Annotated in this window: 94 protein-coding genes and 3 pseudogenes; 54 read left to right on the top strand and 43 right to left on the bottom strand. The window is 45.0% G+C overall.

All coding sequences use genetic code 11. The annotated features are described in order from the left end of the window. Positions 1–188 (top strand): annotated as a pseudogene (locus tag FTU50_RS15355) (DDE transposase); the annotation flags it as partial. Between the two features lie 56 nt (positions 189–244). Here FTU50_RS15355 and FTU50_RS04350 read toward each other — a convergent pair. Together FTU50_RS04350 and FTU50_RS04355 are read right to left on the bottom strand one after the other, a co-directional pair. Then, a complete protein-coding gene (locus FTU50_RS04350; RefSeq protein ID WP_171065068.1) occupies positions 245–862 on the bottom strand; it encodes a LysE family translocator in 618 nt (205 codons plus the stop codon). Between the two features lie 49 nt (positions 863–911). After that, complete coding sequence (locus tag FTU50_RS04355; RefSeq protein WP_180047056.1) at positions 912–1,403, bottom strand: DUF1289 domain-containing protein; 492 nt, start codon at positions 1,401–1,403, stop codon at positions 912–914. A 199-nt stretch (positions 1,404–1,602) separates the two neighbouring features. On the opposite strand from FTU50_RS04355, the gene FTU50_RS04360 reads away from it, so the two are divergent. The 5 genes from FTU50_RS04360 to FTU50_RS04380 all read left to right on the top strand — a co-directional run bounded on the left by FTU50_RS04360 (position 1,603) and on the right by FTU50_RS04380 (position 5,037). Beyond that, positions 1,603–2,535 (top strand): rhodanese-related sulfurtransferase, encoded by a 933-nt coding sequence (locus FTU50_RS04360; protein ID WP_180047057.1) that lies wholly within the window; start codon positions 1,603–1,605, stop codon positions 2,533–2,535. Between the two features lie 209 nt (positions 2,536–2,744). Next, positions 2,745–3,047 (top strand): hypothetical protein, encoded by a 303-nt coding sequence (locus tag FTU50_RS04365; protein WP_016659901.1) that lies wholly within the window; start codon positions 2,745–2,747, stop codon positions 3,045–3,047. Positions 3,048–3,121: 74 nt separating this feature from the next. Beyond that, on the top strand, positions 3,122–3,736 hold the full coding sequence (locus FTU50_RS04370) for a DedA family protein (RefSeq protein WP_005176142.1): 615 nt from the start codon (positions 3,122–3,124) through the stop codon (positions 3,734–3,736). Positions 3,737–3,775: 39 nt separating this feature from the next. After that, the gene (locus FTU50_RS04375) at positions 3,776–4,183 is read left to right on the top strand and encodes an ABZJ_00895 family protein (RefSeq protein WP_075167535.1); all 408 of its coding nucleotides are present in this window, start codon (positions 3,776–3,778) and stop codon (positions 4,181–4,183) included. 293 nt (positions 4,184–4,476) lie between these two features. Then, the gene (locus FTU50_RS04380) at positions 4,477–5,037 is read left to right on the top strand and encodes a glycine zipper domain-containing protein (RefSeq protein WP_005176140.1); all 561 of its coding nucleotides are present in this window, start codon (positions 4,477–4,479) and stop codon (positions 5,035–5,037) included. A gap of 60 nt (positions 5,038–5,097) precedes the next feature. Here the strand turns inward: FTU50_RS04380 and FTU50_RS04385 are convergent, their stop codons facing one another. Together FTU50_RS04385 and FTU50_RS04390 are read right to left on the bottom strand one after the other, a co-directional pair. Beyond that, entirely contained in the window at positions 5,098–5,622 is a 525-nt protein-coding gene (locus FTU50_RS04385; RefSeq protein WP_005176137.1) for a YecA family protein, read from the bottom strand. A gap of 69 nt (positions 5,623–5,691) precedes the next feature. Further along, complete coding sequence (locus FTU50_RS04390; protein ID WP_005176134.1) at positions 5,692–5,898, bottom strand: PA3496 family putative envelope integrity protein; 207 nt, start codon at positions 5,896–5,898, stop codon at positions 5,692–5,694. A 374-nt stretch (positions 5,899–6,272) separates the two neighbouring features. Between FTU50_RS04390 and rpoD the strand changes: the two genes are divergently transcribed. The 6 genes from rpoD to FTU50_RS04420 all read left to right on the top strand — a co-directional run bounded on the left by rpoD (position 6,273) and on the right by FTU50_RS04420 (position 12,819). Beyond that, positions 6,273–8,165 carry an RNA polymerase sigma factor RpoD gene (gene rpoD / locus FTU50_RS04395; RefSeq protein WP_180006803.1) on the top strand — a complete coding sequence of 631 codons (1,893 nt, stop codon included), beginning with the start codon at positions 6,273–6,275 and terminating at the stop codon, positions 8,163–8,165. 98 nt (positions 8,166–8,263) lie between these two features. Then, positions 8,264–8,551, top strand: coding sequence for a YbeD family protein (locus tag FTU50_RS04400; RefSeq protein WP_005176130.1), 288 nt, complete (start codon positions 8,264–8,266; stop codon positions 8,549–8,551). Positions 8,552–8,690: 139 nt separating this feature from the next. Then, complete coding sequence (gene lipB / locus FTU50_RS04405) at positions 8,691–9,350, top strand: lipoyl(octanoyl) transferase LipB (protein ID WP_005176127.1); 660 nt, start codon at positions 8,691–8,693, stop codon at positions 9,348–9,350. Positions 9,351–9,431: 81 nt separating this feature from the next. Continuing rightward, positions 9,432–9,965 carry a hypothetical protein gene (locus FTU50_RS04410; RefSeq protein ID WP_180047059.1) on the top strand — a complete coding sequence of 178 codons (534 nt, stop codon included), beginning with the start codon at positions 9,432–9,434 and terminating at the stop codon, positions 9,963–9,965. Between the two features lies 1 nt (position 9,966). Then, positions 9,967–11,151 carry an iron-containing alcohol dehydrogenase gene (locus FTU50_RS04415; RefSeq protein WP_127799636.1) on the top strand — a complete coding sequence of 395 codons (1,185 nt, stop codon included), beginning with the start codon at positions 9,967–9,969 and terminating at the stop codon, positions 11,149–11,151. 270 nt (positions 11,152–11,421) lie between these two features. Then, positions 11,422–12,819, top strand: coding sequence for an APC family permease (locus FTU50_RS04420; RefSeq protein WP_005176119.1), 1,398 nt, complete (start codon positions 11,422–11,424; stop codon positions 12,817–12,819). Between the two features lie 154 nt (positions 12,820–12,973). Here FTU50_RS04420 and FTU50_RS04425 read toward each other — a convergent pair whose 3' ends face one another. From FTU50_RS04425 to rplU, 7 genes are all read right to left on the bottom strand, one after another. Further along, complete coding sequence (locus FTU50_RS04425) at positions 12,974–13,453, bottom strand: tRNA (cytidine(34)-2'-O)-methyltransferase (protein ID WP_045796434.1); 480 nt, start codon at positions 13,451–13,453, stop codon at positions 12,974–12,976. Between the two features lie 298 nt (positions 13,454–13,751). Further along, complete coding sequence (cysG, locus tag FTU50_RS04430; RefSeq protein WP_180047061.1) at positions 13,752–15,134, bottom strand: siroheme synthase CysG; 1,383 nt, start codon at positions 15,132–15,134, stop codon at positions 13,752–13,754. Between the two features lie 81 nt (positions 15,135–15,215). Continuing rightward, a complete protein-coding gene (serS, locus tag FTU50_RS04435; protein WP_016659896.1) occupies positions 15,216–16,487 on the bottom strand; it encodes a serine--tRNA ligase in 1,272 nt (423 codons plus the stop codon). A gap of 118 nt (positions 16,488–16,605) precedes the next feature. Next, positions 16,606–17,520: an RsiV family protein gene (locus tag FTU50_RS04440; protein WP_180054469.1), complete on the bottom strand. Its 915-nt coding sequence runs from the start codon at positions 17,518–17,520 to the stop codon at positions 16,606–16,608. 582 nt (positions 17,521–18,102) lie between these two features. Then, positions 18,103–18,795, bottom strand: a complete 693-nt coding sequence (gene lolA / locus FTU50_RS04445; RefSeq protein WP_016659894.1) for an outer membrane lipoprotein chaperone LolA — start codon at positions 18,793–18,795, stop codon at positions 18,103–18,105. A gap of 218 nt (positions 18,796–19,013) precedes the next feature. After that, positions 19,014–19,265, bottom strand: a complete 252-nt coding sequence (gene rpmA / locus FTU50_RS04450; protein WP_005176106.1) for a 50S ribosomal protein L27 — start codon at positions 19,263–19,265, stop codon at positions 19,014–19,016. 19 nt (positions 19,266–19,284) lie between these two features. Beyond that, positions 19,285–19,596, bottom strand: a complete 312-nt coding sequence (gene rplU, locus FTU50_RS04455) for a 50S ribosomal protein L21 (protein ID WP_005176105.1) — start codon at positions 19,594–19,596, stop codon at positions 19,285–19,287. 443 nt (positions 19,597–20,039) lie between these two features. Here rplU and sdsA point away from each other — a divergent pair, with 443 nt between their 5' ends. The 8 genes from sdsA to FTU50_RS04495 all read left to right on the top strand — a co-directional run bounded on the left by sdsA (position 20,040) and on the right by FTU50_RS04495 (position 30,897). Continuing rightward, entirely contained in the window at positions 20,040–21,017 is a 978-nt protein-coding gene (gene sdsA, locus FTU50_RS04460) for an All-trans-nonaprenyl-diphosphate synthase (RefSeq protein ID WP_180054471.1), read from the top strand. A gap of 18 nt (positions 21,018–21,035) precedes the next feature. Further along, positions 21,036–23,087 (top strand): site-specific recombinase, encoded by a 2,052-nt coding sequence (locus FTU50_RS04465; RefSeq protein WP_005176092.1) that lies wholly within the window; start codon positions 21,036–21,038, stop codon positions 23,085–23,087. Between the two features lie 152 nt (positions 23,088–23,239). Continuing rightward, on the top strand, positions 23,240–23,854 hold the full coding sequence (locus FTU50_RS04470; protein ID WP_045795816.1) for a phosphatase PAP2 family protein: 615 nt from the start codon (positions 23,240–23,242) through the stop codon (positions 23,852–23,854). A gap of 29 nt (positions 23,855–23,883) precedes the next feature. After that, a complete protein-coding gene (locus FTU50_RS04475; RefSeq protein ID WP_005176086.1) occupies positions 23,884–25,149 on the top strand; it encodes an efflux RND transporter periplasmic adaptor subunit in 1,266 nt (421 codons plus the stop codon). Between the two features lie 13 nt (positions 25,150–25,162). Next, a complete protein-coding gene (locus FTU50_RS04480; protein ID WP_180062683.1) occupies positions 25,163–28,342 on the top strand; it encodes an efflux RND transporter permease subunit in 3,180 nt (1,059 codons plus the stop codon). Beyond that, positions 28,342–29,799 carry a multidrug efflux RND transporter AdeIJK outer membrane channel subunit AdeK gene (adeK, locus tag FTU50_RS04485; RefSeq protein ID WP_005176082.1) on the top strand — a complete coding sequence of 486 codons (1,458 nt, stop codon included), beginning with the start codon at positions 28,342–28,344 and terminating at the stop codon, positions 29,797–29,799. The genes FTU50_RS04480 and adeK overlap by 1 nt, the downstream gene beginning before the upstream one ends. Positions 29,800–30,102: 303 nt before the next feature. Next, a complete protein-coding gene (locus FTU50_RS04490; RefSeq protein WP_005176080.1) occupies positions 30,103–30,459 on the top strand; it encodes a YbjQ family protein in 357 nt (118 codons plus the stop codon). Between the two features lie 3 nt (positions 30,460–30,462). Further along, on the top strand, positions 30,463–30,897 hold the full coding sequence (locus FTU50_RS04495; RefSeq protein WP_005176078.1) for a YbjQ family protein: 435 nt from the start codon (positions 30,463–30,465) through the stop codon (positions 30,895–30,897). Positions 30,898–30,944: 47 nt separating this feature from the next. Here the strand turns inward: FTU50_RS04495 and FTU50_RS04500 are convergent, their stop codons facing one another. Beyond that, on the bottom strand, positions 30,945–31,748 hold the full coding sequence (locus FTU50_RS04500; RefSeq protein ID WP_160241550.1) for an SDR family NAD(P)-dependent oxidoreductase: 804 nt from the start codon (positions 31,746–31,748) through the stop codon (positions 30,945–30,947). Between the two features lie 20 nt (positions 31,749–31,768). Further along, entirely contained in the window at positions 31,769–32,464 is a 696-nt protein-coding gene (locus tag FTU50_RS04505) for a hypothetical protein (RefSeq protein ID WP_005176074.1), read from the bottom strand. Between the two features lie 183 nt (positions 32,465–32,647). Between FTU50_RS04505 and FTU50_RS04510 the strand changes: the two genes are divergently transcribed. Next, on the top strand, positions 32,648–35,542 hold the full coding sequence (locus tag FTU50_RS04510) for a valine--tRNA ligase (protein ID WP_180047069.1): 2,895 nt from the start codon (positions 32,648–32,650) through the stop codon (positions 35,540–35,542). Positions 35,543–35,677: 135 nt separating this feature from the next. Then, positions 35,678–36,484, top strand: a complete 807-nt coding sequence (locus FTU50_RS04515; RefSeq protein ID WP_168416558.1) for a hypothetical protein — start codon at positions 35,678–35,680, stop codon at positions 36,482–36,484. A 104-nt stretch (positions 36,485–36,588) separates the two neighbouring features. On the opposite strand, the pseudogene FTU50_RS04520 reads toward FTU50_RS04515, so the two are convergent. From FTU50_RS04520 to FTU50_RS04530, 3 genes and pseudogenes are all read right to left on the bottom strand, one after another. Next, positions 36,589–36,939: pseudogene (locus FTU50_RS04520) on the bottom strand (endonuclease domain-containing protein); the annotation flags it as partial. 71 nt (positions 36,940–37,010) lie between these two features. Next, on the bottom strand, positions 37,011–38,195 hold the full coding sequence (locus tag FTU50_RS04525; protein WP_180046401.1) for a molecular chaperone DnaJ: 1,185 nt from the start codon (positions 38,193–38,195) through the stop codon (positions 37,011–37,013). Between the two features lie 93 nt (positions 38,196–38,288). After that, on the bottom strand, positions 38,289–39,320 hold the full coding sequence (locus FTU50_RS04530) for a molecular chaperone DnaJ (RefSeq protein ID WP_180046403.1): 1,032 nt from the start codon (positions 39,318–39,320) through the stop codon (positions 38,289–38,291). A 255-nt stretch (positions 39,321–39,575) separates the two neighbouring features. Between FTU50_RS04530 and FTU50_RS04535 the strand changes: the two genes are divergently transcribed. Continuing rightward, on the top strand, positions 39,576–40,253 hold the full coding sequence (locus FTU50_RS04535) for a DUF421 domain-containing protein (RefSeq protein WP_016659883.1): 678 nt from the start codon (positions 39,576–39,578) through the stop codon (positions 40,251–40,253). 141 nt (positions 40,254–40,394) lie between these two features. Here FTU50_RS04535 and FTU50_RS04540 read toward each other — a convergent pair whose 3' ends face one another. Further along, on the bottom strand, positions 40,395–40,628 hold the full coding sequence (locus FTU50_RS04540; protein ID WP_158650840.1) for a hypothetical protein: 234 nt from the start codon (positions 40,626–40,628) through the stop codon (positions 40,395–40,397). Between FTU50_RS04540 and FTU50_RS04545 the strand changes: the two genes are divergently transcribed. The 4 genes from FTU50_RS04545 to FTU50_RS04560 all read left to right on the top strand — a co-directional run bounded on the left by FTU50_RS04545 (position 40,614) and on the right by FTU50_RS04560 (position 43,788). Further along, the gene (locus FTU50_RS04545) at positions 40,614–41,558 is read left to right on the top strand and encodes a transporter substrate-binding domain-containing protein (RefSeq protein WP_104509882.1); all 945 of its coding nucleotides are present in this window, start codon (positions 40,614–40,616) and stop codon (positions 41,556–41,558) included. The genes FTU50_RS04540 and FTU50_RS04545 overlap by 15 nt on opposite strands. 63 nt (positions 41,559–41,621) lie before the next feature. Next, complete coding sequence (locus FTU50_RS04550) at positions 41,622–42,365, top strand: amino acid ABC transporter permease (RefSeq protein WP_005176049.1); 744 nt, start codon at positions 41,622–41,624, stop codon at positions 42,363–42,365. After that, the gene (locus tag FTU50_RS04555; protein WP_005176046.1) at positions 42,365–43,048 is read left to right on the top strand and encodes an ABC transporter permease subunit; all 684 of its coding nucleotides are present in this window, start codon (positions 42,365–42,367) and stop codon (positions 43,046–43,048) included. Before FTU50_RS04550 ends, FTU50_RS04555 begins: the two co-directional genes overlap by 1 nt. A gap of 14 nt (positions 43,049–43,062) precedes the next feature. Continuing rightward, complete coding sequence (locus FTU50_RS04560; RefSeq protein ID WP_171304276.1) at positions 43,063–43,788, top strand: amino acid ABC transporter ATP-binding protein; 726 nt, start codon at positions 43,063–43,065, stop codon at positions 43,786–43,788. A 60-nt stretch (positions 43,789–43,848) separates the two neighbouring features. Here the strand turns inward: FTU50_RS04560 and FTU50_RS04565 are convergent, their stop codons facing one another. Together FTU50_RS04565 and FTU50_RS04570 are read right to left on the bottom strand one after the other, a co-directional pair. Beyond that, a complete protein-coding gene (locus FTU50_RS04565; protein WP_180046405.1) occupies positions 43,849–44,586 on the bottom strand; it encodes a carbonic anhydrase in 738 nt (245 codons plus the stop codon). Positions 44,587–45,508: 922 nt separating this feature from the next. Continuing rightward, positions 45,509–46,765 carry an MFS transporter gene (locus FTU50_RS04570; protein ID WP_180046407.1) on the bottom strand — a complete coding sequence of 419 codons (1,257 nt, stop codon included), beginning with the start codon at positions 46,763–46,765 and terminating at the stop codon, positions 45,509–45,511. A gap of 154 nt (positions 46,766–46,919) precedes the next feature. Between FTU50_RS04570 and FTU50_RS04575 the strand changes: the two genes are divergently transcribed. The 5 genes from FTU50_RS04575 (at position 46,920) to putP (ending at position 51,681) form a co-directional block, all read left to right on the top strand. Next, positions 46,920–47,546, top strand: coding sequence for a 1-acyl-sn-glycerol-3-phosphate acyltransferase (locus FTU50_RS04575; RefSeq protein WP_005176034.1), 627 nt, complete (start codon positions 46,920–46,922; stop codon positions 47,544–47,546). Positions 47,547–47,609: 63 nt separating this feature from the next. After that, complete coding sequence (locus FTU50_RS04580) at positions 47,610–48,527, top strand: patatin-like phospholipase family protein (RefSeq protein WP_016659878.1); 918 nt, start codon at positions 47,610–47,612, stop codon at positions 48,525–48,527. A gap of 110 nt (positions 48,528–48,637) precedes the next feature. Beyond that, positions 48,638–49,117 (top strand): NfeD family protein, encoded by a 480-nt coding sequence (locus FTU50_RS04585; RefSeq protein ID WP_005176030.1) that lies wholly within the window; start codon positions 48,638–48,640, stop codon positions 49,115–49,117. 10 nt (positions 49,118–49,127) lie between these two features. Continuing rightward, complete coding sequence (locus tag FTU50_RS04590; RefSeq protein ID WP_005176027.1) at positions 49,128–49,982, top strand: SPFH domain-containing protein; 855 nt, start codon at positions 49,128–49,130, stop codon at positions 49,980–49,982. A gap of 205 nt (positions 49,983–50,187) precedes the next feature. Continuing rightward, positions 50,188–51,681: a sodium/proline symporter PutP gene (gene putP, locus FTU50_RS04595; RefSeq protein ID WP_075167564.1), complete on the top strand. Its 1,494-nt coding sequence runs from the start codon at positions 50,188–50,190 to the stop codon at positions 51,679–51,681. 207 nt (positions 51,682–51,888) lie between these two features. On the opposite strand, the gene bfmS is transcribed toward putP, so the two are convergent. Next, complete coding sequence (gene bfmS / locus FTU50_RS04600) at positions 51,889–53,544, bottom strand: sensor histidine kinase BfmS (protein ID WP_045795835.1); 1,656 nt, start codon at positions 53,542–53,544, stop codon at positions 51,889–51,891. A 33-nt stretch (positions 53,545–53,577) separates the two neighbouring features. Beyond that, entirely contained in the window at positions 53,578–54,294 is a 717-nt protein-coding gene (bfmR, locus tag FTU50_RS04605) for a response regulator transcription factor BfmR (RefSeq protein ID WP_005176018.1), read from the bottom strand. A gap of 596 nt (positions 54,295–54,890) precedes the next feature. Between bfmR and FTU50_RS04610 the strand changes: the two genes are divergently transcribed. From FTU50_RS04610 to FTU50_RS04630, 5 genes are all read left to right on the top strand, one after another. After that, a complete protein-coding gene (locus FTU50_RS04610; protein ID WP_180054474.1) occupies positions 54,891–57,719 on the top strand; it encodes a ribonucleoside-diphosphate reductase subunit alpha in 2,829 nt (942 codons plus the stop codon). A 133-nt stretch (positions 57,720–57,852) separates the two neighbouring features. After that, positions 57,853–59,091, top strand: coding sequence for a tyrosine-type recombinase/integrase (locus FTU50_RS04615; RefSeq protein ID WP_180046411.1), 1,239 nt, complete (start codon positions 57,853–57,855; stop codon positions 59,089–59,091). Positions 59,092–59,093: 2 nt separating this feature from the next. After that, complete coding sequence (locus FTU50_RS04620) at positions 59,094–60,497, top strand: tyrosine-type recombinase/integrase (protein ID WP_180046413.1); 1,404 nt, start codon at positions 59,094–59,096, stop codon at positions 60,495–60,497. Beyond that, positions 60,497–62,545, top strand: a complete 2,049-nt coding sequence (locus FTU50_RS04625) for a hypothetical protein (RefSeq protein WP_180054475.1) — start codon at positions 60,497–60,499, stop codon at positions 62,543–62,545. Before FTU50_RS04620 ends, FTU50_RS04625 begins: the two co-directional genes overlap by 1 nt. Positions 62,546–62,586: 41 nt before the next feature. After that, a complete protein-coding gene (locus FTU50_RS04630; protein ID WP_179990870.1) occupies positions 62,587–63,003 on the top strand; it encodes a hypothetical protein in 417 nt (138 codons plus the stop codon). Between the two features lie 343 nt (positions 63,004–63,346). Here the strand turns inward: FTU50_RS04630 and FTU50_RS04635 are convergent, their stop codons facing one another. Then, entirely contained in the window at positions 63,347–63,541 is a 195-nt protein-coding gene (locus FTU50_RS04635) for a DNA-binding protein (RefSeq protein WP_179996868.1), read from the bottom strand. Between the two features lie 122 nt (positions 63,542–63,663). Then, a complete protein-coding gene (locus FTU50_RS04640; protein WP_180046417.1) occupies positions 63,664–64,161 on the bottom strand; it encodes a hypothetical protein in 498 nt (165 codons plus the stop codon). 93 nt (positions 64,162–64,254) lie between these two features. Here FTU50_RS04640 and FTU50_RS04645 point away from each other — a divergent pair, with 93 nt between their 5' ends. The 8 genes and pseudogenes from FTU50_RS04645 (at position 64,255) to FTU50_RS04675 (ending at position 76,822) form a co-directional block, all read left to right on the top strand. Continuing rightward, entirely contained in the window at positions 64,255–64,461 is a 207-nt protein-coding gene (locus FTU50_RS04645; RefSeq protein ID WP_179996866.1) for a helix-turn-helix domain-containing protein, read from the top strand. Between the two features lie 100 nt (positions 64,462–64,561). Next, positions 64,562–66,043, top strand: a complete 1,482-nt coding sequence (locus FTU50_RS04650; RefSeq protein ID WP_179990866.1) for a class I SAM-dependent DNA methyltransferase — start codon at positions 64,562–64,564, stop codon at positions 66,041–66,043. Continuing rightward, positions 66,040–67,158: a restriction endonuclease subunit S gene (locus FTU50_RS15710; RefSeq protein ID WP_179990865.1), complete on the top strand. Its 1,119-nt coding sequence runs from the start codon at positions 66,040–66,042 to the stop codon at positions 67,156–67,158. The genes FTU50_RS04650 and FTU50_RS15710 overlap by 4 nt, the downstream gene beginning before the upstream one ends. 20 nt (positions 67,159–67,178) lie before the next feature. After that, complete coding sequence (locus FTU50_RS04660) at positions 67,179–70,619, top strand: DEAD/DEAH box helicase family protein (protein WP_180046421.1); 3,441 nt, start codon at positions 67,179–67,181, stop codon at positions 70,617–70,619. 37 nt (positions 70,620–70,656) lie between these two features. Continuing rightward, entirely contained in the window at positions 70,657–73,671 is a 3,015-nt protein-coding gene (locus FTU50_RS04665; RefSeq protein WP_179990863.1) for a TrlF family AAA-like ATPase, read from the top strand. A 310-nt stretch (positions 73,672–73,981) separates the two neighbouring features. After that, positions 73,982–74,407 (top strand): annotated as a pseudogene (locus FTU50_RS04670) (SAVED domain-containing protein); the annotation flags it as partial. 858 nt (positions 74,408–75,265) lie between these two features. Beyond that, positions 75,266–75,397, top strand: a complete 132-nt coding sequence (locus FTU50_RS15520; protein ID WP_081407111.1) for a preprotein translocase subunit YajC — start codon at positions 75,266–75,268, stop codon at positions 75,395–75,397. Between the two features lie 141 nt (positions 75,398–75,538). Further along, a complete protein-coding gene (locus FTU50_RS04675) occupies positions 75,539–76,822 on the top strand; it encodes a ribonucleotide-diphosphate reductase subunit beta (protein ID WP_005175999.1) in 1,284 nt (427 codons plus the stop codon). Positions 76,823–76,970: 148 nt separating this feature from the next. On the opposite strand, the gene lysM is transcribed toward FTU50_RS04675, so the two are convergent. From lysM to FTU50_RS04705, 6 genes are all read right to left on the bottom strand, one after another. Then, on the bottom strand, positions 76,971–77,447 hold the full coding sequence (lysM, locus tag FTU50_RS04680; protein WP_180046423.1) for a peptidoglycan-binding protein LysM: 477 nt from the start codon (positions 77,445–77,447) through the stop codon (positions 76,971–76,973). Positions 77,448–77,644: 197 nt separating this feature from the next. Then, complete coding sequence (gene acpP, locus FTU50_RS04685) at positions 77,645–77,881, bottom strand: acyl carrier protein (protein WP_001279871.1); 237 nt, start codon at positions 77,879–77,881, stop codon at positions 77,645–77,647. An 83-nt stretch (positions 77,882–77,964) separates the two neighbouring features. Next, positions 77,965–78,699, bottom strand: coding sequence for a 3-oxoacyl-ACP reductase FabG (fabG, locus tag FTU50_RS04690; RefSeq protein ID WP_045796367.1), 735 nt, complete (start codon positions 78,697–78,699; stop codon positions 77,965–77,967). Continuing rightward, positions 78,696–79,673, bottom strand: coding sequence for an ACP S-malonyltransferase (gene fabD / locus FTU50_RS04695; protein ID WP_180054479.1), 978 nt, complete (start codon positions 79,671–79,673; stop codon positions 78,696–78,698). The genes fabG and fabD overlap by 4 nt, the downstream gene beginning before the upstream one ends. A gap of 192 nt (positions 79,674–79,865) precedes the next feature. After that, the gene (gene rpmF, locus FTU50_RS04700) at positions 79,866–80,051 is read right to left on the bottom strand and encodes a 50S ribosomal protein L32 (protein ID WP_005175977.1); all 186 of its coding nucleotides are present in this window, start codon (positions 80,049–80,051) and stop codon (positions 79,866–79,868) included. A 76-nt stretch (positions 80,052–80,127) separates the two neighbouring features. Beyond that, positions 80,128–80,685, bottom strand: coding sequence for a DUF177 domain-containing protein (locus FTU50_RS04705; protein ID WP_005175975.1), 558 nt, complete (start codon positions 80,683–80,685; stop codon positions 80,128–80,130). Between the two features lie 97 nt (positions 80,686–80,782). Between FTU50_RS04705 and FTU50_RS04710 the strand changes: the two genes are divergently transcribed. From FTU50_RS04710 to rluB, 6 genes are all read left to right on the top strand, one after another. After that, the gene (locus FTU50_RS04710) at positions 80,783–81,445 is read left to right on the top strand and encodes an elongation factor P hydroxylase (RefSeq protein WP_016659870.1); all 663 of its coding nucleotides are present in this window, start codon (positions 80,783–80,785) and stop codon (positions 81,443–81,445) included. Between the two features lie 84 nt (positions 81,446–81,529). Then, the gene (locus FTU50_RS04715) at positions 81,530–82,147 is read left to right on the top strand and encodes an L-threonylcarbamoyladenylate synthase (RefSeq protein WP_075167569.1); all 618 of its coding nucleotides are present in this window, start codon (positions 81,530–81,532) and stop codon (positions 82,145–82,147) included. A 32-nt stretch (positions 82,148–82,179) separates the two neighbouring features. Then, positions 82,180–82,461, top strand: a complete 282-nt coding sequence (locus tag FTU50_RS04720) for a hypothetical protein (protein WP_160241554.1) — start codon at positions 82,180–82,182, stop codon at positions 82,459–82,461. Positions 82,462–82,729: 268 nt separating this feature from the next. Then, positions 82,730–83,524, top strand: coding sequence for a ScpA family protein (locus FTU50_RS04725; RefSeq protein WP_180054481.1), 795 nt, complete (start codon positions 82,730–82,732; stop codon positions 83,522–83,524). A 20-nt stretch (positions 83,525–83,544) separates the two neighbouring features. After that, the gene (gene scpB / locus FTU50_RS04730) at positions 83,545–84,111 is read left to right on the top strand and encodes an SMC-Scp complex subunit ScpB (RefSeq protein WP_370459243.1); all 567 of its coding nucleotides are present in this window, start codon (positions 83,545–83,547) and stop codon (positions 84,109–84,111) included. Positions 84,112–84,152: 41 nt separating this feature from the next. Next, a complete protein-coding gene (rluB, locus tag FTU50_RS04735; protein ID WP_180069519.1) occupies positions 84,153–85,193 on the top strand; it encodes a 23S rRNA pseudouridine(2605) synthase RluB in 1,041 nt (346 codons plus the stop codon). Between the two features lie 49 nt (positions 85,194–85,242). Here rluB and bioD read toward each other — a convergent pair whose 3' ends face one another. The 11 genes from bioD to FTU50_RS04790 form a co-directional block, all read right to left on the bottom strand. Then, positions 85,243–85,884: a dethiobiotin synthase gene (gene bioD, locus FTU50_RS04740; RefSeq protein ID WP_005175948.1), complete on the bottom strand. Its 642-nt coding sequence runs from the start codon at positions 85,882–85,884 to the stop codon at positions 85,243–85,245. Continuing rightward, on the bottom strand, positions 85,884–86,687 hold the full coding sequence (bioC, locus tag FTU50_RS04745; protein ID WP_257222835.1) for a malonyl-ACP O-methyltransferase BioC: 804 nt from the start codon (positions 86,685–86,687) through the stop codon (positions 85,884–85,886). The genes bioD and bioC overlap by 1 nt, the downstream gene beginning before the upstream one ends. Then, entirely contained in the window at positions 86,669–87,823 is a 1,155-nt protein-coding gene (locus tag FTU50_RS04750) for an 8-amino-7-oxononanoate synthase (RefSeq protein ID WP_180054483.1), read from the bottom strand. Before FTU50_RS04750 ends, bioC begins: the two co-directional genes overlap by 19 nt. Continuing rightward, positions 87,820–89,103, bottom strand: coding sequence for an adenosylmethionine--8-amino-7-oxononanoate transaminase (bioA, locus tag FTU50_RS04755; protein ID WP_180046430.1), 1,284 nt, complete (start codon positions 89,101–89,103; stop codon positions 87,820–87,822). Before bioA ends, FTU50_RS04750 begins: the two co-directional genes overlap by 4 nt. A 97-nt stretch (positions 89,104–89,200) precedes the next feature. After that, a complete protein-coding gene (locus tag FTU50_RS04760) occupies positions 89,201–89,920 on the bottom strand; it encodes an alpha/beta fold hydrolase (RefSeq protein ID WP_180046432.1) in 720 nt (239 codons plus the stop codon). A gap of 123 nt (positions 89,921–90,043) precedes the next feature. Next, a complete protein-coding gene (gene bfr, locus FTU50_RS04765) occupies positions 90,044–90,508 on the bottom strand; it encodes a bacterioferritin (RefSeq protein ID WP_005175934.1) in 465 nt (154 codons plus the stop codon). A 346-nt stretch (positions 90,509–90,854) separates the two neighbouring features. Beyond that, the gene (gene ligA / locus FTU50_RS04770; RefSeq protein WP_104495122.1) at positions 90,855–92,894 is read right to left on the bottom strand and encodes an NAD-dependent DNA ligase LigA; all 2,040 of its coding nucleotides are present in this window, start codon (positions 92,892–92,894) and stop codon (positions 90,855–90,857) included. Between the two features lie 93 nt (positions 92,895–92,987). After that, positions 92,988–94,073, bottom strand: a complete 1,086-nt coding sequence (locus tag FTU50_RS04775; RefSeq protein ID WP_160243492.1) for a cell division protein ZipA C-terminal FtsZ-binding domain-containing protein — start codon at positions 94,071–94,073, stop codon at positions 92,988–92,990. 1 nt (position 94,074) lies between these two features. Continuing rightward, complete coding sequence (gene smc, locus FTU50_RS04780; protein WP_180046449.1) at positions 94,075–97,527, bottom strand: chromosome segregation protein SMC; 3,453 nt, start codon at positions 97,525–97,527, stop codon at positions 94,075–94,077. A gap of 10 nt (positions 97,528–97,537) precedes the next feature. Next, a complete protein-coding gene (locus FTU50_RS04785) occupies positions 97,538–98,233 on the bottom strand; it encodes a GntR family transcriptional regulator (protein WP_005175922.1) in 696 nt (231 codons plus the stop codon). Positions 98,234–98,381: 148 nt separating this feature from the next. Beyond that, entirely contained in the window at positions 98,382–99,191 is an 810-nt protein-coding gene (locus FTU50_RS04790) for a sulfite exporter TauE/SafE family protein (RefSeq protein WP_005175920.1), read from the bottom strand. A 29-nt stretch (positions 99,192–99,220) separates the two neighbouring features. Between FTU50_RS04790 and FTU50_RS04795 the strand changes: the two genes are divergently transcribed. Then, the gene (locus FTU50_RS04795) at positions 99,221–99,979 is read left to right on the top strand and encodes a biotin--[acetyl-CoA-carboxylase] ligase (RefSeq protein ID WP_180054485.1); all 759 of its coding nucleotides are present in this window, start codon (positions 99,221–99,223) and stop codon (positions 99,977–99,979) included. 9 nt (positions 99,980–99,988) lie between these two features. Next, positions 99,989–100,747, top strand: coding sequence for a type III pantothenate kinase (locus tag FTU50_RS04800; RefSeq protein WP_016659855.1), 759 nt, complete (start codon positions 99,989–99,991; stop codon positions 100,745–100,747). On the opposite strand, the gene FTU50_RS04805 is transcribed toward FTU50_RS04800, so the two are convergent. Together FTU50_RS04805 and ffh are read right to left on the bottom strand one after the other, a co-directional pair. After that, complete coding sequence (locus FTU50_RS04805; protein ID WP_005175903.1) at positions 100,734–101,300, bottom strand: alpha/beta hydrolase; 567 nt, start codon at positions 101,298–101,300, stop codon at positions 100,734–100,736. The two genes, FTU50_RS04800 and FTU50_RS04805, sit on opposite strands and share 14 nt — an antisense overlap. 171 nt (positions 101,301–101,471) lie before the next feature. Then, positions 101,472–102,881, bottom strand: a complete 1,410-nt coding sequence (gene ffh, locus FTU50_RS04810; protein WP_005175901.1) for a signal recognition particle protein — start codon at positions 102,879–102,881, stop codon at positions 101,472–101,474. 138 nt (positions 102,882–103,019) lie between these two features. Between ffh and FTU50_RS04815 the strand changes: the two genes are divergently transcribed. Continuing rightward, complete coding sequence (locus FTU50_RS04815) at positions 103,020–103,829, top strand: inner membrane protein YpjD (RefSeq protein ID WP_016659852.1); 810 nt, start codon at positions 103,020–103,022, stop codon at positions 103,827–103,829. 189 nt (positions 103,830–104,018) lie between these two features. Here FTU50_RS04815 and FTU50_RS04820 read toward each other — a convergent pair whose 3' ends face one another. Continuing rightward, the gene (locus tag FTU50_RS04820; protein WP_180046436.1) at positions 104,019–104,408 is read right to left on the bottom strand and encodes a tautomerase family protein; all 390 of its coding nucleotides are present in this window, start codon (positions 104,406–104,408) and stop codon (positions 104,019–104,021) included. Positions 104,409–104,617 lie beyond the last annotated feature (209 nt).

Below are 104,617 nucleotides of genomic sequence, written 5' to 3' on the forward strand. Positions count from 1 at the left end.
CTATTGCCCTTCTTAATTTACTCAGATTCGACTCTTTGGCTTCTGCAGGTAATCTACCCAAACATCTGGAAAGTTTAATGGAGAAATCTAATCGGTATGTTATACCTGAGAGAAGAGTGAGGAGTTATCCAAGGGTTGTAAAAGGAAAACCTCAAAAATACCCAAGAAAAAGCCAGTCAATCTCTTAACTGACTGGCATTAGCACATTGCGGGCTTTTTTATGACGTCAATATTCATAGATCATTTAAAACAGATACTGTCCTGCTGTGCTAATCAGGCCATATAGCGCAATCAGAATTAAAAGAGCACCACACAGCGCCAGTACCGGCCGATAACCGCGTGACAGCGTTAAACGGTAAAAACCCAAATACAACAAAGACAAAGTCAGAAAATCCAGTACAATCCAGCTGGCGGTCAGCAAGATTAGACTATCATTAAAATGATTGGTGACCTGAATAAATTGCGGGAAAAAGGCACTAAAAAACAGAATATCTTTCGGATTGGAAATCCCGACCAGAAAACCCTGCCGAAATCCGCCTACAGCGCTGGCCGTCTCCTGTTTCGGTCCGGCCGCTGCCCGGCTTTCCTTGAGAATGTCCACCCCCAAATAGGCAATATAGACACAGCCTAGCAGCTTAATTAAATCCAGCCAGAAGGCCTGAATATTGAAGATGCCTTTTAAAATCAGCACCGAGCAGGCAATTAACAGCAAAGAAGCTAAATTAGTCCCGACAATGGTCTGAAACGCCCGCCGGTAACCACCTTTGAGTCCGGCACCAATCACCAGCATCATCACCGGGCCTGGGGTGGCAATCATGATCACCACCGCCAGACAGTACAACAGATATTCAGCCATATTGATCATCTGTGGTACTCCTGCGCTACTCTTGCTTAAACCTTAGGATGAAAAACTAGTCATCCTCTTCCAGACTGACTTTTAATAAATGCTGGCTAATGCCATCGGCACGTAAAAATGCCAGGTCATAACTCGCAGTCGCCAGTGCCAGTACCCGACGCTCAAATTCCTGCCACAGTGGTTTAACCTGCGCGGCCTGAATACCAAGACCACTGTCATCGGCCAGATGCTTGTTTTTTTCACATAATTTGAGCGCATGATATAACTTGCGGCCTGCGCTGGCATCGGGACGTAAACGCACCCGCTTTGACAGGACAAAATGCTCTACCTGCGGCAAGCGGGCAAATGGCAACATTGGTACCAGAATCTGGTCCAGCTGGGCATCCAGACGCTGCCAGACAGCCGTTTGCTGTTCGGGGGTATAGCCATTCCAGCGTATCACTTCATGATTAAAACGACGACAACCACGACACACTGAATCACCAAATACCGTAGAGCAGCGGCCTGCACACGGGGTCAATGAGGTGATTCGACGATCCGTACTCAAAATATACTCCAGAAAAGCGCAGTAATGCCGGCCTGAATGCGGCCGTATTACTTTTGGTAAAATCATAGGCGAGGATAGGCATCATAGCCGACTCTATCGCAGATTTAAAACCATATTTCTGTTCTGGATTTCTCGCTATCTGGGCACTTTCACGCTAAAATATGCCCCTCAAATTTTTTATATCACATTGGAGTACTCCATGAACGCTACTGTAGAACAGCTTGCACCTGTAGAACAGCAAGCGACCTCTGGTTGGGTTGTTGCCGCACTTTATCAATTCAAAGAAGTTCAAGATCCTGCAGATCTACAACAACGTCTTTTAGACTTGGTAAACAGCATCAACCTGTGTGGTACTCTCATTGTGGCGGGTGAAGGAATTAATGGTACGGTGGCGGGCGACCGCGAAGCCATTGATCAGGTGCATCAGTTTCTTTTAAACGAAGGCTTTACCGCGATGGAATATAAAGAGTCACACAGCGCCGACAAGCCTTTCCGCAAAATGAAAATCAAGCTGAAAAAAGAAATTGTGACTTTGGGTGTAGAGGTCAAACCACGTGATCTGGTCGGCCATTATCTGGACCCGAAAGAATGGAATGAACTGATTGCACGTGATGACGTAATTTTAATTGATACCCGCAATGACTATGAATACAAGGCCGGGACTTTTAAAGGCGCGATTGATCCACAAACTGAAACCTTCCGTGAATTTCCAGACTATGTGAAAAAAGAACTGGAACAGCACAAAGACAAGAAAATTGCCATGTTCTGTACCGGTGGGATTCGCTGTGAAAAATCCACTTCGTTATTGCTACAAGAAGGCTTCCAGGAAGTTTATCATCTGAAAGGCGGTATTTTGAAATACCTCGAAGAAACCCCGGCAGAAGAAAGCCTGTGGGAAGGTGAATGTTTCGTATTTGATGGTCGTACTGCGGTTACGCATGGTGTGGAAGAAGGTCGAAATACCAAGTGTCATGCCTGTGGTTGGCCTTTACTGCCAGAAGAAGTGGCAGAACCAAGCTATGAACACGGCGTATCTTGTAAATACTGTATTGATAAAACCACAGAAAAACAGAAAGCCGGCTTCCGTATGCGTCAATCTCAGATTGCAGCGGCAAAACGCAAACGTCTGTAATAATGTAAACCAGTACAAATAATTTTACAAAAAGCCCTATTTATAGGGCTTTTTTTACGTCTGTTCACATACCAGAATCAATTCAATACCAAAGCACCCTCTGGTACTAACAGAAGCCAGTCATGCTTAGGCTAAACTCCAAATCACAACAAAAACAATGCAGTTTTATTTTGACGTACAGATTCTCACCCATGGACAAGGATTGACTTATGCAAAGAACGATAACAACACGCTATAAACACCAATTCCGTACTGCCTTACTGCAACGAGCGCATCAGCAGCAAGATCTGCAATTGCACCACCTGAAACAGCAGCTTGAACAGCGTTCACACTTGTTTATTGTGGGGTTTGGCACCGTGCTCGGCGCGATTCTGGCAATGTTTATTGCCTATCACCTTTCCAATATCTGGAGTGGTTATCTGATTGTCGCTGTCTTGCCGCTGCTGGTGGCGTATGGGCTTCGAAAAGTCTATGTGCATACCCTGTCGCATACCACTGAGGAAGATTTTTAGTTACGTTTCAGCTCTTTACTGAAAAACCAATCCTCTTTAGCATGAAGGTCTAATTTTTAGGCCTTCTTGACTTTATGAACCTGACCGAATGGATTATTTCCATTATGGAACAGCTGGGCTACTTCGGTATTGCCCTGCTTATGTTTCTGGACAACGTATTCCCCCCTATTCCTTCCGAAATTATTATGCCTTCTGCTGGTTATTCGGCCTCACAAGGTGAATTACTGTTTGTTGGTGTCGTGGTTGCCGGCTGTTTCGGTTCGCTACTGGCCGCGGCCTTGCTGTACTGGGTCGGCTATAAATTCGAACATGATGCGATTTTCCGCTTTGTCGACCGCTACGGAAAATACCTGTTCCTAAAATCGGCCGATGTCAAAAAATCACTGGACTGGTTCGAGCAGTATGGGCATCGCATTGTCTTTGCCGGACGCATGATTCCGGCGGTACGCTCTTTAATTAGTATTCCCGCCGGCATGAGCCGGATGCCCTTCTGGAAATTCATGTTCTACAGCAGCCTCGGCACCATCATCTGGACCACTTTTCTGGCTGCGGTCGGGTTTTATTTTGGCGAAAATCAGGCGCTGATGCAGAAAATTTTTAGCCAGGTCGGCTATGTCATTATTGCAATTGTGATTGCGATTATCGGCTGGATTCTATACCGTAGGTATATGCGTAAACGCGCTTCGTGATGTGCATTGGCCTGCCTATAGGCCAAACTTGGGGATTCAATGAAACACTATTTGCTGCATTTGGCTGCGGTCTACAGCATTGCGCTGGTCCTGCTGACCATGGTTCTGGTTTATGGTTTAAATCTTGGGGTATTAACCCTTTTTCCAACACTGGTGGTAGTCGCGCTGATCAATGCCAAACATTTTGTAAAACGTGAAAAACGCCTACCGACCTCAGATGAAAGAATTCAGCTGATTTGGGGCAGCAGTGCCGTGGCCATCATTATTGGCAGCCTGTTTATCTTTTTTATGGTGCTGATGAACCCCTATGCGGAGCAGATTATTCAATCGGCTGAGAAAATGGGACTGGCCCTCATGGCAGTGTTGATGCTATGTATGGTCGCCATCCATGGTGCGGTATTTTATGCCGCCTACGTCTGGTATGCCGCTTATTGCGCCAAACAGTAATAGTTAGTCGATTTTCAGACACTGTTAAATCAAATTATCCTGAAGTAAATTCTTTCGTGCAGATGGGTGACTTCCGGACAGCGCATCTGCATAGAAAATTTAACCGTATGTAAGTAAGCCCTGCTTTTCGTCACCAGAAACCGACATAAGTTATTTATCTTAACGTGAAAGGTGCAATTCTCCTGCCCGCGCTAGGTGCTGTCTGATCTAAGTTAAACCTCAAGAGATCCGCTTGATCTTAATTTTTTGATTCATTTTACTTAGATCATCATCAGCCCCAAGAGGATACAGACATGACGAATCCAGAAATAGAAACCCAGCGCCAGCAGGAACAAAAACGCGAACAGGTCAAACAGCTGCCAAAACAGCAGCAGCAACAGCTGAATGCCAACCCAAAAACCGGTGAAACCGGCACCCATCCGGTGGGTACCAGTGTCGGTGCGGTCGGCGGTGCAGCCACAGGTGCCGCAGTCGGGGCTACCACCGGCCCAATTGGCGCAGTGGTCGGAGGTACCATTGGTGCCGTGGTGGGTGGTCTGGTTGGTAAAACCGCTGCAGAAGCCGAAAACCCGACCGAAGGTGATGAAGATATTTACTGGCGTGAACACAGCCAGAGCCAGCCTTACTATACCAGCCTGCAAAACACACATCCGGACTTAAGCTATGAGCGCGATTATCAGGCCGCCTATCGGGTCGGTTATGCCCAGCGCTCACGCTATGAACCGGGTACACGCTTTGAAGATGTAGAACCCGATTTACGCAGCGAATGGGAGTCCACCAAGGGCGATACCCGTTTGGCCTGGGAAGATGCCAAACATGCGGTGCGTGATGCCTGGAACCGTATGACCCGCTAATGTAATCCGGCTATAAAAAAACACCTCCGAGGAGGTGTTTTTTTATTTATTCGGTTTGCATCAGTTTGGAGTGTGATACATCAAATACAGTTCATTAAGGTTGTCCGGAATTTCTTCCGCCAGCTCATCCATTAACTGACCATTACGACGGAAGCTTTCCATTTGCGGGTCTTCTTCATCAATGCCGCTAAACACCATGATTGGTAAAGTCAGATCTACCAGCTGTTCTTCAAATTCTGGCGTGAACCAGGCTTCTTCATTCAGGAACATGGCATCCACAAAGCCCACACTCCAGTCGCCCAAGCTCGATTCTACATCTGCTTCTTCAATTTCGAATGGAAATTCAATGCCTTCTTCATTGGCCAGGTTTTGACGAATGGATTCGAGCCAGGTTTTCACCTGCGCTACGATTTCTGCCGGCACTTTTTTCTGGTTGCCTTCAAATAGTTCATCCAGCCATTGGTCAAATTGCGGGCCGACTGCAATGGCACACAAAAAACCATGAGTGGCAGCAAAATCTAGACCGTATTCGTTCTGGTCACCATCTAGATATTCACTCAACAGGTCTAAATCTAAAGCACTCATCTTAAATCCAAAAATCGTCTATACAAGGTATAGCATAGCATTTTCCGAAGACTTTACTGAACCCAAATTTCAGTCATCTTCGTCGTCAAAATCATCTTCGTCGAAGTCATAATCAAAATCCTTGAGATCACGCTCCAGTCGACGCTGTGCCAGCAGATCATCAATCAGGCGACGTTTTTCTAACGATTCTTTCGCACTGATTTTACCTGCCGCTTCATCGAAGCTGACATCATCATCACCGTAGTTATCATCTAGTTCAAAATCTGTTGAAGACACTAAAACTACCTCAGAATGAAAAAATGTGAATGGGTTTAGCCGCTATTTATCTGCCTTTGAAAAAGTTGTCAAGTTTTATTTATATTTTTTGTTTTTCCCGACTATTTTTGGCTTGTATTTCGCGCTAAAATTTGTGTATTTATGAAGACCTTATCTGAATAAGTATAGTTTAAAGCATATGACAAGAATATTTCGCGGACAAAACGGATGCCAGACTTGAAAACCGGGCAAGATGCCCCATATTCCTATTCAGTTTTGCTTTCAAACATTTTTATAAAATCATGCTTGATTGATCAAATCAGAAACTTTTACAGCAAATTGTGCTATCATGCACGGTTTTTCACTGCCACAGATTCAACGAAGAGTAAGCAAAGATGAGCGATATGACTTCCCCTACTTCGCAAGTAGCGGCTCTGATTAGCCGAGGCAAAGAGCAAGGTTACCTAACTTATGCCGAGGTTAACGATCATCTCCCAGACTCAATCACGGAAAGCGAACAGATTGAAGACATCATCCAGATGCTTCAGGACGTGGGTATTCCTGTGCATGAACGTGCACCTGAATCTGATGATGCGATGTTCGAAGACACCACAGAAGCTGCAGATGAAGTCGCTGAAGAAGAAGCAGCGGCAGTACTGGCTTCTGTAGAAAATGAGCCTGGCCGTACCACGGACCCTGTGCGTATGTATATGCGTGAAATGGGGACCGTTGAGCTGTTAACGCGAGAAGGCGAAATTAGTATCGCGAAACGTATTGAAGAAGGCATCCGTGATGTGCTGCATTCAATTGCGTACTGGCCAAATGCCGTTGAAGTGGTTCTACAAGAATACAAAGATTATGAAAATGGCGAACGCCGCCTGGCCGATCTGCTTTCAGGTTACTTAGATCCGGAAACCGATGAAGAAATTCCGGAAGTGCTGGAAGATGAAGCCGTGCTCGACGATGAAGAAGAATCGAGCAGCAAGAGCACCAAAACCAAAGATGTCAAACTTGATGACGACGATGAAGAAGAAGAGTCAGAATCGGATGATGATTCTGAAGCGGATTCTGGTCCGGACCCTGAAATTGCCAAAGTACGTTTTGCCGAGCTGACTGAAGCCTGGAAAAACGCCAAAGACGTCATTGCAAAGCATGGCCGTAACAGCAAAGAAGCGGAAGCTGCGTTACAGGCTCTGGCCAGCGTGTTCATGATGTTCAAATTTGCGCCGCGCCTGTTTGATATTATTTCAGAAATGATTCGTGGCACGCATGACCAGATTCGTGCAGCAGAACGTGAAGTAATGCGTTATGCGGTACGTCGTGGCCGTATGGACCGTACCCAGTTCCGTACGACTTTCCCGGGTCAGGAATCTAATCCGGCATGGTTAGACGAACAGATTGCCAAAGCTCCTGCAGAGATGAAAGGCTACCTGGAAAAAGTACGTCCTGATGTACTGGCCTTCCAGCAAAAAATTGCCGACATCGAAAAAGAGCTGGGTCTGAATGTTAAAGACATTAAAGACATTGCCAAACGTATGGCAGTGGGTGAAGCCAAAGCACGTCGCGCCAAGAAAGAAATGGTTGAAGCCAACTTGCGTCTGGTGATCTCGATTGCCAAGAAATACACCAACCGCGGCTTGCAGTTCCTGGATCTGATTCAGGAAGGTAACATCGGTCTGATGAAAGCGGTAGACAAGTTTGAATACCGTCGTGGTTACAAGTTCTCGACTTATGCGACTTGGTGGATTCGTCAGGCGATCACACGTTCGATTGCCGATCAGGCACGTACCATCCGTATTCCGGTACACATGATTGAAACCATTAACAAGATTAACCGTGTTTCTCGTCAGTTGTTGCAGGAAATGGGCCGCGAACCGACACCGGAAGAACTCGGTGAACGTCTGGAAATGGACGAAGTGAAGGTACGTAAAGTCCTGAAAATTGCCAAAGAGCCAATTTCCATGGAAACGCCAATTGGTGATGATGAAGATTCGCATTTGGGTGACTTCATTGAAGACAGCAACATCACCTCTCCGGTCGATGCAGCGACTTCAGAAGGCTTAAAAGAAGCAACACGCGAAGTGCTGGAAAACCTGACTGAACGTGAAGCCAAAGTCCTGAAAATGCGTTTTGGTATTGATATGCCAACCGATCATACTCTGGAAGAAGTCGGTAAGCAGTTTGATGTGACCCGTGAACGGATCCGTCAGATTGAAGCCAAAGCCTTACGTAAATTACGTCACCCTTCCCGCTCTGAACACCTGCGTTCATTCCTGGAAAACGACTAAGTCAGCAGCGGCTTGAATTGGGATCAATCCATCCCCATTTAAGTAGCAATGCCAAAACGCCTGCGCCTTGCAGGCGTTTTCAATCTTTTGAGGTAATTATGATTGACCGCACTCCCTCTCGTGAATTACAAGAGCATCTTTGGGTTTTTCCGATGGATTACCCGATTAAACTGATTGGTCTGGCCGGTGCAGAGCTGCGTCAAGCGGTGAACGATATTTTCGTGAAACACTTCCCGGACTTTGATGGCGACAAAATGACCGTGACCCCGTCGCGTACCGGTAAATACCACTCGATTACTGCACAGCTGCGTTTCGAGGAGCTGGAACAGGTACATGCGGTCTATGCCGATTTAGCTGCCTGCCCGCTGATTAAAACCGCGCTTTAAGTTTCAAAAAAACACGCTTCATGCGTGTTTTTTTATGGCGTACCGTGCAAGCGCAGTAATTTAAAGCAGGCATACTCCTATTCCTATTCTGAATCATTATAATTCACATCAGCAGATTTCATTTTTAAGGACGCAGCCTGTGACCGATGCGCTTCAAAAACCGACCCTCATTATTCGCCAGTATTCGCAATTAACACCGTATCAAGACCGCTTTTTAGAGATGAAGCAGTTGACTGAACAGCGTGATGCCAATACCCCCGATGAGCTCTGGATTTTGCAGCATCATGAGGTGCTGACCCAAGGTCAGGCCGGCAAGGCAGAACATATTCTGATTCCCAGCCATATTCCGGTGGTACAAACCGACCGTGGTGGACAGGTGACCTGGCATGGTCCGGGCCAGCTGGTGGCGTATTTCCTGTTTGACCTGAACCGTTTGGGCTGGAATGTCCGCACGCTGGTATCGTATGCCGAAAACCTGATGATTGCGCTGCTCAAAAAATATGGCATTGAAGCTTATGCCAAAGCAGATGCGCCGGGTGTCTATGTCGCGGAGCGTAAAATTGGCTCATTGGGCTTTAAAATCCGCAAAGGCCGTAGTTACCATGGACTAGCGCTGAATATTGACTGTGATTTGAGTGGTTTTCAAACCATTAACCCCTGTGGGTATGCCGGTCTGGAAATGGTGCGCATTCAGGATTTAGTCCCAGACTATCCATCGTTTGAAACTTTATGCCGAGATATCATTGAAACTTTAGAGCACAGTGGTTACTTTAGTGAGGTTCAAACCATTCAAGCCTAAATGACTTTACTTTTGAATAAGAAATAAATTAGAGTATTTACTCTAAACCTAATAATAGATGTTAACAAAGGGACTCAGCGAGTGATTTCAAGCAAAACCGTGAAGCCCGCTTTGCAACAGGCCTATGTCAAACTCATGATGGATGTGATTGGCAGAGGTCTGGTGATGGCAAGCCAGGTCGATCAAGAAATAAAACAGGAAGTTGCAAAGTTTCCCGCAAATTTTATCCTGTCCATGAAAGTGTTTCCCAATGGACCTGCGTTCATTGCCCGGGTGACTGAAGATCATCAGCTCGAACTGCTGCCTGAACTGGATGGCAAACCCGATCTGGTCATTACCTTCAAGCATCTGACCCATGCCTTTTTGGTGTTCTCGTTTCAGGAAAGTACGGCACAGGCCTTTGCCCATGACCGCATGATTGCCGATGGTGACCTGTCTTATGCCATTCGTCTGGTGCGTTGCCTGAACAAAATGGAAGCCCTGATTTTGCCTAAACTGCTGGCAGAGCTGGCCATCAAACAATACCCATCCGAACTTAACTTAAAAGAAAAACTCAGCGGAGCTGCCCATATTTACCTGAAAGTGGCTCAGTCCTATTTCCAACGGAGTGCATAACATGGCGAAGCCTTATTACGAATTTTTTTGTCCAGTCAAAGTCATTGCCGGCAATGCCGCACTGGAACACATTCCGTTTGAATTGGTGACTTTAGGTGCGAAACGCCCGCTGATCATTACCGACAAAGGCGTCCGTGGTAATAACCTGCTGGCCCCGGTTGAGGCGGCTTTTGAATCAACCGATGCTGAAATTGGCTATATTTTTGATGATGTGCCGCAGGATTCAAGTCTGGACACGGTACGTAAAGCCGCGCAGCTGTATCGTGACCACAACTGTGATGCCATTATTGCAGTGGGTGGTGGTTCGGTGATTGACACCTCCAAAGCCACCAACATTCTGGTGACGGAAGGCGGCGATGACCTGCTAAAATATTCCGGTGCGCACAACCTGCCAAAACCGTTAAAGCCCTTCTTCGTGATTCCGACCACCTCAGGCACCGGTTCAGAAGTCACCATGGTCGCCGTGGTGTCAGATACTGAAAAGAATGTCAAAATGCCATTCGCTTCTTATTACCTGATGCCACATGCCGCGATTCTGGACCCGCGCATGACCCAGACCCTGCCACCGCATTTAACGGCAATGACAGCTATGGATGCCATGACCCATGCGGTTGAAGCCTATAGCTGCATGGCCTCGAATCCGATTTCGGATGCCTATGCCACCGCCGCGATCAAGAAAATCAGCAATAACCTGTTTAAAGTGCTGGATAATCCAAGCGATGCCTATGGCCGTCTGGAACTGGCGCAGGCCTCGACCATGGCTGGTATTGCCTTCTCCAATTCGATGGTGGGTCTGGTGCACTCTCTCGGTCATGCCTTAGGTGCAGTGGCGCATCTGCCGCATGGACTGTGCATGAACCTGTTCTTACCGTATGTGCTGGAATACAACAAAGATGTCAATGGCGACAAAATTGCCGAACTGCTGCTGCCATTGGCCGGCCCGGATATTTATGCCCAGACTCCGGCGCATCTGCGTGCCGATAAAGCCATTGCTACCCTGCTGACCATGCGCGACCGTCTGTATACCATGACCAAATTGCCACGCACCTTGAGTGAAACCGGCAAGGTTACAGAAGCGCAGCTGGATGAAGTGGCCGAAAAAGCCCTAAACGATGGCTCGATCATTTACAACCCGAAAGAAGCCAGTCTAGAAGATTTGAAATCTATCTTAAAAAAGGCTTGGTAATTTCCAGCAAATAGGCGAATATAGCCAAAATTTCTAGAAGCCTGATGTTTTTTTAAGCATCAGGCTTTTACTATACCCAAGAAAAAGTTCTTATTTATTCAGATGATTGGCATATTTTCTGCTAAAAATTTCTGAAAAAGTTACTGACAAAAGCAACCATTTTGGAGTAGATTGGCGGACTTTTGTTTTATTGATAGGGGGGATCGTTCGTCTCAAACGATCCTTAGGAACATGACTGATCCTTGATCAACGATTAAGAGGATAACGCCGTTGACAAATATCTCTGGGACTCAATCGGCAGCTAAACTGCAAAAAACGCTAGGGCTCTGGCACATCATTATTATTGGTTTAGCATATATTCAGCCAATGACCTTATTTGACACTTTCGGTTTAGTATCGGAAGAAAGTCATTTTCATGTACCCACCTCGTATATTTTTGCCTTGGTTGCAATCTTGCTGACCTCGTTAAGCTATGGTCACATGATTCGCCGCTACCCATCTTCGGGTTCTGCCTATACTTATGCGCAGAAATCCATTCACCCCAATGTCGGCTTTATGGTGGGCTGGTCGTCCTGGCTCGACTACCTGCTGTCGCCAATGGTGAATATTATTCTGGCTGTGATTTATCTGGAAGCGCTATTCCCGGATGTCAATCATTGGGTCTGGGTCATTGTGCTGACCGCGTTTATGACCGGCATCAACCTGCGCGGTGCGCGTTTTGTCGCCAACTTCAACAGTCTGATTGTATTTATCCAGCTCCTGGTCATCGCGATCTTTACCTGGATGGTATTTACCAAACTGCAGGCCGGTTTTAATGCCGATGGCCCGATTAGTGCCGAACAGCGTTATCAGCTCTGGAGCCTGGAACCATTCTGGAATGAGCTGACCTCAGTCGGTGCGCTGATTACCGGTGCTACCTTACTGTGCTTCTCCTTCACCGGTTTTGACTCGTTAAGCTCGCTGGCAGAAGAAACCAAAGATACCGAAAAGACCCTGCCAAAAGCGATTTTCCTGACTGCGTTAATTGCCGGGATCATCTTTATTGTCAGCACCTACTTCATGCAGATTTACTTCCCGAATGAACCGGGCAGCTACTTCAAAAATATTGCTGAAACTCAGCCAGAAATTCTGATGCTGGTGGGTGGTTCACTGTTCCAGTCCTATGTACTGACCTTTGCAATTGTAACGGTGATGGCTTCGGGTATTTCTGCACATGCTGGTGTATCCCGCTTAATGTACGTGATGGGCCGTGATGGCGTGATTAACAAGAAAATCTTTGGTCATATCAGCCCTCGTAACTTCACACCGTCTTATAACATTCTGATTGTGGGTGCGGTGGCCTTAACTGCGGGCTTTATGGATCTGGATTTCGTGATTTCCCTGATCAGCTTTGGTGCCCTGACTGCATTCAGTTTCGTTAACCTGTCAGTCATTTCACGCTATGCGCTACGTGATGGCCGTACCCGCAATGTTAAAGACATTCTGAACTTTGTGGTGGTGCCGCTCTGTGGTTTTATCGCGGTGTTTGCACTGTGGCTTGAAGTTGATGAAACATCATTGAAATATGGTTTATGGTGGGCAATGGCCGGTATTTTATACCTGGGTTATAAAACCAAAGGCTTTAAACACCCTGCGCCACAACACAATGAATTTGACGATAAACTCTAAGTTTAAGTCATTCAAAAAGGTGCTTCGGCACCTTTTTTGTTTCCACATTTCAGGTCAAGTTTTGACGGCTTGATCCTGCTCACTGAAAAAATAAATAGCGATAAAAAAACCAAGATCAGTGATCCTGGTTTTTTATTCTTCGCGATGATCTGCCCTAGCTTAAAGGCTGGAAACCCTGCTGACGCCAAGCTTCATAGACAATGACCGCTGTGGCATTCGACAGGTTTAAACTGCGAGAATTTTCTGCCATCGGCAAGCGAATCCAGTGCTCTTGTGGGAACATCAAACGCACATGCTCAGGCAAACCGCGGGTTTCTGGTCCCATCAACAAGGCCACAGGACGGTTTAAATCCGAAGTATGCGGGGTTTCTGTCCCCTTGGTGGTTAATGGATACACCGCATCCACACCTACGCCTTTACTGGCCAAATCGGCCAGACAGTCTTCAATTGAATCCCACAGTTGCATCCGCGCCCATTCGTGGTAATCCAGACCGGCACGTTTCAGCTTTTTATCATCCAGCTCAAAACCCAGGGGCTTGACCAGATGTAACTGAGCACCGGTATTGGCACAAAGCCGGATAATATTACCGGTATTGGCAGGAATTTCAGGCTCATATAACACAACGTGGATCACTTTTTACTCACTATCTGGTTGATTTAAGCAATTAAACTTTCTTGATGGGACAAGGATGCTGTCAGGGTTAAAGCGCTACGCAGTATTGCCCTTTTGCATCTCCGGCAACCATGATTCATCATAGCTGCCACTTGACAGGCGTAGCCTTCGTCTTGCGCTCGGGCAACACGTTGTGTTGCTTTGTCCTCTTTACTCAGGCGCAGCCTTCGCCTTGCGCTCGGGCAACACGTTGTGTTGCTTTATCCTCTTTACTCAGGCGCAGCCTTCGCCTTGCGCTCGGGCAACGCAGTGCGTTGCTTTATCCTCGCTCATGCCATTGCAGTTGTTCGCGCAGCTTCACCACTTCACCAATAATGGTCAGGGTGGGCGCCTGAATTTGATGTTCAGTGACTTTAGATGCAATATCCGCCAAAGTCCCGACCACCACTTTCTGCTCCGGTGTGGTGCCTTTAGACACCAAGGCCACTGGCATATCCGGACGCTGGCCATGGGCAATCAGTTTCTGGCAGATTTTTTCCAGTCCCACCAGTCCCATATACAGCACCAGAGTCTGGTTTTCATAGACCAGCTCGCTCCACGGCAGTTCCGGTGAACCTTCTTTTAAATGCCCGGTCAGGAAACGTACGCTTTGCGCATAGTTGCGATGGGTTAAAGGAATACCGGCATAAGCTGAACAGCCCGATGCTGCGGTAATGCCCGGCACCACCTGAAGAGCCACTCCTGCAGCAAACAGCTCTTCAATTTCTTCACCGCCACGGCCAAAAATAAACGGATCACCGCCTTTTAAACGACAAACACGTTTACCTTCCTGCGCATACTTGACTAGCAAGGCATTAATGCCCTCTTGTGGCACAGCATGGTTGGAACGTGCTTTCCCAACATAAATTTTTTCAGCATCACGGCGGCACAGCTCCATAATCGGATCAGACACCAGACGGTCATAAATCACCACATCGGCCTGCTGCATCAAGCGCAGTGCTTTTAAGGTCAACAGCTCCGGATCACCCGGACCGGCACCGACCAGATACACTTCGCCTTTTGGCGTGGTCCATTCCTGCAAGGCCTGCTCAATCAAACGATTGGCTTCTTGCAGATTGTCATTAAAGACCTGCTCTTTAAGCGGACTGGCATACAGGTTTTCCCAGAAAATCCGGCGTTCATCCGGATTCTGGATTTTGGCCTTAACCGCAGCACGCCATTGACCGGAAAAACTCGCCAGTTTGCCCATGCCATGCGGAATACTGGTTTCCAATTGGGTGCGAATCTGGCGCGACAACACCGGCGATGCACCATTCGTGGCCACTGAAATCAGCAAAGGCGAACGGTCGACAATGGCCGGCACCATAAAGCGGCAATGTGGCGGATCATCGACACTATTGACCAGCACATTTTCAGCTTCACAGGCCTCAAACACCTGACGGTTGATTGCTGCATCATCAGTGGCGGCAATCACCAGACGATACTGGCGCAGCGGAATTTCAGTATTGAAGGCAGCAGCCTCATAATGCCCCTGGCTCTGCTGGACCAGTTCCAGTAAAGCGGCATCAATGTCCGGCGCCACCACATCAATAATAGCGCCTGCTTTTTGCAGTAAACCGGCTTTACGGTAGGCAATATGGCCGCCACCGACAATCAGACAGCGTTGCTGTTGCAACTTTAACGAGATTGGAAAAATATCCACACACTACCTCAGTAATTTAGTTCTGATTGTCTTAAGCAAATTTTGTGCACAAATTGGTGCATCCTGTACATCGACCTGAATTTAGTCGATATATTCTGCACCACCCATGTACGGACGTAGCACTTCAGGCACTTCAATTGAGCCATCCGCGCGCTGATAGTTCTCCATGACTGCCAGTAAAGTACGACCTACAGCCAGACCTGAACCATTCAAGGTATGTACAAATTCAGTTTTCTTCTGGTCGGCACGATAACGCGCTTTCATACGACGCGCCTGGAAATCACCCATGTTGGAACACGAAGAAATTTCACGATAGGTATTCTGACTTGGCACCCACACTTCCAGGTCATAGGTTTTGGTCGCACCAAAGCCCATATCACCACCACACAGGATGATTTTACGGTACGGCAAGCCCAGCGCCTGCAAAATGCCTTCTGCATGACCGGTCAACTCTTCCAGTGCCTGCATAGAATCTTCAGGTTTAACGATTTGCACCATTTCTACTTTATCAAACTGGTGCTGACGGATTAAACCACGCGTATCACGGCCATAAGAACCGGCTTCACTGCGGAAACATGGGGTATGCGCAGCATATTTCAGCGGTAAACGGTCGGCATCAATAATTTCGTCACGGACAAAGTTGGTGACTGGCACTTCCGCGGTTGGAATTAAATAGAACTCTTTTTCGCCCTGCAGCTTAAACAGGTCTTCTTCAAATTTTGGTAATTGACCGGTACCACGTAAAGAATCGGCATTGACCAGGTACGGCACATAGGCTTCGGTATAGCCATTTTTCAGGGTATGCGTATCCAGCATAAACTGGGTTAAAGCACGTTGCAGACGCGCCAATGGCCCTTTTAAAACGCTAAAGCGAGAACCGGTCAGTTTGGTGGCAGTTTCAAACTCCAGACCGCCCATCCATTCGCCTAAATCGGTATGATCTTTGATTTCAAAATCAAATTCGCGTGGTGTACCCCAGGTCAGGATTTCCACGTTATCGGCTTCATCTTTACCTTCCGGCACAGATTCATGTGGCAGGTTGGGAATGGTCAGTGATTTGGTTTCAATTTCTGCCTGTAATTCATTTAAAGCCACTTCGGCTGCTTTAATTTCATCACCAATGGCTGACATACGTGCCATGATTTCTGAAGCATCACCACCGGCTTTTTTAATCTGACCGACCTGTTTGGCACCGGCATTACGTTCGGCCTGTAGAGCTTCCGTTTTGGACTGGATTTCTTTACGGCGAGCTTCCAATGATGCCCATTCTTCTACATTGAGTTGCACACCACGTTTTGCCAAGGCTAAATTTACAGCCTCAATATTATTTCTGAGTAATTTCGGGTCGATCATAGCCAATCTTTTGTAAAGAAAAAAACTGGCTATAGTGTAAGCGCTTCGGGTTAAAAAATACAGTAATCCGCTTCACGGCTGGGGCTTATTACAGCAATCTGGCGCAGTTTTTCACAATTTACTGGGCCGGATACTTCGGCAAACTTGGCAGATATTCAGCTTTAATCAGTTTGTCCACCGCATAATACGGCAGCTCCAGTTCCGGCATGCCTTCTGCATAGGAAGCCAGCTCATACAATGGATAGACAAACACCAGTCCATTGGCACCATAATAGAAATTGTCACTCAGTCGCAGTTTGTCACGCTGGATGTTGTGCTCATTCAGCCAGTTGTAATTATGGTTAAACAGTTCTTGTACTAGTTTGGCTTCACTATTCGGCAGTAGAATATCCTGCAAGGCCAGACGTTTCTTGCTGTTTAAATCAAAGGTCACAAATTCCTGATGATGCATACCATGCGCCGCCCCGGCCGGATAACTATAGCTTTGCATGCTAAAGGTAGCCAGACGGCCATGCTGGCCAATATAACGTACATAGGTAGAACTCAGGCTAAGACGGTTAGGCTCCTCTGTGCTATTGGCCTCTGATGCTGACGATGCTGACGATGCTGACGATGCTGACGATGCTGACGATGCTGACGATGCTGACGATGCTGACGATGCTGACGATGCTGACGATGCTGACGATGCTGACGATGCTGACGATGCTGACGCAGTAGAAGCGGCATCTTCACTAAATGCAATCGGGTCAGCCTTTTTAATCCGCTGCATAAAATACGCATTGATCCACGGCACATTGGTATTGACCGTCTGAATATCGTATTCGGTACAGCCCTCTTCATCACAGCGCTGCTGCTGTTTCAGTTCCACCGGTACCACTTTGGCCTGAATCACGGGAATGGCAGCTGCCTGAGTCTGACTTTGCTCGGCCTCCACCTGAGGTGCGGCATCCTGCTTCGGCTGACAGGCGCTTAGCATTAACACCGTGGTCAGTGCGATGGTCGTGGTGAGCAGATTTGATTTCAGATGTTGCATTGCATTTCCCCCTATGTTCATGCTGCAATTTTCAGCAGTTTTTACCCCGCTAAGGCGTTGTATACGCTCAATTTAGCTATTTACCACTATATAAAACTCCTGCTGTTCGATCCTAGAGCAGTTCTGTAACCTACGATAAAAAATGAAAAATCAACCAAAAACCACCCGCAGCAGTACATACCAAAATTTATAATATTCCATTAAAATTCATGATGATAATTTTAAAATAAAATCAAATCCTGACTGCACCCTAATCGTGCATCTGCGGCCTATTCAACGGGAAAAATAAATTATCCCAAGATTTATCCACAGAAATTGTGGATTCTTTCACAGGGCAAAAGCAGACAGATCAGCCGTGATTCTGATTAACCCTTATTTTTGGTTAATTTTTAACCATTTTTAAGGAGGAGAATTTTTATTCTCATTTCGTGCGTATCTGCATGACCTAACTCGCTCAATTGACTTTCCGTTCAATCCTGCCATTGGACGATTATTCACCTAAAAATAAAGGAACCATTAAAATGGCTCCTCTATGTTTTTGCTTTCACAGATAAAATCTTTTTAAGAAATGATCATCATCCCTTATTGATCAATAATATCCGTGCCTTTTGGCGGGGTGAAATTAAAGGTCGAGTTGGCAATGTTCGGGTTCACCTTCACATTGTTAAAACGCACATAGGTGGTTTGACCCAAGGAATCTTCTAGAATCATCAGGCTTGGTGCTTTGTTGGCACCGAAACTGATGGTCAGACTCTGGAAAGCACCGTCATCACTTTTTGGATACAGGGTGTAATAGGTTTTGCCTTTGTTTGGCTGGGTCACCCGGTATGACTGCATAATCTGGTTGGTATTGCCCGATAATAACAGTGCTGGCGTATTGGCAACCTGCTCATCCAGGTTTTGACGCACGGCCTGCTGCAAGTCCGGGTCATAAATCCAGACGGTTTTCCCTGAGGTCACAATGGTCTGTTTGGCCGGACTGGTGGTTTCCCAATAGAATTTACCCGGGCGCGCCACTTTCATTACGCCTTTAAATTCCTGATTCATATGCTGGGCAGTCAGGCCCTTGTTTTTAGGCGCTTTGCCGCTGGTTTTGGTGGTCTGCTCAAAGTTAGCGGTCATACTTTTAATATGACTCAATTGTTTGACCAGATTGGCAGTGGCTTGCTGCTCCGATGCTGCCACAGGCGCAGCATACACAGTCGTACTCATCACTGGTGCCAGCGTTGCAGCACCCAATGCCATAGCACACATGGTTTGACGAAGCATTTTCATAGATTCACCTTTTATTGTTGCATATCGCAATGTATTCATGGACTCATCTTAAACCAAATAAAGTGCCTAAATTTAGAGAAAATAAGAAGTTTTGTATGTTTATTAATATCAAATGTTCTTTTTTATCCATCATCATGAAGATCAGGGTTGCTCTCTTTCCCGATGCGACATGCATAAAAAAACCCACAGAAAACTGTGGGTTTTTGTTCTATTGAATCTTATTCAACAGATACGTAGCGACGGCCAAATTGACCTTTCACTTCGAATTTTACTACGCCGTCAGCAGTAGCAAATAAAGTATGGTCACGGCCCATACCTACATTTGCACCAGCGTGGAATTCTGTACCACGTTGACGAACGATGATGTTACCTGCAGTTACAGTTTGACCACCGTAAACTTTAACACCTAACATCTTAGGATTCGAATCACGACCGTTCTTAGTAGAACCACCGGCTTTTTTAGATGCCATGTCTCATTACTCCTAGTGATTAGCCTGAAATACCAGTAATTTTCAACTCGGTGAACCATTGACGGTGACCTTGTTGCTTACGGTAGTGCTTACGACGACGCATTTTGATGATGCGGATTTTGTCGTGACGGCCATGGCCAACCACTTCTGCAGTTACTTTAGCGCCAGCTACAACTGGAGCACCGATTTGAATGCTATCACCGTTTACAAGCATTAATACGTCATCAAACGTAATAGTTGCGCCAGTTTCAGCTTTCAATAATTCAACTTTAAGGGTTTCACCCTCAACTACACGGTGCTGTTTACCACCGCTTTGGATTACTGCGTACATAATGTACTCCAAACATGCCCGTGTCGTCGTGCCGGTAAAGGGATATACCGATCTTAAAACGAACGCCACTGGGGTTATACAAGGGCAGAGATTTTAAGGGATAACGCTGCAAACAACAAGAGATTTAGCCAAAATATTGCATCAGCCGGCTGTTTATTTTATAAACATGCAACGAAAAGCAACAAAAATGGTCAAAACCCTACATTTTTCATTGATCTAATCAAATTGCTTGTTAGAATCGAAAACGCCAGCATGCTGATGCTATCACCGCTGCCTGTCACCGGGAGGCCATTAGCGCCAGCACGAACAGGAAAGCAGACCATTGCCTCGTACTTCATAACGACAACCACAATGGCCGCACCGCAGATTGCAGATTTCCTGTCCAGACGTTTTTCATTGTTACACTATCGTTGTTACTTGACACAATTGAGGTTCTCCTTCACATGACCATCGACTTTAAGCAAGATATTCTCGCGCCTGTTGCTTCCGATTTTGCCGCGATGGATCAGTTCATTAATGAAGGCATTACCTCAAAAGTCGCACTGGTTATGGCAGTCAGCAAGCATGTGGTGGAAGCCGGTGGCAAACGTATGCGTCCGATTATGTGTTTACTCGCAGCCAAAGCCTGCGGCGCAGAAGATCTGGAACAGGCACGCAGACTGGCGGCGATTATTGAAATGCTGCATACCGCAACCCTGGTGCATGATGATGTGGTCGATGAATCTGGCTTGCGTCGTGGCCGTCCAACCGCCAATGCCACCTGGAATAACCAGACCGCCGTATTGGTCGGTGACTTCCTGATTTCGCGCGCCTTTGACCTGCTGGTCGATTTAGACAACATGACCTTGCTAAAAGATTTCTCGACCGGCACCTGTGAAATTGCCGAAGGTGAAGTATTGCAATTGCAATCGCAGCATCAGCCGGACACCACCGAACAGACTTATTTAGATATTATTCACGGCAAAACCTCGCGCCTGTTTGAACTGGCCACCGAAGGTGCCGCCATTTTAACCAACAAGCCGGAATACCGTGAACCGTTACGTGTCTTTGCCGGCCATTTTGGTAATGCTTTCCAGATCATTGACGATATTCTGGATTACACCTCAGATGCCGAAACCCTGGGTAAAAATATCGGGGATGACCTGATGGAAGGTAAACCGACCTTGCCTTTAATTGCCGCCCTGAAAAATACCAGCGGTGCGCAACATGAAATTATCCGCCGCAGTATTGCCACCGGCGGAACCTCCGACTTGGCGCAGGTTATCGAGATTGTACAGACCTCTGGTGCACTGGATTATTGCCAGCAGCGTGCCACGGAAGAAACCGAAGCTGCAATTGCGGCCTTAAATGCCTTGCCAGATACAATCTATCGTCAGGCCCTGGTCAATCTGGCCAAGCTGGCCCTGCACCGAATTCAATAAATAGCTTCATCCTTGCCTATGCATATAAAATTTTATGACCTATTCCTGAACATGCAGGATCAGCTGGAAACCACGCCCGCTGATCTTGACGAGCAACTGCTCATTGAGCTGGTCAACCGTATTCGACCAGCCAACACCGAAAATAGCGAAGAAATACAAGAAAAGTTTCAGGCCTTTTTACATGCCCTGCTGATTACGCCCAATGCCGCCAATACCTTACAAAGTTTTGTGCTCTGCTTAATCAGCCAGTACAAACAGACCAGCCTGTATGCCGATACCGGCATCCTGTCTTTAGATGGTTTCTGGAGCCAGCTGTTTCAGCGCCTAGGGGCGCATTTTTTACCGCTGATTAATGATCAGAGCCAGCTGCAGGACTTGCTGCGCCGCATTTTCCATCAGCGCAGTGATAAATACTGGCTGGATGATATTGAAGATCAGCAGTGGCAGCAGCTGTTTCGCCTGCTGAATCAGGGCCATCGTAATCAGGATGATAAAAAACTGATTCGTCAGGAAATCATTAAAGCCATTACCGTTCTGTCCTATCGGGTCAGCGGAATTGGTTTATATCCGGAATTTATTAATGCCCATCCGGAACTGACCGAATACGAATCACCATTTTTAGTGCAGAACCGTGAAATCAACGATTTCATTGTGCAGTATAAAAACCTGCATCAAAGTGCCGACAAATTTGAAGCGGTAATTCCACCGGATGCCTCACAGGCGCTGGTGATGATTGACCAGTGCCGTAACGTCAGCCATAAAATTCGCCGGGCCACCAAACGGATTGGGGTCAGTGTCAGCCTGACCTATTTGCTGTCCTTACTGGAACAGTGTCTGGACCGGATTGAACTGCTGCTGAACCTGATTGTTGAAGAAGATGATGTGCGTTATAGCGCCATGGGCGAGCTACTGGTCGATATTACCACCGCGCTGTATAGCGAACGCAGTGTCCGCTCCCTGCTGGCTACCAACAGTGAATTGATGGCCTTGCAGGTGACTGAAAATGCCAGTAAAACCGGTGAACATTATGTAAGTACCGACAAGGCCGGCTTTCTGGAAATGTATAAATCGGCTGCCGGGGCCGGGGTGATTATTGCCACCATGGCCACCCTTAAGGTGCTGGCGGCACGTTTAACCTTGGCGCCGCTGATGCAGGCCTTTATTAACAGCATGAACTACTCGCTGGGCTTTATGCTGATTCATGTGCTGCACTTTACTGTGGCCACCAAACAGCCGGCGATGACCGCTGCCGCACTGGCTTCGACCGTACAGCATCGCAAAGGCTCGAAAATGGCGCAAATTGCCGAGCTGGCCGCGCTGATTATCAATATTATCCGGACCCAGTTTATTGCCATTCTGGGCAATATCTCGATTGCCATTCCGGTGGCCGCCCTAATTGCCTTTATGTGGGATGCGGCGTTGCATGAGCCTTTAATGAACCATGCCAAAGCCAGCAAAATGCTGCATGACCTGAATCCGTTTACCTCTCTGGCAATTCCACATGCAGCCATTGCCGGGGTATGTCTGTTTTTATCGGGCCTGATTGCCGGTTACTTCGATAATATGGCGGTGTACCGCAAAGTCGGGCCACGGCTACAGGCGCATGCCAAACTGAAAAAATGGATGAGTCAGGAACGGCTGGACCGTTTTGCCGCCTATATTGAACGGAACTTAGGCGCACTGGCCGGTAATTTCCTGTTCGGGATTATGCTCGGCAGTATGGGTACGATTGGCTATATTCTGGGTCTGCCTTTAGATATCCGGCATATTGCCTTTGCCTCGGCCAACTTTATTCAGGGCTTGATGAACGTCAACGGCAGTCCGGAAATAGGGCTGATTATTGTTTCTTTCCTGGGGGTACTGTTAATTGGCCTGACCAACTTATTTGTCAGCTTCACCCTCACCATTATTGTGGCCCTGCGCGCACGTCGGGTACGTTTTGAACAGTGGAAGCCATTGGCCAAACTGGTCATGACCCATTTCCTGACCCGGCCAAGTGACTTTTTCTGGCCTCCAAAGCAACCTGTTGAAGTTGAAGAACAATCTGGCCCCGCCAAGGGTCATCATTAAGGAATTTGTTAATTTATTTTGTCATGTGTTAAAAAGAATTGAAAAAGAAATTAGCATAATTTATACAGGCTTGAAATGAAGTGTACTGTCGAGTACACTTTAATCCATTACCGGACTGCGCTCGGATCAGCTAAACTAACCAGGATTTCGGCATGCCTAATTTTTTGCTTTATCTCGGTGGTTTGTTGTGTTTTTTCAGCGTGTTAATGCTTTATGTTCCAGCGCTCACTGCCCTTGATTCGGCAATTGTAGACTGGTTCAGCCAGCACCGTAACGAGATGTTGAATTCACTAATGACGGGGTTATCTGTCATTGGTGGCATGCCATTTGTATTATTTTTATCCAGTCTTTGGTGCCTGTATCTGGCCAGGCAGAAGGAATATGCAAATATCGTGCTGGTCAGCATTGGACTAATGGGGAGTTTTGCCACTGCCTGGATACTCAAGTATCTGATTGCAAGAGAGCGCCCGCCAGAAATGTATCATCTGGTCAATAGCTATGGTGCCTCATTTCCCAGCGCACACAGTTTTTATGCCGCAACGCTGGGCTGTCTTGCAATTTATGTGTCAATGCAACATCCCGCACATAAAGCCATTGTAATATGTACTGTTATGTGGATGTTGCTGATGGGAATTTCAAGAGTGTATCTTGGCGTACATTTTCCCTCAGATGTCCTGTCAGGCTGGAGCATAAGTTTTATCTGGATCACGCTGCTTTATCTGATCTTGATCAAGTACAGCCAGCGCAAACCAATGAATAATTTTTAGATAGATAAAAATCTAATTGAGGTGGAAGAATGATGTCTGCAAAGCTTTGGGCCCCTGCCCTCACTGCTTGCGCATTGGCCACAAGCATCGCGCTTGTGGGTTGTAGCAAAGATCCAAATGATGCGCAGCAAGCTGCAGCCCAGCAGCAAATGCCTCCAACAGAAGTTGGAGTGATTGTTGTACAGCCACAAAGTGTCGAGCAGTCTGTTGAACTTTCCGGCCGTACCACTGCCTTTGAAATTTCTGAAGTTCGCCCGCAAACCAGCGGTGTGGTGCAGAAACGTCTGTTTACCGAAGGTAGCTATGTACGTGAAGGTCAGGCCTTATATGAAATTGATTCACGGACCAACCGTGCATCAGTGGATAGCGCCCGTGCAGCATTGGCACGTCAGCAGGCCAATCTGAACGTCTTACGTGTCAAAGAAGGCCGTTATCGTCAATTGGTGGGCAGTAATGCCATTTCCAAACAGGAATATGATGACATTGTGGCGCAGGTGAAACTGGCTGAAGCAGATGTCGCGGCCACCCGTGCCGAACTGCGCAATGCAGAAATTAACCTGGGTTATTCAACCGTACGTGCACCAATTTCAGGTCAGACCAACCGTTCTACCGTGACTGCAGGTGCATTAGTGACTGCCAGCCAGCAGGAACCGTTAGTGACCATTCAGCGTCTGGACCCGATTTATGTGGATATCAACCAGTCAAGTGCTGAACTGCTACGTTTACGCCAGCAGCTGAGTAAAGGTGATTTAAACAGCAGTAACAACACCACAGTCAAGCTGAAACTGGAAGACGGCAGCTATTATCCGGTTGAAGGCCGTCTGGCATTCTCCGATGCCAGCGTTAATCCGGATACGGGTACCGTGACTTTACGTGCAGTATTCCCGAATCCAAACCATCTGTTATTGCCAGGCATGTTTGCCACTGCACAAATTGTGCAAGGGGTAATTCCAAATGCCGTGCTGATTCCGCAAGCTGCCATTACCCGCACCCCAACCGGTCAGGCCATGGCGATGCTGGTCAATGCCAAAGGCGTGGTTGAACCACGTCCAGTAACCACTGCCGGTATTCAGGGCAAAGACTGGATTGTGACTGAAGGTCTGCAAACCGGTGACAAAGTTATTGTAGAAGGCATTGCCAAAGTCAAGCCGGAACAGAAAGTGGTAGCCAAACCATATCAACCGCAAGCTGCCGCGCCACAAGGTGCCCAGCAACCTGCTGCATCAGATAAGGCAAAACAACCAGCAGATCAGGCGGATGCTCAGGCTGAACAAAAAGCTACTTCAAATACATAAGGGGTAGACTTCAATGGCTCAATTTTTTATTCATCGCCCGATTTTTGCATGGGTGATTGCACTGGTGATCATGTTGGCGGGTATTCTAACCCTATCCAATATGCCCATTGCCCAGTATCCGACCATTGCGCCGCCAACGGTCACCATTTCTGCGACTTATCCGGGTGCTTCGGCTGAAACAGTTGAAAACACAGTGACCCAGATTATTGAACAGCAGATGAATGGTCTCGATGGCTTGCGTTATATTTCATCGAACAGTGCCGGTAACGGTTCTGCATCTATTGCACTGAACTTTGAACAAGGCGTCGATCCTGACATCGCCCAGGTTCAGGTACAGAACAAATTACAGTCTGCTACTGCCCTGCTGCCGGAAGATGTCCAGCGTCAAGGGGTACGGGTCACTAAATCAGGCGCCAGCTTCCTGCAGGTTCTGGCCTTCTATTCGCCTGATGGCAGCATGTCGGCAAATGACATTAAAGACTATGTTAACTCCAATATTTCCGAACCCTTAAGCCGTGTGGCCGGGGTCGGTGAAGTGCAGGTGTTTGGTGGTTCCTATGCAATGCGCATCTGGCTGGACCCCGCCAAAATGGCCAGCCTGCAAGTTACACCAAGTGATATTGCCACTGCCATTCGTACCCAGAATGCCCAGGTCGCTGTCGGTCAGCTAGGTGGTGCACCAGCCGTAGAAGGTCAGGTGCTCAACGCAACCGTAACGGCACAAAGCCTGCTGCAAACCCCAGAACAGTTCAGCAATATCTTCCTGAAAAATACTGCTTCAGGTGCACAGGTGCGTCTGGGTGATGTGGCCCGTGTAGAACTCGGTGCAGACAACTATCAGTTTGATTCCAAATTCAACGGCAAACCTGCCGGTGGTGTTGCGATTAAACTGGCAACCGGTGCCAACGCGCTGGATACCGCCCAAGCCGTTGAAGAGCGCTTAAAGCTGTTACGTCCAAACTACCCGCAAGGGATGGTCGATCAGCTGGGCTTTGATACCACACCATTTATTGAATTGTCGATTAAGAGTGTTGTTAAAACCTTAATTGAAGCGATTATTCTGGTATTCCTGGTGATGTTCCTGTTCCTGCAGAACTGGCGCGCTACCATTATTCCAACCATGGCTGTACCGGTGGTGGTCTTGGGGACCTTTGCCGTCATCAACATGTTCGGCTTCTCGATTAACACCCTGACCATGTTTGCGATGGTTCTGGCGATTGGTCTGCTGGTCGATGACGCGATTGTCGTGGTGGAAAACGTGGAACGTGTCATGGTCGAAGAACATCTCGACCCTGTGGTAGCCACTGAAAAGTCAATGAAACAGATTTCTGGCGCGTTAATCGGGATTACCTCGGTGCTGTCTGCGGTATTCGTACCAATGGCATTCTTCGGTGGTACGACCGGGGTGATTTATCGTCAGTTCTCGGTGACCCTGGTCACGGCAATGGTACTGTCGCTGATTGTAGCCTTAACCTTTACCCCTGCCCTGTGTGCGACCATGCTGAAACAGCATGATCCGAACAAGCCAGAAAGCAACGGTCTGTTTGCGCGTTTCTTCCGCTGGTTTAACCGCAGCTTTGACAAGCTGTCGGTGAAATATCAGGGCGGTGTGAACCGTATGACCCACAGCAAGATTTTCTCCGGGATTATTTACGGTGCAGTGCTGGTTGTGATTGTGCTGTTATTCCAGAAACTGCCATCTTCATTCCTGCCGGATGAAGACCAAGGTGTGGTGATGACACTGGTGCAATTGCCACCAAATGCCAGTCTGGAACGGACTGACAAAGTTGTCAGCACCATGACCAACTACTTCCTGGAAAATGAGAAAGAGCATGTCGAGTCTGTGTTTAGTGTGGCCGGCTTCTCCTTCACCGGGGTTGGACAAAACGCAGGTCTGGCCTTCATTAAGCTGAAAGACTGGTCAGAACGTACTTCGCCAGAATCTCAGGTCGGTGCGATTATCCAGCGTGGTATGGCACTGAACATGATTGTTAAAGATGCTTCTTACATCATGCCACTGCAATTGCCTGCCATGCCTGAACTGGGCGTGAGTGCCGGCTTTAACCTGCAGCTGAAAGATGCCAGCGGTCAGGGTCATGAAAAACTGACCATGGCACGTAACATCATTTTAGGTGAAGCAGCCAAAGATCCACGTCTGGCCGGGGTTCGTCCAAATGGTCAGGAAGATACACCACAGTACCGCGTGATTGTGGACCATGCGCAGGCCGGTGCCTTGGGCGTGAGTATTGCTGAAATTAACAGCACCATGGGCATGGCCTGGGGTGGTTCGTACATCAATGACTTTATCGACCGCGGTCGTGTCAAGAAAGTCTATGTTCAGGGTGAAGCAAGCTCACGTATGATGCCGGAAGACCTCGATCAATGGTATGTACGTAATAACCGCGGCGAAATGGTACCATTCTCGGCCTTTGCAACCGGTGAATGGACTTATGGTTCACCACGTTTAGAGCGTTATAACGGCGTATCCTCCATGAACATTCAGGGTACACCAGCGCCTGGCGTCAGCTCGGGTGATGCGATGGTGGCCATGGAAGAAATTATTGCCAAGCTGCCAGACATGGGCTTGCAAGGTTTCGACTATGAATGGACCGGTCTGTCACTGGAAGAACGTGAATCGGGTGATCAGGCACCATTCCTGTATGCGCTGTCGCTATTAATCGTCTTCCTGTGTCTGGCAGCACTGTATGAAAGCTGGTCAATTCCGTTCTCGGTATTACTGGTCGTACCATTAGGTATTGTCGGTGCCCTGTTCCTGACCTTCAGCGGGATGGTGCTGTTCCAGAACCCGAACCTGTCGAATAACATCTACTTCCAGGTGGCGATTATTGCGGTGATTGGTCTATCTGCGAAAAACGCGATCCTGATTGTCGAATTCGCCAAAGAGTTGCAGGAAAAAGGTGAAGACCTGTTTGAAGCCACTTTACATGCGGCAAAAATGCGTTTACGTCCAATTATCATGACCACTTTAGCCTTCGGTTTTGGTGTACTGCCGCTGGCCCTGTCTTCAGGTGCAGGTGCAGGTAGCCAGCACTCGGTCGGTTATGGTGTTCTGGGCGGCGTAATCAGTTCGACCTTGTTGGGTATCTTCTTTATCCCGGTATTCTACGTGTGGATTCGAAGTATCTTTAAATACAAACCAAAACAACAAAATCATCAGGAGCATGTATCGTGATGCAAAACTTATGGTCTCTTACAGGCCGTGGTATTGCGGTTTCTGCCCTTGCGCTTGCTTTGACAGCCTGTCAGAGTATGCGCGGGCCAGAGCCGGTTGCTCAGGCGAATATTCCGAGCAGCTATAGCAATGCTTCCGGAAGCTCTGTTGCAGAACAGGGTTATAAAGATTTCTTTGCCGATCAGCGCCTGCTACAGGTGCTGGATCTGGCCTTGACCAATAACCGTGATTTACGTACTGCGGCGCTGAACATCCAGCGTGCCCAGCAACAGTACCAGATTACTGAAAATAACCAGTTACCGACCATTGGCGCCAGTGGCAGCGTGTTACGTCAGGACACCATGAGCAATCAGGGTCGTGGCCCAAGCACCTCCTATAACGTAGGTTTAGGGGTCACCGCCTATGAGCTGGATTTCTGGGGTCGGGTCCGTAGCCTGCGTGACAATGCACTGGATAATTTCCTGGCCACCCAGAGCGCCCGTGATGCCACGCAAATTGCCCTGATTGGTCAGGTATCTCAGGCCTGGCTCAGCTATTCCTTTGCCAATGCCAACCTGAAACTGGCCGAGCAAACTTTAAAGGCCCAGCTTGAATCGTATAACCTGAACAAAAAACGTTTTGACGTTGGCATCGACAGCGAACTACCGGTACGTCAGGCGCAAATTTCAGTCGAAACCGCGCGTAATGATGTAGCTAACTATAAGACTCAGGTGGCGCAGGCACAAAACCTGCTGAATCTGCTGGTGGGTCAACCGGTTCCGGCCAATCTGCTGCCGGCACAGCGCATTACCCGCATTACCTCCAATACGGCAATTGGTGCGGGCTTACCAAGTGATCTGCTGGTAAACCGTCCCGATGTCCGTGCAGCGGAATACCGTCTGTCTGCCGCAGGTGCCAATATTGCCGCAGCGCGTGCCCGTCTGTTCCCGACCATCAGCCTGACCGGTTCCGCCGGTTATGCCTCGGCCGATTTAAGTGACCTGTTCAAATCAGGCAACTTTGTCTGGTCAATTGGTCCAAGTCTGGATATTCCAATCTTTGACTGGGGCACACGTCAGGCCAATATCCGCATTTCAGAAACCGATCAGCAGATTGCGCTATCAGATTATGAAAAGTCGATTCAGACCGCTTTCCGTGAAGTGAATGATGCCTTGGCAGTGCGTGAAAATATTGGTGACCGGATTGCCGCACAGCGCCGTCTGGTGGAAGCCACCAATACCACCTATCGTCTGTCGGAAGCCCGTTTCCGTGCCGGCATTGACAGCTATCTAACCGTACTGGATGCACAGCGTGCCTCTTATGCGGCCGAGCAAGGGCTATTATTGCTGGAACAGGCCAATTTGAACAATCAGGTGGAACTGTATAAAACCTTAGGTGGCGGCCTGAAAGCTAACACTTCAGATCAAGTGACCCAGCAGCCGTCTGTGGCAGAACAACGCCGCGCTGCTCAGCAATAAGATTGTCTGAGTTGCAGCGTCAAGCAGCAGGGTGATTTCATCCTCATCGCTTGATGATCAAGCCAGTGAGCCCCGCGCTGACTGGCTTTTTCTTTGCCTGATGATGTGCCTGGATCATCCATGAGATCAAAGCAGTTCAATACAGTGATGATTAGAGCAAAGAAATCCTGTTTTGCTTGTAGTGACTCGCCAAAGGATTGGATGCACATCTGCCCGCATAAAACTACAAAAGAGATGTTTTTGATTGCATTTTGCCCGCAGTTTTTCTATCTTCATGATCAATCTATTGTTATTGGTCATCACATGTTACTGAGTAATTTGGAATCTGTACCCGGACACACCATTCGCCAGCAAATTGATGTGGTATATGGCAGTACGGTACGCAGCAAGCATGTCGGCCGTGACCTGCTGGCCGGACTGAAAAATATTGTCGGTGGTGAGCTGACAGCCTATACCGAACTGCTGGAAGAATCGCGTCAGGAAGCCATGAACCGGATGATCGACAAAGCGCGCAGCATGGGTGCCAATGCCATTGTCGGAATCCGTTTTTCTACTTCCAACATTGCCCAGGGTGCATCTGAACTGTTCGTTTATGGTACGGCGGTGATTGTCGATCCAATCATGCCAAAACTGCCTGATCCCTTCCCTGCACAGGACTAAGTCATGGATGGATTGCTCCTGCAGCTGCTGATTTTTGCGGTACTGTTTGCCGTTGGCTTTGGTTTTGGCCGCTATAACGAACGCAAGCATTTTCAATATCTGGCTGAACAGGAACAGCGACTGGCCTATATCCAGCTCGACAGCAGCCGCTTTAAAAGCACTGACCTACCCGGCCAACTGGTCAGCAGCAATGTGGTGATTTCACATGATTACTTTAAATATGCAATTGCCAATGTGCAGAATTTACTCGGTGGCCGCCTGACCAGTTATGAAAGTGTGGTGGAACGTGCGCGCCGCGAAGCAATTGTACGCTTAAAGCTGGAAGCCGAGAAAATGGGCGCCACCCAGATTTTAGGCCTGCGTTTAAGCACCACCGAACTGGGGATGCAAGGTGGGATGGTGGAAGTGTTTGCCTATGGGACGGCCATCAAGAAATAAGCTGATGGCCTGATCTGTCTTCATCTCGTCAAATGCTCTGGAACGTATTACTTCACCTTCATTTTACGGATCATTTTATACAGCGTACTTGGCGATAAACGCGACACCCAAACCCCCAGTTTTTCCTTGGCGCCACCAACCACAATATATTCCTCTCCCGCCAGCAAGGCACTGACCGTGGTCTGGGCAAACAGGTCCGGCTCCAGACCATTTTCAATCGCTTCATCCTGATGGCCCTGCGGTTTGCCTTCGCCATTTAAGGCATTAAAGGACACATTGGTTTTGACAAAGCCGGGGAAAATCACCGAAACCTCGACGCCATCTTGCGCCACTTCCGCACGCAAACTGTTGGCCCACATATGAATTGCGGCTTTGGCCGCCGAATAAGAGGCACGGTACTGGGTGCCGAGCAAACCGGCGACACTAGAGACAAAGGCAATCCGTCCCGATTTCTGGGCAATAAAGGTCGGTAACACGGTTTTGGTCAGGAACACCTGCGAGAAATAATCGACTTCCATAATGGCACGTTCTGTCTGCATGGTGGTGTCCTGAATCAGCGCGCGCTGGCTAAGACCGGCATTGTTAATCAGCCAGTCTATCCGGCCTTTGGCCGCTAACACCTGCGCATAAGCATGCCGTACCTGTGATTCATCGGTAATATCGGCACAAACTGACACATGGCGTTCCGGGTTCAGTAAAGTCACGCGCACCTTTTCCAGCTCTTCATAACGGCGTGCGGTCAGAATGACGTCGGCACCTTGCAAGGCACATTCTTTGGCCAAGGCTTTGCCCAATCCGGAAGATGCCCCGGTAATCCACACCACTTTTCCTGTTAAATCCTGCTTGGCCATGAATCTGTCCCTCTATACGTTCATTTGTTGTGATGAATATCAGTGTAACCGCGCTCTGGCTGCGGGTCATTGCCCACAAAGCCCAGAAAATGATTGAAATACTGTTCCGTTATGCGGGTATCAAACTGGGTGCCGAGTTTTTCCAGCCGCTTATAGCCAAGCTGGGTAGTCAGCTGAATCACCCCGGTCAGGGTTTTATCGACCATAAAATTAAACTTCAGCATTTTCTTTGGCTCGCGGACCAGACTGGTCACGCCCTGATCGACAATCTGGGTAAAAGCCCGAAAGGCTGGCTGGATATAGGCACTATTGCCCTGCCGGATTTGTTCGACACAACCCAAGGTTTCTTTAATCAGCACATTATCGACCGGATAGGCCACATAGGCCTGCCCCTCTTTTTCATAGGTTTTCTGTTGCAGATAATTCACCATCGGCACCAGACGGTCATTGCCAAAAAATGACACTGACCACGGCATATATTTTTGCACGGTGTCCATCACCTGCTGCACAATTTTTTCCGATTCACGGTCGGGCGAGCTGCTGGTCCGGGCAATTTCGCCAAACACCTGATCAACAATTTCACAGGAAATATGTGACAGCACCTCGCCTAAAGGCTTGGCCAGACTGTGCGGATTACCCTGGTTAAACTGTTGATGTAACTGCTGAAAACGCTGATAGGTAGCTGGGCTTAATTTTAGTGCGATTGAATAGGTCATTGTTGTTCTCGCTTTTTTCGTCGTTGTTCTGCGAACTTTGCTCATTGTTATTTGCCTACATCATACGACGAGTAAGTGCAGATGCCAATTGCTTAAACAAGCCAATGATTCAGGCTGCCTAAGTCGCCATTTTTTTTGCTACAATAGATGCAATTTTTTATCTACTTTTGATCTGTTCGAACTATGACTGATTCAGCGCAAAATATTGCTACAACTTACGATCCGACCGAAATCGAGAAAAAATGGTACCAAACGTGGGAAGAGCGCGGTTACTTCAAACCGTCTGAAAAAGGCGAGTCTTTCTGTATCATGATTCCGCCACCAAACGTCACTGGTAGCTTGCACATGGGTCATGGTTTTAACAATGCCATCATGGATGCTTTGACTCGTTATAACCGTATGTCAGGCAAAAATACGCTTTGGCAACCGGGTACTGACCACGCAGGTATTGCAACCCAAATGGTTGTCGAGCGTCAGCTCGGTGCGCAAGGTGTGAGCCGTCATGATCTTGGTCGTGAAAAGTTCATCGAAAAAGTATGGGAATGGAAAGAACAATCTGGCGGTAACATTACCCGTCAAATTCGTCGTTTAGGTTCTTCTGTAGACTGGTCACGTGAACGCTTCACCATGGATGAAGGTTTATCCAATGCGGTTAAAGAAGTGTTTGTTAAGCTTCATGAACAAGGTTTGATTTACCGTGGTAAACGCCTTGTAAACTGGGATCCTAAATTACAAACTGCCTTGTCTGACTTAGAAGTTGAGTCTGATAAAGAAGAACAAGGTTCACTGTGGCACTTCAAATACTTCTTTGAAGATAAGTCACTTCGTACCCACGATGGTAAAGATTACATCGTTGTGGCAACCACGCGTCCTGAAACATTGTTAGGTGATACGGCAGTTGCGGTTGCGCTTGATGATGAACGCTATGCTGATTTAGTCGGTAAAAACATCATCCTGCCAATTACAGGTCGTGCGGTTCCAATCGTTAAAGATGAATATGTAGACAAAGCATTCGGTACAGGTTGTGTAAAAATCACGCCTGCGCATGACTTCAATGACTATGAAGTGGGTAAACGCTGCGAATTACCAATCATCAACATCTTCAACAAAAATGCTGAAGTTCTTGCTGAATTTGAATACATCGCAAAAGCAGGCGAACAAATTTCTAAAACCATTCCTGCGCCTGCAGACTATATTGGTTTAGAACGTTTTGAAGCACGTAAGAAATTGGTTGCTCAAGCCGAAGCTGAAGGTTGGTTAGATCAAATTCAACCGTACACATTGAAGCCACCTCGCGGTGACCGTTCAGGCGTGATCGTTGAGCCGTTATTGACAGACCAATGGTATGTGAAGATTGCCCCACTTGCGAAACCTGCGATTGAAGCGGTTCAAGACGGTCGTATCAAGTTCGTGCCTGAGCAGTACAGCAACATGTACATGGCGTGGATGAACAACATTCAAGATTGGTGTATCTCGCGTCAATTATGGTGGGGTCATCGTATTCCTGCTTGGTACGATGCGGAAGGCAATGTTTACGTGGGTCGTAACGAAGATGAAGTTCGTGCGAAACACAACATCCCTGCTGACGTTCAATTGAACCAAGACGAAGACGTACTCGATACTTGGTTCTCTTCTGGTCTTTGGACATTCTCAACTTTAGGTTGGACAGGTGACGAAGCGAAAGACAAAGAAAACTATTTCTTAAATACTTTCCACCCGACTGATGTATTGGTGACAGGTTTTGACATCATCTTCTTCTGGGTTGCTCGTATGATCATGCTTACGATGCACTTCATGAAAAATGAAGATGGCACGCCACAAGTACCATTCAAAACTGTGTATGTACACGGTTTGGTACGTGATGGCGAAGGTCAGAAGATGTCTAAATCTAAGGGTAACGTGCTTGACCCATTAGATTTGATTGACGGTGTTGATCTTGAAACTTTAGTACAAAAACGTACCACAGGTTTGATGAATCCGAAACAAGCAGCGAAGATTGAAAAATCGACCCGTAAAGAATTCCCTGAAGGGATTCAGTCTTACGGTACAGATGCGGTTCGTTTCACCTTCTGTGCGCTTGCCAACACCGGTCGTGACATCAAGTTCGACATGAAGCGTGTTGAAGGTTACCGTAACTTCGCCAACAAAATCTGGAACGCAACCCGTTTCGTAATGATGAACTGCGAAGATCAAGTAATTGGTCAAGACGTTCGTCAAGACCTTTGGGAATTGCCTGAGCAGTGGATTGTCAGCCGTCTACAAAAAGCGGAAGCTGCGGTTCAACAAGCCTTTGCGACCTATCGTTTAGACTTGGCTGCACAAGCGATTTACGAGTTCATTTGGAATGAATACTGTGACTGGTATGTCGAGCTGACGAAACCGGTTCTGAATGACGAAAACGTATCGGTTGAACGTAAAGCTGAAGTGCGTCGTGTGCTTCTTTCTGTAATGGAAGCCTCTTTACGTTTGGCACATCCGTTGATGCCTTACTTAACAGAAGAAATCTGGCAAACACTTGCGCCGAAACTCAACATTTCTGGCGAAACGATTATGCTCGCACAGTACCCTGTTGCTGACCAAGCATTAGTAAACGAACAAGCTGAAGCAGATATGCAATGGCTGCAAGGTTTGATTGGTGCGGTACGTAACATCCGTGGTGAGATGGGTCTAGGTAATGCTCGCTTGTTGCCTGTTCTGCTTCAAAACACTACTGATGCAGAAAAAGCACAAATCGCTCGTATTGAACCGTTGTTTAAAGCATTGGCAAAAGTTGAAAGCATTACTTTCCTTGCAGATGCTGAACAACCGCCATTGTCTTCTTCATCTGTAGTCGGTCATGTGTCTGTATTCGTTCCAATGAAGGGCTTAATTGACCCTAAAGCGGAATTGGGTCGTCTACAAAAAGACTTAGACAAGGTTCAAAAACAGCATGACCAAATTGCCACTAAACTTGCGAATGAAGGTTTTGTGGCGAAAGCACCTGCTGCTGTGGTTGAAGGTGAGAAATTGAAACTTGCTGAGTTTGCTGATCAATTAGCGAAGATTAAAGCGAATATGGAGCAAATTGCGGCGCTTTAATGTGTTGTTAATTCAACCAATTTCGTAGTATAAAGGGCTGATTATTCAGCCCTTTATTTTATAATCTTTATTGCATTAAACACTAAAGACTATAAAATAGCCTCTCTAAAAAAATGCAATCTAATAAAGAGGCGTATGAATTCAGAATTCTTAAAAACAGTTCAAAAATTTTTAGGAATTATTAGCTTTATTACAGCAATAATTTTAATTGGACTTTATTTCTTTTTCTCATATCTTCTGAGTTCTGATCCTTTTTCATGGTCAAAAACTTTTTACTCATTAGGAAAAGATGTATCGAATGCATTGATTCCAACTTTAATAATTCTATCTGTTTCATTATTACTCTTAAAATCATTAACAGATTTCTTCGAAAATCAACGTGATGAAAAATTGATTGATGATATTGCTCGAAGAACACTAGATGAAGTAAAACCGTATTTTAATAATGATTGGAAAACTCAAGATTTTTTTAAGAATAAAAATTGGAAACTTCTATTTCAAAATCATAAAAAAGTTACCATTGTGACCCATTATTTTGATTCATGGATATCTAGTCATTCAAAGACATTAGAAGCTTTTTTAAAAAAAGGAGGTGAATTAGAATTTATCCTTCCTGATGAAAACAATAATGAACATCTTAAAATTATAGCTAGCCGTTTCAATAAGTCTCCTATGGATATAAAAACTAAGATTAATAACTGTAAAACAAAATTGGATGGCATCCATAAAAAAGTGAATAAGAAGGGAACGATAAAAATCATCCACAGTACCAAATTCCATTGGAACTTCTTTATGCTTTTTGATGAAAAATTACTCATCATTTCCCCATATGAAGGAAATGTTGATGTATCAAGTGACTCGCCTGCTTTAGAGTTTTCTTTATCTAAGAATGATCAAGTTAAAATTTGGATTTTAAAAGAGATTGAGAGTTTACGATCTTAGAAACCCTCATCCCCCGCCTTCTCCCAAAGGGAGAAGGAGCATCATTTGATTTTATGTTTGCACGGATTTAGTAATGAATATTTCCCTCTCCTTTTAGGAGAGGGTTAGGGAGAGGTATTTTTTAATTCACAACACTTTTGCCACAAATCCTCCAACACTATCTCAGTTCGCCCCAACACATCATGATTCCAATACCGAACCACAGTTAAACCCAACGCCTCTAAAAAATTCGTTCGTACAGCATCATATTCCACAGCATCATCTGTTCCATGCTGACTACCATCCAACTCAATCACTAAACCAATTTCATGGCAGTAAAAATCCACAATATAGGGTTGGATCACATGCTGACGACGAAATTTAAGGTTCATACAACGCTTGGCGCGTAAAACTTGCCACATCAGATGTTCTGCATCGGTGGCGGTGTGACGCATGGATTTGGCGAAGGCGAATAATCAGCGGGTTAAAGTGCATAAAAAAGCATCGTCAAAATGACGATGCTCTGAATGACAATCAATGCTAAAAATTACTCAAATGACCAACTAAATGCTCTGCTTTTCAGTAAAATTTTTAAGTAATCAAAATCCTTATAATCATTTAAACGCTTTTCATCTCTTAACAGTTTTGCTTGAATATCTGCTAAATCGCGTTGATATTTTTTTATCAAATCAACAGGTTTAAAACGCTGTTTGTAAAAACCAGAGCCGATCCAATCAAATGAATAAATAATATCATCTATTTCAAATTGTAATTTCTCTACTTGCTCTTCCAACAATAAATTATAAGATTTCAAATGCTCATTCGCGATTTTTGTTGCCTGTTCCTGATCACCTTGCGCTGTAAAAACACGCAATTTCAAAAGAGTAAGCAAATCTTTTTCCTCTAATGCAGCATTTGCTTGCTGTAATAATTCGGTTTTTTCAATGCGCTTTTGTTCATCTTGCTCTCGATCAGGGTGAATTAAGGCAGCAATTTTTGAATAAATGCTTTTTAGAGATTGCCCTGCCATTTTTTTCGCTTCTTCAAGCTGTGTTTGCTTCTTTAAAATTTTCTTTTTTTCCTTTTCAGCAAACTTTTGATATTCATCACGCTCATCTTCATTAAGCTGATTTTGAATAAAATTTGCTTCTTCTCGATCTAATTTATCTTTTACTTTTTCCATAAACGCGTCGAGATTATTGAGATCCAAATCAAAGTCAAGCCAAGCTACGGGTACCCCGATTTGGTCTGCTATCATTTCTTTTATGGCTTGTTTTTGCATCATTTCATCAGCATCATGCGCTTGATGCGAATGATCATTTACATGAGAGCTGACTTCTTCAGCATCAGCACTTTCTTCTATCAGCTCATAATGTTGAGCAATGATAAGCGTCAACTCATGTTGTTGTTCAGAAAGATTCGGATTATTAAGCAGCTGACTCGCTAAAATTGAAATTTTTTCATCTAAACGCACTAAATATGTTTTTGCGATTTTATGCGTATTTTTATATTGCCAAAGCGTCTCTAATTGAGCGAACAAAACGTGGTGCCACTGACGATATAAAGGTAATAGCTCATCTCTTGCATCCTCTTGAACTTGTTTTTGCGCTTGTTGCCAGTCCGCCAATACCATTTGTAATTGCTCAATTTTCTTAAGCAATCGATTAAACTTTTTTTGTTGTGCCGATAATTTTTCACTCGTTTGATAAATGCTTAAATCTAAATTGCTCATTCACTGACTTCAACGCTAATCTCAATTTCTGTAATATTTTAGCATAATGAATAGCATACAAACTTTTTGCTTAGTTCAAAAAAACTATATTCTTTACAAAACCCCATGCTCCAACAACATCCCTAGCCCACTCTCTTTCCCCATAAAACTCAGCCGTTGCTTCTCCGCTTTTAACTGATGCTTCACGTTCGACACATCCGCATCAATCTGTTTATACAACTGCTCAATATTGAGCTGCCCTTTGGACTTTTGCACCGCAATTTTGGCTTTATTTGACCATACAAGCGAGTTAATCAATTCCTGCATCTGCTGTTTTAAGGACTGGCTTTGTGCTTCTAACGCCTGTTGGTAAAACTTGAATTGTTCTGTGCTTAAACCTTTGTGTGAACCGTTTTTACTTTGCTCAACTTCAAGCTGAAGTTTCAGTAAAAAGAATAAATCTTCCTGTTCGTATGCTTCATTGGCACGTTGTAAAAGCTCGGTCTTTTCCTCTTTTTTAGCTTCATCGGGCTCACGATCAGGGTGAATGATGGAAGCAATCTTGAGATACACAGTTTTGAGTGATTGATTCACCATCTTTTCAGCTTGCGCTTGTTTTTCTTGCTGACGTTTTAACTTGGCTTGCTCACGTGCTTGTTGGTATTGATCATTATTCCAATCTTCAAATACATCATCGGCTTGGACTGTTTCAGTTTCAGGCTCATCAAAAGTGTCTATATTTTTCTTCTTGTTTTTTTTCTTGCTGTATTCATCTGCCTGCTGATAATAGACATGCATTTTTTCCACTTCATCTAACTGCTTTTGACTCAGCAAATGTGAACCTTGTAGTAACCGTGCTAAAGTTTGGATTTTATCTTCCACCAATGCTGTATTTGATTTCGTGAAACTATAACTACTTAGACCATTCCAAAGTGTCTTCATCTGTTCATACAAAGTGCTATATAACTCACGATACGCAGGCATCAGCGCCTTTTGACTATAGGCACGAATGTCATCTTGGGCATGTTGCCATGCAAGCAATAACTGTTTCTGCTGTTCAATCTCATCAATTAAACGATTCAGCTTCTGATGCTGTGGTGAGACTTCAAGCACCATGTTTGGCATGGTTTTCAGCGCAAAAGGCATAGGGAAGATAAAAGCAAAAGAGAAATTATACCTGATTTATGTGAAAGTATTTTTTGACTCATCTCAGTAAAACTGAAGCAAAGCAAAATCCTGAGCAAATAAGCCTTAACATTACATGGCTTCAGATCAGGTAATTTTTTGAATTAACCAAGTCACTCAAATCATTGCAGTTCATTACGCAACTATAAACATTCAGCCGCCGCAATTCATGCATAGTATCAACAAAGACCAACAGATTATAAAAAGGACATTCACATGGATTGGGCCAGTATTTTTATTCATGACACCACTTGGGCTTTTGCTGCTGAAATTAGCGTGCGTGCCATCCTCATGTTCAGCATGATCATTATCTTTTTACGTCTGACTGGAAAACGTGGTGTGCGCCAGCTGTCAATTTTTGAACTGGCGATTATTCTATCGCTGGGTTCAATTGCCGGCGACCCGATGTTCACCGAAGATCTGCCGCTGATTCAGGCCCTGCTAATCATGAGCATCGTGATTTTCCTGTATCGTCTGGTGACCTGGTTAATGATGAAATACCAGCCCTTTGAAGATCTGCTGGAAGGCAAGTCGCTGTATATTGTCGAAGATGGCGAGCTGGTCTTAGAAAAGATTAAACGCGGTAAAATGTCGCACGATGAATTCTTTGCCGAAATGCGCCAGCAAGGGGTCGAACATCTGGGACAGGTACGAGTCGGTTTACTCGAAAATGATGGCAAGTTTAGCATCCTGTTTTTTTCCAATGATCAGGTGCGTTACGGTTTGCCCCTGTTTCCCAAAGCCTGTCAGGAAATTACCGAAGTCAAACCGCATACCCATTACGCCTGCGTATACTGTGGCTATACCGATTTTTTGCAAAGTGCCGAGCAGATCTGCCCGCGTTGTGACAGCTGTCACTGGACTGAAGCCATCAATACCCTGCGGGTAGATTAATCGCGTGATTTAAATCTCTGTGCCGGTTCATCTACCTTCGCCTAACTTTTTATCTCAACTTTGGTCATATCTTGGTCTTTAATGGCCCAAGACTGGCACAGTTCCTGCTGTATTTTATTCATGCTTTTTGCTGCTATTTATCTAAAAAGTGGTTATTTCATAACGATTTATCATTAACAAAACGGTTAAAAATTTCGCTTGAGCAATGCTGGAAATCTCGCTTAAGATGAAGCTATGCCGTTGTGCAGAGATAATTAAAACAATCTCATTTGCTTCATTACCTGATAAATCAGTTCCAGGATTGGAATTGCCATGAATAACAGCAAATGACCAATAATCAATACAAAAGGAGTTTTGTACATGACCTCTAAACACACCCTCACCTCCCTGTTTTGTGCCAGCGCATTCATGCTTGGCCTCAGTGCTTGTAGTGACAATAAAGCTCCAGCTGATGCCAATAGCAACACCAATGCCGCTGCCTCGAGTTCGGGCACCTTAGAGAAAATCAAAAAGTCCGGCACCATTGTGCTGGGTTATCGTGACTCATCCATTCCCTTCTCCTATATTGCCGATACGCCAAATCAGCCGGTCGGTTATGCGCATGACCTGCAACTGAAAGTGGTGGAAGCGCTAAAACAGAAACTGGAGATGCCAGATCTGAAAATCCGCTATAACCTGGTTACCAGCCAGAACCGGATTCCACTGGTCTCTAACGGGACGGTCGATTTAGAGTGTGGCTCGACCACCAACAATCAGGAACGCCAGCAGCAAGTGGCTTTCTCGGTCGGTTTCTTCCAGGTGGGTTCACGTTTACTTACGGCCAAAGATTCCGGTATTCAGGATTTTGCTGACTTAAAAGGCAAAAAACTGGTCACCACCGCCGGTACCACTTCTGAACGTTATATCCGCCAGCATGAAAAAGAACTCGGTATTGGCGAAATTATTTCAGCCAAAGACCATGCCGAATCCTTCTTGATGCTACAAAGTGGCCGCGCCGCTGCCTTTATGATGGATGATATTCTGCTGGCCGGTGAAAAATCCAAAGCCACCGATCCAGACAAATGGGTGATTGTCGGTACGGCGCCAATTCAGGAAATTTACGGGTGTATGCTGCGTAAAGGCGATACTGAATTTAAACAGGTGGTGGATGATGCCATTAAAGCCACCTATAGCTCGGGTGAAATCAACCAGATGTATAACAAATGGTTCCAGCAGCCAATTCCACCGAAGAACATCAACCTGAACTTTGAAATGTCCGATCAGCTGAAAGACCTGATTGCCAATCCGCACGATCGTGATCAGTAACACTCCAACATAAACCGGCTCAGGTAAACACGGATGCTTTACCTGAGTTTTTGAGGAGGACGTATGAATTATAGTTGGAACTGGGGTGTCCTGTTTCAGTCTACCGGCATTGGCGACAGTACCTATCTGCACTGGATTCTCGCCGGTCTGGGCTGGCTGCTGGTGATTGCCATTGTGGCCTGGAGTATTGCCATGCTACTGGGCAGCATTTTGGGGATTATGCGAACCCTGCCCAGCAAAACCGCCCGCACGATTGGCACCGCCTATGTCACCATTTTTCGTAATGTACCGCTGCTGATCCAGCTGTTTATCTGGTTCTATGTGGTGCCCAATTTCCTGCCAGCGCCCATCAAAAGCTGGTGGATGAATGATCTAGGCGCGCATACTTCAGCGCTGATTTCAGCCAGTATTGGACTGGGACTGTTTACCGCGGCGCGGGTCTGTGAACAGGTGCGCACCGGTATTGAAGCCCTGCCACGCGGACAGATCAATGCCGGTTATGCCATGGGTTTTAGTACCGCGCAGTTATATCGCTATGTAATTTTACCGCAGTCATTTCGCACTATTTTGCCGCCGTTAAGCTCGGAGCTGACCAACTGCGTTAAAAACACCTCGGTCGCCTCTCTGGTCGGGGTGGCGGAAATTATCTCGCAAATGAAAACCATCAGTGAGTACACGCAAAACACCATTGAAATTTATACCATTGTCACCGTTATTTTTATTGTGATTAATATTTGCCTCATTCAGGGCATGAACCTGCTGGAAAAACGTTTACGTGTTCCCGGCCTGATTGCAGGAGAAAAATAATGGAATGGCTCACTGCATTTTTAAATGATTTACAACTGTCCGGGCCAGCGCTATGGCATGGTTTTACCATTACCTTAAAAGTGCTGGTCATGGCGACCATTGGCGGTATTCTAATTGGCACCCTGCTGGCGTTAATGCGCCTGTCTTCTATTCGCGTACTGAATCTGTTTGCACAAGGCTATGTCAATCTGTTCCGCTCGATTCCCTTGCTGCTGGTGCTAATGTGGTTCTATTTTGCGGTACCATTTTTCTACACCGCCCTCACCGGGAATTACCTGACCATTGATACTGCACTGGTGTCGAGTATCGTGGCCTTTATGCTATTTGAGGCGGCCTACTTTTCTGAAATTGTCCGTGCCGGGATTCAGTCCATTCCCAAAGGCCAGACTGCGGCTGCCTATGCGCTGGGCATGACTTATGGCCAGTCGATGCGGCTGATTATCTTACCGCAGGCCTTTCGCAAAATGACCCCGCTGCTGTTACAGCAGACCATCATCCTGTTTCAGGACTCCACCATGGTTTATGCCATTGGCCTGCTGGATTTCTTCCGCACCAATTATGTCCGCGGCGATTTAATGGCGCTGCTGACCCAATATATTCTATTTGCCGGGCTGGTGTATTTTAGCGTGAGTTTAATCGCCACCTATGCAGTGAAAAAACTACAAAGGAGGCTGACGGTATGACCGAACCCAAGATTATGATTGACCTCCAGAATGTCAGCAAATGGTATAAGGATTTTCAGGTCCTGACCGATTGCAGCACCCAGATTCGTCAGGGAGAAGTGGTGGTGGTGTGTGGACCATCGGGTTCGGGAAAATCGACCTTGATTAAAACCGTAAATGGTCTGGAACCGTTTCAAAAAGGCCAGATTCTGGTTGATGGGATTTCAATTAGCGATCCGAAAACCAATCTGAACAAACTGCGCAGCCGTGTTGGCATGGTGTTCCAGCATTTCGAGCTGTTTCCGCATTTAAGCATTACCGAAAACCTGACCATCGCCCAGGTCAAGGTACTGGGCCGCTCGGAAGCTGAAGCCAAACAGAAAGGGCTGGCCTATCTGGATCGGGTTGGTTTAAGTTCGCAGGCCAACAAATTTCCGGCGCAACTCTCTGGTGGGCAGCAGCAGCGGGTTGCCATTGCCCGGGCCTTAAGTATGGACCCGATTGCCATGCTGTTTGATGAACCAACCTCGGCGCTGGACCCGGAAATGATTACCGAAGTACTGGACGTGATGGTCGAGCTGGCGCGTGAAGGCATGACCATGATGTGTGTGACTCATGAAATGGGCTTTGCCCGTCAAGTCGCCAACCGGGTGATTTTTATGGATCAGGGCAAGATTGTCGAAGACTGCACCAAAGATGAATTCTTTAATACCCAGCGCGGTGAACGTGCCCAGCAGTTCCTGGATAAAATCCTGCATTAATCCATACGAACACCCTAAATTAAGAAGCAGATCAAACGATCTGCTTTTTTTCATATTCGATTACTCCAGCACCAGACGTGCATTGGTCGGCTGTACCGGCCGGTTATTCGGATGTTCCATCAGCTGTGAAAAAGCCTGAATCTGCTGTCTCGAGGCCTGCTGAATCTGTTTGAAGACAATCCAGCGCACGCCTTCGGTACACGGCGGCGTGGTTAAAGAGCCGTTAAAACGATAATAATCCCGTTGCTCCGGTAAAAATGCCGCGGCTACATCCTGATGGTTTAAAATAATGGCCTCACCGGGTTGCTGCGGTAACTCCTGCCACAGCTGTTTCAGCTTCGGATTTTCCTGACCTTCCTGAAACATAATTGCCAGCACCGCCAGCTCACCCGCAGGTGTGGCATGTACCAGATGCATCTCCATCGCAAAACTTTGCCCCTGAATGGTGTTTTCACTTGGACTATGCAAATGGAACTGCTTGAGTTCAAAGATTTTCTGGTCCAGTTCTAAATGGCTACCCTGCTCAAAATTGACCTGAACCGTGCGCTGGTTATTCACAATGGTTTTGGCCTTGGCCGCATAGTTCAGTTTTAACGGCGGCAACTGCGCCGGTGTGGTCTGGGCAATATTAATGGGCGCCTGATTCATGCCAGCGCAGGCCTGATATTCCTGTTTTAACTGGCTCCATTTATCCGGCGCAGTCTGTGCCGCATAGCTCCAGTCAAAATGACTGCCCTCGGCAGCAAAAGCCATATTCATACTCAAAAGTGCAGTCGCTGCAAAAATACTCCGTTTCATTCTTCAACCTTGAAAACACATCATCAAAAGAGCCTTGATCATCCGTAACCTGCGCCGGCAGGACAAAACCAAATCTTCCAACTGTTTATTGCTTTTGTATCTGATTGGAGCGGTTTTTGAGCGTTATAATTCAGCCTGATGGCCTGATAATGACTTGTCCGGTGCATCGACTTATCAAGTTGTACTGATCAATCACGACGTTGCCGCCCAAACCCACCTTGGTTTCCAGTTCGATGGTGATGCTTTTTTATAAGTCCGGTACTAACAGTTTTCTGGCTGCTGGATCAGCGACTTATAAAACTGATGACGCTTTGCTTAAATCAACCGGCAACAACATGAGGTATTGAAGAAGTAGATCAGCGATTCTGCTGGCGCTGGCCGATTTTTTAGCTCAGCTTTAGCATGGAATTTTCGCGGTCTTACTAGGTATGTTAAGTTTTCTACCGGGATGGATTGGCCTCGAATTTTAGCTGCACCAGCATGAAGCATGATTGACGTTGTGATTTAGCCAACGCCACTTGTCATTGACGAGTTGATCACAGGATTCATCACTAAAAATGGAATATCTAAACCAAACCAGCTGATGAGTATCTTGCTTATTCAAAAGTCAGTCTTTCTGATCAGGAGCATCGATCTATGAGTTGATTGAACAGGAATTCGACAGTCAGCACGTCAGCGCCTGCATCTGTCTTAAATATGTCATAAACAGCCACTACACTGCTTGTCATCGGGATCGCACACCACTCCCTGCCCATATTCAGGGTCAATTCCAAGAAAGTGCCCTCCTCACTGTATAACATCAGCACAGCCACTATTCATTCAGCAAACGGCTGTGGGTCAAGGTGGAAGGCCATTATTTTTAATAAACCAGTTACGACTCCAGCGATTCCCTCCAGGATCGCTTTTTTTCTTTTTTAAGGGTTTATTTGTGCTGAACCGCCTCATCTTTGGGCAGGCTTCTGGCCCAGACCAGAATCGGAAGCAGACACAGCAGCGCAATCCCGCTAATCATCATTAAATAGCGTGCATAACCAAGCTGATCGCCCAGTATGCCGCTGAGGCTATACAGCCCACCACTGACGGTAGCCATCAGCGCCACCTGAAAAGTAAAATCGGTACCGGCCAGCTGTTTGCGGCTATAGTGCATCACCAAAGTGAGCATCACCACCAGCAGCATCGCCGAAATACCATCTTCCAGCGCATTAATCAGATAAATCAGCCACAGCGCTACCGCCTGCTGCTGTTCATACTGATAGGCCAGCCAGCTATAGGCAGTTAAAGCCAGCACTTTCAACACTGAAAACAGCACTAAAGCCTGAGCACGTGACATCACCCGGAGCAATAAGCCGGCCACACCTGCACCCAGTAACGCCGCAAACGCCCCTAGCATGGTCACATAAATACCAATCTGGGAAAAACTTAAGCCCAAATCGACCATTAACGGTTTGAGTAATGGACCAGACAGACCATCGGCAATTTTAAAACTGAGCAGCACCCATAACCACAGTGCCAAGCTGCGGCTCTGGCGAAAATAACCCAGATACTGGCGCACGACCTGCCAGGAAAAAGGCGTGGTCTTCTGCGCTGTTTTGGCTGAATGTTGCGGTTCTCGATACAGTAAAATTGGCAAGGTATTTAAAAATACCAGCAGTGCCAGCATCAGAAACGTGGCCTGCCAGTGCAGCCAGTCCAAAGCCCAGAGCATGGCGCCCCCACCAACAATAAAGCCCAGCCGTGAACCAATCACCTGAAAGGTATTGCCCCAGTGCTGCTGCTGGCCAGTTAAAATATTCACCGCCAGTCCATCGGTGGCGATATCCTGCGTGGCCCCAACCAGATTCATCAGCAACAGCCCGAAAAAAAAGCCAAACAAATACAGCGGTTCATTCAGGGCCTGAATCGGGATAAATGACAGCCCGATTAACACCACGACACTCAGCAACTGAGTCGGAATAATCCAGGAACGGTAATGGCCCTGAGCGCTGCGGCCAAAGCGATCCACCCACGGCGCCCAGAAAATTTTAATCGACCAGGGCAACATTAACAGGCCAAAACCGCCAATATGCGCCAGCGATACCCCTTGCGCCCTTAAGATCACCGGCAAGGCATGGGTCATAAAGCCCACCGGCAGACCTTGCGCCCAATACAGGGAAAACAGCAACAGATAAAGATTCGGCATAGCAGCGGACATTCCTTTTTATTTCAGGCCAAGCGGATGGCTCCAGGCAAAACTGCTCAAACAAAAGCGTATTTTTGCTCTGCTTCCCCATTGAATAAAGTCGCAATATTTTGTAAAACTTGGCTGAGTTTCAGTAGGATAATACATAAAAACAATGACCAAGCAATTTCCTGTTTTACCTGATCAAGTACCTGGCCGCGGCAGCGCCCTGAGTCGAGGCTTTTTTAAATCGCTCTTTTTGGCCCAAGGCTGGCAGCTGAAAGGCGAATTTCCCAACCTTCCCAAAGCGGTGGCAATTATATCCCCGCATACCTCCAATATTGATGCCTGGCATGGCTTCGCTGCTTTGCTCGGACTGGGGCTAAAAGTCACCATTTTTGGCAAACATACCCTGTTTAATACACCGTTAAAACCGCTGCTGGAGTGGATTGGGGTGGTGCCGGTAATTCGCCATGCGCCGCAGGGCCATACCCAGCAGATTATTGAAATTATCCGGCAACGTGAACAGATCTGGGTCGGCATGGCGCCGGAAGGCACGCGCAAACAGGCCGAGCAGATTCGCAGCGGTTTTTATCATATTGCCTATGGCGCACAAATTCCGATTGTGATGTTCTCTTTTGATTATGCGCATAAGACCATTCATATTCTTGGTGTGTTTCATCCGACCGGGCATTATGAACAGGATTTAGACGCGATTTATCAGCATTATGAAGGCAAGTTTTCTGCCAAAAATCCGCACTGGCTGGCCAAGCCGTTACAAAAACGCTGGCCCAAAGACTAGCCAAAACCGTATTTTTTTGCTGAGATGTGCGCATATTTTGTTGAATTAATCTCCTATCGAATCATGAAATTACTGCAATTTTCGACAGCCGGCCTGTTATTGCTGGCACTTTCCGGCTGTGATCGGGCGGTACAAACCCCAGTGACTCCAACGCCTATTCAGGCGCGTGAACCGGTGGTGGCCATTGCCTTAGGGGGTGGCGGTGCCAAAGGTTTTGCCCATATTGGCGTACTGAAAGTTTTAGAATCACACGGCATTAAACCGAAAATTGTAACCGGCACCAGTGCCGGCAGTTTTGTCGGCAGTCTGTATGCCAGTGGTAAATCACCGTATCAGTTACAGCAACTGGCCCTAAACTTTAAAGAATCTGATATTCGCGACTTAACCCTGAACCGTCAGGGCTTTGTGCTGGGCCAGAAACTGCAGGACTATGTCAATCAGCAGGTCGGTAACAAAGCCATCCAGCAGTTCCCGATTCGTTTTGCTGCAGTCGCTACCCGTCTGGACAATGGCCGTAAAGCCGACTTTATTAAAGGCAATGCCGGTCAGGCGGTACGTGCCTCCTGCAGTATTCCAAATGTGTTTGTGCCGGCGACTATTGCTGGCACCAAATATGTCGATGGCGGCCTGGTCAGCCCGATTCCGGTCAAAACTGCCAAAGATATGGGCGCCGATCTGGTCATTGCGGTGGATATTTCCGCGCGTCCAACCGGTAATACGCCCATGAATATGTGGGGCCTGCTCGATCAGACCATCAACATTATGGGCCAGCAGAGTATTCATGAAGAACTGCGCCAGGCCAATGTGGTGATTCAGCCTAAAGTTGGTCATATTGGCACACTGGATTTAAAAGCCAGCAACCAGACCATTTTAGAAGGTGAAAAAGCTGCCCAGCTGAAAATCCGCGCCATTGAAAAAGCCATCAGCGACTTTAAAAAATCTCCAGCCGCTTTGGCGCCACCACCTAAAGCCAAATTTTAACATCGGGGATTTTTTCATATCCAAGTCGGTTGTCATCTGCTACATTGAACAGCATACAGATTGATCTATATCAATGATTCTTTTTACAATCATTCGCGACGAGTCGATGTATGGAATTTGTTCTTGAACCTTGGCACTGGTTTGTTTTAGGCATTTTGCTGATTCTTTCCGAGCTGCTGCTGCCGGCTTTTGCTGCGCTCTGGTTTGGCGTGGGCGCGCTGATGGTGGGCGTTTTATATCTGCTGTTCCCGATGATGGGCACCACCACGCAGCTGGTGATGTGGATCATTTTATCGGTGCTGTGTACCCTGCTCTGGTTTAAATTTATTAAACCGCTGTCGATTGATAAAACCAAAGCCGGCCTGTCACGGGAAGCCACCATCGGCCAGATTGGTATGGTCATCCAGACCAATCTGGAGCATGACGAAGTGAAAGTCCGTTTTCCGATGCCGGTGCTCGGTTCTGATGAATGGAACTGCCGCACTCTAAGTCCGGTGCAGGTCGGTGATCGTGTGCGTGTGGTCGATATTCTTGGCAATGATCTGGTTGTGCAGTTGCATAGCCTGCAGAATGACAACGAAAAACAGTGAGTAATATAAAATGAATGCTGGCTCCATTATTGTTTTAGCCCTGCTGGCCTTTGTGGCCATCACCATTTTTAAAGGGGTGCGTATTGTTCCACAAGGCTATAAATGGATTGTGCAACGTTTGGGTAAATACCACACTACCCTAAGTCCGGGTCTGAACTTCGTAATTCCCTATGTCGATGAAGTGGCCTATAAAGTCACCACCAAAGACATTGTACTGGACATTCCATCTCAGGAAGTCATCAGCCGCGATAACGCCGTTCTGCTCATGAACGCGGTGGCCTACATTAACCTGACCACGCCAGAAAAAGCGGTGTACGGGATTGAAAACTATTCTTGGGCCATTCAGAACCTGGTACAAACCTCGTTGCGTTCTATTGTCGGTGAAATGGATCTGGATGATGCGCTGTCCTCACGTGACCATATTAAGGCACGTTTAAAAGCCTCGATTTCAGATGATATTGCGGACTGGGGTATTACCCTTAAAACCGTTGAAATTCAAGATATTAAACCATCCAACACAATGCAGTCAGCAATGGAAGAACAGGCGGCAGCAGAACGTCAGCGTCGTGCCACCGTAACCAAAGCCGATGGTGAAAAACAGGCAGCCATTCTGGAAGCCGAAGGCCGTCTTGAAGCTTCACGCCGTGATGCCGAAGCACAAGTGGTGCTGGCCGAAGCTTCGCAACGTGCTATTGAAATGGTCACGACAGCAGTCGGCGATAAAGAAATTCCGGTGGCCTATCTGCTTGGTGAACAATATGTGAAAGCCATGCAGGATATGTCGAAGTCGCCAAATGCCAAGACGGTGGTATTACCGGCCGATATTCTGAATACCATTCGTGGGGTCATGGGCCGACAAAACTAAGCACCTTTTTAGCCAAAAATAGACAGCCTGGATGCTGTCTATTTTTATTGCCTGAAAGAAAAATCAGTATTTCATGCAAAATTATGGTTAAATTTCGCCTTCATTTTTTGAATCTTTCAGGACTTGTGAGTATCCATCAAGAATTTGCATGGAACGCATTGAGGCCATAAGTCCTTTACTGTCCAACATACTATATGGATACCGTATGAGCTCCCTAAATCCGACCTTAATCACCTTTCTGTTTTATATTGTCGCCATGATCGCGATTGGTCTGATGGCCTATCGCGCAACCACCAACTTTTCAGACTATATTCTGGGTGGCCGCCGTTTAGGCAGCTTTGTCACGGCCCTGTCTGCTGGCGCATCGGATATGAGTGGCTGGTTATTGATGGGTTTACCGGGAGCAATTTATCTGTCCGGTTTATCTGAGGTGTGGATTGCCATTGGTCTGATTATTGGTGCCTGGCTGAACTGGTTACTGGTTGCGGGCCGCTTACGGGTACATACCGAAGTGCAGCACAATGCCCTGACCTTACCGGATTATTTCTCCAATCGCTTTAATGACCAGAAAAAAGTGCTGCGTATTGTATCCGCCTTTGTGATTCTGATTTTCTTTGCGATTTACTGTGCCTCTGGCATGGTGGCCGGTGCGCGCTTGTTCGAAAGTATGTTTGAAATGTCGTATAGCACGGCCTTATGGATCAGTGCCATTGCCACCATCAGCTATGTTTTTATTGGCGGCTTCTTGGCGGTGTCCTGGACAGACACCATTCAGGCTGGCCTGATGATCTTTGCCTTAATCCTGACGCCTATTGTCACCCTGCTGACCTTTTCTGATTTATCTCAAGTGACGCTGGCACTGGAAGCTGCGCGTCCGCAAGCCATGAATCTGGTCGGTGATTTAAGTATTGTTGCGATTATCTCGTTACTGGCCTGGGGCCTGGGTTATTTCGGTCAGCCGCACATTCTGGTGCGCTTTATGGCGGCAGATTCGGTGAAGTCAATTCCAAATGCACGCCGTATTGGCATGACCTGGATGATCCTGTGTTTAGGTGGTGCGGTGGCGGCCGGTTTCTTTGGTATTGCCTACTTCCAGCAACATCCGGAACTGGCCGGGGTGGTGAATGCCAACCCTGAAACCGTGTTTATGGAGCTGACCAAAATCCTGTTTAACCCGTGGGTGGCTGGTATTGTACTGGCGGCAATTCTGGCTGCGGTGATGAGTACCCTAAGCTGTCAGCTGCTGGTGTGTTCAAGTACTCTGACTGAAGACTTTTATAAATCGTTCCTGCGAAAATCTGCCTCACAAAAAGAGCTGGTCTGGGTTGGCCGTTTAATGGTATTACTGATTGCCCTGCTGGCAATATGGATGGCCGGTAATCCTGAGTCGAAAGTGCTGGGCCTGGTGGCTTATGCATGGGCTGGTTTTGGTGCCGCCTTTGGTCCACTGATTATTTTGTCTTTATTCTGGAAACGCATGACTTTAAATGGCGCACTCGCCGGCATGATCGTGGGTGCGGTGATGGTGATTCTCTGGAAAAATGTCTGGGGCGATACCGGTATCTATGAAATTATTCCGGGCTTTGTCTGCTCGTTCATTGCCATTATTGTGGTGAGCTTGCTGGGCAAAGCGCCAAGCAGCAGCATTACTGAGCGTTTTGATGAAGCAGACCGCTTGTACAAACAACAGACTCAATAATTGCTCCATGCAAAAACAAAATAGCCAGTGACATCACTGGCTATTTTTTTAGCAACTTAATTGATCAATTCAAAGACTGGACAGTAAGAGAGTACGCGGACCATTTTGGATGGTGACAATGGCTGATAACCTCTGCCCCAACCATCCCACCAAAGAACAGCAAACGCCCCTTGCTGCTGTTCTTTAGCTGAATCTTTGAAGCAGCGTTTAAGATTCCAGCCCTTCTTTATTGCCCTGCTTTTTACGCGACTTGCTAAAGCGCTGCGCCGGCCAGGACATAATAAAACGTGCACCGCCCAAAGTGGTGCTCTGATCCACCTCAATCTTGCCGCCAAACCAGTAGGCAATCCGGCTAACAATCGACAGGCCCAGACCATACCCCCCAGAAGCACGGGTCCGGCTGTCATCTAAACGGGCAAAGGCTTCAAATACGCGGCTCCGGTCTTCTTCAGGAATGCCCGGCCCATCATCTTCCACACAGACATAAGCCACGCCTTGTGCAGTCACGCCACCACTGACCAGTACCTTGTGGTCACAATAACGCACCGCATTCCCGACCAAGTTCTGCACCACGCGGTGTAAATAACGGCGCTCGGCATCAACTTCCAGACTGGTCGACATGGTTTGCAGCTGAATGTCCTTACCGGTTTTCAGTGCGTCGGTTTCATTGACCACCTGATCCAATACATCAAACAGCACCACTTTTTCAATTTCTAACGATGGCATGCCCTGCTCCAGTTTGGCATAGGTCATGATCTCGTCAATCAGGGTATTCAGCGCTTCAATGTCTTTATCAATCATGTCCAGCTGCTGAATCCGGTATTCATAATCATCTTCTTCGGCCAGCATTTCCATCCCAAAACGAATCCGCGCCACCGGGGTACGCAGTTCATGCGATACCGCGCGCATCAGTTCGCGCTGGGCTTCAATTAAACGCTGGATATGATCGGACATGCTGTTATAGCTGGAGGCCAGACTGGCCATTTCATCTGAACCGTCAATGGGTAAACGCAGGTTTAAATCGCCGGTTTTCATACGGTTCAAGGCGAAATTTACTTCACGGATTTTGCGCTGCATCGGCAGAATCAGACCATAAATGCCCAGACTCAGAATAAACAGACTCAGCAAGGTAATCCCGGCCGCCAGCTGGAATGGCATCCAGTTAAACAGCGGGACCGGACCAAGTACCAGCACCTCGGATGGTGAATTCGGCATTGGTGAAATAATGGAGATGGTGGTGCCACGTACGCTGGCATTATCCCGATACAGGATAATGCTGTGGTCCAGCCTTAAACGGCCAATTTGCTCGGAGTCGAGCGGTAAATCGGCAATGTTCTGAATGTCGATAGGATAAGAGAACTGATCCTGGATACGGGCCAGATATTCTTTTTCCTGTCCCGGGAAATAGACCAGATAATCCAGAATAAAGATCGGCAATGCCTTCATTTGCCGTTCGGTAATTTCATCGGCCTTGATATACAGATAATGTTCCGGGTCATTTTTCAGGCCCATAATAATATAGGCTGTGGTCGTTTCTGCATCGTAACGTACCGCAGCCTTGCGCTCTTTAATCCGTTTCAGTTCGGCCCGTGACAGCTCGACCTTATCGGCAGCAATATAATAGATGGGCAGTTCCAGCAAATCCGAGGCATCTGAAATCCAGTCCTGCTTTTGCTGCTCATTGGGTTGTCGCGCCACCCCTTCACTAATGATATAAGCCATACCATCGGTCAGGGATTCACGATATTCTTGCGCGCGCTGATAGTTAATGATCTGAACCAGCAGATAGCCAAACACGGCCACCAATGCCACCAGAATCACCAATCCTGCATAAATCCGCAAGAATATGCTGTGTTTGAACACGAAAAACCGTCCTATATCAGATACGCGCGACGATTATATACCATTCGTTTCTTTGACAAATAAGTATCCTTTGCTGCGTACAGTTTTAATACGCTTTGGATTTTCCGGGTCATCGCCAATTTTTGGACGGATGCGCGAAATACGTACGTCAATTGAACGGTCCTGACCGTCATATTCAATCCCGCGCAGGCGCTCGAAAATATCTTCACGCGACAGGATACGGCCAGCATTCGAAGCCAGTAACCAGAGCAGGTCATATTCTGCGCTGGTGAAATCGACCAGTTCACCATTCAAGGTTACTGAGCGGCCACCATTGTCGATGACCAGGTCATCAAATTCGATACGCTGTGCCACTTCATCTTCAGGGGCTTTGTCAGTACGGCGCAGCAAGGCACGAATACGCGCCAGCAGAACACGTGGCTGAACCGGCTTGGCGACATAGTCATCTGCACCCATTTCCAGACCCAGAACCTGGTCCATATCTTCGGTACGTGCAGTGAGCATCAGAATCGGTTGATGATAATGTGGACGAACCTCGCGGCAAATGGTCAAACCGTCTGCACCCGGCAGCATTACATCCAGCACCACTAAATCTGGCTGCTCCGCGATAATACGGCGGATGGCACGGTTCCCATCTGGCTCAACACCCACTTCCAGTCCGTTACGGATCAGGTATTCCTGGGTTAAACGTGCCAGACGCTCATCATCTTCAACAATTAAAATTTTTGGTAACTTTTCTTCTTGGCTCATGAACTGCCCCTTTATTTGATTAAACGTATTCTATCCTTTTAAAATCCGGGAGATACGTCGAAATATATTCTGCAATATACACACGTTTACATTGTAAACAAGATGCTATTCACTAAACTGATACATCAAAGTAGCTTTTTGTTATATTTTTATTAATTATTGAATTCCTTATACTTTTCTCTTTTTAACTGAATTCCATGAATTCAACAACATAAATCTTTTTTAAAATGTACAATTTTTTTGCAGCTTTTGGCCATTGATCAGAATGTGACTGACTGTTCAAAGAGATTTTTAGTTATCCACAAGTTTATCTATAAGCAGATTATGCCGGCTTTGTTATGCTATGCCCGTGTCCGATAAGGCTTATAGCCGAATGGACAAATCGGGGATTTTTTTGCAAAAGATTTTATCCAAAAAACGCCAAAAATTTTAAAGAAAAGTCAATATTGATCTACCCTAAAATTTCCCGTATCTTGTGTTCAATTCAATTTTAAACCACTAAGTCTTGTGTTTATTCCTCAAACACTGTGGCCTATTTTTTGCCCGGTTCAATGGTCTATAAACATAACAATAGATGACAATGGAGCTATGCTGACATGAGCGTAATCACATCCACACCCGGTCAACTTCAGGTGATTAAACGCACCGGTGAAGTGGCCCCTTTCGATGCAGAAAAAATCTCTGTAGCGATTGGTAAAGCTTTCCTGGCGGTTGAAGGTCAGCAAAGCGCCGATTCCAGCCGTATTCATGACCGTATCGAACAACTGACTGAAATGGTTCTGAACACGTTTAAGCGTCGTTTACCATCAGGCGGCACCATTCACATTGAAGAAATTCAGGACCAGGTTGAACTTGCGCTTATGCGTACTGGCGAACAGAAAGTTGCTCGTGCTTATGTCATCTATCGCGAACAACGTTCTGAAGCACGTAAGCAGATGGGTGCCAACCATCATCCGACCTTACAGATCACTGACAGCCAGGGCCAGTTAAAGCCACTGGATTTAAGTGCATTGACAGCAACCGTCACCACTGCAGCTGAAGGTCTTGAAGGCATTGATGTTCAGGCCATTGTCGATGAAACCGTGAAAAACCTGTACAACGGCGTAAAAGAGTCAGACATCTCAACCACCATGATGATGGCGACGCGTACCCGTATTGAACAGGAACCAAACTATACTTACGTTACTGCGCGCCTGCTGTGTAATGACTTAGTGGCAACAGGCCTGGAGTTCCTGGGTCTACCAGTAGAAACCCCTGAAGGCGAAGCTCTGGAAACCTTCCTGAAAAAAGGTATCGAGCTGGAGCTGCTGTCAGAAGACCTGCTGAACTTTGATCTGGCAAAACTGGCCGCTGCCATTCAGCCAGAACGTTCTAACCAGTTTACGTATCTTGGTTTACAGACGTTATTCGACCGTTACTTCATCCATAAAGATGGTATCCGTTTCGAATTGCCGCAATTGTTCTTCATGCGCGTTTCTATGGGTCTGGCGCTGAACGAAGACAACAAAGAAGAACGTGCAATTGAGTTCTATAACTTGTTGTCGAGCTTCGACTACATGGCTTCTACGCCTACCCTGTTTAACTCAGGTACGCTACGTCCGCAGTTATCTAGCTGTTACCTCACCACCATTGGTGATGACCTGTACGATATTTATGGCGCAATGCGTGATAACGCAATGCTGTCTAAATGGGCAGGCGGTTTAGGTAATGACTGGACTCCAGTTCGTGCCCTGAACTCTTACATCAAAGGGACCAACGGTAAATCACAAGGTGTGGTACCGTTCCTGAAAGTCGCGAACGATACTGCGGTTGCGGTGAACCAGGGTGGTAAGCGTAAAGGTGCGGTGTGTGCCTATCTTGAAACCTGGCACTTAGACATTGAAGAATTCCTGGAACTGCGTAAGAACACCGGTGATGACCGTCGTCGTACCCATGACATGAACACAGCCAACTGGGTTCCGGACTTATTCATGCAACGTGTGTTTGAAGATGCTGAATGGACCCTGTTCACGCCATCTGAAACACCAGACCTGCATGATCTGACTGGACAGGCCTTCACTGAGCGCTATACGCATTACGAAGCGGTAGCGAAAGAGCAGAACCTGCTGCATAAGAAAGTACGTGCCAAAGACTTATGGCGCAAAATGCTGTCGATGCTGTTCGAAACCGGCCATCCGTGGATTACATTCAAAGACGTATGTAACCTGCGTTCACCACAACAACATGTGGGCGTGGTGCACTCATCTAACCTGTGTACAGAAATTACCCTGAACACCAGCAAAGATGAAATCGCGGTCTGTAACCTGGGTTCAATTAACCTGGTACAGCACGTTCAAGGTGGCAAGCTGGATCATGAAAAACTGGCACGTACCATCAAAACTGCGGTACGTATGCTCGACAACGTGATTGACATCAACTACTACGCGGTACCACAGGCGAAAAACTCGAACCTGCGTCACCGTCCGGTAGGTATGGGGATCATGGGCTTCCAAGATGCACTGTACGAAATGGGCATCGCCTACGGTTCTGATGCAGCAGTTGATTTTGCTGATGAATCAATGGAAGTGATTTCTTACTACGCAATTCAAACTTCAAGTGATCTGGCGGTTGAACGTGGCACCTATGAAACCTTCAAAGGTTCATTATGGGATCAGGGTATTTTACCAATCGACTCTTTAGAGCTGGTAGCGAAAACCCGTCCTGAGCGCATGTTTGAAGTTGATCGTACCCAACGTCTGGACTGGGACACTTTACGTGCCAAAGTTCAAAAAGACGGTATGCGTAACTCGAACGTGATGGCCATTGCACCAACAGCAACTATTTCTAACATCTGTGGCGTGTCTCAATCGATTGAGCCAACCTTCCAGAACCTGTATGTGAAATCGAACCTGTCTGGTGAGTTCACTGTGATCAACCCTTACCTGGTACGTGCATTGAAAGAACGCGGCCTATGGGATGCGGTAATGGTCAACGACCTGAAACACTTCGAAGGTTCAGTACAAAAGATCTCGCGTATTCCTGAAGAGCTGAAAGCCATCTTCGCGACTGCGTTTGAAGTTGAGCCACGCTGGATTGTGGATGCTGCGTCACGTCGTCAGAAATGGATTGATCAGGCACAGTCACTGAACCTTTACATCTCTGGTGCAAATGGTAAGAAACTGGACATCACCTATAAGATGGCTTGGTTACGTGGTCTGAAAACGACGTATTACCTGCGTGCTTTAGGTGCAACATCGGCTGAGAAATCAACCATTAATACTGGTGCATTGAATGCAGTTAAACCTGCGACAGTTGCAGCACCAGTAGCAGCAGTTGCTCAAGAAGCTAAACCTGAAGCAGCAGCGTCAGAAGAAGGCTTTGAACAAGCAGCACCAGTGCCAATGGCATGTTCAATTGACAATCCTGATTGTGAGGCTTGTCAATGACAGTGATATATATTGAAATGTATATATAATTAAATAATACCCTTTGTAAATCTTAGGCTTAAGCTCTTTACAAAGGGTATATTTTTATATTTAATAAAGTTATGGGAGATGATAATCAGAAAACGTATACTTTATGATAAAAAGAAGCACTAAAGAGTTTGTTGCAAGTGATGAACAACCAATGGTAGTACTCATTGATGAAGATAGAATTCCTTTGTTCTATCCAAATGTTTATGCCATGACTAAGTTTAGAAGTTTAGGACGTGCAGTTAGCACAACGGATAAAGCATTAAGATGTATTGGTGTTGCTCATTTATGGGCATCATTAAATAATATAGTTTTAGAAGATAGCATCTTATATTCAGATTTTTTAACCATAGAACAACTTCAAGATTTAGCTTTTTTTCTTAGACTAAATCGAAAACATCAAGATCGAATGATGGCCCAGAAAAATGAACAACCATCAATAAATTCGAAGAATATTGCAAAAAAAATTGAAAATCTCATCTACATGCCTAAATTAAAACAAGAATCAAAAGCCTCAACTTCAGCAGAAGAAGGCTCATATCGCATAAAGACAATTTTTAATTATCTCAAGTTCCTGCTCCAAAGATCAAAACATCGCCTTAACAAAGATAAATACAATGACATTGAGCAACGTTTAAATTACTTTAATTCACTAGCACCAAGAGTTTCTAATAAAGGTGATCAAGATGCCCCTGAGGGACTTTCATCTAACGAACGAAATATAATCCTAGAGATCATAGATCCAGAACACCCAGATAATCTTTTCAGAAATGAATTCTTAAAACATAGAAATCAGTTGATTTATGAAATTCTACTAAGTACAGGAATGCGAAGAAGTGAGCTGAGATATCTAAAGATAGAAGACTTTAATTATAGTAATCACACCATCACTATTCGAGTTTCTAAAACAGTTGAACGTGACGTTAAGTGCTCCTCCAAGGCCTGTGAATATTTTCATAACTATATTACAAAGCATTTAAATAAAATCCCGTTCAAAAATAGAAAACATGGTTATCTATTTACAACCGAGACAGGTCAACATTTATCAAATGATGCAATCAATCTAATGTTCAGAACATTAAGGAAACATGCCAATATCTATGCGCAGCTCACTCCCCACACAATGAGAAGAACCTGGAATGATGTTTTTAGTGAGATGTTAGATAACATTCCAGAAGATCGGAGACCAGATAAAGAAAAGGAGAAGCAAATTCGAAATAGATTAATGGGGTGGAGTTCAATATCAGAAATGAGTAGTCGGTATGCACGCAGATCAATCAGAGAAAAAGCGGATGAACTTGGCGAACTACTGGCAAATAGTATTAATACTAAATTAGAGCATTAATTATGCAAAACAATCTCATTGAAAAAGAAAATCCAATTACAGAACGAACTGTAATACTACTTGATGGAAGACAAGTAAATACAAAACTATTTTCTAATTATGAACTAGAAAATCATGATAAACTTATAATCAAGTTGAATTTTGGTATATTTTCTAAAAAATCAACAGTTCATCATGCTTTATCAAATATTATTACAGATCTATTATCAACTCACTCAATAAAATATGTTTCAACTATTCTATATGCATTTGAAGATTGGATAAATATTGATATTAATGTTAATCATGAAATATTAGGTTTTTCATCCTTACAATCACTTCAGATGATTAATCCCAGTTATCCTGCTTTTATAACGCCGATACTTAGACGTTTATCAAAATATTATCCCAATTTAATAGATACTGAATTCAAAGATTTTTTAGAAAATACAATTAAATGGGAAGAAAAAAATCCTGCTTATTTTAAACTAATAGTAAATGATCCAGAAAAAGGTGCGTTTACCTTACAAGAGTTAGAAAGCATACATTCAAAATTCAACTTAGCATTCAGTAAAAATACTATCAGCTTAAAAGATTACACACTAGGCTGGTTCATGATCGCAACAGGAGCACGACCAGTCCAACTATCACGCTTAAAATTTGAGGACATACAAGTTATTGATAAAGATGTAATGATTAAAATGCCTCTCGCCAAAGGAGAAGGAATAATCGAGCAAGGTTATTTTCTTAGGAAAGCACCAACAATTTTAGCTGACTGTATAATTAAATATCTAGAGCAGTATTCCTCCTCTGATGAAAATTCAAATTTCTTCAAACTAAATCCAACCGAAATTAGTAATAAAACTACACAGATTTTCGAAGATCTAAACACTTATTCTTCAAGGTTAGAAGGAAAAATCCCTGTAAATGCATATAGATTCAGGTATACGCTTGCAACAAGAGCTTTAGCAAGTGGTGCTTCAGACCAAGAAGTTGCAAGACTGCTGACACACCGTTCTTTAAGTTGCATCCGTTTCTACCGTGCATCCATGCCAGAGCTACAAAAGCCAATACAAGATACCCTAAATGAAGAGATGAGTTTTTTTGCTAACGCATTCAAGGGAAAATTAATCCCCTCTCTAGATGATGCAAAATTTCAGGACTCAGCAATTGCTGATTTTTTCAGATTAGCAGGCAAAACAATCGGTTCATGTGGTACACAAGCTAAATGCTATCAAAATGCTCCTATTGCTTGTTTAACGTGTCCCTATTTTGAGCCATTAATAGATGCACCATGGGAAAAGCTTTTAGATTACTTAGTCGAAGACCAAGCCAAAGAGCAGACCTTAAGAATTAAGGAAATCAATATACAAGCTATCAAGGCTGTTAAAGATATTATTAATCTAGTAGAAGCGGGATATAAATAATGACAACTGTTATAAATTTTAAGTCTGCTCAGGACACAGAGTCTCAAAAAAATTTAGAGTTTTTTATTTCAACAAACAAAAAAAACTTTATATTTCCTAACAATGACTGGAATGATAACATTTGGGATATTACAAGTTTTTTAAAAGATAAAATTCACGATAATAAATCAAAGAAAGTTTATTTCCGCTCTGTCACTGACCACGCAACATCTAAAAATGAAATCAACATTTCCATGTCAGAGCCACTAATTGATTTTGCTAAAGCAGTATTTTGCCAAATTATGCGAGAAAAAAAACTATACGAATACAAACGAATTATTTATGCTATTCAAGCTTTAGAATTTGCCTTAATAGAACAAAATAATCCTGTATGTGTAAGTGAAATAAATAGTGATACTTTAAACTTGGCAGAATCTTATCTACGCTCTAAATATAAAGATCCATGGGTTTTTGCAAAAAATTTAGAATCGATTATTAATAATATTGTTGTAAAAAAACAGATAAATACAAAGATCTATAATTGGTCTACAACAATTACATATACAGCACCTGCAAGGAGTGATCGTACACAGAAAGATCATACTGAAGGCAGTAAATCAAAAATACCTCATTTAGAGGAAATTTTGGCACTCGCTGAAATCCATCATTCAAGTAACCATATCCCAGATAAAATAGTAACCTGCTTTGTCGCTTTAGCAATGTTTGCCCCAAGTCGAGGCTCGGAAATATTATCCCTATCCATAGATTGCATCACAAAGGCTTCTCAAGGTGATATAGAAATTATGGGTTTAAAATGGCGTCCATTGAAAGGTGGAGATCCATTAACCAAATTTGCTGTAAATAAAGAATACGAAGAATTAGCTACTGATGCTGTGAATTACTTAATTGAAATTGGCAAACCTGCTCGCGAAGCTGCGCGATGGTATAAAGACAATCCAAATAAATTATACCTTCCGCCTCATCTTGAACATTTAAGAAATCAGTCAATTACTTTATGGGAGGTTGCCAAAATTCTAGGAAAGGAAAATACCATTAAAGCATGTCATGCTTATAGATATGGATTTTCTAAACCAATAGGACGGACTACTGATAAAAGTAGAATGTTTGTAAAAAGTCCTTGGATAAATCTTTATAGTTTTGATGAAATAGAACACTTTATAATTAGCAAACTACCTCAAACATTCCCGATATTTGATGGCAGATCACAGCAATATTGGCATGAGTCATTATTTGTTTTACCTAAAAATATCTTAAGCCCCACCGCTGATTCACTTCTGAATGTACCTGAATCCATGGATATTGATAGGATTAATAAACAACTAGGAAGCAACCCTGACGGTCGCACAATCTTCAGTAGAAATGATAAGAAATTTCCTAATGAAAAACCGATGTATGTTACATCACACCAATTTAGACACTTGCTTAATACCCTAGCACAAGCAAAAGCACTCTCTCAGGAACTCATTGCATTTTGGTCAGGAAGAAAAAGTGTTAAGCAAAATGATGTTTATAATCATTTATCTCAAGAAGCGATTATTGAAGCTTTTACAGATCTGGAGAATCAGGTTGAGGCGATCAAGCAAACAGGGAGCTTAGAAGAAAAAGCACAAGCTATTGCCAAAATAAACTCTATTAGTTACGAGGAAGCCCTAAAAATAGAATTAGGATCAATTCACATAACTCAGTATGGTATCTGTCGGCATGACTATTCTCTCACCCCCTGTCCTAAAGATAAAGACTGTGGAAATTGCGGTGAATTTTCCGTTATGAAAGGTAATGAGAAACATAGAAGAGAGGCATCTTATCAAATACAAATACTTGAAAAAGCCTTACTTGATGCAAAAGAAGCTGAACAAGATGGGCATACAGGTGCAAGAAGATGGATTGATGTCAATGAACCTAAACTAGAGCGTTGGCAGAAAATTAAAGCATTTTTGGAGGATGATAGTGTGCCAAATAACACTATGTTCACCCTAGCAGATTCATCAGACTATCATCAAACTAAAGTTGGTTTAGCTTTCGCAGTAAGAACGTTAGAGCAAAATTAAAATCCTAATTTTAAAATTATCTCCCAGGATCAAAATATCATATGACTACTGCACCTCGTTTAACTAAAGAAAGAATTGATATTGCTTTAAAGTTACTTGATGGATGGACTGGAAAACTGACCTGGCCCCGATTTTTAGCCATGCTTGAAATAGATCTTGGCCATAAGTATACAAAAGCGGCTTTACTTAGACATCCGAGGTTCAAAGATAGTTGGGATAAAAGAAGATGGACAGAAAATCCTGACAGAGATGGGAATAGCAATTTCAGTAATCAGGGACTACAAGTAGCTTTAGAAAAAATTAAAAAATTAGAAGCAACCATAAACAGATTAGAAAATGACAATAACCTACTCAACGAAAAATTTGTTGTTTGGGCTACAAATGCTGCAAATAAGGGAATCACTCTAGAGGAACTAGATAGACCAATACCAACCAATTCTACGAAAAATTTTCGTTAATAATTAAACTTTAAATTCACTTTTTTGCAGTAAGTCTGAAATCGAACTATAGGCTTTATTGGTTCTTTATTATGATCAAGTAATATTGGTATTTCTGTACGAATACCTGAATCATCATCTACAACTTTTGCAACTACTTTTACACTGCACATATTAATTCACTTAAATGAAAATCAAGTAAAAATTAAAAGCAGAAAGCACCCTAAACATTGATAAAAGCATCAATGTCTTTTAGAATTGATTTGTCTTGCACCTTCAAGTAAAAGACAAATCCATAAAGGCTCATGTTACAGCATGGGTCTTTATACTTTCTGCACTAAAAAAGAATAATTAAAAGTTAAAATTAATTCATATTTTTTTGCTCCTTAATACCCAATTTCACTGCAATTTTATGGCTTTCACCGCGTTTCGGAACTCTATTGTTCTTTAAAATTCGATAAACTAGGTCTGGAGAAAAATGATTATCTCTTGCCCATTCAGCAATGGAAATTCCATTTGCTGAAAACTCTTCTCTAACTTGCTGAATCGATTTGATCATATCGGGTGAATTTTGAATGATGTTGACGAAAAAATAGAATATTTTTCAGGATTAATCAATCACTTTTTTATTGTAAGTTATTGTTTTTATTATATTAATATTATGTATAATGGTTTTTATAATCATCCATTATATATTTTTATAATGTTATTTATTGTTTTAATCTTTACTTCACAAAAATTAATCTGATAATCAATTTCTTCTTTATATTTTTGAATTGAATCACAAAATTCAGGGTAAGAAACTGCCAATTCATTAATAAAATCTACCTGATTTTTTAGAAAGCTTAACTCTTTGTTTATAGTGTTTTTTTGGGTAAATAGTGGGTTGTTTTCATCAATATCAATCAGTTTTTTTCGCAGTTCTTTTAATTTTGGCGTTTCACTATATAAATATAATCTTTTATTACATAGTGATCTTTGTGCTACCAAAAAATCATTTTTCAGTAATACTTGAATTGCTGTGTACATGCGCTCACGTAATCTCTTCATACTTAAAATGCGTGGTCGATCTGATTGTTTAATAATTAACCAAAAGCATTTTGATTCCCAATTTTTAATTTCATTGTTTTTTATTATTTCAACGAAATCTTCGGCTAAGGGAATATTCAATTTCAACATTTTAGACCTCTTTCATAATGAAAATGAGGATTATAAGCCGTGGATGTTTAATCCTCAATTGGTGATATTTCTGTTTTTTGAGAAATTTTTCAAATGTCAGAATTATCTACTGAAATTGGTCGATTATTACGAAAAAAAAGAGCGGAGAGAAAAATTACCCAAGAAGCATTAGCATTACAATGTGGAATTGATCGTAGTTATTTAGGTCGTATTGAACGTGGTGAAGTAAACATCACTGTCTTAAAACTCTATGAGCTTGCTTCTGTACTTCAGATTGATGCTAAAGAGTTATTGCCTTAACTTTTCTCACGCCAAACCATGTCGCATCCCGTTTAATTACAATAGCTTTTTCTATTAATATCTACCACAATATCCTCAAAGAAATTTGAGAGTCATCAGTGTGATTACAGGCGAAATTAAAAGCAAAATTGACCAAATCTGGAATGCATTTTGGAGTGGGGGTATTTCTAACCCACTCGAAGTGATGGAGCAGATGACCTATTTGTTATTCATTCGCCGACTTGATGAAATTCAGATTACAAAAGAGCGCAAAGCCAATCGTCTAAAAATAACAATAGAAAAACCAGTGTTCAAACCAGAGCAAGATCATCTGCGTTGGTCAAAGTTCACTACCTTGGGTGATCCTACTCAGCTTTACAATATTATTGCCAATGAAGTTTTTCCGTTTATTAAAAATCTTGGCAATGAAGATGACACCACATACAGCCATCACATGAAGGATGCCCGTTTCACTATTCCTACACCTGCACTTTTAACGAAAGTGGTCGATCTCTTGGCTGAAGTGCCGATGGATGATAAAGATACTAAGGGTGATATTTACGAGTACATGCTTGGTAAAATTGCATCTGCAGGTCAGAACGGTCAATTCCGTACACCTCGCCATATCATCAAGATGATTGTGGAGTTGATGCAGCCAAAACCAACCGATACCATTTGCGACCCTGCTTGTGGTACAGCAGGCTTCCTCGTTGCTGCAAGTGAATACTTAAATGAACATCACAGCACAGAAATTTTTGCATCACCTGAAGCAGCAAAGCGTTTTAGTGAAGAAACTTTCTTTGGCTATGACTTTGATAGCACCATGCTTCGTATTGGTTCTATGAATATGATGCTGCACGGTGTTGAAAATCCAAGTATTGAAAACCGTGATTCTTTAAGCGAAGCACATTCACATATTGAAAGTCAGTTTAGTTTGATTCTTGCCAATCCTCCATTTGCAGGCAGTTTGGATTATGAAAGCTGTGCTAAAAATATTCAGGCGATTGTTAAAACCAAAAAGACTGAATTGCTATTTTTAGCATTGTTCTTACGTTTGCTGAAAACAGGTGGTCGTGCAGCAATTATTGTGCCTGATGGGGTGTTATTCGGCTCATCTAAAGCACATAAGGATTTGCGTAAAAAGATTGTAGAAGAACAAAAGCTTGAGGCGATTATTTCTATGCCTTCTGGTGTGTTCAAGCCGTATGCAGGTGTTTCTACTGCAATTATGATTTTCACCAAAACTGAATCTGGTGGTACAGATAAAGTCTGGTTCTACGATATGCAGGCAGATGGTTATTCGCTAGATGATAAGCGTAATGAGCTAGATGCCTCTAAACACGAAAATAATAATATTCCTGACATTCTTGCCCGTTTTAAAAATTTGGATGCTGAAGCAGATCGTAAAGCGACTGAGCAAAGTTTTTTGGTGGATAAAGCCGATATTGCTGCCAATGGTTACGACTTGTCGATTAACCGTTATAAAGAAGTGGTGTATGAGCAAGTGGAATATGAAGCACCAAGTAAAATTTTGGCGGATTTAGAAGTACTTGAGCAGGATATTTTAAAAGGAATGGTTACGCTTAAGGAGATGCTTAAGTGACATTACGATTAAAAAAATTTACTGATATTGTTCAAGATAAATCAGGTGGAAATAAAAAGCTTCCCCAAGAACTTTTTTTGCTTGATGGGCAATACCCTGTTGTTGATCAAGGTAAAAAATTTATTGCAGGTTACATAAATGATCAAGAGTACTTGGTAAAAAGTACTGATTTACCTGTAGTAATTTTTGGTGATCATACGAAAGCTATTAAATTTGTAGATTTTCCATTTGCAATGGGAGCAGATGGTGTCAAAGTCTTGAAGCCTAAAGATGACTGTGATCCCAAATATTTATATCATTATTTAAGATATGCCAAAATTCCTGATGCTGGATATAGTAGACATTTTAAATTTCTCAAAGAATTAGAAATCCCACTCCCACCACTTGAAGAACAACGCCGAATTACCTCTATTTTAGATCAAGCGGACGAGTTACGCCAAAAACGTCAGCAAGCGATTGAAAAGTTAGATCAGCTTTTACAAGCCACGTTTATTGATATGTTTGGCGATCCTAATACATACCAAAATCGATTTCCAATTAAATCCTTAAAACAAGTTTGTACTAAAATTACTGATGGTGAGCATGGAACTGTTGAACGTTTAGAATCAGGAAAACTTTATTTAATGGCAAGAAACATCACTAAAAATATGACTTTAGATATAACTGAAGTTTCATACATTAGTGAAGAAGATCACCAACGAATTTATAAAAGATGTTCACCTGAATTTGGCGATCTAATGATTGTATGTGTCGGAGCAACAATAGGTAAACTATGTCTTGTTCCTGATATGGAAGAGTTTTCTCTTGCAAGAAGTGTTGCGCTCTTAAAACCTGATAATAATTCTGTAATTTCGCAATATTTATTACATCTCCTTGCTTCAGATTATATGCAACAAAAGATTTTAAATAGCAGAAATACAGCTGCACAGGCAGGATTATATCTTGGAAAGCTAAGTATCATTGAAGTTCCTGTTCCACCAAAAGAGTTACAGGAAAAATGGTCTAAAATTGCTTTAAGCATTGAAGATCAAAAACAAAAGCTTTATAAACAACTAGATGTACAAAATCAGTTATTTATATCATTACAAAACCAAGCATTTAGCGGAAATTTATAAAATATTTTGAGGGTATATACATGAGCAACTTTCAGTTTTTAGAGCCTGAGTTTAGCAAGCTAGCACTCACTGCAAAAGAAGCTGAAAAGCTTGTGTATATTTCCCCACAATTTGCCATTGCTGCAGCAAGAACATCGCTGGAAAACCTTGTTCTTTGGTTATATCAATACGATAAAAAACTCACTCAGCCTTATGACCCATCGCTCTATAACCTCATCACCGATGTAAAATTCAAGGAAATTATCCCACCCTACATTTGGGACAAAATGGATAACATCCGCATGGTGGGTAACAGTGCGGTACACGGTAAAAAATTCAAACAACTGACGACTGAAGAAACAGTTAAACACATTAGCCATCTGTTCCTGATCTATGTCTGGTTTGAACGTAATTATGGCTCACCATCAAAAGATCGCTCTCAGACCATTTTATTCAATCCTAGACTGATTCCAAATGCTGACCAAACACAGCAAATGGCAGCGAATCAGGAACAACTGCAAAAAGAAGTTGAAGCCAAAGAAAAAGCATTTGCAGAACAACACAAAGCCTTGCGTGAACGTGAACAACAGCTGTTTGAATTATCGGCAAGTTTGGAAGAGCGCGAAAAACTACTTGCCAATATTGACGCTGAACTTGCTCAAAAACGTGCTGAAGTTGAACAGGCTAAACTTGCCAATAGTCAGATTCCTGATCATACCGACTACAAAGAAGACGAAACTCGTAAACTAAAAATTGATCTTTTACTAGAAGAAGCAGGTTGGGAAATTGGTGTAACTGCAAGAGAGGAAGTTCCAGTTACAGGTATGCCAAGCCCATCAGGTAAAGGTGCTGTCGATTATGTACTGTATGATGCCAATGGCTTGCCTTTAGCCTTGGTAGAGGCTAAACGTACATCGGTTGATCCTGAAGTGGGACAACAACAGGCAAAACTCTATGCAGATTGTCTAGAACAGCAAACAGGTCAACGTCCTGTGATGTTCTACACCAACGGTTATAAAACCCGTATCTGGAATGATGTGCAAGGTGGCCCACCTCGTTTGGTACATGGTTTTTACACGCAAACTGAACTAAAACGCCTAATTGAAAGACGCAAAAATAATCCAGATTTGGGTAGCTTTCCGATCAATGCGGAAATCGTTGAGCGTTATTATCAAACCCGTGCCATCAAAGCGATTTTAGCCGCATTTCAGCGTAAAGAACGTGCAGGTTTACTGATCATGGCAACTGGTACAGGTAAAACCCGTACCGCAATTGCGTTGGTTGATGTACTGATGAAAGCCAATGCTATTCAGAAGGTTTTATTCCTCGCTGACCGTACCTCATTAGTCGTACAAGCCACCAATGCCTTTAAAGCCAATTTACCTGACTCTGCACCTGTTAATTTAGTAGACAGTAAAAATCAAAATGGACGGGTGTATTTATCTACCTATCAAACCATGATGGGACTGATTGATGAAGTGAATGCAGACGGCACACGTAAATACGGTACAGGCATGTTTGACATGATTATTGTCGATGAAGCCCATCGTAGTGTGTACCAAAAATTCGGTGAGATTTTTAAATACTTTGATAGCTTATTGGTTGGTTTAACTGCTACCCCACGCGATGAAGTAGACCGTGATACTTATGCACTCTTTGGTTTGGAAAGTGGTGTTCCAACAGATTATTACGATTTAGACCAAGCCATTGCCGATGGTTATTTAGTTCCACCTAAAGCCTTTTCAGTCCCCTTAAAGTTCATGCGTGAAGGTGTGAAATTTAATGAGTTGTCCGAAGAAGAAAAAGAACACTGGAATGAGCTGGATTGGGGCGGTGATGACGCACCTGAAGAAGTAAATGCATCAAAAATTAATAAGGAACTGTTTAATACAGGCACAGTAGACAAAATGCTGCAGCACTTGATGGAAAATGGCATCAAGGTTGAAGGTGGAGATATGTTGGGTAAAACCATCATCTTTGCAGTCAATCAGAACCACGCCAATTTCATTGCAGAACGCTTTGACAAAAACTATCCGCAATATGATGGTAAGTTCGCCCGTGTGATCACGCATTCAACCAAGTACGCACAAAGCCTGATTGATAGTTTTAGTAAAAAAGAGCTGGCTGATCCACAAATTGCTATTTCTGTCGATATGCTCGATACAGGCATTGATGTGCCTGAAGTGGTCAACCTCGTCTTTTTCAAAGCTGTACGCTCAAAAGTGAAGTTTATGCAGATGATTGGTCGTGGTACACGGCTTTGCAAAGACCTCTTTGCCCCAGGAATGGACAAAAAAGAATTCTATATTTTTGATTACTGCTCAAACTTTGAATATTTCAACGAAAATCCTGATGGTGCGCCTGTATCTACTGCTGAACCCTTGGGGCAACGACTATTTAAGGCACGTTTAAATCTTTTGAGTTTGTTGAATGCTCAAGACTATCAAACTGAAGAATTGGCAGCCGTCCGTCAAGACATACAACAAAGCCTACAAACTGAAGTGAAATCAATGAACAAAGATAATTTTATTGTTCGTGATGAGCTTGAGTATGTTGAGCAATTCCAAAAAGATGAGGCATGGAACAATTTAGATGATCTTGCTATTGGTACGTTGCGAGAACATATTTCTAAACTTCCAAATGAACTAGAAGCAGAAACACTAGAAGCCAAGCTGTTTGATATGTTGTGCTACAACATTGAACTTGCTGTGTTGAATAAGGATGCCAAAGCGGTACTTGCCTATGCGAATAAAGTGATTGAAATCGCTTCTAAACTGGAAAGCAAAGAGAATATTCCTGTTGTCGCAGCACAGATTAAGTTAATTCAGGACATACAAACTGAAGCCTATTGGGAAGGAATTACAGTCCCTATGCTTGAGTCGATGCGTAAACGTATCCGTGGCTTGGTTAAACTCATTGAAAAAACAACCTCTACGATTGTGTATTCCATGTTAGATGATGAAATCGGTGAAGCAACTGAAGTTGATATTCCAGTGGTTTCAAGTGGGGTAAATATTGCGCAATACCGCAAGCGTGTGGAGAGTTTTATTAAAGCTAATGAAAACCACATTACCATTGCCAAATTAAAACGAGGTTTAGCTTTAACCCCAACCGATTTAAAAGAGCTTGAGCGATTTGTTTTTGAAGCTCAAGAAGTTGAAAGCAAAGAAAAGTTTGAAGAATGCTTCGGAACAGAGCAAAGTTTACCATTATTTATTCGTTCATTGGTTGGACTGGATCGCCAAGCTGTACAGGCGGCTTTCTCTAAGTATTTGCAAGGTACAACCTATAATGAAAAACAGATTCGTTTTGTTGAAATGGTCATTGAACACTTAACCATTCGGGGAACACTACAGCCAGAGCAGCTTTACGAGCCACCTTTTAGTCAAATCCATTTTGAGGGGATTGATGGTGTGTTTACTGGTGGTGATGCTGATAATATTTTAAATGTGGTTGAAGCGTTTAATAAAGCAGTAGCATAGATTTAAATTTGTATTAATTATTTTTTTAGGGGGAAATATGTTTAATAAAGGATCAGAATGGCGTAAATGGGATTTACATATACACACGCCTGCTTCTCTTGATCAAAAATATGGTGGTAATAATGAGGCAACTTGGGAAAAATTTATAACGGATTTAGAAAATTTACCCGAAGAGTTTAAAGTTATAGGTATTAATGACTATTTCTTTATTGATGGATATGAACGTGTTTTAAAAGAAAAAAATTCAGGAAGACTAAAAAATATTGATTTAATTTTGCCAGTAGTTGAATTTAGATTACATGAGTTTGCAGGTGTAGAGTTTAAAAAGCTTAATCGCATAAATTTACATGTCATCTTCTCAGATGAACAAAATTTACCTTTAGATCAAATAAAATCTCAATTTTTAAATAGCTTACAAGCGAAATATATTTTAGAAAAAGAACAAAAACCATGGCACCAAAGTATTACAAAAGAATCAGTCGAAGATTTGGGTCGACAAATTAAGTCATCAGTTCCTCATGAAGAATTACATAAATATGGGTCAGATCTAATTGAAGGATTTAATAATTTAAACTTACATTCGGAGTCAATTCTTGAGGTACTTGATAAAAGTTGTTTTAAAGGGAAATATTTAATTGCTATTGGAAAAACAGAATGGGATGAGCTCAAGTGGACTGATGCTTCGATAGCTGTCAAAAAACATCTAATTAATCAGGCAAATATCGTTTTCACTTCAGCAGAATCTTATGAAGCTTTTGATAAAGCTAAGCAGAAATTACAAGATCATGGCGTCAATGATTTATTACTTGACTGTAGTGATGCTCATAATTTTTCAGAAAAAACATCAGATAAAGATAGAATTGGAAACTGTTTTACATGGATTAAAGCTGATCCAACATTTACTGGTCTAATCCAAGCTACCTTAGAGCCTCAAAATCGTATTTATGTGGGGGAAGTCCCTGAAAAAGAATCGTTAAAAAAAGGAAAAGGTAGTTACTTTATTGATCAAATTGAAGTTGTAAAAAAACCTACAGCTGTGTGTAATCACAAGTGGATTGATGGAACTAAATTAAATTTAAGCCATGATTTAGTGGCGATAATAGGTAAAAAAGGAAGTGGAAAAAGTGCTCTTGCTGATATTATTTCGTTATTAGGGAACTCTAAATCTAGCAGTAATTACTTTTCCTTCCTTAAAGAAGGACGATTTAAAGGCAAAGGTGGTTTTGCATCAGATTTTGAAGCTACATTAACTTGGTTGAACGGTACTAAAGATACAAAAACTTTAGATGCTAGTATTGATCATGAAAGTACTGAAAGAGTACGTTACATACCTCAAGCTTATTTTGAAAAACTATGTAATCCTGATAATGGAGATAATGAATTTCAACAAGAATTGAATTCCGTTATATTCTCTTATTTAACAGAGGAAGAAAAAAATGGTTGCTCGGATCTTGAAGAATTAATCAAATTAAAAGAAAGTTCATTAAATGATCAATTATTTTTATTGAAAGCCAAATTAAACAAATTAAATTCAGAAATTGAAGCGTACGAAGCTCAATCACAGCCAAAGGTAAGAAAACTTTTGGAAAACAAAAGATTATTGAAGCTACAAGAACTTCAAGATCATGAATCTATTAAGCCTGTTGAAGTTCCATGCCCTAGTGAAAACTTAACTCCAGAGCAATCAGCTTTAAAAATTCAGATGGAATCTGTCAATTCAAAAGTACTTGGATTCTCAAAAAAAATTGATACTTTGAAAGATAATATCAAAGAAAGCCAAGCAAAAATATTAATTACGAATAAGATAATAGAAAAAAATGATGCTTTAATAAAATATATTGAGGATTTTAATGAGGATATAAGTAAAGATTTAGAAAATCTTGGAATTGAAAATAACATCATTCAGTTCAGTACAAATTTGGAAAGAGTATTAGGTATGAAAGCTGAATTAGAAAAAGAAATCCCTAACAAATTAAAAGAAATTAGTACATTGGAGTCCTCGATTAAGAAGTGTAATGAAACTATCCAGAGAATAAATAGTGAATTATCAGAGCCATTCAAGAAATATAATAGCTACCTTGAGGTGCTTAAAACTTGGGAAGTGAAGAAAAAACAGTTAGAAGGTGATGAACTTATACCTGATTCACTTCATGGGATACAGCATCAAATTACAATATTTAATAATTTGCCTAATCAACTAGCAGAGAAAAAAAATGAGCGTAAAAATATCGCAAGCTCAATATATAAAATCTTAGAGTCAAAGAAGTTACTAAGAGAGTCGCTTTATGAGCCTGTTCAGAAATCAATTGAAAAAAATAATTTTATAAATACAAAGAATAAGTTCGAGTTTGTATCTAAATTAAATTTTTCTTTTGAAGAGTTTCTTGAGAATTTAACTTCTCATATTCTGCAACGTAGATTGGATTTTACGCCAGATAGGATTAAACATACTTTAGAAGAATTATCTCAAGATAAAGATTTAGAAAAACTGGAAGGAGTCATTGATTTTATAGAACAGCTTATTGATAAATTAAATGAAGCTAATGAGGAGATTGGTATCTCTGAGATGGTGAAAAAAAATATTACTCCGAAAGATGTTTATAATTTTATATACGGATTAGACTTTATTAAATCTAAATACTCATTACGTTTTCAAAATGTAGAAGTTGAAAAGTTATCTCCTGGACAACGTGGTGCATTGCTATTGATATTCTATTTATTGGTAGATAAAGATAAAACACCTATCATTCTAGATCAGCCTGAAGAAAACCTTGATAACGATACTGTTGTAAACTCGTTAGTTCCTATTCTTAATGAAGCTAAAAAGACTAGACAAATTATTATGGTTACTCATAACCCTAATCTAGCAATAGTATGTGATGCAGAGCAAATTATTTATACTAATTTTGATAGGGAAAATAATTACTCCATCCATTATAAATCTGGTTCTATTGAAAGTTACGAGTTAAATCAACATGCTGTTAATATTTTGGAAGGAACTTTAAATGCATTTAATAATCGAAGTAGTAAGTATTTAGGTGTAATTGGGTAATCCTCCCATAAATAACCGAAGTTAAAAGTAGAGGTTAAGCATCCATTATAGGCAGCCAACTTGTAAAAGTCCTCTGCCATTATCTAACTAAATGGTGTCTACAAAATCGGTGGCTATTCATCAGAAGCTTTGGGCGTTTCCCGCTCGCATATCTGAGCTGAAGAACAAAGGCTGATTGGTTTTATGTGAACTTCTTAAATCCATCTATCGTTGAAAGAAGAGAATCTAAAGCTTCAGCTTCGTTTATTTCCTTTAAGCGGAACAAATTTGCAATTGAGATCATTTTCTTTACACGAATTCTAATTTGAGGAGAAAACATAACGGTACTTCTTACCGCACTAATAATCATCAGCATCATGAAGGAAATTTTTTTACTAAAATAGAGCCTTTTGAACAACAAGGCAAAACTGAAGCGATTATTACTATTGGATTCCCTACCGCTATAGGTAACGATATCGAATCTGCTAGTCTTGACGTAAAAGGATTACCTAGATTGAATTTAGAAAGCACCAATGTGATTGATAGCATTGAAACTCTGAATCTTGCAGTTAGAGAGACTAAATCAGCTCTAGTTTCTTTCAAATCCAACAATCAATTGTCCAAGTTGCATCTCTTTATTAAAGCCCCCTCAGTATTTGCGATGGTCTTGGGACATCGTTTGAATGGGATTTGTGATATTCAACTTTATGATTGGATAGATAGGCAATATATACCTACTGTTATGCTTCAATCGTAAAAATAATTAAGCTGACGATTTTGCTTAGGATGCATACATAAGACTTCTTGCGTTAGTCAAAATTTAAACAGCCCAAAGCTACATTTTATAAGGTTTTAGCCAATTCAAAAATTTGGTAAAACGATACTTTCGCAAGAGGTCTATAGTGTCCAATAAATCATTATTCTAATTAAGGACATATCAACCCATACAATATGTCCTTTTTTATTGCTATAAATTTCTTAATCAATCGCTTTTTTTAATTACTTTACTACTTTTATTGTTTTTTCAATTCGTATACATTATTTGAGATGACACAATTTGAGCACCGTATCTTTCTTACTATATGAAAGTTGTTTAAAACTCTACATTGCCCAAGTTATTTAATTGTTTTCTCAAAGTGTAATTTATCGACCAACACAATATATAGTTTTTTTCAAGACCCTATACACCATATGATGTGTTCTATATAATCAATGCAATGGAACCACTATTTAGTTCCAAACAAGATACTGAAGCTTGTTGGTAGAAGGTGCTTTTTAATTAAAGAAAGTTTCTTCACTTATTGGCATGAAAAAATGTATACATTTTTTCACTATTTTTAGTGTAGATACTATTGTATCTAATTGTAATTTAGGAAATTTATCCAATGTATACATTTTTAACATAAGCAGAATGTCAATAATGAATAGTGTTAATCCTGATTTAGTTTTAGGTATATTGTCTATAGTTTTAGGTTTTTCAACGATTGTTGTTCCTATCGTTATAGCTATCATTATTGCAATGAAAAACTAAAACACTCTAAAAGGTTGGTATTAATTATCAACCTTTTAGGCTTATCAGAATTAACACTAATTCATCTACAAAAAGGATTCCATCATGCCACATATGACTCATAACTATATGTTAGGACTCGCGGTTCTGGTCTTTTCCTTTATTTTCTTTTACACGCCGATGGTCTATGCCTTTTTGGCCATTCGCAAACAGAAGCGAAAGCAAAATAAGTCTTGAGGATCGTGTTCTACGTACATTTTTAGAACAAGCATCGGCAAAACTTAATTTTGCTTTCACAAATTAAGCGTATAGTAAGACATCTCCCCTTCGTCGTGAGATGTCCAATAAAAGATATAAAGCAACGAAGAGAGAATTGATATGTCTATCCTAAGTTGGGACGATTTCGAAGATGATTCGCAAAAACCGGCTGCTCCTGAACACCAGCCTACGCCCGTCGAACCGCAAAAAGCGGCTAATCCGCAAGTGGTACCTGCTGCAGAGCAACCACAGACGCATGTGGCAGCTGCACAACCCGCTGCAACCCCTCGAAGCGGATCAGCAAATTCAACCGATTCGCTGGCAAGAGCATCTGCTTCCCTAGAACAGCTTGACGTGGCGCCTGGCCTGGAAGAGCTGGAAATGGGTGCAGGACGCGTACAGGTTGATGACAAACGTATGATCAACTGCCGCGCTGACTTAAACCAGCTGGTGCCGTTCAAATACGAATGGGCTTGGCAAAAATATCTGGATGGTTGTGCCAACCACTGGATGCCACAAGAAATCAACATGAACCACGATATCGCGTTGTGGAAGTCTGAAAATGGCTTGACTGAAGATGAACGTACCATCGTGATGCGTTCACTGGGCTTTTTCTCGACTGCTGACTCACTGGTGGCCAATAACCTGGTTCTGGCGATCTACCGTCACATCACTAACCCGGAATGCCGTCAGTACATCTTGCGTCAATCGTTTGAAGAAGCGATTCATACGCATGCGTATCAGTACTGTATCGAATCTTTGGGCATGGATGAAGGCGAAGTCTTCAACATGTACCGTGAAGTACCATCAGTCGCACGTAAAGCAGCTTGGGGCTTGAAATACACCCAGTCTTTAAGCGACCCAACCTTCAAAACCGGTACGCCTGAAAACGACCAGATTTTGCTGCGTAACCTGATTGCATTCTACTGCGTACTTGAAGGTATTTTCTTCTACTGCGGTTTCACGCAAATCCTGTCAATGGGCCGTCGTAACAAGATGAATGGTGTGGCGGAACAGTTCCAGTACATCTTGCGTGATGAATCAATGCACTTGAACTTCGGTATCGACATGATCAACCAGATCAAGATCGAGAACCCGCACCTGTGGACCGCCGAGTTCCAGCAAGAAGTGATTCAAATGATTCTTGAAGGCACCATGCTTGAGATTGAATATGCACGTGATACCATGCCACGTGGCGTATTGGGCATGAACGCTGGCATGATGGAAGAATATCTGAAGTTCATCTGTAACCGCCGTTTAAGCCAGTTGGGCTTACCTGAGCAGTTTAGCGGTGTGACCAACCCGTTTGCCTGGATGTCTGAGATGATGGACCTGCGTAAAGAGAAGAATTTCTTCGAGACGCGTGTAACGGATTATCAGACGGGCGGTGCGTTGAGCTGGTAAAAGTTTATGATTAAACCCTCCGAAGAGGGTTTAATTTTTTCAGCACTATAAATAAGCTGAATTCATCTGCGAATAAAAAATATAAATTCGCACCCTCTTGAATACAAAAAAGATGCGATATGCGTCTTTTTATAAAAATTCTGAATCTTTAAGCCGGAATACGTAACACCTGTCCAGGGAAAATATCATCCGCATCTTTTAACAAAGGACGGTTGGCTTCAAAGATTTTATTATACTGATTAGCATCACCATAAAATTCTTTTGAGATTTTAGACAGGGTATCGCCTGATTTAACTGTATAGAATTTACTTTCTGGTTCTGGCGTTGCCACAGTCATCTGATCATCCACTTGCGCGACATGATCAATATTTCCCACCGCCAGTACAATTTTCTCACGATCAGCCTGGCTTTGTACCTGTCCTTTAATCGTGGCTAAATCGGTCTTGCCATTGTAGTTCACAGAAAGGCCCTTAATTGGTAAGCCTAAAGATTTAATATGTCCCAATAATTTATTGGCCATTTCCTGTGCAGACGGTTCTGCTGGCGCCGCCGGTGCTGCCGGTTGTTGCTCTGCCGGGGCAGTGTTTTTCTTACCAATACCTTTTACAAAATCAAAAAGTCCCATTGTTATTCTCCAGCTTTTATTTGATGCAATTGATTTTTATCAATCATTTGGAATTGCGTGCTTTCTTTTTATAACGAAAAAATACACAGGAGAGCGTTGCGCTTGGTTAGATAAAAGTAAGCTTATGTAATTTCGGCCGGCCATAAAAAAACCACCCAAAAGGGTGGCTTTTCTTAGCATCTGCTAAAAATCTTTAATTAACCAAGTTTTTTAGTCACATAGTCAATTGCAGATTGAACAGTTGTAATTTCGTTTGAATCTTCATCAGGAATTGTGATGTCGAAATCATTTTCGAAAGACATTACAAGTTCAACCAGGTCCAGAGAGTCTGCACCTAAGTCATCCATGAAAGATGCTTCGTTTTTAATCTCTTCAGCTTTAAGACCAAGTTGTTCAGCAACCGCTTGTTTAACGCGTTGTTCGATATCGCTCACAGGAATTCTCCTCATTGCTTGTGGCGTTTTTAATGCCGTTAGTTTAATTGAATCTATAAGTTTTTGAAAGTTTATACATGAGCTTAATTCATGTATAAACCACCATTTACATGTAACACTGTACCAGTGATGTAACTTGCTTTGTCAGAAGCCAAGAAACTCACTGCATTGGCGATATCTTGTGGATCACCTAAACGGTTTAATGCCACTTGCTCACTCATTTTTTTGCGAATTTCTTCACTTAACTGTTCGGTCATTTCTGTTGCAATAAAACCGGGTGCAACAGAGTTAACCGTAATTTGACGGCTGCCCATTTCCTTGGCCAGGCTGCGGCTAAATGCCTCAATCCCTGCTTTGGCCGCAGAGTAGTTGGCCTGTCCCGGATTGGCAAAGTGTGCCACCACTGAACTAATATTAATAATGCGACCGAAACGCGCTTTGGTCATGCCTTTCAGTACACGTTTAGACAAACGGTAAACGGCTTTCAGATGAATGTTGAGGATATCATCCCAGTCATCTTCAGACATACGCAGTAACAAATTATCTTTGGTAATACCGGCATTGTTCACCAAGACCAGTACCGGACCATAGTTTTGTTCAATGTCCGAAATCAGCGCATCAATTGCCTCGCCATTACGTACATCCAGGACTTTACCCGCACCCTGTTCACCAAAGCCTGTACTCAGTTTTTCTGCACCTGCTTCAGAAGTTGCTGTCCCAACCACAAAATAACCGTCTTGAATAAGCTGCTGAGCGATGGCTGCACCAATCCCTCGGCTTGCACCTGTCACCAATGCGACTTTGCGTTCTTGTGTCATGCAATTTTCCCTTCAGCCACTAAAATGGCATTTAAGGCATCCTCCAGACGACTGTTACTGTCAATCGGGAATGCTTTTTCTATGTGAGGTAAGCGTTTTGCAAGGTTCGCCAATACGTTTCCTGGACCACATTCAACAATGTACTGAATGCCCTGGTCTTGCAGGTACTGCATGGTGTTTGTCCATTGCACAGACTGATACAATTGAGCAGTCAAAGCCTGACGCAATTGAGCAACATCAGTTGCTACAGCTGCGCCCACATTTTGTATTACAGGAATGCTTGGTAGCTCAATGGCAGTTTGTTCCAAAGCTTGTGCGAACTGTTCTGCAGCCAGTTTCATCAGTGAACAGTGCGATGGCACTGACACCGGAAGCGCAATAGCTTTGGCTGAATTTTCTTTGGCGAGTGCGATGACTGCATCTACCGCTGCTTTATCACCAGCAACTACCACCTGACCTTGGGCATTGTAGTTGGCTGCTTCAACTGAACCGGTGCCTTGTGCGGTAGCTTGCGCACACAGTTCAATCACTTTGGCATCTCCCAGACCCAAAATGGCCGCCATAGCGCCCTGGCCTTGTGGCACAGCCGACTGCATGAGTTTGCCACGCAAATTCACCAGCTTCACGGCATCACCCAGTGATAACGCACCCGCTGCCACCAGCGCGCTGTATTCGCCCAGAGAGTGGCCTGCCAGATATTTGGGTGCTACACCACCCAGCTCCAGCCAGACACGCCATAACGCAATACTGGCGGTCAATAAAACCGGCTGGGTAAATTCTGTTTGATCTAAACCTTCACCACTTTGCGCAATGTGCCATAAATCAAAACCGATTGCGGCCGATGCTTCCGCAAAAGTTTCACGCACACCAGCAAACTGTTCTGCAAGTTCTGCCAGCATGCCGACTTTTTGTGAACCTTGTCCAGGAAACACAAATGCAGTTTTTGTCGCTTGCTCGAATCGTGTAGCAGACATATAAAAATCCTTTCGTGTAGAGCTGTTTTAAACAGGGTACGCCCCTTCAACAGTTCTTTTTTATGTAAGCTGATCGTTGGTGCGAAAATTTAACACTATTTTTCGGGTGAAGTAATTGCGAAAAACAACAAAAAAAGGGAGCTTACGCTCCCATTTTTTCCACTAAGCTTGACGCTTAATGCTTGTCAACAATTATTCAGCATCAGCTGCTTTAGCGAATAATTGACGACCACGGTAGATACCATCTTTAGATACGTGGTGACGACGATGAGTTTCACCAGTAGCTTGGTCTACAGTTAATGCATTCTCGGTTAAAGCGTCATGTGAACGGCGCATGTCACGGCGAGAGCGACTTTTACGGTTTTGCTGAACGGCCATGATGGCTCCTTACAAAGATCGAAAAAATGGATCAGAACAAATTCAGTTGTCTTAACGCAAAATTATAACATAATTTTTAGTTAAGTTTACCCTTCAAACTTGCCAAAACATCAAACGGATTATCCCGTTTTTCTTCGACATCGTTCTGAACGGCAGGTTGATGCTTGTGTTCGCAAGCGTCATGCTTAGGCGACAAAGGCAGCAACAATAACAGTTCATCTTCTATAAGTGCGAGTAAATCAGCCGTCGCCGGTGAATCATAATCACCTTTGCTGGTTGCTTCACTTTCACCCAGAACAATGAAATCAGCATCCTCATCCAAGCGCTCTATCAGTGACTCATCATCTACAAGCGCTAAATGGAAGTCTAAAACAAGGTCAATTTCCACGGTATCCAGACAGCGCTGGCATTCCATTGGAACTTGTGTTTCAACGTGACCATCTAGCCATGCAATGCGATGATAGGCATCCATTGATAGCTTACAGTCTATGTTAATCAATTGATCATCAATTGATCCAACAGCTTCACGAGCAATACGAGCAAAGCGAGACAATGGCAGGGTACCTGACCATGTAAAGCCCTGTTCAGCCCATTTAAACGGCTCAATCTGTGCCGGAAAGGTATTTGCTGACATAATTAAGGCGGCAATTCTACAAATTCATCAGTACTCTGTCAAAGATTAAGATACAATTTTGTACTTATTTAGACAGACCAATTGGGTAAATTAAGTCATGCATCTGTTGCAGCCGCAAACAGAAGTGAATGTTTCATCACTCGTTAGCACACTTTCAACGCTCGATTCTGACATTTCACCTGACCAAGTGCAACTCTCGGACTGGTTGAAATTATCGACAGAATCAGAATACGTCGATTGGCTCATCTTACACTTTAATCACTGGTTTTCCCACCACAATGTCAACCTGGTGCGTGGTGATTTTGAACCGGAGTATTTTCCCGCCACCGCAGACACCCCTGCTCGCATCCAGTTTGCGCATGGTTTCTTTAACAGTGCACTGCATGAAATCAGTCACTGGACCATTGCCGGTGAGGAACGCCGTAAACAGCCCGATTTAGGCTACTGGTATGCCCCCGATGGCCGCACGGCTGAGCAGCAGGCCCTGTTTGAGCAGGTCGAAATCAAGCCGCAAGCGATTGAATGGATGTTTGCCACTGCATTTGGACGCAAATTCCGGGTTTCTTTAGATAACCTGACCGGTGAAGGCGGCGATGGTGCCTGCTTTAAAGACAATGTTTATGCCCAGGTACAGCGTTATTTTCGTGGTGAAGCCAAACTGCCACGCGATGCCAAACGCTTTATTGACTGTATCTGTTTATGTACCCGGCATGGCAAAAGCTTACATAGCGATGAATTTGCAAGAGAAATGCTTGATTAAATTACATAAATCAACGCTCTGGATACACAGAGCTTTGTACAATGGTCTGAAAAGCGAATCATCATCAGATCAGGAGAAAAGAATATGCTGCATTTAAGAGTTCATCCTGAAAATCCTCAGCCCCGTTTAATTAGTCAGGCAGTAGAACGGATTCGTGCCGGCGATGTGGTGGTCTATCCTACCGATGCAGCCTATGCGATTGGCTGCCAGATTGGGAATAAAGCAGCCATGGAACGGATTGCCCAGATTCGTGGTCTTAGCCCTAAACATCAATATGCAATTTTATGTTGTGACCTGTCCGATATTGCCACTTATGCCAAGGTCGATAATGCCATGTATCGCCTGCTAAAAAACAATACCCCGGCAGTAACCACTTTTATTTTACCGGCCACCAGTGAAGTGCCGCGCCGTCTGATGCACCCGAAAAAGAAAACCATTGGCCTGCGTATTCCGAGCAATCCGGTTTGCCAAATGTTACTGAAAGAGCTGGATGAACCGCTCTTGACCTCCACCCTGATTTTACCGGGGCAGGATGATCCACTGGATGATCCTTATGATATTGAAATGCAGCTTGGTAAACGAATTGATGTGTTTATTGATAGTGGCCTGGGGACTTTAACCACCACCAGTATTGTCGATTTATCTGGTGACCAGCCGGAAATTATCCGTCGTGGTATTGGTGATGTAAGCGCGTTTGAATAACGGCGCTCAGCGCCACCTCAGGAGGAAACGGTATGGATTTATTTTATCTGTTGCTGAATCTGCGCGAGTTTCCAAAAAGCCAGCTAATCTATGCGACCCAACCCTGGTCTCTGGAAGCTGAGGTTCTACTGCTGGATGCAATACCCAACCCGGCTGCCGTGCTCTCTATCGGACAGCAGGTGTATCATCTGCTGTCGAGTGTTGAAGAGGCCTATATCCTGTCCTTAAGATTAGGCCACCAGAACCTGTGCAGCCGTGAAATGTGTCAGCAACTGCTGGAACAGCTTGAGCAGTCCGCTTTATCACGTGTTTGATCTGAGGTGAGTTTTTCTTGCTAAAACCCTTATCTGTATGCGCTTTTAGGCCATATCTTCTACTGTATTGAACGTGATTTTTCCTGCTTTTTCGCTGCAGAATTGCCATCTACTTTTGCTTTTTTTCGCTTTTAGTCATTTGGGTAATTTATTTCATGGTCAATTTCCATTAAACTACGCGCAATTAACTCCATGCTTTCTTTTCGATGTGAGATCGAATGTAAAGCTCTTTTCATGCCTTTGAAAATTCGCGTGGCCTAAAACTGTAATGAATCAATCTGTGCATCCTGCTATGGACCAAGTCCCGCACATCCGCGTTTTGGATGAGTGGCAAGAGACGATTCCTGAGGATTTATATATTCCTCCTGCAGCATTTGAAATTCTGTTAGAGCATTTCGAAGGCCCGCTCGACTTTCTGATTTACCTGATTCAAAAAAACGGCTTTGACCTGCTACAGGTTGATATCGCACCGATTGCCTCTCAGTATTTGGCTTATATGGATGCGATGAAATCCCTGAATATTGAGCTGACCGCAGATTATATGGTGATGGCTGCCCTGCTGGCCGATTTAAAATCGCGTTTGCTGCTGCCGAAACCCAAAGCCATCAGCGAGCTGGAAAAAGATCCGAAGCAGGAACTGATTGACCGGCTGGAAAATTATTTACGTATTAAACAGGCGGCTGAACGTCTGGGGCAAATGCCGGTGTTAGAGCGTGATACCTTTAATACCCATGTCAGCCTGGGCCAAGTGGCGTATAGTAATGAGGGTCATGAGGCCAGCCTGTTACGTGATGCGCTATTTTGTGTATTTAACCGCCCCGAACCGGTGATTCACCAAATTCAGCAGGAACCGGTGTTACTGGAAGAACGGATTGCCTATATTGAAGCAAAGCTGCAAAGCGGTGAAGTGCTAGCGTTTGCCGAGCTGCTCAAGCCGTGCCAGGGCCGTATGGGCATGGTCGTGACCTTTATGGCGATTCTGGAACTGACCCGTCAGCAAAAAGTGGCAATTGTTGCCAGTGGTGTCGAAGCACCGCTGGCCATTCAGGGAGCACAGGCCTAATGTCAGAGCAAACCCTTAACATGTCCAGTGATGAACAGCATCATGAAGTGCTGATGCAGCTAGAAGCCATTATTTTTGCCAGTGATGCACCGGTATCGCTGGCACGTCTGAAAGAAGCATTTCAGGCACGCTATAGTAAGGCAGAATTAAAAGTCTTTTTACAACAACTGGCCATGCTGCAACATGGCCGGTCTATTGAACTGGTTGAAACTGCGCAAGGTTTCCGTTTTCAGGTACGGGCCAAATATCGTACCCTGATTGCACAGGCCTGGCCGGAACGACCAACCCGTTTATCCCCGTCTTTACTCGAAACACTGGCTGTGATTGCTTACCATCAACCGGTGACCCGAGCAGATATTGAACAGATTCGCGGAGTATCAAACAACAGTCAGATTCTCAGAACGTTGTTTGACTGGAACTGGATTAAGGAATCCGGTTTCCGGGAACTCCCTGGAAGACCCGCGTTGTTAGTCACAACGCCACAATTTTTAAATGCATTTGGCCTGACCTCTGTCGGTCAATTGCCTCCCCTGCAGGATGCCAAGGAAGCTTTCATGCACCTCGATGCCCAGGCACCGAGATCGTGAATAGGTGAACTGTTGATGATAATTTCTAAGGTTATGCTGTCATGAGTGAAAAATTGCAAAAGGTACTGGCACGCGTTGGTTTGGGTTCTCGCCGTTATATGGAAGAAGTCATTGCCGCTGGTCGTGTAAGTGTCAATGGCCAAGTGGCCCAGGTGGGTGAGCGTATTGAACCAGGCGATGAGCTTCGTATCGATGGTCGTAAAGTCAGCTTCCAGATTGAAGATGAAATCCGTCGCCGTGTGCTGATTTACTACAAACCGGAAGGTGAAATCTGTTCACGTAACGATCCGGAACAACGCCCGACCGTATTTGATCATTTACCATCAATCGCCAATGATCGCTGGGTCATGGTCGGCCGTCTGGATATCAACTCGACCGGTCTGTTACTGTTCACCAATGATGGCGAACTGGCAAACCGCCTGATGCATCCATCCAATGAAATTGAGCGTGAATATGCGGTCCGTGTAATGGGTGAAGTCACGCCACAAATCCGTAACAACATGCTGCGTGGTGTGGTACTGGATGATGGCCCGGCCAAGTTTGAATCCTTCTCTGAAATTGGTGGTGATGGTATCAACCGCTGGTATCAGGTGGTGGTAAAAGAAGGCCGTAACCGCGAAGTACGTCGTATTTTCGAATCTCAGGGCTTAAAAGTTAGCCGCCTGCTACGTACCCGTTATGGTACCGTGATTCTGCCACGTGAACTGCGTACTGGCCGCTGGATGGAACTGGACAAGAATGACATCGACAACCTGACCAAAGCGGTTGAGCTGAAACCACGTCAGGGAACCGGTCTGTACGGTATGGCTAAACGCCGTAATGAACGTATGCAGGAAAAACCGATGGCAGCGCCTCGCGGTGGTTTCTTGCGTCAGCAGCGCCGTGACAATGAAGCAGCGCCAACGTCTTCAACCCGCGGCCCGCGTGATGATAACTTTGGCAATCGTGAACGTCGTGAAAACCAGAATGGCACACACTTTGCCCGCCGTGACAACCCAAATGGCAACAGCTTTGGCCGTCAAGAGCGTGATGAACATGCGCCACGCAAACCATTTGGCAACAAAAGCTTTAGAAAGTTTTAAGCTGCCTAGCAAAAAGCCACTCAATTGAGTGGCTTTTTTTATCACAGTTTTAATCCAAAACTGGAATCTCAATCCATTTTGCCTCTGGAAAATGCCGAGCCAAATAGGTTTTTAAATACTCAGCGGTATCTTTAGAAATCAGCGGATCTTGTGATTCATCTTTCAGGTTATAGGCCAGCGCATACAGCGACAGCCCTCGCGCCATCAACGCTTCCAGACTTAATAAGGTATGGTTAATGCTACCCAGACGTCCTGAACTGACCAGAATCACCGGATACTGCTGCTCGGCAATATAATCAATCGTTAACATTTCCGTGGTGAGCGGCACCATCAGGCCACCAGCGCCTTCCAGTAGTACCACATCAAAACGCGCTGCCAGTTGCTCTGTCGCCTGGCGGATGTTATTGAAATCAATCTCACGGCCATCAATTTTGGTGGCCAGATGCGGCGATGCCGGATAAGTGAAAATTTCGGGCATGGTCAGTTTGCTGTCATCTTCAGGCAACCAGCCACAGCCCATCATCTCCCGATGCTGCTGGATATCTTCCGAAATATCAGTATTGCCAGTCTGAATCAGCTTTTGGGTAATGGTTCGCTGCCCTTCAGCACTCCAGACCTTGGCCAGATAACCGGTGGTATAGGTTTTGCCAATTCCGGTATCAATTCCACTGACAAAATAGATCTGTGCCATTAGCCTGTGCTCCGTGCAATACAATAAATCGGATGATAACTGAGCAGATATTCCTGCTGGCCAGCCACATTCAGCCGGGAAAACTGCCGATAGGCCTGATAAAACTGCTGCAAACTGTGTTTGGTCCAGCGGTGCCCGGAAGCGGTACCCGTGACCCCGGTGGCTTTTAAATGCTGCAACACCTGGCGAGGATGTTCAAAAGCCAGGGTTTTGACGGTTTCAGACAAATACACAATTTCGAAGCCTTGTGACTCCAGACAGCAGCGCAGTTCCGGCAGGCTGAAATAATCCAGCCCCTGCCCGGTCAGGGCTTTAATTTCCTTGAGATTGTCCGGACCAAAACTGGAAAAACACAAATAGCCCGAAGGCTTTAAGGCATGCGCCATTTTGGCAAACAGCTGCTGCAGATTCTGCATCCATTGCAAGGCTGAACTCGAGATCAGCACATCCAGCTGTTCTGGAAAAGCGATCTGCTCGGCATCGCCAATCCACCATTCGGTTCGGGAGGTAGAAAACGGTTGCTGCTGGACTTCCGGATACAGATCATTAAGCAGCAACTGCTGCACCTGAAAGTGCTGCTCCAGCGCACGGGTTAAAGCCCCCGTACCACAGCCAATTTCAAACACCCGTCCCAGTTTTCGACTCGGCAAATGCGACTGCATCAGCCGAACCAGTTGCTGGCAAATCTGCTGCTGAATCACCGCATGCTGCAAATAGCTGTGATGCGCCTGGGCAAAACGCCGTGCCACTTGTGATTTATTTACAGACATCGCTGACTTGTCCATCATAACAGCGCCACGCATTGCGCCAGCTCACTGGACTGAATCTGCGCGGTCAGGCAAATCCGCAGCCGTGAACTGTTTTGCGGTACGGTCGGCGGACGTACCGGCATGATATAAAACCCGGCCTGCTGTAGCTGCTGTGCCTTTTGTACGGCTTTTTCCGATTCGCCCAGAATTACCGGCACAATCTGCGAGGTCGATGGACAGGCATAGCCTTTGGCTTCAACCTGCACTTTTAATTCCTGGCTGATCTGCTGTAAATGCTGGCGCTGGGCTTGCATCTGCAACATCTTCTGGAACATAAACCGGGTCCAGGCCATATTCAGCGGCGGCTGCGCGGTACTGAAAATCAACGGGCGCATGCGGTTAATTAAATAGTCACGGATCAACGGATGGCTAATCAGATATCCACCGACTGATGCCAAGGTCTTGCCAAAAGTCCCCACCAGAAAATCAATCTGCTCCAGCACCGCATACTGCTCTGCACAGCCCAGCCCCCGCTCTCCACGTACGCCAATGGCATGTGCTTCATCAACATACAGCATCACTTTCGGATAACGCTGCTTTAACTGCACCAGTGCCGCCAGATCGGTTTCATCACCATCCATACTAAAAATGGATTCGGTCACGACTATAATCCGTTCAATTTGCGCATCGTCATGATACTGTTCCAGCAGCCGGGCCAGATGCGCCAGATCATTATGCCGGTAGCGCACCGCCTTGGCAGAAGATAAACGGATACCATCAATCATGCTAGCATGGACCAGCTTGTCGGCCAGAATCAGGGTTTTACTGTCGGCCAGTGCCGGTAAAATCCCGATATTCATATGGTAGCCACTGTTAAACAGCAAGGCGGCACGGCCAAAGGCCTGACTCAGACTCGTTTCCAGCTGCTCATATTCCCGGAAGTTCCCGGTCAGCAAACGCGACGATGAGGCGCTCATACGGCGCTCGGTGACAGGAGTTAAATCAAAAAATTCTTCACGCAAGCTGACATCGCTGGCCAGCCCCAGATAATCATTACTGGACAGATTCAGCATGCGCTGCCCGTGAATCTGAATCATGCGGCCATGTTGCAGATTGGACTGAAACTGGCGCAAATTGGCAGTGCGTTTTAACTGTTCCAGCTGCTGGGCATAATGGTCGAGCAAACTCATGCGGCATTCTCCTGCATCTGGCGAACCACCTCGGTCAACTGGGTCAGCAAGTAGTGCAGTTCATCTGCTGAAATCACATACGGCGGCATCACATAAACCAGTTTGCCAAATGGCCTCACCCAAATGCCCCGCTGTACAAACTGCTGCTGCAGGCTTTGCATATCGACTGGCGTAGTCAGTTCAACCACCCCAATTGCGCCCAGCACCCGCACATCCTGTACATGGCTCAGCTGAGCCAGTGGCGTTAAAGCCTGTTTCAATTGCTGTTCAATCTGCTGGATCTTGGCCTGCCAGTCCTGCGCCAGCAAGACTTGAGTACTTTTCAGTGCCACCGCACAAGCCAGTGGATTGGCCATAAAGGTCGGGCCATGCATAAATACGCCAGCTTCCCCCTGACTGATGGTGTCTGCCACCTGCTTGCTGGTTAAAGTTGCCGACAGGGTCATATAACCACCCGTCAGTCCTTTGCCAATACACATGATATCCGGCTCGACTCCGGCATGTTCCCAGGCAAATAACTTGCCGGTACGACCAAAGCCGGTGGCAATTTCATCAAAAATCAGCAGCAGACCATACTGCTCGCATAAACGCTTGGCCTGACGCAAATATTCAGGATGATAAAAGCGCATACCGCCCGCGCCCTGTACAATCGGCTCTAGAATCAGTGCGGCCAGTGTATGCTGATGCTGGGCCAAAGCCTGTTCCAGATCGGCCATATCGTCCGGGTTCCAGTCTTCATCAAAGCGGGTTTGTGGTGCCTGTACAAATAAGCGATTCGGCAGACTTGAACCAAAAATCTGATGCATGCCAGTGACCGGATCGCAGACCGACATCGCATTCCAGGTATCGCCATGGTAGCCGGAACGCGGAGTAATAAAATTGGTTTTTTGTGGCTGGCCTTGCGCAGTCCAGTACTGCACCGCCATTTTTAACGCGACTTCAACCGCCACTGAACCGGAATCGGCATAGAAAATCTTATCCAGACTCGGTGGAGTAATTTGCAGCAGTAATTTGCCCAGCTCAATGGCCGGATCATGGGTCAGACCGCCAAACATGATATGTGACATCTGCTGTAACTGGTCGGTCACAGCCTGATTCAGTTCAGGATGGTTATAGCCATGAATAGCACACCACCACGATGACATGCCATCAATCAGACAGCGGCCATCTGCGAGTTCAATGGTCGCACCATAAGCCCGCTTTACCTTGAAGGTCGGCAGCGGCTGGGTCATGGAAGTATAAGGATGCCAAAGATGTTGCTGGTCAAATAAATCGGTCATCCCGGACTCCCTGTCTGGTTTAAAATATGCATGAGCTCGATCTTACTCCCGCCACACAGAAAAAGAAATTGCGGGAATTATCATTTCCGCTGAAGGGTCAGGAGAGTTGCTTTAAATAGTCAATAATTTTCTGTGTAACCACATCTGTTTCAAACAACGGGATGCCATGCGAGCCAGAAATCACTTCCACCTGAAGATTTGTTGCAGCTAAATCCTGTAAATCTTCTGCAACTTGGCAAGGAACCAGCTGATCTTCATGTGCCAGCAAATGATATTGTGGAGCCGGATAATTTTTTAAGATGGTCACCAGATTAAGCTGTTCCAGCAAAGCTAATCCCTGTTTTAACAAGGTTAGAGATTGCGGCTGGATTAAACTTTGTAATTTCTGTAAATCCTGCCGGCTCTGGGCACTACCCTGACAGACCAGATAACCAAAACGTTTTAAGGTCGCGGCCGCATCTTTGGCAAAGCCCTGTTTAAACTGCTGAAAAGTCTCGGGAACCATCCCGTGGGGCCACGCGTCTTGCGCAACAAAACACGGATTCGAAGCCAAAGTAATGAGCGCTTGCGGCGCCTGTCCGGATTGCGCCAGTGCATCGGCCAGTAAGGTTGCCAGCTGCCCACCCAGAGACCAGCCCATCAGCACGCTATAGCCTTTGGCCCGTTCCAGCTGCTGCTGGAACTGTACCGGATCCGCCGCATTAAAAATGTTCAGGACATCGACCTGAATGCCGTGTTGCATTAGGCTATGTTGTACAGGCTGTAACAGGCCGGTTCCTCCGCCCCATCCGGTGATCAAAAGTATACGCTGCTGCATTGTGCTGTCCTTGTTTCCATCTAGTCGCAGTATAGTAAAAATAGCGACGCCTGCACTGCATCAAAATCGCCAAATCTCGACCATAAAAAACCCGGCCAGTGCCGGGTCAATGTTGGGTTGGGCTTACATTTGCGATTGAATGTAGTTCTGCAAACCAATGAGTTCAATTAAACGCAACTGTTTTTCCAGCCAGTAAGTATGGTCTTCTTCGGTATCTGACATTTGCTGACGCAGCATGTCACGGGTGATGTAATCGCCCTTGTCTTCTGCCAGCTTAACACCTTGGGCCAGTTTTTCACGTACCTCATATTCTAGCTTTAAATCGGCTTTTAAGCAGGATAGTACGTCGGTACCGACGTCAATATCATCACGTTGCATATTCGGAGTGCCTTCAAGGAACAGAACCCGGCGAATCAAGGCATCGGCATGTTGTGATTCTTCCTGCATCTCATGGTCGATGCGTTCATAAATCTTGCTCAGGCCCCAATCTTCATACATACGCGAGTGAATCAGGTATTGATCACGAGCAGCCAGTTCGCCACCGATCAACATATTTAAATAGTCTACGACTTCTGGATTGCCACGCATTTTCATTACTCCCTTACGAATACGCTCATTATGGCGAAAGCCAAGCCAAGTTGCAAAAGATAATTTGTGTAAATATATGATTTTTATATAATTAAAATGAGAAGCATGTGCATTTACAGTTCTGGATTCAAACTTTTCCACATAAAAAAGAATTGCTTGCGCACATTTGTCTCACTTTTCATCAGCCCAAACACACAAAGCGGCAAATTTAGAATTTTGTAACTATCAAAAACGGTTCTTATTTCTGCGGTTTTTACGATTTTACTGCTGTGCTTTCTCTGTTTTGACCTATCACCAGATTCAGGCAGCAACCACTCAATCTAGAGAGCGGTTGCCTGCTGTTCTGTTAGCCCTGGGTCTGGCCATATTCAGCCATCAGGCTCAGAAACTGATCTTCATTCATGACCGGAATACCAAGTTTCTCCGCCTTCTCCAGTTTGGAACCGGCTTTTTCACCCGCCACCAGACACTTGGTTTTACTGGAGACACTGCCACTTACCCGGGCGCCGAGCGCCTGTAGCATTTGAGTGGCTTCATCACGGCCCATTTTGCTTAAAGTACCGGTAATGACCCAGCTTTCACCATTTAACGGCTGACGGGTCGGCGCCAGCGGTGCATCCCAGTGAATACCGGCCGCCAGTAAACGGTCCAGCACTTCCAGGTTATGCGGTGCCTGGAAAAAGTCCAGAATCCATTCTGCGGTAATATCGCCGACATCCGGGGTTTTCTTGAGCGCCTCCAGATTGGCAACACGTAAGGCATCCAGCGTCTGGAAGGTATTGGCCAGCATCCGCGCGGTGGTTTCGCCGACACCTCGAATCCCCAAGGCATAAATAAAGGCACCCAGCGTGGTTTTTTTACTGCGTTCAATTGCATCGAGCAGGTTTTGTACCGACTTCTCGCCCATCTTTTCAATCTTGAGCAAGGCCTCACGATGTTCATGCAGATGGTAAATGTCCGAAACATCTTTGAGCAGATTCAGATGCAGTAATGATTCCACCCAACGATCACCCAGACCTTCAATATCCATGGCCTTACGCGAAACAAAGTGACGGATGGCCTCAATCCGCTGCGCTGCACAGTACAGGCCACCGGAACAGCGTGCCAACGCTTCGCCTTCCGGCATCACCACCGGCGAATCACACACCGGACAGCAGGCAGGTAGCTGTACGGTTTCAGCCTCCGCCGGACGAAATTCCGGCCAGACTTTTTCAACTTTCGGAATCACATCGCCGCTGCGATAGACACTGACCGTATCGCCAATCCGCACATCTAGACGATGGATTTCACCAATATTGTGCAAGGTGACATTAGACACTGTCACCCCACCCACTGCCACCGGATTCAGGCGCGCCACCGGGGTCAAAGTACCGGTACGGCCTACCTGCCAGTGAATATTTTCAACTGTAGTCAGCGCGGCGACTGCCGGGAATTTATAAGCAGTGGCCCAGCGCGGTTCGCGGCTTAAAAAGCCAAGCTGCTGCTGCTGTTTCAGGTCATTGACTTTAATTACCATGCCGTCAATTTCAACACTCAGCTGCGAGCGTTCCTGATTGATCTGCTCATAGACTTCTTGCACGGCCTGAATGCTGTCACAAACAAAATGACGCTCACCCACAGCAAAACCAAGCTGATGTAACCAGTCCAGGCTTTCGGACATGGTGTTCAGGCCATGATGCGGCACGCACTGGGCAATGCCATAGGCATAAAACGCCAGTGGACGTGAGGCCGCAATTTTCGGATCCAGCTGGCGCAAGCTGCCGGCCGCAGCATTACGCGGATTGGCAAAGGTCTTTTCGCCTTTGGCCAGATTAGCGGCATTGAGTTTTTCAAAACCCGATTTGGGCATCAGCACTTCACCGCGCACTTCCAGAAACTCCGGAATGCTGTACTCCGCTGAAGATAAGATTTTCGGCAGGTTGCGAATGGTTTTAACATTGTGAGTAATATCTTCACCGGTTTCGCCATCGCCGCGGGTCACGCCGCGCACCAGCACGCCATTGGCATACCACAAGGAAATCGCCAGCCCATCAAATTTCAGCTCGACATCATATTGAATGGTCTGGTTGGGTAAACGCTCTTCGGCGCGGCGGGCAAAGGCAAACAGTTCATCCTGGTTAAACACGTTACCTAATGACAGCATTGGTACCGCATGGGTGACGCTTTCAAATTTGCTTAAGGGCTGTCCGCCAACTTTATTGGTTGGGGTATCGGCCTGAATCAGATCGGGATATTGTTGTTCTAAGGCTTTAAGTTGATGAAACAGCTGATCATATTCACTGTCTGCAATAACGGGCTGATCCAAGACATAATAGGCATGATTATGCTGGGCTAAAATCTGGATCAATTGGCGCATTTGCGCCACCACATCTGCATGTTGAGTCATATGTTCACCATAAAAAAGGGCGGTGATCCCGCCCTTAAAAAATTTTGTCGCTTGGCCGTATTATAGAAACCGGAGGCTGTGGTTTCAATTCAGTTATGCCAGCGAAGCCTGACCTGCGCGATAATCAATCGCCTGATGACGCCAGTGTTCGCGTAATTGCGGGGTTAATTCCAGATGGTTCTGGTCATACACGGTGCCATCAATTTCACGGGCAATCAGACCGGAAATGCTGATCATGGTATCAAAGGCATTTTGCACATCGCTATGTGGCAGGGCCAAGAAAAAGGCCAGACCTTTGACCTGTTCATTCGACAGGGTTTCCAGATCAAAACCGTCGGCGCCGTTGTCGGTAATTTGCAGCACTGAGAACAGCAGTTTGGAACCATCTTCGTTATAACGGTGGAAGCAGGACATTTCACCAAAGCGCAGACCATATTTAAGCAGCACTTTCAGGGTTTTCTCCCCTGATAAAATCCGGCGTTCCGGGAAAATATTCAGGGCAATAAATGATTCTGCAGTGGCCAAAGCGCTTTCATCATCTACCAGTTGCTGTTCATGCAGATGCGCATCCAGAATACTGCTTTCTTCTTCAAATTCACGAATATCGGCTTTTTCAATCTGGCTGTTGAGGCTAAATTCAGCTGGCACAGTTTCCGTTTTTTCGGTATCTACCCCAGCTTGAGTCTGTTCAGTCAATGCTGATTCTGGTGCAGATTCAGCAGCATGGGCTACAGCAGTCGCGGCAGCTGCAGCGGATTCAGTTTGGGCAGTTTCGGTTGAGGCCTGTTCTGCCAGATTTTCTGCCTTTGCTTCTACCTCAGTCTTGGCTGCAGGTTCAGCATCTACAGATGTCGCGGCCTGTGCTTCGGTTTTCACCTGCGCTGTTTCGCTCGGCTCAGTCAGCTGCGTTTCAGTCATGGCCTGTGGCTCAATTTTGCTGTTTGGCTCGGCGGCAGCAAGATCAGCATCGCCCAAAGTCGGTTCTACGCGCTGGGCCGGTTCAGTCTGCAACTGATGACGGACATGACGCGGAATGATCGGCTGCTGGCTATCGGCATTGACCTGCAGCTCGGAGTCCAGCGAAGGTGCTGCATCGGCCGGTTTTTTCAGGATCATTCTTAAACCGAAACCCATAATAATGAGCGCGATAATAATCCCAATGATTGTGGTGATTTCCATGTTATGCCTCCGCGACTAGACCGTATTCTGTAGCATCTTCTAGATTTACGCTGACTAATTTTGATGTTCCCGGTTCAGGCATAGTAACACCTAATAAATCGGTTGCCATCGTCATTGCCAGCTTGTTATGTGTGATATATATAAATTGCACCTGTTCGGACAGTTCCTGGACCAGGTTACAGAAACGTCCGACATTGGCATCATCCAGCGGTGCATCGACTTCATCCAGCACACAAAACGGTGCCGGATTTAAACGGAAAATGGCAAAGACCAGTGCCAGTGCGGTCAGTGCTTTTTCTCCACCCGACAACAGCGCCAGTGAGCTGTTGCGTTTACCCGGTGGTCTTGCCATTAGTTTTACACCCGATTGCCAGTCATCTTCAAGACTTAAACTGGCTTCACCACCATTAAACACTTTGGGAAACAGCGCCTGCAGTTCGGTATTAATCTGGTCAAAGGTGGTCATAAACAGCTTGCGCGTTTCCTGATCAATACTTTTCATGGCCGCCTGTAACTGGGCCACGGTTTTTTCCAGATCTTCAATCTGATGGCTTAGTTCGGCATAACGGGCTGAAACTTCTTCATATTCTTCTGAAGCCGCCAGATTCACCGCACCCAATTTATCAAACTGCGCCTGGGCTTTTTCTAGCTGCTGCTGATGGGCCGTTACATCAATGTTCAGCCCCGGAATCAGCTCGCTGTTTAAGGCTTTCAGCTGTTCGGAATAATGCTGCAAGTCAGATTTGGCCGCTTGCCAAGCCAGACGTTTTTCTTCCAGCTGGCTACGCAGTTTTTCATCCTGCTGCTGCTGTTGATGGCGCTGCTCGGTCAGCTGCTGCTGTTTGCTCTGAATCTGGTTCAGTTCCAGCTGCCATTCATTCCAGGTCTGTTGCAGTTTTTCCGTCTGCTGCTGCTGCTCGGCAAACTGGCTGGCTAGTGCCGGCAATTCCAGCTGCACCGGATCGACAAACTTTTTCGCCTGCTCCATTTGTGCTGCAATCTGCTGATGCTGGGTCTTTAAAAAACCACCATCTTTTTCCAGCAGTTCCAACTGCTGTGTGGCTTGTACTGACTGGCGTCTTAACAGTTCCAGTTCCTGCTGCTGTTGCTGATATAGCTGCTGCGCCTGCTCCAGCTGTGCCGTTAATTCTTCCAGCTGGAATTGCAGGGTTTTATAGTTTGGCAGCGCCTGTTCCAGCTTGAGACTCAGCGCATGCAGATCAATTTCCAGATCATCTTTTTGCATGGCATCTTCTTCCAGCTGCTCCTCCAGTTGCTGCAGCTGATGCTGTAATTGCTGCTTCTGCACGGCAAAGGCCTGCGCGGCGCTCTGGATTTTGGCAATCTGCAGATCCAGTGCCTGCAATGCCTGCTGCTGCTGTTTCAGCTGCGCCTGTTGTTCATGAAGCTGTTGCTGCAGCTGCTGGCACTGCTGTTGGCTGATGTTAAAGTCCTGTTCGGCCTGTTGCAACTCGGCCTGTTTCTGACTCAGTAGCCCATCAATTTCTTCCAGACGGATGCGATGGCTTAAAGCCCCCTGCGCCGATAGTGAGGCTTCATCAAACAGTAAACCAATTACCCAGTCCGGCCCGACCTGATAGCCATCTAGGGTTAGAATGCTCTGCCCAGCCTGTAACTTTGGCTGTAATTGCAGCGCCTGCGCTAAATCATCAGCCAGTGCCACCTGTTGCCATAAAGAAGAAGATGGCGATTCAATCCAGTCCGCCAGACAGCTTAAATTTGCCAGCTGAATCGGTGCGTGCTGGGCAGCAGGTTTTAACTGGCGTGCCAGACTGTCCTGAAAGTTGTCATCTGCATCAAGCATTTGCGCATTCAGCCATTTGGCCAGAAACTTCTCAATTAATGCCGCATGCGGTTTGGCAGCATCGTTCAGGGTTAGCACCTGCATTAAGGCGGTGTGCTGTAACTGCTGTTTGGGGCTGTTTTTAATCAGTAGCTGATTCAGGTTTTTCTGCTCGGCCTGGAGCACCTGAATTTCCGATTTCAGCTCAGTACTGCTATTTTTATGCTGATTCAGCAGGCTGTGCGCCTGTTGCAACTGCTGTTGTTGCACCTGAATCTGCTGCTCCAGCTCGGCCAGCTGCTGGCTTAACTGGGCTTTGTCCTGGTTCAGCTGCTCGACTTCATCGTGCTGGGCCTGACTTTGCAGCGAGCTGCTCTGCTGCTGCAAGGTGTATTTTTGCTGTTCAATCCGGCTGATATTTTTTAGCAACTGTTCGCTCTGGGCCAGCATTTGCAGTTTTTGCTGCTGCTGTTTTTCCACCTGCACCTTAATCTGCTCAAACTGCTGCTGCACCTGTTGCTGCTGGGCTTTGAGCTGCTGCACAGCCTGTGCCTGCTCTTGCGTGCTTTGCTCTGCCTGTTGCAGCTGCTCGGTATACTGTTCCTGCTGGCTGAGTACTGTTTCTAGCTGCAGATCAATCAGCTGCAGACGTTCTTTGGTCTGGGCTTTCTGTTCCTGCAACTGAGCCAGCGTACTGCTGTTTTGCTGGACCAGCGACTGTTTCTGCTCCAGAGTCATTTTCAGCTCAGCCAGTTTCTTTTCAGCCTGCTGCCATTCATTCTGTAATGGTGTCGATTGCTGAATCAGACGCTGGAACAGCTCACTGGTATTGCCCAAATCATGTTCCAGCGTGCTCAGTTCGGAACGGGTCAGCTTGAACTGTTCGCCCAGTTCGGTCATCTGCACAGTATATTCCTGCTGCAAACGGCTGCTCTGCTCGCACTGGAACGATAAAATTTCAATTTTGATGCTGCGAATCTGGCTTTCTAAAGTCTTGTACTGCAGCGCAGTTTCCGACTGGCGTTTTAGAGTTTTGAGCTGGCCTTTCAGTTCACTGGCAATATCTTCCAGCCGCGATAAATTCTGGCTGGTATGATCCAGATGCAGCATAGTTTCACGGCGACGGGCCTGATAACGCGATACCCCGGCCGCTTCTTCAATAAATACCCGCATTTCTTCCGGTTTGGCATCGACCAGACGGTTAATCATGCCCTGTTCGATAATGGCATAGGAGCGCGGCCCTAAACCGGTGCCGAGGAAAATATCGGTAATATCACGGCGCCGGCATTTGGTGCCATTTAAAAAATATTCTGACTTGCCATCGCGGTTAACCTGACGTCGCACCGCCAGTTCGGTATAGGCGTTATACGCGCCACCCAGCTTGCCATAGGTATTGTCAAAGCGCAGTTCGACACTGGCCATGCCCACCGGTTTACGCTTGGCGGTCCCGGTAAAAATTACATCCTGCATGCTGCCGCCACGCAGCTGACGCGCGCTGGATTCACCCATGACCCAGCGAATGGCATCAATCACATTGGACTTGCCACAGCCATTGGGGCCGACCACGGCCGTCCGGTTGGCTTTAAAATGTAAGGTGGTACTATCGGCAAAAGATTTAAAGCCGGAAAGTTTTAAGCTGCTTAAACGCATAATGTCCCGATTAACGGCGTGAGCGGCGTGCCCAGGCCAGTTCAATTTGTTTCATACGGGTCAGAGATTCCAACACCAGATTGCGCAAGTGTCGACAAAAATCATCCATAAATAAAGAGGCTTGTTGTGATTTTCGGATTAAAATTGCATCAATTACCAGTTTAAATAGATCAAACGATTCCTGTAACTCCCGACGTGACGTATTCAGGGTTAAAAAATAGCTGCGCCGTAACGACGGCAGCAACTCTTGATAGAATTTCATCAGGTACAGATTGGCCACCATATCCTGCTGCTGGGCCAGGGTTTGGAAAATTAGGTCATAAAATTTTTCGGTATGACCCTGCCGGTATTCGGCCTCAATCTGCTCCATCAGCTTTTGCAGCTGTTCAATTTCATGATGACGCCAGGTTTCCGCAATGCGCTGTACAATCTGCCCCAGCAGCAGACTGCAGGTATCAAACAGGGCGCGCACCTGCTGGGCCGACATTTCCGATACAATCGCGCCGCGCCGCGGAAAAATTTCAATCAGATGGGTACGTTCCAACAGCAGCAGTGCCTCACGCACCGAACCGCGACTGACATCCAGCTCTTTGGCAATACGCAGTTCCTGAATGCGCTCGCCCTCTACCAGCTCGCCACTAATAATCTGCTCGCCGATATGTTTTGCAATCTGTTCAGATAAACTGTCTGTTTCTTGTTGTTGCATACTGTTCCTGTGTTATTTTTATACCATGCGCGCAGTTGCAGCGGGTCTTTCTTATTGTCTTTTTTACTGGCTTAGCGACCAAATTTCCATGACATTGTCCGACAATTTTCTGTCGCTATAGCCAATTTTTAACCACACTCTCGGGCGCTTAAAAATAAGCGCTAAAGCCTTGGTAAATAAAATACAGACCGACGGTGGTCAACAAACCTGAAAAACATTTTTTTAGCATGGCCGGTGACAAAATATGTGCAACTTTTGCGCCAAGCTTGGCGGTCATAAAGCTCATCACGCTAATGCCAATAAAGGCATATAAATGTACATAGCCCCAGGTATTCGGCACGCTCACCTCAGACTGCTGGCCAAACCAGACAAAACCTAATGCACCAGCAATAGCAATCGGCAAACCGCAGGCCGCCGAAGTGGCAACTGCTTTTTGCATCACCACACCACAACGGTTCAGGAACGGTACGGTTAAGCTACCGCCGCCAATCCCGAAAATGGCCGAGGCAATCCCAATTCCGCCGCCAGCCAGCATTTGCGCACCGGTTGAAGGCAACTGACGTGAAGGATCAACCGGGGTATTTGAACCACGGAACATGCGATAGGCCACCCACACCGCAAAGAAACCAATTACCAGCTGCAAGCCCTGCCCCGACATTAAATCGGCAATCCCGGCGCCAAAAAATGCACCCAGAATTAGGCCGGGCGCCAAATTGCGAAACACATTCCACATCACCGCACCTTTTTTATGGTGCGCCGTGACCGAACTGATGGAAGTTACGATAATGGTCGCCAGTGAAGTCCCGACCGCCATATGCATAATCACGCTAGGATCATAATTCAGCTGGGTAAATACAATGTACAAAATTGGCACAATAATTAAGCCACCGCCCACCCCGAACAGACCTGCAGCAAATCCGGCAATTGCGCCAATCAGTAAATATATGATTAACTCCATAAATTATATTCCACTATTCTCAGATTCATATGGATGTAGAGACTCGACAGTTACAACAACAGCTCAGCGAAGCCGGACAGCTTCCTGAAGTCCTCATTTTAAAACCTGTGACTACATCAACCAATGATGATGTACGCGAGATTGCTCAAAAAGGAATACAGAGCGTTCTGGTCTGTAGCGCCCGACAAACACAAGGCAGAGGACAACGCCAACGGCAATGGGTGTCCCCAGAAGGAAACGTCTATTTAAGCACATTGCTAAATTTACGAACACCCGTAGATGGCCGTTTAGCCCTGGAAATTGCCTTAAATATTTTGCAGATGCCAAGCCTGCGCCAGCTGAACCTGCAGGTGAAGTGGCCGAATGATTTATATAGCCCGCAAGGCAAATGGGGCGGTATTCTGATTGAGCCCCTGTCGACCCAGCAGGTCATTGTCGGGGTGGGGATTAATCTGGCGCCAATTCCGGCCGAGCAGATTGGTCAGCACGCCACTTCCCTGGCCGAATTGGGCCTAAATGATATTTCCCGAATTCAGCTGATTGCCGAGCTGTATCTGGCCATTCAGCAGGCACAAGAATGGTTTAACCATAACAGCTATCAACTGGCTTCACGTTTTAATCATCATGCCGCTTTTCAGCAACAGCCGGTAGAATTTGAACATCATGGCGGAGTGGCCCAGGGGCTGTTTTTAGGCATTCAGGATGATGGTGCGATTCAGATTGAAACCGCCTCTGGCGTTGAAGTGTTTTATCAGGGCCGTTTACGCCCGCAAATGTCGGGACAGTGAGCGCAGCACATGAAAAATTTATGGTTAGATATTGGCAATACCCGGCTCAAATACTGGATTACCGAACATCAGCAGATTGTAGAACATGCCGCTGAACTGCATCTGCAATCTCCGGCCGATTTACTGCTGGGCCTGATCCAGCATTTTAAAAGCCTGAACCTGACCCATGTCGGGGTATCTTCGGTACAGGACCAGAAAAACAATGAACGGATTCAGCAGATTTTAAAATTCCTGAATATTCCGGTGATTTTTGCGCGGGTACAGGCCGAATATGCCGGTCTGAGCTGCGGCTATGATATTCAGCAGCTGGGGATTGACCGCTGGTTGCAGGTGCTGGCCGTGGCTGAAGCCGACAAAGATTTATGTGTGATTAGCTGCGGCACCGCGCTGACCATTGATCTGACTCAAGGCCATCAGCATCTGGGAGGTTATATTCTGCCCAACCTATATTTGCAGCGTGATTCTTTAATCCAGCACACCAAAGGCATCCGGATTCCAGAAGCGGCCTTTGATGACCTAAGCCCCGGCACCAATACCTTGGATGCTGTGCATCATGGCATTTTACTGGGGCTGCTCAGCAGTATTGAATATGTCATGCAGCAATCCCCGCGGCAACTGGTGCTGACTGGGGGGGATGCGCCGCTGTTTGCCAAATTCCTGCAGCATTACCAGCCCTTAGTCGAACAGGACTTATTGCTGAAAGGTTTGCAGCGCTATATCCAGCATTACTCCACAGCAAACGAGTCTACACCGCTTATTCCACAATAATATGAGGCAGAATTGCCTGCCAGACTTCCACCAGTTCGGTACAGCCTTGAGAGTCAATAAAATGTCCCTGATGCTGTGCCTCAATGGCTTTGGCATCCAGGCTACGTGCCTGTTCCAGACTGAATTTTGGCAGTACCCGGTCATCGCCAGCTGAGTAAATCACCACCCGATGCGCAATCTGGCGTTTTAGCAAGTCAAAATCAATTTTACAGGCATCAATAAAAGGATTGACCTCGTCCAGCCGGCCCAAACGGCCATTAAAGCCGGCCACCAGCACCACCTGTTTAATTTTCTGGGTTTTCAGTTTCTTGGTCAGAAAGTGCAAAGTGGCAATACAGCCCAGACTATGAGCAATGAAAATGGTGTTTTCGTCAATCTCATCGATCTGCTCATCCATTTGCCGCTTCCACACTTCCAGAGTTGGCGTTGGCGATGGATCGAGTCTTAACACTTTCAGACTGGCTTTTTGCTGGTCGGCATATTCCTGAATCCAGGGAAACCAGTTTTCATCCGGACTGGCGGTATAACCATGTACCACATAAATTTGTGCCATTGTTGTGCTCGCTGTTCGTTCCTGATGCACATCAGTGTGCCCGAAACAGCGCGGCTTTCGGGTAAGCGTCTGTTGGGTTTTCTTAAAGATCACCGCAGCACGTTCGCTTGAATCGCTTAAAAATGGAGAGCAACAAAAAGGCGCACCCGGCGCCTTGTTGTTTTGAATCCCTTATTTTTTCGGTTCTTTACCACCGAACAGCGGGCCCATACCGCCGCCACCACCAAACTGCTTTTGCAGATTGCCCAATGATTTCATCATTTTTGCCATACCCGATGGATTGGCAAATTTCTTCATCATTTTGGCCATTTGCGCATGCTGTTTAATCAGTTTATTGACTTCAGACACATCCATACCACAACCGGCCGCAATACGTTTTTTACGGCTTGGGTTCATCAGGTCCGGATTACGGCGTTCTTTGACGGTCATCGACTGGATGATGGCCTCCATCTTTTTCACCTGCTTCTCTGGGTTTGCCTGTGCAATCGCATCCTGAATACCAGAGTTACTCATGCCCGGCAGCTTGTCCAGGAAGCCCATCATACCGCCCATTTTATTCATTTGCTCAAACTGCATCAGCATGTCTTCAAAGTTGAAGCTGCCGCCTTTTTGCAGTTTTTTCGCCATTTTTTCGGCTTTTTCTTTGTCGATTTTGCGTTCAACTTCTTCGACCAGAGAAAGCACATCACCCATGCCCAGAATACGCTGTGCCACACGTTCCGGATGGAATGGCTCGAGGGCATCGAGTTTTTCACCCATCCCCAGGAATTTGATTGGCTTGCCAGTAATGGCACGCACCGACAGCGCCGCACCACCACGCGCATCACCATCCGTTTTGGTGAGAATGACACCGGTTAATGGCAAGGCATCATTAAAGGCTTTGGCAGTATTGGCCGCATCCTGACCGGTCATGGCATCAACCACGAACAGGGTTTCAGTCGGGTTAATCGCTGCATGCAGCGCTTTAATTTCGTCCATCATGTCATCATCGACATGCAGACGACCGGCGGTATCGACAATTAACACATCGGCAAACTGGATTTTTGCCTGCTCAATGGCACGATTGGCAATATCAATCGGGCGTTCATTGGCATTCGATTCCAGGAAAATCGCACCGACATCCCCGGCCACTGTTTGCAGCTGTTTAATTGCCGCTGGACGATAAACGTCGGCAGACACCATCGCCACTTTTTTCTTTTGACGTTCCTGTAAGAAACGTGCCAGCTTGGCTGCCGTGGTGGTTTTACCCGCACCCTGCAAACCGGCCAGAAGCACCACCACTGGTGGTTTTGCTGCAAGGTCAAGGCTCTCGTTGGCCTCGCCCATCATTTTGGTTAATTCGTCATAAACGATTTTAACGAATGCCTGACCCGGTGATAACTGTGTCATCACTTCCTGACCTAATGCCTCTTCCTTAACTTTCGCGATGAATTCACGAGTTACAGGTAACGCCACATCGGCTTCAAGAAGTGCCATACGTACTTCACGTAACGTATCTTTAATATTGTCTTCGGTTAGCTGCCCTGAGCCAGTAACATTTCTTAAACTCTGCGTGAGTCGTTCTGTTAAGGTATCAAACATTGCAAAATCCGCTTAAAATAGCCATCAGCAAAAAAATGTTTCTTAAAATAGAAAATTTATGCATAAGATGCTATAGGATACTGTAGTTCGCATCGAATTTATATAAATGAATATTCATCATCCTGAAAAAGGTTTGACATGAGCAGTCTCCCCTTGGTTTACACGATTCTGGCATTAATCGCTTATACCACTTCGTTCTGGTATTTATTTATGCATTTAATGTCCAAGCGTGCTCCAAACCATTGGTTTATTGGTATTGTGCTGGGCTTGGGTTTATGTTTGCACGCCGCTGTGCTGTATAACGACATGCTGCTGCCGATGGGCATTAACTATAACGTGTTTAACCTGATGTCCTTTACCTCAGGCTTAATGCTGTTATTAAGTGTGCTGTTTAGTACTTACCGGCCGGTGATTGCGCTAAACCTGATTGGGATTCCAGTGGCCGCAACCGGCCTGATTCTGGGGCATTCCTTTAGCGGTTTAAACCTGTTTGTCGAAAACAATTCTTTAGGTCTGGATATTCATATCCTGCTGTCGTTATCGGCCTATGCGGTCTTGCTGATGGCCACCATTCATGCGGTCTTGCTCTGGTTTCAGAACCGGGAGCTGAAAAACAAACAGAAACGCCGGATTTGGGTGAATTTGCTGCCACCGTTTCAGGCCATGGAAGAGCTGCTGTTTGATATGCTGATTGCCGGCTTTATCCTGCTGACGCTGGCATTGGGTTTTGGTTTCCTAACCATTGATAACTTCTTTGCCCAGCACTTAGCGCATAAGACTGCCTTTAGTATTATTTCCTGGTTTATCTATGGCGCGCTGCTGTTGGGCCGTTATAAATTTGGCTGGCGTGGCCAGAAAGCCATTCGCTTTACCATTATTGGCTTCTTCTTGCTGGCGCTTGGCTTTATTGGTTCCAAGTTTGTGTTACAGATGATTTTGGGCAAGTAAGATGCTTTTGTTCAGTTTGCCACATTAAAAGCGTGGAACAGTGATTAAATAATAAGCGTGAAACATGATAAATTATTAAAAAAGCCCAAGTATCCGTACCTGAGCTTTTCACCATACAATAAGACTATGATTTATATGGAATAAAAAATAGTATTTCGTATAACGTGTATTATGTTAATTTTAGGAAATTTAAACATTTACCTTATAATTTAACTGTAGTTCATCCGCATTTTCCCCTCTAATGCCCCAGTTTTCTTTAGGGGTTTCAAATATAGTTATCTCAACATCATTTAAATCAATACCACATAGATTGTTTATATTTTCGAATAGAGTCTTAATAAATGCTTTTTTAGTCTCTTTTGTTCGTCCATCGAACATGGAAATTTCAATAATTATATAAGATGTACTGCGGTCTGCTGGATATATAAAATTTTTGGATTGTAGTGGAATAAAACGTTGAAACCTTTTTTCTTCAGGGTATTTTAATTCTTTAACTAAAGCCTGATGGATAGCTTTACTTAAATTATCACGATGTAATTCTATAGTTTCATCTAAAGCATAAATTTTTATCTGTGACATTACTTTCTCTAAATTAAAACCCTAATTTTAGCTTAATCTCCTCCCTCCCATTTAACATAATGGCGATTATACGAAATGCATTTGTAAGCCCCAAGTAGAAATGTCCGGTTTCTCCAAAGTAAAAATGTCCGCTTTTAGAATATGCACTTTTGCAATTTTCTTAGCGGACGGTTTGATATGTTGGTGTCTATGTCGGATAAAGAACTTAA

This window comes from Acinetobacter sp. YH12112, assembly GCF_013418945.1.
GTDB classification, from domain to species: domain Bacteria; phylum Pseudomonadota; class Gammaproteobacteria; order Pseudomonadales; family Moraxellaceae; genus Acinetobacter; species Acinetobacter indicus.

Excerpts from the sequence above, each read along its gene's own strand:
- FTU50_RS04360 (WP_180047057.1), top strand. The coding sequence starts at position 1,603 with ATGAACGCTACTGTAGAACAGCTTGCACCTGTAGAACAGCAAGCGACC.
- FTU50_RS04365 (WP_016659901.1), top strand. The coding sequence starts at position 2,745 with ATGCAAAGAACGATAACAACACGCTATAAACACCAATTCCGTACTGCC.
- FTU50_RS04370 (WP_005176142.1), top strand. The coding sequence starts at position 3,122 with ATGAACCTGACCGAATGGATTATTTCCATTATGGAACAGCTGGGCTAC.
- FTU50_RS04375 (WP_075167535.1), top strand. The coding sequence starts at position 3,776 with ATGAAACACTATTTGCTGCATTTGGCTGCGGTCTACAGCATTGCGCTG.
- FTU50_RS04380 (WP_005176140.1), top strand. The coding sequence starts at position 4,477 with ATGACGAATCCAGAAATAGAAACCCAGCGCCAGCAGGAACAAAAACGC.
- FTU50_RS04385 (WP_005176137.1), bottom strand. The coding sequence starts at position 5,622 with ATGAGTGCTTTAGATTTAGACCTGTTGAGTGAATATCTAGATGGTGAC.
- rpoD (WP_180006803.1), top strand. The coding sequence starts at position 6,273 with ATGAGCGATATGACTTCCCCTACTTCGCAAGTAGCGGCTCTGATTAGC.
- FTU50_RS04400 (WP_005176130.1), top strand. The coding sequence starts at position 8,264 with ATGATTGACCGCACTCCCTCTCGTGAATTACAAGAGCATCTTTGGGTT.
- FTU50_RS04415 (WP_127799636.1), top strand. The coding sequence starts at position 9,967 with ATGGCGAAGCCTTATTACGAATTTTTTTGTCCAGTCAAAGTCATTGCC.
- serS (WP_016659896.1), bottom strand. The coding sequence starts at position 16,487 with ATGATCGACCCGAAATTACTCAGAAATAATATTGAGGCTGTAAATTTA.
- FTU50_RS04440 (WP_180054469.1), bottom strand. The coding sequence starts at position 17,520 with ATGCAACATCTGAAATCAAATCTGCTCACCACGACCATCGCACTGACC.
- lolA (WP_016659894.1), bottom strand. The coding sequence starts at position 18,795 with ATGAAAATGCTTCGTCAAACCATGTGTGCTATGGCATTGGGTGCTGCA.
- rpmA (WP_005176106.1), bottom strand. The coding sequence starts at position 19,265 with ATGGCATCTAAAAAAGCCGGTGGTTCTACTAAGAACGGTCGTGATTCG.
- rplU (WP_005176105.1), bottom strand. The coding sequence starts at position 19,596 with ATGTACGCAGTAATCCAAAGCGGTGGTAAACAGCACCGTGTAGTTGAG.
- sdsA (WP_180054471.1), top strand. The coding sequence starts at position 20,040 with ATGACCATCGACTTTAAGCAAGATATTCTCGCGCCTGTTGCTTCCGAT.
- FTU50_RS04465 (WP_005176092.1), top strand. The coding sequence starts at position 21,036 with ATGCATATAAAATTTTATGACCTATTCCTGAACATGCAGGATCAGCTG.
- FTU50_RS04470 (WP_045795816.1), top strand. The coding sequence starts at position 23,240 with ATGCCTAATTTTTTGCTTTATCTCGGTGGTTTGTTGTGTTTTTTCAGC.
- FTU50_RS04475 (WP_005176086.1), top strand. The coding sequence starts at position 23,884 with ATGATGTCTGCAAAGCTTTGGGCCCCTGCCCTCACTGCTTGCGCATTG.
- FTU50_RS04480 (WP_180062683.1), top strand. The coding sequence starts at position 25,163 with ATGGCTCAATTTTTTATTCATCGCCCGATTTTTGCATGGGTGATTGCA.
- adeK (WP_005176082.1), top strand. The coding sequence starts at position 28,342 with ATGCAAAACTTATGGTCTCTTACAGGCCGTGGTATTGCGGTTTCTGCC.
- FTU50_RS04490 (WP_005176080.1), top strand. The coding sequence starts at position 30,103 with ATGTTACTGAGTAATTTGGAATCTGTACCCGGACACACCATTCGCCAG.
- FTU50_RS04495 (WP_005176078.1), top strand. The coding sequence starts at position 30,463 with ATGGATGGATTGCTCCTGCAGCTGCTGATTTTTGCGGTACTGTTTGCC.
- FTU50_RS04500 (WP_160241550.1), bottom strand. The coding sequence starts at position 31,748 with ATGGCCAAGCAGGATTTAACAGGAAAAGTGGTGTGGATTACCGGGGCA.
- FTU50_RS04505 (WP_005176074.1), bottom strand. The coding sequence starts at position 32,464 with ATGACCTATTCAATCGCACTAAAATTAAGCCCAGCTACCTATCAGCGT.
- FTU50_RS04510 (WP_180047069.1), top strand. The coding sequence starts at position 32,648 with ATGACTGATTCAGCGCAAAATATTGCTACAACTTACGATCCGACCGAA.
- FTU50_RS04515 (WP_168416558.1), top strand. The coding sequence starts at position 35,678 with ATGAATTCAGAATTCTTAAAAACAGTTCAAAAATTTTTAGGAATTATT.
- FTU50_RS04525 (WP_180046401.1), bottom strand. The coding sequence starts at position 38,195 with ATGAGCAATTTAGATTTAAGCATTTATCAAACGAGTGAAAAATTATCG.
- FTU50_RS04530 (WP_180046403.1), bottom strand. The coding sequence starts at position 39,320 with ATGCCTTTTGCGCTGAAAACCATGCCAAACATGGTGCTTGAAGTCTCA.
- FTU50_RS04535 (WP_016659883.1), top strand. The coding sequence starts at position 39,576 with ATGGATTGGGCCAGTATTTTTATTCATGACACCACTTGGGCTTTTGCT.
- FTU50_RS04545 (WP_104509882.1), top strand. The coding sequence starts at position 40,614 with ATGACCTCTAAACACACCCTCACCTCCCTGTTTTGTGCCAGCGCATTC.
- FTU50_RS04550 (WP_005176049.1), top strand. The coding sequence starts at position 41,622 with ATGAATTATAGTTGGAACTGGGGTGTCCTGTTTCAGTCTACCGGCATT.
- FTU50_RS04555 (WP_005176046.1), top strand. The coding sequence starts at position 42,365 with ATGGAATGGCTCACTGCATTTTTAAATGATTTACAACTGTCCGGGCCA.
- FTU50_RS04560 (WP_171304276.1), top strand. The coding sequence starts at position 43,063 with ATGATTGACCTCCAGAATGTCAGCAAATGGTATAAGGATTTTCAGGTC.
- FTU50_RS04565 (WP_180046405.1), bottom strand. The coding sequence starts at position 44,586 with ATGAAACGGAGTATTTTTGCAGCGACTGCACTTTTGAGTATGAATATG.
- FTU50_RS04570 (WP_180046407.1), bottom strand. The coding sequence starts at position 46,765 with ATGCCGAATCTTTATCTGTTGCTGTTTTCCCTGTATTGGGCGCAAGGT.
- FTU50_RS04575 (WP_005176034.1), top strand. The coding sequence starts at position 46,920 with ATGACCAAGCAATTTCCTGTTTTACCTGATCAAGTACCTGGCCGCGGC.
- FTU50_RS04580 (WP_016659878.1), top strand. The coding sequence starts at position 47,610 with ATGAAATTACTGCAATTTTCGACAGCCGGCCTGTTATTGCTGGCACTT.
- FTU50_RS04585 (WP_005176030.1), top strand. The coding sequence starts at position 48,638 with ATGGAATTTGTTCTTGAACCTTGGCACTGGTTTGTTTTAGGCATTTTG.
- FTU50_RS04590 (WP_005176027.1), top strand. The coding sequence starts at position 49,128 with ATGAATGCTGGCTCCATTATTGTTTTAGCCCTGCTGGCCTTTGTGGCC.
- putP (WP_075167564.1), top strand. The coding sequence starts at position 50,188 with ATGAGCTCCCTAAATCCGACCTTAATCACCTTTCTGTTTTATATTGTC.
- bfmR (WP_005176018.1), bottom strand. The coding sequence starts at position 54,294 with ATGAGCCAAGAAGAAAAGTTACCAAAAATTTTAATTGTTGAAGATGAT.
- FTU50_RS04610 (WP_180054474.1), top strand. The coding sequence starts at position 54,891 with ATGAGCGTAATCACATCCACACCCGGTCAACTTCAGGTGATTAAACGC.
- FTU50_RS04615 (WP_180046411.1), top strand. The coding sequence starts at position 57,853 with ATGATAAAAAGAAGCACTAAAGAGTTTGTTGCAAGTGATGAACAACCA.
- FTU50_RS04620 (WP_180046413.1), top strand. The coding sequence starts at position 59,094 with ATGCAAAACAATCTCATTGAAAAAGAAAATCCAATTACAGAACGAACT.
- FTU50_RS04625 (WP_180054475.1), top strand. The coding sequence starts at position 60,497 with ATGACAACTGTTATAAATTTTAAGTCTGCTCAGGACACAGAGTCTCAA.
- FTU50_RS04630 (WP_179990870.1), top strand. The coding sequence starts at position 62,587 with ATGACTACTGCACCTCGTTTAACTAAAGAAAGAATTGATATTGCTTTA.
- FTU50_RS04635 (WP_179996868.1), bottom strand. The coding sequence starts at position 63,541 with ATGATCAAATCGATTCAGCAAGTTAGAGAAGAGTTTTCAGCAAATGGA.
- FTU50_RS04640 (WP_180046417.1), bottom strand. The coding sequence starts at position 64,161 with ATGTTGAAATTGAATATTCCCTTAGCCGAAGATTTCGTTGAAATAATA.
- FTU50_RS04645 (WP_179996866.1), top strand. The coding sequence starts at position 64,255 with ATGTCAGAATTATCTACTGAAATTGGTCGATTATTACGAAAAAAAAGA.
- FTU50_RS04660 (WP_180046421.1), top strand. The coding sequence starts at position 67,179 with ATGAGCAACTTTCAGTTTTTAGAGCCTGAGTTTAGCAAGCTAGCACTC.
- FTU50_RS04665 (WP_179990863.1), top strand. The coding sequence starts at position 70,657 with ATGTTTAATAAAGGATCAGAATGGCGTAAATGGGATTTACATATACAC.
- FTU50_RS15520 (WP_081407111.1), top strand. The coding sequence starts at position 75,266 with ATGCCACATATGACTCATAACTATATGTTAGGACTCGCGGTTCTGGTC.
- FTU50_RS04675 (WP_005175999.1), top strand. The coding sequence starts at position 75,539 with ATGTCTATCCTAAGTTGGGACGATTTCGAAGATGATTCGCAAAAACCG.
- lysM (WP_180046423.1), bottom strand. The coding sequence starts at position 77,447 with ATGGGACTTTTTGATTTTGTAAAAGGTATTGGTAAGAAAAACACTGCC.
- fabG (WP_045796367.1), bottom strand. The coding sequence starts at position 78,699 with ATGACACAAGAACGCAAAGTCGCATTGGTGACAGGTGCAAGCCGAGGG.
- fabD (WP_180054479.1), bottom strand. The coding sequence starts at position 79,673 with ATGTCTGCTACACGATTCGAGCAAGCGACAAAAACTGCATTTGTGTTT.
- rpmF (WP_005175977.1), bottom strand. The coding sequence starts at position 80,051 with ATGGCCGTTCAGCAAAACCGTAAAAGTCGCTCTCGCCGTGACATGCGC.
- FTU50_RS04705 (WP_005175975.1), bottom strand. The coding sequence starts at position 80,685 with ATGTCAGCAAATACCTTTCCGGCACAGATTGAGCCGTTTAAATGGGCT.
- FTU50_RS04710 (WP_016659870.1), top strand. The coding sequence starts at position 80,783 with ATGCATCTGTTGCAGCCGCAAACAGAAGTGAATGTTTCATCACTCGTT.
- FTU50_RS04715 (WP_075167569.1), top strand. The coding sequence starts at position 81,530 with ATGCTGCATTTAAGAGTTCATCCTGAAAATCCTCAGCCCCGTTTAATT.
- FTU50_RS04720 (WP_160241554.1), top strand. The coding sequence starts at position 82,180 with ATGGATTTATTTTATCTGTTGCTGAATCTGCGCGAGTTTCCAAAAAGC.
- FTU50_RS04725 (WP_180054481.1), top strand. The coding sequence starts at position 82,730 with ATGAATCAATCTGTGCATCCTGCTATGGACCAAGTCCCGCACATCCGC.
- scpB (WP_370459243.1), top strand. The coding sequence starts at position 83,545 with ATGTCCAGTGATGAACAGCATCATGAAGTGCTGATGCAGCTAGAAGCC.
- rluB (WP_180069519.1), top strand. The coding sequence starts at position 84,153 with ATGAGTGAAAAATTGCAAAAGGTACTGGCACGCGTTGGTTTGGGTTCT.
- bioD (WP_005175948.1), bottom strand. The coding sequence starts at position 85,884 with ATGGCACAGATCTATTTTGTCAGTGGAATTGATACCGGAATTGGCAAA.
- bioC (WP_257222835.1), bottom strand. The coding sequence starts at position 86,687 with ATGCGTGGCGCTGTTATGATGGACAAGTCAGCGATGTCTGTAAATAAA.
- FTU50_RS04750 (WP_180054483.1), bottom strand. The coding sequence starts at position 87,823 with ATGAGTTTGCTCGACCATTATGCCCAGCAGCTGGAACAGTTAAAACGC.
- bioA (WP_180046430.1), bottom strand. The coding sequence starts at position 89,103 with ATGACCGATTTATTTGACCAGCAACATCTTTGGCATCCTTATACTTCC.
- FTU50_RS04760 (WP_180046432.1), bottom strand. The coding sequence starts at position 89,920 with ATGCAGCAGCGTATACTTTTGATCACCGGATGGGGCGGAGGAACCGGC.
- bfr (WP_005175934.1), bottom strand. The coding sequence starts at position 90,508 with ATGCGTGGCAATCCAGAAGTCGTAGACTATTTAAATATGTTGATCGGT.
- ligA (WP_104495122.1), bottom strand. The coding sequence starts at position 92,894 with ATGACTCAACATGCAGATGTGGTGGCGCAAATGCGCCAATTGATCCAG.
- FTU50_RS04775 (WP_160243492.1), bottom strand. The coding sequence starts at position 94,073 with ATGGAAATCACCACAATCATTGGGATTATTATCGCGCTCATTATTATG.
- smc (WP_180046449.1), bottom strand. The coding sequence starts at position 97,527 with ATGCGTTTAAGCAGCTTAAAACTTTCCGGCTTTAAATCTTTTGCCGAT.
- FTU50_RS04785 (WP_005175922.1), bottom strand. The coding sequence starts at position 98,233 with ATGCAACAACAAGAAACAGACAGTTTATCTGAACAGATTGCAAAACAT.
- FTU50_RS04790 (WP_005175920.1), bottom strand. The coding sequence starts at position 99,191 with ATGGAGTTAATCATATATTTACTGATTGGCGCAATTGCCGGATTTGCT.
- FTU50_RS04795 (WP_180054485.1), top strand. The coding sequence starts at position 99,221 with ATGGATGTAGAGACTCGACAGTTACAACAACAGCTCAGCGAAGCCGGA.
- FTU50_RS04800 (WP_016659855.1), top strand. The coding sequence starts at position 99,989 with ATGAAAAATTTATGGTTAGATATTGGCAATACCCGGCTCAAATACTGG.
- FTU50_RS04805 (WP_005175903.1), bottom strand. The coding sequence starts at position 101,300 with ATGGCACAAATTTATGTGGTACATGGTTATACCGCCAGTCCGGATGAA.
- ffh (WP_005175901.1), bottom strand. The coding sequence starts at position 102,881 with ATGTTTGATACCTTAACAGAACGACTCACGCAGAGTTTAAGAAATGTT.
- FTU50_RS04815 (WP_016659852.1), top strand. The coding sequence starts at position 103,020 with ATGAGCAGTCTCCCCTTGGTTTACACGATTCTGGCATTAATCGCTTAT.
- FTU50_RS04820 (WP_180046436.1), bottom strand. The coding sequence starts at position 104,408 with ATGTCACAGATAAAAATTTATGCTTTAGATGAAACTATAGAATTACAT.